Genomic DNA, 114,670 nt, shown 5'->3' on the forward strand with positions numbered 1-114,670 from the left:
CTGCTGGGCTGATGGCCACGCGGTACTCGTGGTTTTTGATCTCGCGGGGGATTCCGACCTTCATGACACGGCTCCGAACTGAGTCTGTTGTTTCTTCGAATGGCAGGTGCCAAGCATGAAGTTTCGTCGCCAGATAGTGAAGAGAAGTGAAGATAATTCTCTACGCTGTATGTATGGTGCGTGAAAGTTCAAAAATCGGTATTCAGACGGCTGCCTCGCCGAAGCATGTTCGGGCAGCAATGAAGTTGGACGAGATCGACCGGGTTCTGCTCGAAGAGCTGGCGAAGGATGCGAGGATTCCGAACAATGCGCTGGCCGCGATCGCGGGAATTGCGCCGTCGACATGCCTCGGACGTGTGCGCGCCTTGGTGGACAACGGCGTGATCAGGGGATTCCATGCGGACATCGACCCCGCCGCTCTCGGAATGGATCTGCAGGCGATGATCGCAGTTCGACTGCAGGCCAACGCACGGTCGCACCTCAGCCGGCTCGGCGACGATTTCGCCAAGCTGGACTCGGTGCTCAACGTGTACTTCGTTGCCGGTGTCGACGACTACATGCTGCACGTCGCAACGACGGATTCGGCGCAGTTGCGTGACTTCGTTGTCAACAATCTCTCGGCGCATCCGGCGGTTGCTGCGACCGAGACGATTCTGATCTTCGAACATGTCAGGCCGCGAGGCGGTACTGCCTGATTCGTTCTCACCTGATGGCGGGTCGACGCCCGGACCAGGCGTTCTCGAGGAGTTCGCTCAGGCCTGCCGGGGTGATCTCACGCGGGTTCGGATAAGCGGCGGCGTTCGCGAGTTCGACTGCACGGCCGATCTGATCGTGACTCATTCCCACCTCTCGCAGAGAGGTCGGTCCGCCGCACGAGGTGACGAGGTCGAAAACGCCGGTGGCGGCGTCGGATACACCCAAGGCAGTCGCTATTCGAGACATGACTTCCGGGACGCCAGGCGCGTTGAACGCCATTGCCTGGGGAAGGACAACGGTGTGGGTGGGAGCATGCGGCAAACCGAAGCTGCCACCGAGGGTGTGGCACAACTTGTGATGAAGCCCCATACCGACCGTGCCCAAGCAGGTTCCGGCCAACCAGGCTGCTTGCAGTAGTTCGGCCCTACCTTCCAGATTTTTCGGATCATCGACAATGCTCGGCAGCGCACGGGCGATCCCGGAGATCGCCTCGATCGCCATCAAGTCCGTGATCGGGTTGGACTCGGTGGAGTACAACGCTTCAACCGCATGCGCCATCGCGTTGACGGCGCTGGTGACGGTGGTATCCAGCGGCAGATCGAGAGTGAGGTCGACGTCGTAGATGACGGTTTCCGGTCGGATGTGGGGAGAGGAGCGAGTTGTCTTGCGTCCGTTCTCTGTTTCACCCAACACCGGAGTGACTTCTGATCCCGCGTACGTTGTCGGAACGACGATCTGATCGAACCCCGCTCGTAGTGCCAATGCCTTGGACAACCCGGTTGCCGAACCACCGCCGATCGCGACGACCGTGTCGACGTGATGGTTCTCGGCAAGTCTCAGCGCGGCTGTCGTGACTTCGATCGGAGTATGCATCAAAGCGCCGTCGAAGCGGGCCACCGCCATGTCGCCGAGAGATTCGGTCACGGCGGCGGCAACCGCGTCGAGTCGACGACTTGCCAGCACCATCACTCGGCTACGGCCGAGCCGCCGCACTTCTTCGGCGATCGTATCGATCATCCCTTGGCCGAAGACAATTCGAGCCGGTGAAGCGTCGTACGAGAAGGGCTTCATGTCATCCCTGCGAAACGGTGGCGTGCATTTCCCAGACGATGACCTCTGCCCCGGTATCGGAGCTGATCTGCTGACCTCCGCCGCCGGACACGCGTACCGCGTCACCTTGTTCGAGCACTCCGACGCCTTCCATGGCGGCCTGACCGTCGGCGACAAAAACGTGCAGGAACGGTGCGTCGGGCAGGGTCACGGGCTGTCCGGGTTGCAGACGCGCAACGTGCATCGCGGCGTACTTGTTCTTGATCCGGATTGCCGAGTGATCGGCGTACGCGTCCATGCCGGAGGCGACGGGAACCAGTCCACCGGCAAGCAATTCGGCGTCGATCTCCAACTGCTCGTAGCCGGGGGTGATTCCGGCTTCGTCGGGGATGACCCACATCTGGATGAAGTGAACCGGGTCGCTGTGCTTGTCGGAATGCGCACCCGCCACGTCACCGAGTCGCCACGAATCGTTCTTCTCCGAATGCAGGATGCCCGTTCCGGCGCTCATCCGCTGGGCTAGACCGGGGTAGATGACACCCGAATGACCCATCGAATCCTGATGTACGAGAGAACCTCTCAGTACCCAGGTGACGATCTCCATGTCCTGGTGGGGATGGGTGTCGAATCCCATTCCCGGCGTGACGATGTCGTCGTTGTTCACCAGAAGAAGACCGTGGTGAGTGTTCTTCGGGTCGTAGTGATTGCTGAACGAGAACGAGTGCTTCGAGTCCAGCCAGCCGGCATTGGACTTGAAACGATCCCCGGATCGACGGATATCGAGGTTCGGCTGCGACAGAGTGGAGGTCATGGTGTGCCTTCCGAATGGTATGGGGGAGAGCAAGTTTTCAGAGGACGTGATTGCCGTACATCTCGCCGAGAGGGTCGGCGATCAGCTCGAGTCGAGCGCCGTCGGGATCGCGGAAGTACAACGAGACCTCGCTGTGCTCGATCAGTTCGACGCCGGCCTCGGTCAGTTGGGTGCGCAGCTTCGCCCACTTGGCAGGTTCGACGCTGATCGCGATGTGGTGGAGGCCGCCGAGTACTTCTTGGTACGGGCCCACGTCGAGACCGGGAAGTCGAAGAAGGCCAGAAGGTTGCCATTGCCGATGTCGAAGAAGAAGTGCGACGACCCGGGATAGTCACGGTTCTCGATCAACTCGGTGAGTGGGAATCCGAGGAGATCCTGGTAGAACTTCACGGTTCGTTCGACGTCACTGCTGATCAGGGCCGTATGGTGCAGGCCGCGTGCGGTCGATGCGGGTCGTTTGTCGGCGGGGAGCAGATGTCGATCCCTGATCTCGGCCCGGCGTTCCTCGAACTGCACTGCGTTGTTGTCGCTCATGGCGCCCGCCTCCCGGTTGAATCTTCACTTCGAACAAGTAGTTGACTGATCAACTACATCGAGAATAGCTCATTTGATTTTGTTGTCAACTACTTCGGATATGCTGGCGTTATGGAATCAGTGCGGTGGTTGACCGACTCGGAGCAATCGGCCTGGCGGGCGTATCTGGACTCGACGCGACTGCTGCAGCGTGTGCTCGATCAGCAGTTGGTGCGAGACTCCGACATTTCCTTCACCGATTTCGAACTGCTGGTCGCTCTCGCCGAAGCGCCCGGCCGGCAACTGCGCATGAGTGAGCTCGCCGACGCTGTGATGGCTACCCGAAGTGGTGTGACCAGGGCCGTAAATCGATTGGTCGGTGCCGGGTGGGTGCGCCGGGTCGAGTGTGTCGACGACAAGAGGGGCGCTAATGCGGAGCTGACCGACTCGGGTGCCGAGAAATTGGCGTCGGCAAGCCCGGCGCACGTGGCCGCTGTACGGGAGAGCATGTTCGACCTGCTGAGCCCGCGAGATGTCGAGCGGCTGGGTGTGGTCTTCGGTGAGATGCGTCGGCACCTTCTCGAGGCCCAAGCAAGTAATTGACAGAGCAACGGCCCATGTCACGTAGTTGGTGAGGGCTGCGAACGGACTGCCATCATTGTCTGGTGACCCGTATTCGTATGTTCGCAACCGACCTCGACGGCACCCTGCTGCGCTCCGACCGAACGATTTCGGCGCGCACCGCGCAGGCCATGGAGAACGCGCGGCTCGCGGGGATCGAAGTTGTGTGGGCGACGGCCCGGGCCAGGCATTCGGTACACACGTTGGCGAGCTCGTGCGGATTTCGCGGTAAAGCTGTGTGTGCCAACGGAGCTGTCATTCTCGACCTGGCGGACGGGACTCCGGAGATCGTCGACACCGTTTCGATCGAAACATCTTTGGCTGCAACAGCTATGGAGCAGGTTCGTGCTCTGATTCCTGGCGTCGTGTTCGCGAACGTCGGACCCACGCAGTTCTTTGCCGAGCCGGAGTATGCCGCTCTGTGCGAGTTCGCGGACCATCACCGGCACCTGCACGAGATGGTGCTCGCCGATACGCTGCCGCTGGACGTGGAGCCGATGGTCAAGATCGTGGCCCGGCATGCCGAGGTTCCCAGCGCCGACCTGTACCGAACTGCGGTCGCTGCGGGCATCGAGGGTGTGGAGTTGACCCACTCCGGCGCCCCGTACATGGAAATGGCTGCAGCGGGCGTCTCGAAGGCCAGCGCTCTCGCGCAGTTGTGCGCGATCGACGGCATCGACGCGTCAGAAGTGGCCGCAGCCGGTGACGCCTTCAACGACGTTGCGATGCTGACCTGGGCCGGAACAGCTCTGGCGCCGGCCAACGCCAGAACCGAGGTCATCGAGCTCGCCGACCGAATTTTGCCCACGAACGACGAGGACGGCGTGGCGAGCTACCTCGAAGAGTTGGTTGCGGGGCGCTAGTTCAGCTGCTGACGGCCTTGGGTCCGGTGCCGATACCGACTCCGCAGTCCGTCATGAATTCGGAGAAGACACGGTCGAAGCGATCCGGGTAGTCAAGGTGCGGGAAATGTCCGGCGCGCTTGAAGATCTCCACCCGCCCCAGCGGTAGTTCGGCGCGAGCGTTCTCGGTGTGGGCGTTGGGGATGATGGTGTCTTCCTCACCCCATACCAGTAGTGCCTGCAGATTCTTGAAGTTGGCGAAATGCGGAGTGGCATTGACGGTTTGACCGTTGTAATTGATGACCGATCGTGCCGTCGCCAGAAATGCCTGACGCGTCGACGCGTCCGATACCGAAGCAAAGCTCTTACGGGCCTCACTCGCGCTGGCACCGAGCTTGAACAGGCCGATCTTGTTGAAAAGTCCGAGCGCTTTGTCTGTCACGTCGGTCAGCGTCCGGGACGCGAGGACGGGAAGTACCAGTTCGCTGCCGGGCAGAGTTGCTGCGCGCAGGAGTGGGCTCACCTCGGGGCCGAGTCCGCCGCTGGCTACCAGGCACAGCCGCTCCACACGCTCGGGGAAGAGATACAGCGTCTGCATCGCGATCCCACCACCGAGGGAGTGGCCGACGAGGGTGGCCGACGGAATGTCGAGGGCCTCGAGGAGGTCACGCACAGTGGCGGCGTGAGCGCTGAGTGAGTAGTCGCCGGCAGGCTTGTCCGACGCACCGTGTCCGAAGAGGTCAGGAGCGATGACACGGTAGTGGCGCGAGAGTGTCTCGATCTGCGGCTCCCAATTGGAGTGCGCGCCCAGTAGGCCGTGAATGAGCACCACAACGGGGCCACTGCCTTGGTCGACGTATTTGAGCTGGTCGCCGTGCAATACAACCGTCTGCAATTGGTCGGTTGCCATGATTGAACCTTTCGGAGCCGCCAGTGTCTGTGGCTGCTCGCGTGTTGTCGGACCGCACCCGCCCCGACGCGGATCCACGGGTATTTGTGACCGGGAGTAACCCCAGTTCCCTCAGTATGCCCACCGAGGGGCCCGATGTCGTCGCCATCGGGCGTGTTGTGACGAACCGTGAGCCGTCGGCTGAGGGGAGACGTACAACTCACCGCCGCGTGTCGGCGCCGCTGATCAGGCGAAATCGACCAGTTTGCCGAAAGTGAGGTTGATGTCCCACGGTGTGACGCCCCACGTCTCGATCGCTGATACCGCGAAGATTCCGGCAGCCTCGATGGTGTCCTGTGAGGCTGGTGCCGAAACGGAAACGCCGGTTTGTCCGCTCGGAACCTCCGGCCAGACGCCGGTTCCGGCGGGCGCGGGGGTGGCCTCCATGACCGCGTTGGCCAGTCCCGATTCGTCGACGATCGTGAAGAGGCAGTTCGGCTCGTGCGGAGAATCCCACCCGCCGAGTTCCGCGAGCCAGAATTCGCCACGTCCAGCAGCGGAGATCGCGATCGACGCGAGTACCGATTCGAGATCTTCCCAAGCGTCGGACGTCGGGGCCGACGCCTCGGTGAGCTTGAACGGTGCGGCAAGTGCAGTGCTGTCAGGGGAAGCGAAGCGCGGCTGCACAGTGAGGGCCTGGGTCTGGGTATCCAGAAACGCAATTTCTCGGAACTTGTTGTCCGGCAGGGTCGTACGGGCTACGAGACCGCGTCCCAACAGTGCGCCGAGCGCCGCGGGATCGTCGACGCTCCACAAGCGGGTCTCGTCCTCGGACCAGGTGCGGATCTTTCCGCCGACGACGGGACTGATCAGCACGGGCTCGAGGTTCGTAGTGCCTGTTGACTCGCTCACCGCTGGCTCCCCACCGCACGTCGTACCGCCGGACCGGTTCCGGACGACGAGATAAGTATGCCGCCTCGCTGCTGTGCGCCTTTATTAACCGCCGGGGGTTAATAAAGGCGCACAGCAAGTGGTCACATATGCGTGCCGCCGTCGATGCGGATTTCCGTTCCGGTGACAAACGAGCCGTCTTCGGAAGCGAGCATCGCGATCACGCCGGCGACGGCGGACGGGGGCGCGAAACCCTCACCGATTGCCGGGGCCAGCTTGCCGAGCAGCGTGAAGTCGATGTCGGCCGGGAAGCCGGGATCGGAGGTCATGCCCGAAGCGATGCTGCCGGGTGCGACGGCCACGGCGCGAAGGCCCTGCTTGCTGTACTCGAGTGCAAGTGCGTGCGTGAAGGATTGGATTCCACCCTTCGACGCCGCATATGCCGTCATGTACGGGTGGGCGAAGGTCGCCGATGTGGAACTGAAGTTGACCACGACGCCTGCTCCGCTTTCGAGCAGTGCCGGCAGGGACTCCCTCGTCATGAGGAATGTTCCGGTGAGGTTGACCCCGATGACGGTGTTCCAGAAATCGAGTGTCATCTCGTGGGTGTGCGCGGAGCGCAGAATGCCCGCCGCATTGACCAGCACGTCGAGCCCGCCCAGAGCCTTGATCGCAGCGCCGACCTGTTCGCGAACAGACTCTTCGCTGGAGATGTCGACCTTCACCGTGGTCAGGCGATCGGAGTGTCCTGCGTCCTTCGCGGTGTTCAGCGTCTGTTCGAGGCCGGTCTCGGAAATGTCGGCGGCGACGACGGTGCCACCTTCTGCCAGGATGCGGGCAACGGTGGCCTGGCCGATTCCGGATCCTGCGCCGCTGATGAGGACGCGCTTGTCGTCGAATCGATTCACGAGAAAACTCCGGTCTGTGGGATGGACAGCTGTCTGGTGACCGATTCTGCGCTACCGGAGGGTGCGAGACAGCGGAATGTTCCGCTCAGTGGGTGACTGCTACTTGCAACTGGCTTACGCAGGCGCAGCTGGTCGAATACATTCAGACCGGTCGCAATAGGTCGGCCCATTGAACGCGAGAATCGGGGAAAAAAGTGTCGCTTCCGCAGTTGACTTTGGACGAGGCTCTTCTGCTCGAATTGCTTTCTTCAAACGGAGATACCCTTGGTAACGGCAAGCTCAGGCAGAAGGCAAGTTTCGGCAAAGAGCGGTATCGAACTGCTGCAAATTCTTTGGTGGCCAAGAACCTGGTCCGTAAAGCAGGCGGCCGGGGTGGAAGCGTGGTTCGGGAATCTTCTACGAGAGACCAGGACGACGACGAGTCAGTTACGACGCTGACGGTGCCGTTCAGGGTCCGGGAATTAAACCTCTACGCACCGATGGTCGATGTGCTGCGGGAGCTTCCACTCCGCAAATCCGGCGTGGCGCCACTGACGGTCGACGACGTCGCTAATCAAGGTAAGCGAAGCACCGGTGGTACGTGGTCACGCTCAGATCTTGTGACAATCTCGGTACGTAGATTCGACTACGTACCTGGAATCTTTCTGGAGGCCACAACCGTTGAGGTGAAGCCTTTCGATCAAGTCAATGTCACAGCGGTGTACGAAGCGCTTGCGCATCGTCGGGCCTCGACGCACGCTGTTGTCGCGTTCCATATCCCTACGTATCTCACGGATGCACTCAAGAGACCGCTTCGAGAAGTTCGCACAGTTGCCAGTTCTCACGGAATTGGGGTCGTCACCTTCGCGGATCCTGGGGATAAAGCGACTTGGCGAGTGCGTGAAGAAGCTGAACGGTTCGAACCGGATCCGGTGAGACTTAACAAGCTGATAGAAAAGCAGCTTTCGGCCAGCTCACGGGAACGGATAGCAATCGAACTGAGGCGGAACATGCAGTTTCAGGAAATCTCACCATCAGGACTGTCAATACCCGAGAACGGGTTAGTCGCTCCTGCAGAGAGCTGAAGTCTGGTTCAGACCGAACGAGACGGTGCTTGTTCGCTCGCAATCCCGAGCGAACAAGCACCGACGTCTCCTAGAGGCCCGCTGCCTGCGCGAGGCTCGGCAGGTAGGTGCTCGGCTGACCGAAAAGCTGAGCGCTGCCGTGTGCGCGCTTGAAGTACAGCTGAGCGTCGTGCTCCCAGGTGATTGCGATTCCGCCGTGCAACTGAACCGCTTCGGAGGTGATCTGCTGCAAGGCTTCCGAGCAGTAGACCTTCGCCACTGCCGCGTCGTCCGCCGACTGCGTCGCCACGGCGGCGTACGTCATCGACCGCGCCGTCTCGACCAACGTGTACATGTCGGCCATCCGATGCTTGAGGGCCTGGAAAGAACCGATCGCGCGACCGAACTGCTTGCGCGACTTGGTGTATTCCACAGTCTGTTCGACGATCGCTGCGGCCGCTCCCACCTGTTCAGCAGACAAGGCGATCAGAACGACGGTTCGGATCCGATCGACCAGATCTTCGGACCACTCCAGTGGCCGACCACGAACACCGGAGAACGTGACCTCCGCCAGCGTTCGCGTCGGATCCATGGTGGGGACGCGTCGGCGGGAGACGCCTTCGGCCGCTGGATCCACTTCGTAGAACCCGTCGGCCGTGAGAACGAGCAGGGTGTCTGCGACGTGTCCGTCGAGGACGTACGACGCCGTGCCGGTCAACGCGTCTTCGGTTGCCTCGACGCCGAAGGTGCTCCAACCCGCGGCACCTGCCCAGCACAGGGCCAGCGTGCTCTCGCCGGACGCGACACCGGGCAGCAGTCGTGAGCATGCGTCGTCGTCACCGGAAAGCAGCAGTGCCTGTGCGGCAAGAATCGCCGAACCCAGCATCGGTGACGGGGTCAGCGTGCGGCCCAATTCCTCCTGGACCACGTGTACTTCGCCCAAACCTGCTCCGACGCCGTCGAACTCCTCCGGAATCGCCAACGCGGCGACGCCGATCTGCTCGCACAGCTTGCTCCACAAAGCGGCGTCGTAGCCGATCTCTGTGGTGATGGCGGCGCGGACGGCAGCGGAGTCGGAATGCTTGCTCAGGAGATCGCGTACCGATGCGCGCAATGCTGCCTGGTCTTCGGTGTCGATGCTCATGATGCAACCAGCGCTTCGACGACGCGTGCGCGATGCTCGGACGGTGTGCCCCACGCGGTGAGCAGCGCCCGTACCTTGGTGAGCCACAAGGAGAGATCGTGTTCCATCGTGTAGCCGATGGCGCCGTGAACCTGGAGTCCGACGCGAGCGGCCTTGTACGCAGCATCCCCGCACGCGACCTTGGCCGCAGAGATGTCACGCGAGGCGTCGGCCGACTGATCGCGAACCGACAGTGCGGCGCCGTGCAGCAGGGGGCGAGCCATCTCGAGGGAGACGGCAACCTCGGCCAGGTGGTGCTTCATGGCCTGGAACTGTCCGATGACCTTGCCGAACTGCTTGCGCTGCTTCGCGTATTCGGTGGTGACCTCGAGCAGTGTCTGTCCCAGGCCCTGCAACTGCGCGGCAGTGGCAAGAGCGCCCATGTCGAAGGCGGCCGAGAAGTCGGCGGAGCCCAGTGATTCGCCGGCGGAAACCTCGTAGAGCTTGCGGGAGAGATCCACTGATGCCTTGGCTTCGCCAGGGACGCCGAGTGATACGGCACCGTCCTGCGCTAGCAGAACCAGATCCACCGCATCGGCGTCGAGCGCGAACGGTGTGCGCGGGGGAGCTGCGACGGTTGCCAGCGAACCCTCGGCGAGAGCAGAGAGACGTTCCGGTGCAACGGAAGCCAGGAGCGTCGGCGCCACGGCGATCGTTTCGACGACCGGTCCGGGTACTGCGTGCCGACCGAGCTGTTCGAGCGCAACGACCAGGTCGACGGCGTCGGCGCCGAGTCCGTCGTGCTCTTCGGAGATGACGAGACCGTTGACGCCGGTCTCGGCGAGGCGCTGCCAGAGCTTCTTGCCCGGCTCGGTGTCACCGTCGTTCCACGAACGGATGACGGCGGGCATGTCGGACTTGGTCAGCAGCGCATCGATGCTTGCAGCGAAGTCCTGGTGGGAGGAGTCGAGCGCGAATCTCATCGGTCCGCCTTCGGTAGGCCGAGCAGACGCTCAGCGATGACGTTTTTCTGAATCTCGTTGGTGCCTGCGTAGATCGGGCCGGACAGGGAGAACAGGTATCCGTCCATCCAGTTGTCGGCCAACTCGGCTTCAGGGCCCTGAAGTTCGAGAGCAGTCTCGTGGGTGGCGATATCCCACTCGGACCAGAAGACCTTGTTGATCGAGGACTCGGCGCCGAGCTGTCCACCGTCGGCCAGACGGGTGACGGTGCCGAATGTGTTGAGTTGGTAAGCGCGAGCGCCGATCCAGGCGTCGGCGACCTGGTTGCGCAAAGCGCTGTCGTCGGTGCGTCCGCTGGACTTGTACAGCTCGAGCAGGCGGTCGACGGTGGCGAGAAAGCGGCCGGGGCTGCGCAGCGAGAGACCACGCTCGTTGCTCGCGGTGCTCATCGCGACCCGCCAACCTTCGTTGACGTTTCCGATCACACCCGACTCACCTGGGTTGGCCGGGTCGTCCGGAACGAAGACGTCTTCGAGGAAGATCTCGGCGAAGCCGGGCTCACCGTCGAGCTGATCGATCGGGCGAACGGTGACACCCTTCGACCGGAGGTCGAACATGAAATACGTGATGCCCTTGTGGCGCTGCGCATCCGGATCGGAGCGGAACAAGCCGAAGCCCCAGTCGGCGTAACTCGCGCGTGAGCTCCACGTCTTCTGCCCGTTGAGCAGCCAGCCGCCGTCGACCTTCTTCGCACTCGAACGCAGGCTAGCGAGGTCGGAACCGGATTCGGGCTCGGACCAGGCCTGGGCCCAGATGTCGTCGGCACGAGCCATGCGTGGCATGATGCGAGCCAACTGCTCGGCATTTGCATGCTCGAACAGTGTGGGAGCCAACAAGAAGATGCCGTTCTGGCTGACGCGGCCGGGCGCCCCCGAGCGGTAGTACTCCTCCTCGAAGATGACCCATTCGAGCAGGGATGCATCGCGTCCGCCGAGTTCCTTGGGCCAGGAGACGACGGCGTAGCCGGCGTCGGCGAGAGTGTGCTCCCACTGACGGTGCTCTTCGAAGCCTTCGGCGGTATCCATCGACTTCAGGGGAGTTGCGGGCACATTCGCTTCCAGGAACGAGCGAACCTCGTCACGGAATGCGGTTGTGGCGTCGTCGAATACGAGATCCACTAGTTTGTTCCTTCCTGCGGTGCGCGAGCACTGGCAGCCATAGCTTTGGCGTCGAGTCCACCAAGCGAGTCTTTGCCGACTTCGGCGTTGTGAGCGTGAGCGAAGTGATGCAGACCGAAGACGGAGTCGATGCCGTTGCGCATCCCCATCTGATCCTCGCACTGATTGACGGCCTTCTTGGTCAAAGCCAGTCCGAAGCGCGGCATCTCGGCGATACGTCCGGCGAGCTCGAACGTCTCCTTCTCGAGATGCTTGCGGGCGACGACGCGGTTCACCATGCCGATTTCGTATGCACGTTGCGCGGTGAACCTATCGCCGGTGAAGAGCATTTCCTTGGCGAATCGTGAACCGACCATCCACGGGTGCGCGAAGTATTCGACGCCGGGGATGCCCATGCGGACAACGGGATCGGAGAAGAAGGCGTCGTCGGCCGCGACGATCATGTCGCAGACCCAGGCGAGCATGAGCCCGCCGGCAATGCAGGCGCCTTGCACCATCGCGATGGTGGGCTTGGGGATCTCCCGCCAACGGCGGCACATGCCCAGGTAGACCTCCATCTCGCGGGCGAAACGCTGGTCACCGCCTGGCTTGTCGACGTGATCCCACCACATGGTGGCCTTGTTCTCGTACTCGACGTGATGGTCGCGTCCCGGAGTTCCCAGGTCGTGACCGGCACTGAAGTGAGGTCCGTTGCCTGCCAGGACGATCACCTTCACCTCGTCGTCTTCGACGGCGCGCTGGAATGCCGCGTCGAGGGCGTACGTGACCACCGAGTTCTGGGCGTTGCGGTAGTCGGGTCGATTCAAGGTCACGACGGCGACCGAGTCACGAACCTCGTAGGTCACGACGTCGGCTTCGAAGGGAACGGTCATGATTGTTCCTCGCGCAGAACCGTTTTGAGGACCTTGCCCGAAGGGTTACGGGGCAGGTGATCGACGAAGCGCACCTCGCGGGGCACCTTGAAGCCTGCGATCTTCTCCTTGAGGAAGGCGATTACCGACTCTTCGGTGAGGCCGGCACCGTCGAGTTGGGCGATGTAGACGCGGCCCACCTCTCCCATCCGGTGATCGGGGATGCCGATGGCAGCAGACTCGTGGACGCCGGGCAGGCGAGCCAACATGCCCTCGATCTCGGCGGGGTAGACGTTGAATCCGCCGCTGACGTACATGTCTTTCAGACGGTCGGTGATGTCGAGATATCCGCGCTCGTCGAGGGTTCCGACGTCTCCGGTGTGCAGCCAGCCGTCGGCGTCGATTGCCTTGGCGGTGGATTCGGGGTCGTCGAGGTATCCGAGCATGACGTTCGGTCCACGAAGCAGGATCTCACCCTGGTCGCCGATCTTGACCTCGAAATCGGCTGTCGCGCGGCCGGAACTGGTGGAGACGGTGACCGGGTCGTCGTCGGTGCGGCACATGGTCGCAACCACTGCCTCGGTCAAACCGTATGCCGTGAGGACGGCGTCGAAAAGCTCTGCTTGCATGCGCTCGACGAGAGCAACCGGCACGGGTGCTGCGCCCGTGATCGCGATGCGGAGCGAGGACAGGTCGTATTCGCTGCGGCGGGGATGATCGAGGATGGTCTGGTAGATCGTCGGGGCGCCGGGCAGGATGCTGATCTTCTCGCTGCTGACCAATGCGAGGGTGTCGTCGATGTTGAAGACGGACACCGGCACGATCGTCGCACCGTTCAACAGGCAGACCAGGATTCCGGCCTTGTACCCGAAGGTGTGGAAGAACGGGCTGATGATGAGGAAGTTGTCGTCGGCGGTGACCTCGGCGCATTCACCCCACGACTTGGCGACAGCGATGGACTGACGATGCGCGGTGATCGCGCCCTTGCTGCGCCCCGTGGTGCCGGAGGTGAAGAGGATGTCGCTGACGTCGTCTGGCTGCACCTTCGCAGCACGCGCGTCGGCTTCGGTGCGGGCGGCGTCGGTGGCGAGCGCGAGGAAGTCCTCGAACTCGATGACGCCGTCACGGTCGTCGTCCCCGTCGATCGGTACCTGGATGACGGTGGGGATCCTCAGGTCCGGATTGGCGTCGAGCAACTGCTGGTACCGATCGGCCTTGAGGAACGTGCCGACGACCACCAGGGCAGCTGCGTCGACGCGCTCGATGATGTCGAGTGCTTCGGTGCCGGTGTAGCGCGTGTTGATCGGGATGATGGCTGCGCCGGCGTACTGAGCGCCGAGCAGGGCGATCACCCAGTGGTACGTGTTGGGCGCCCAGATGACGACGCGGTCGCCTGCCTTTACCCCACGGTTGATCAGTGCGCCGGCGAAATCGCGGACGCGCTGATGCAGCTGTGCGAAGGTCAGTCGGGTGTCGCCATCGGCGATAGCCGCGCGCTCACCGAACTCCTCGGCGGCCCGGATGAGGGCTGATGGGATGGTTCTCGGTTGTTCGGTCACTGGACTCCTACCTGACACGCTACCTAGCAAGTGCTTGGTAGGTTATCTTACATATGTGGACCAGAGCGAGAGCCCGGACGGGCAGATGACGGACGACGAGTTTGCGGCCACGGTCGCGCAGTGGTTGGCCGAGAACTTGACGGGCAAATTCGCCCAGCTCAAGGGTAAGGGCGGCCCCGGCAGTGAGCACGAGTTCTTCGAGCAACGACTCGAGTGGGACAAGCACCTCGCAGCGTCGGGGTGGACGTGCCTCGGGTGGCCGAAGGAGTTCGGCGGGCGGGGAGCAAGCATCTCCCAGCAGGTCATCTTCCATCAGGAGTACGCGAAGGCCGGTGCGCCCGCTCGCGTCAGCCACATCGGTGAAGAGCTGCTCGGCCCGACGCTGATCGCGTACGGCACCGACGAGCAGAAGCGCCGATTCCTTCCTGGCATCAACACGGTCAGTGAACTGTGGTCGCAGGGCTACTCCGAGCCCGGCGCCGGTTCCGACCTCGCGAACGTCTCCACGACCGCACGCCTCGAAGACGGCAAGTGGATCATCAACGGCCAGAAGGTGTGGACCTCACTGGCTCACGTCGCGCAGTGGTGCTTCGTGGTCTGCCGCACCGAGGTGGGCTCCAAGCGTCACCAGGGGTTGAGCTTCCTGCTTGTCCCGTTGGATCAGCCCGGTGTGACAGTTCGGCCCATTCAGCAGCTCACCGGCACATCGGAGTTCAACGAGGTCTTCTTCGACGACGCCGTCACCGATGCCGATCTGGTGGTCGGGGAACCCGGCGAGGGCTGGAAGATCGCGATGGGGCTGCTCACCTTCGAGCGCGGTGTATCCACGCTCGGACAGCAGATCGGATTTGCCCGCGAGCTCCAAGGCGTCGTCGACTTGGCGAAAGCCAATGGCAGTGACCAGGATCCGCACATTCGCGAAAAGATCGCCCGCGCGTGGGTCGGACTGCGCGTGATGCGCGCCCACGCGATGCGCACTCTCGACGCGGTCGACGCCGGAACCGGTGGCGGAGAAGCGTCCGTCGCAAAACTGTTGTGGGCCAACTGGCATCGTGATCTGGGACAGCTGGCGATGGACGTGCAGGGTGCGTCGTCGTTGGTTGCACCGTGGGCGGATTCCGAAGGCAATGCCTCGGACATCACCGATCCCGAGCACCTCGAGCTCGACGAATGGCAACGCCTCTTCCTCTTCACCCGCGCCGACACGATTTACGGCGGCTCCAACGAAATTCAGCGCAACATCATTTCCGAGCGCGTGCTCGGTCTTCCCCGAGAGGCCCGTTAATGTCTGACACCAAAGCCGCGTCCCCGCTTTCCGTTGCGCCGGAGGAAACCCCGGGCCACGGACTGCTCGCGGGCAAGAAGGCGATCATCACCGCCGCAGCCGGAACCGGCATCGGTTTCTCCACTGCGCGCAGGGTGCTTCTCGAGGGCGGCGACGTTCTCGTCTCCGACTTCCACGAGCGTCGACTCGGCGAGACGGTGGAGAAGCTGAAGGCCGAATTCCCCGGTCAGCAGGTCGAATCGATCATCTGCGATGTATCGAGCACCGAGCAGGTCGACGCGTTGTTCGTCGGCGCCGCCGAGAAGTTGGGACGTATCGACATCGTCGTCAACAACGCGGGCCTTGGCGGTGAAACTCCCGTCGTCGACATGACGGACGATCAGTGGGATCGCGTTCTCGACATCACACTCAACAGCACCTTCCGTTCGACGCGCGCCGCCCTGCGGTACTTCAAGAGCGTTCCCCACGGCGGTGTTCTGGTGAACAACGCGTCCGTTCTCGGTTGGCGCGCGCAGCATTCCCAGGCGCACTACGCCGCAGCCAAGGCCGGCGTCATGGCGCTGACTCGGTGCAGCGCCATCGAAGCAGCGGAGTACGGAGTCCGTATCAACGCGGTCTCGCCTTCCATTGCGCGTCACGCGTTCCTGGCGAAGGTCACCAGTGAGGAACTGCTCGACCAGTTGGCTTCCGGTGAGGCCTACGGCCGCGCCGCGGAGGTCTGGGAGATCGCAACGGTCATCGCGATGCTCGCCAGCGATTACTCCACCTACATGACCGGCGAGATCGTCTCCGTTTCTTCGCAGAGGGCCTAGCGTCCCCGTGCGCGGTTAAGGAGTCCCTGGACTCGCTGACCGCGCACAGGGGAAGGCCCTGGATAGGATTGAATACATGACGCCACCTCGAAATTCCGACGAATCAAACGGCAAGTCCGGGCGCCGCGACGAGCTGCTCGAGATCGCGGCGGGGCTCTTCGCCGATCGCGGAGTGCGCGCGACGACCGTCCGCGACATCGCCGACGCCGCCGGGATCCTGTCCGGCAGCCTGTATCACCATTTCGATTCCAAGGAGTCGATGGTCGACGAGATCCTGCACCAGTTCCTCGACGAACTCTTCGGAAAATACCGCGAGATCGTCGCGGCGGGGTTGGACAGTCGCGCGACGCTCGAAGCACTGGTCGTGACGTCGTACGAGGCCATCGACGCCTCACATTCGGCTGTGGCGATCTACCAGGACGAGGTCAAGCACCTCGTCGGGAACGAGCGCTTCGCTTACCTGGCCGAGCGCAACACCGAATTCCGGGACCTGTGGGTCGGCGTCCTCGAAGCCGGCGTCGCGGACGGGACCTTCCGCTCCGACATCGACGTCGAATTGGTCTTCCGCTTCATGCGCGACACCGTGTGGGTCGCGGTTCGCTGGTACCGCCCGGGTGGATCCCTCTCGGCGCACGCCGTCGCGGCTCAATATCTCGCGATCGTGCTCGACGGGCTCTCCGATCCGGCCACAACTTCAGACGCTATTGCTGAATCAACTTCAAGAACTATTGCTGCACAACGAAACTAGGAGCTAACGCTATGTCCGAGGTTTACATCGTCGACGCCATTCGCACACCGATCGGCAAGAGGGGCGGCGCGCTGTCCGGCGTGCACCCCATCGATCTCGGTGCGCACGTCGTCAAGGCACTGGTCGAGCGCACCGGTATCGACCCCAGTGACGTCGACGACGTGATCTTCGGTTGCGTCGACGCCATCGGCGGCCAGGCCGGCAACATCGCCCGTATGTCCTGGCTCGCAGCGGGATTCCCGGAGCACGTTCCCGGGGTGACCGTTGACCGTCAGTGCGGTTCGAGCCAGCAGGCAGTGCACTTCGGCGCTCAGGCCATCCTGTCGGGCACTGCGGATCTGATCGTTGCCGGCGGCGTTCAGAACATGAGCCAGATTCCGATCTCGGCAGCGATGATCGTCGGTCAGCAGTACGGATTCGACACGCCGACTTCGGGTTCGGTCGGTTGGACCGAGCGCTACGGTGACCAAGAGGTCTCGCAGTTCAAGGGCGCCGAAATGATCGCCGAGAAGTGGGACATCAGCCGCGAAGAGCTCGAGAAGTGGGCCCTGCAGAGCCATGAGCGCGCCAAGGCTGCAATCGCCGCGGGTCGCTTCGACAACGAGATCGTCGCCATGGGCGACGCGACCGTCGACGAAGGACCCCGCGAGACCAGCCTCGAGAAGATGGCGACGCTCAAGGTTCTCGTCGAAGACGGACGCATGACCGCGGCAGTGGCCAGCCAGATCTCCGACGGTGCGAGTGCGCTGCTGCTGGCGTCGGCGGAAGCGGTGGAGAAGTACAACCTCAAGCCCCGCGCCCGGATTCATCACCTCAGCGCACGCGGCGACGACCCGATCTTCATGCTCAGTGCGCCGATCCCGGCCACGAAGCATGCTCTCGCGAAGGCCGGCCTGAGCATCGACGACATCGACATCGTCGAGATCAACGAAGCTTTCGCCCCGGTCGTCCTGGCCTGGATCAAGGAGATCGGTGCAGATCCGGCCAAGGTCAACGTCAACGGCGGCGCGATCGCACTCGGTCACCCGCTCGGCGCGACCGGCACCAAGCTGATGGCAACCCTGCTCAACGAACTCGAGCGCACCGGTGGCCGCTACGGCTTGCTGACCATCTGTGAAGGTGGCGGCACCGCGAACGCGACGATTATCGAGCGTCTCTGACGCCTTGCTGTGCGCCTTTATTAACCGCCGGCGGTTAATAAAGGCGCACAGCAGTTAGTTGTTCGGCGCATCCGCGACCTTGATGTCGAAGTTCGCACTTTCACCGTCAACGCTGGTCACGGTAGCTGTGACGTCGTATTCGGTGCCCTGCTCGGTCAGGACGCACGTGATCGATGCGCCGACTTCGGCGTCGAGGTTCTCCGGACACGTCACGTCGTCGGGTGGCTCGCCGATCTTCTCGGCTAGTTGAGTGGAGATCTGACTTGCGACTTCGGACTTGTCCACTTGCGGCGTCCCGACGCTTGCCGAGCAAGCTCCCGTGGCCAATGCCGCCGAGAGTAAGACGATTCCCACTGCAGGCCTCTTTGTCATGTGAACTCCCAGGGTGCGCCGGTGCTCGCTGCTGCCACCTCAGGGATTACCGCATTCGGGACTGTTTCAACCGAGTTGCGCGACGCAGTTTTGCGAGGTCAGCGTCGGCGGACCGTCAAGTTGAAGCCTTCGGGCATCAGGGTGAGCCGTTCGGCTACCTTCAACTCGTAGTCCGGATCGGCCTCGATCGTGTATTTCTGCAAGATGGTGCCCAACACGAGGACCGCTTCGTGAATAGCGAATTGTCTTCCGATGCAGGCGCGTTCACCGGTTCCGAACGGCTTGTACACGTGCGCCGGCCTGGCTTTGATGTTGGCGGGCAGGAAGCGATCCGGATCGAACGCCTCGGGATCGTTGCCCCACACCGGATCACGATGAAGTGAGGGGATGAGCACGAGCATCCAATCGCCCTTCTTCATCGGATACTTGCCGACGAGCGTCGTGTCTTCGAGCGCCGCGCGCCCGTAGGCGGGAGCGGTCGGCCACAGACGCAATGATTCGTCGAGGACGCGTCGTACGTATCGAAGTTTCGTGATCTTCTCGAAGGCGGGCTCCTCGCCCTCCCATACCTTGTCGACCTCGGCTTGCGCCTTGGCCAGCACGTCAGGGTTTCGTGACAGGTAGTACAGCGCGAACGACAATGCGCCGGAGGTCGTTTCGTGTCCGGCGACGAGGAAGGTCACGACCTGATGGCGGATGTTCAGTTCGTCGATACGGTTGGGATCGTTCTCGCGTGCCGCCCGCAGCATCAGTTCGAGAAGATCTTCGGGCCCCGGTTCGGTACTTGTCCGCCGGGCACGGATCACTTCGTCCACAACCTCGGCCATGTACGCCTTGCGGACCTCGTCACGTTGATCGGCGCGACGTGCGAGCACTCTCCCGAGGGCGGTCGACTTCAGGAACGTCGTGCGCTGCGAATGGGAGAGTGCGCCGACCATTGCCTTGACGAACGGATGCTGTTCTTCACGTTCGAAGGAGTCGAACGAGTAGCTGAATCCAGTGCGTCCGATGGTCTCCAGCGTCAGCTTGGTCATGTCTGCGGAGACGTCGATGGGGGAGTCACTTTCACGACTGTCCCAATGGTCGACCAACTCGCCGGCCACGTCGAGCATGGTGCGGTGGTACGAGCGCATCGCAGTCTGGCTGAACGCCGGTGCCAGGAGATTGTGCGCCTTGCCCCAGTTGGGTTCGTGGTTGTACGCCGTGAACAGGCCGTCGCCGCCGATTCCGCGGAGTGCTTTGACTCCAGGTGCAAGGTGCTTCGCGAACCGGGACTCGTCGGACAGTTCTGCCACCATGTCCGCGCCCGAGGCGAAGACGAAGCGATTTCCCAGGACATTTCTCTCGAAGATCGGGCCGAGTTCGCGGCCGATGCTCACGGAGTTCTGCAGCGGTGTCCGGATATTGATCCCGAGAACGTCCCCGAGGACCGGCAGGCGCCACGCCGGATGCGGTATCCGAGCATCGGTCGTCGCCTCTGGAGTGGTGTCGACGCTCATTGTGTGTCCCCCGGGGTGAGATCGCTTACTGAATTGATGTCTAGTACGCAAAGTACGCCTTACTGAATCGGTGTCAAGTAGTAATCTGACTTGCCTATGGTCGCACCACGAAAACGCCTGGACCGAGAGCAGCGGCGCACGCAGTTGCTCGACATCGGCGCGCAACTTTTTGCCGATCGCTCGTACGAGGATGTGTGGATCGAAGAGGTCGCCGAGATTGCGGGCGTCTCGCGCGGGTTGATGTACCACTATTTTCCGACCAAGCGAGACTTCTTCGCCGCAATCGTCGAGCGCGAATCGCAGCACCTGCTCGAGGTGACCGCACCCGATGCGACGCTACCGGTGCGCGAACAGGTGGCAGCCGGGTTGGACGCCTACTTCGCGTACGTGAAGTCGCACAGCAGGGGAGTGCGCGCCATCAACGTCGGGACGCTCTCGGCCGAGGCCGGTATCCGGGCGATTGTCGAGCGCGAACTCGAACAGCAGCAGATTCGAATCCTCGATGCACTGGGATTCGAGGGCGAAAGAAGACAGCTCGCTGCCGTTGCAGTTCGGGGATGGATCGCGTTCGTCCGAGCTGTCTGCCTCGACTGGCTCGATCAACCTTCCATACCGCAGGAAGAGTTGAGAGTGATCTGTCTGCGGACCCTCTCCGGAGCGTTGGGCATCGACCTCGAAACGTGAAATGCCGACCGCGCGGGAGCGGCCGGCATTTCCACGGACAAGTCTGATCAGTCGAGCGTCGAATAGAGATCGTCCCAGCCCTTGGCGACGTACATGTTGGTGTAGATGGACCCGTAGTACGTACTTCCTTGCAGAACGGTGACGTTCCCGGCCTGCACAGCCGGAAGTCTTTGCCACAACTTGGTGTCCGAGAGTTGTTCGAAGGTGGTGTCATTGCTGTCTGTGACAGAAACCATGAACGCGTCGCAGCCTTGCAGACGATCCATCTCTTCGATGCTCAGTCGTCCCTGATTGTCGAAACCGGTTGTGTTCAATGTTCTTCCGCCGATATCGGCGAGCGTCATGTCGGTGGGTTGACGATTCTTCTTTCCCGTTTCCTCCGACACGGGCAGGCTGTCGATGTAGATCGTGGCCTTGTCCGGACTGTAGGACAAGCTTGCGACGGTTTTGCCCGCGATCGCGGAAGCGTGTCGAGTGCGAATGTCGGTGATCAGAGCGTCATAGTCGGTGATCAGGCGATCCATGGTGGGTGTTCGGCCCAGCCAATCGGAGAGCTGGGTCAGGTTCTCCCGCCACGTCTGCTTCGATTCGGTCGTCAGGACAGGAGCGATGGCTTGGAGCTTTGCAGCGGGCCAGTACTCGTTGTCGGCGTTGACGCAGATGATGAGATCGGGTGCGAGTCCGAGGATCTGCTCCAGATTGGGCTTGTCGCTGAGGTATTCGGCCGAGCCGTCGGCGGGAACCCACTTGGTGACGGGCGAGATGTTGTATCCGAACACCGGTAGTTCCAGGGCAATGGCGAGCTCGAGGTCGGTTCGGGCGTCGACGGCCAAGACCCGCTTGGGGTTGGTAGGTATGTCGTAGGTCCCCAACGGCGTGGTGACGGTGCGCATTTGAGCGTCATCATCGGCCCCTGAACCGTCGCTGGAACTGCAGGACGACAGAATAGTTGCGACTGCTGCCATCCCGGCTCCGATGCCGAATTGGCGACGGGTAAGTGCGTCGACTAGCTCTTGCCAGACGCGTTCGTCCGGCACGGTAGGTGTGTTGGTCAGCATTTTTTCGATACCCTTCGGTCTGAGTCCGTATCGATCGTAGGGTTGGCGATACCAGATCACCTATATCGAAAACCGCCTGATATTAGTCGATTTCGGCCATGGTCCGTGACTTTCGGGTGATGGCGGCGCCGAAGGCTGCAGCGAGCGGGAACATCAGAACGCCGTACACCGCGGCCGGCACTGCCAATTGCACGTTGTCGAGGAGACTGACGGCGATGGTGATCGCCAACGTGCTGTTGTGGATGCCGATTTCCATGGAACTGGCGATGGCCTGACGATCCTCGATGCCGAATATCCGGGGAACGACGTAACCGATCGAGAGGCTCAGTAGGCAGAACAAGGCAGCGACGACGCCGATGTCGACGAGATAGTCCGCGATGTTCTCGCGCTCGGAAACAACCGTTCCGACGATCACCAGTGCCAGAACCACCGCGGATCCGATGCGGACGGGCTTGTCCATGCGCTCGGCAAAGGCGCTCGAGCGCAATCGAACCCACATTCCGAGGGCGACAGGAATCAGTACGACGGCAAAGACCTGAAGTACCTTCGTGAACTGCAGTCCGAGGGTGCCGTCCGCGTCCTCGGGTTCGAAGTAGCCCAACGCGAAGTTGGTGATGAGCGGAAGGGTGACCACCGCTATCACCGAATTGACCGCAGTGAGTGTCACATTGAGAGCGACATCGCCGCGGAACAGATGGCTGAACAGGTTTGCCGTGGTGCCGCCCGGTGATGCGGCGAGGAGCATCATGCCGACAGCGAGCAGTGGGTCGAGGTCGAACAACGTGACCAGACCGAAGGCCGCGGCCGGGAGCAACAACAACTGACAGATCAGGGCAATCGAGACGGCTTTCGGCGCTTTTGCCACGCGGGCAAAATCTCCGACCGTCAAGGAAAGCCCGAGGCCGAACATGATGATGGCGAGTGCGGCGGGTAGGCCGACGGAGGTGAGTGCAGAGTCCATGAGTTAGTGGCTACTTCCAGTCACTGGGGGAATTTCACTGAAACTACCGTGATGCCCGGATCTGCGTGGCAGTTTGGATACATTGATGTATCGAACCGTGACGGCGTCGGTGAGCAGGGTTATCGTCGAATTATGTGCCGAAACATCACTGAACTTCGTGGACTCGAGCCCGCTGCTACGCCGGAGGAGATCGAGGCGGCCTCTCGCCAATACGTACGTAAGGTGAGCGGAATAGCCAAGGTGTCCGACGCGAACCGAGACGCCTTCGAACAGGCGGTGCGTGAGGTGACCGAAACGACGACGCGCCTGCTCAGTGCGTTGCCGCCTCGCAGACAGCCACCTCAGACCGTCCCTCCGTTGCGTCGCCCGGAAGTACAGGCTCGGATCGCTGCTCGTTCGTCCTGACCCGAGTGGATCTCACAGATATCGACGTATGGGACGTCGAAGCCTTGGATCAACTGTCTGCTGGGTTGGAAGGCGTTCTGGTCGCTCACCGCGTTCGCGACATCCGTCGACGGCTGGATACGCTGCGCAAAGAGGCCGTCGCCGACGACTTGCATATTCGTCAGGATGGAACCGTCTCTGCCGTTGCGCCCATCGCCGACGGTCACCCGCTCCACGTGCACGCCCAGTTGCTCGAGGTCGCAGTTCGAGAACTGATCGGTGAGGCACTGCTGGTCAGCGCGGATCTTCATCATGCGTTGTCTCTGCGGTCTCAGGTCGGCACCGACCTCCGTGACAAAGCTGTGCGTGTGGGGGAGGAGTGGCGAGCGTTCAGCCCTGATCGGCAGCGTCAGATGTTGCGTCATGCACCAGGCCTGATCGCCAACCTCGACGGCATTCCTGCTGCGATTCGCAGCCCGGCCAATCTCGATCGAATTCAATCGGAACGAGCACGGCTGCAAGATGATTCAGTCCGAATCTCGCAAGAACTTCACCGCGAGTTCTTCGGCGGCAGACTGAGTAACACCGGGGCGGGCCAGTGGTACGCCGAACGCAAACTCGAGGATCTGGACGCGCTCGACGAGTTGTTTCGCGCCGAACCTGATCGACGGTTACTGCTCATGGACATGCGCTCGGGCGAACGCGGCTTCGCTGCAATTGCGATCGGTGATCCGGACACAGCGGATCACATCTCCGTGACGATTCCCGGACTGAACACCAACGTCAAGGACTCGATGCGCGGAATGGTCGGAGAGGCAACGCGATTACGAGCCGAGGCGATGCGGCAACTCGAACTGGCCGGCCGAAAGGAAAGCGTGGCCACCATCGCCTGGATCGGATATGACGCGCCACAGGTGATCGGGCCGGGAAAGTTCGACATCGGTCGGGCCAGCTTCGACGTCAGTCGATCGTCCAAAGCAGGCATAGCCGCCGACGCATTGGGTAGCTTTTTTCACGGTCTTCGTGCCGCGTCGGTCAACGACGGAGTCCATATCACCGCGTTGGGCCACTCCTACGGATCCCTCGCGACTTCTCTTGCGCTGCAACGCGGGGCAAGCGCAGCGGTCGACGACGTGGTGTTCTACGGTTCACCCGGGGTGCGAGCCAAGGTGGAGTCGGACCTCGGTATCGCCGACCGCCACGTCTACGTCATGAAAGCGGAAGGCGACAGTATCGCGGGGTTCGGCCGTTTCGGTGGCGATCCGACGCGCACCGAGTTCCATCGGTTGTCCACGGCCGAGGGGATCACCCCGGATGGAGTGAAACACGAGCGGGCGTTCGGGCATGCGGAGTACGCGAGGACAGGGGACAACGGAGAACTGCGGATGTCGGGATACAACCTCGCGGTTGTGGTTGCCGGACTGCCGGAGTTGGCCGTTATGGCCTGACCTGCTGACTTACAGTGGCACTCATGCGTCTGAGGCATTCGGCCAGGGGGTTGGTCGTTGACGACCAGTCCCGTCTTCTGCTTTACCGACTCATCGCGCCCGGGGGTGGGCTGACGGTCTGGTGTCCTCCGGGCGGAGGCTTGGAAGGAGACGAAACCCCGTCCGAGGCGCTCGCGCGCGAATTGGACGAGGAGATCGGCTTGCGCGACTACGGCGCAGCCACCCATGTGTGGCATGAGGAGATCCGTGACCCGGCGATATTGCCGGGTTGGGGCGGTGCGATCAACGACTACTTCCTCGTGCCGGTGGCGACCGTATTCGAGCCCTGTGGGTCGTTGGGGCGCGAAGCGCTGGCCGCCGAGCTGGTCGAGCACTCCGAGTGGTGGAGCGTTGACCGCCTCTTGTCACACAGTGGTCGAGAAGTGTTCGGGCCACGCGATTTACCCGACCGGTTTGCACGCCTGGTCAAGGATGGGCCATCGAGTGCGCCGGATCGATTTGTTCGGTCGCCGTGAGGGATGCGAGGTAGCGATTGAAAACGAACATTTCGGCATCGAAACACGGCTACGCTGGGGTTATGGAGCACTACGTGCGTAAGGACCCCATCCCGTACGCTTCTACGGCTGCGCCGGTCAGTTCTCACAACCGGTTGGCAAGGACGGCCCAAAAATTGTGGATGGCTCTTCGAGGGATGATGGGGGATCGGAAGGCGAGTCGGTATACCTCGCTCGCTGCGCGGCATCCCGACGGATCACGCACCGCTGTAACATCTTTCAACAGTAGTGGTGGTGGGAAATAGGTATCGGTATACAACACTGCCCGGTGTTCGTCGAATTCTCGACGAACACCGGGCAGTGACGCACTACTCGAACTGGGGTCAGCGGAGGTACTGTCCGCACACCGGCCACGCGCCGGCGCCCTGACCGGCAAGGACGTTTTCAGCAACGCGGACCTGTTCTGCCTGGCTGGCGTTGGCGGCGCTGCCCGCTCCGCCGTAGGCCTCCCACGTGCTCTGGCTGAACTGGAGTCCGCCGTAGTAGCCGTTTCCGGTGTTCGCGGCCCAGTTGCCCGAAGATTCGCATTCTGCGACACCCGACCAGTCGTGGGTGGCTGCGGATGCGGTGCCTGCGCTCAATCCGAGGGCTCCGGCTGCGAGGGCTCCGGCTGCGGCGACAGAGGCAAGTGCACGGGTAACGGTGGTCTTGGTCATTTTTGGTAAATCCTCTCGAGTCCCGCCGACGGAGGACGGTGACCGTCTCAGCTCCGCTCCCACCACTAGGAATGTTGTCGAGTCCGAACCGCGGGGTGGGACGGGCGGTGGCGATTCGGTAATGCCCGGTTGATCGGGCTGTCACCAACCATAAGAGATGATTACGGATTGGTCACGGGTCGGCGTGTCGACACATGTTTGTGCAACAGAAATGCATCAAAGAGTGTTTTCCCAGGTCGCATGGCGATATGCCACCTCTCCCGGCGTTACATAAACGAGATGAAATGTGATGCAAGTCACCTGAAACGTGCCTCGGCGGCGTCGATATGCGGCGAATGTGACACTCGATCAGCCCGGTTTGTCGGCTTTTCGACCCGGTTTTCAGTCGTGCTGGAACCCATGTCCAGCCGTGATCTGTTGTCGACCGACCGGCCCGATTTACCTGTAGGGCAGCAGAATTGACAACGAATAACGCGCCGCTGGCTCAGACGAGATTCTTGCTCGCCTTGATCCGGCGGCGAATGTCGCGCATCTGAATGGTGTTGCCGGCCTGACGAACGGAGCGTGGGATGAACCTGTTGACGAACGACACGAAAATGAAGAGGTGTTCGAACCGGCGGCGGTCGTCTTCGGTCCACTCGAGATCGAGTTGGTCGCGGTAGATCGGTGGAAGGAATCCGACCGTCAGGAACCGCAACAAGTTTCGGAACACCAGGCGTATCGGCCACGCGATCATCTGTAGGTTGACCAAGTCGATCAGGTACTGCTTGGTGCGTTCGTCGATGACGACGCGTTCGCAACCGAGGTTCCAGTAGCGCTCGAAGTCGGCACGTGTGGCCGGCCACATCTCTTCGGTGACCTGCAGCGTCGTTCCCAAAGTTGACGCGGACTTGTAGAACGACTCCGCCTGTTCTTCGGACATCTTGCCGTGCAGCAACTGATGACTGTCCTCGAAACCGATGAACAGGCATGCAGCAACCCATAATTGGAGTTCGCGATTGAAGGCGTTGTACTTGACCGGGCTGTTTGAATCCGACTTCACATGTCGGTGCACCGAGTTCACGGCCTCGCGGTAAGCCTTTCGCTCTTCCTCGTCACCCAGGATCGCGACCGTCAGGTACTGCGTCGTGGTTCGTGCACGCTTCCACGGATGCGCTGTCAGAGCACCCGATTCGACCTTGCTCTCCATGACGCCGTACGCCACCTCGGGCCAACCGAGTTGCAGGATGACGTTGGCAGCGGCTCCGGCGAACGACCAGAAATCGAGTGCGTCGGTGATGTGTGCGGGCTTACGTGCCCACCGTCTACGCTCGGCCGTGATGGTGATGCGTGTCTGATCGGTGCGAAGCGACGACTCGGACTTTTCCGAATCCAGGTAGTGAGTGGGCATGGATCTTCCTCCGCGTGTGGTGAGTTACTTGGTCTCGACGTTGCTCACGAGCCACCGGTCGCCCGAGCGGACCAGGGACACGACCATGCGGTACTTCTGTGTGTTTCCCTCTGGCGCTGCGACATTCTTGGCTTGTTGGTCGACGAACACGAGCAACTTGGCCGACGAATTGTCCAGCGATTCGATACCGACGTCTGTCGCCGTCGCGCTCGCCTGGCCTTGGCCCCCGGCAACGACTTCGCGAAGTGAATCGACCATTGTTCGGTAGGTGCCGGCAAACTCGTCGGTCGACATCGAGGCAATGCTGTCTTTGTTGGCATCGAGGTTCTGATAGTCGAAGGAGGACATGATGGTCGAGTAATCCCGCGCGGTGTCCAAAGCCTCCTGCCGCAGCGTGTCTTCCTGATTCGCCGAGTACATCTGGAATCCGAGCACCACCAACGCGGCGACCAGCGCTACCGCTATTAGTGAGATCAGTGCGTTGCGTGGCTCCTTCAGGCGGCGAAGTAGCGACGGAGAAGTCGGATGTTCGGCCACCTCGGCTTCTGCCTCGTCGAGTAGTGCGTTGTCACCGTGTGCCATTTCCCAGTCCTTCCAACATCAATCTCCAGTAGTTCAGGGCGTCGACTCCGGTCGGGACGAGAATCGGATCTGCGACGACGGGCGGTCCGATCGGAGTGCCCGGGACGGTCGAGTTCTGCAAACCGAGGTCGTTCGGACGCGGAGCATTCTGTGCTCCGCGTTGGACGAGGTCGTCGGCGGGGGGACAGTACATCGCGAGACTCGGACTGGTGGGAGACAGATCGCCGACCTCACGCCGAGGGGTGTCGTAGTTGCAGACCGGCCCCTGGGTCGCAACCAAGGCAAAGTCGGCTCGATCGCCTTTGACGATGGATGCCAGTTTGGCGAGACCTTCAGGAATCGTGACAAGTCCGGTTTCCAGGGCGTCTGTGCGGTCGGAGATGATCGGTGCGACAGTGACGAGGTTGGCCAGGACCGCTCCGAAAGTGTTGTGGTACTTGTCGAACAACTGTTGAGCGCTGTTCAGGGCGGCGGGCGAATGATCGGTGAGGTAGATCAGCACCGGCGCGTTGGATTCGAGTTGTTCGGTGAAGTTCTTGGCAGCTGACATTCCCCGGACGAACGAATCCGATTGTGTCGCCATGGAGTCCACCAACGTGGAGGTTCGCGACAGCAGCGCAGCGAGTTCGGCCGACTGGTCGTTCAACTGCGCCGACATGGTCCCACCGTTGTCGATCATCGTCGCCAAGCTCGGGCCGAGCCCGTTGAACGAATTCCCCAGCTCGGTCCCGATGTCGCTGATCGCTTGTGGATCAATCCCTTCCAGGACACCGGACGCCTGAAGCATCAACTGGCTCATCTGGACCGGTTGCTGATCCGCGGGCATGGCGATCTCGTCGCCGTCCCTAAGATACGGGCCGTGGTCTGTGTTGGGGTAGATGTCGACATTCTGAATTCCGGCTGCGGTCCCCATCGTCACCTTGGCGACGCTGTCGGTAGGTATCTCGGTGTTGTCGTTGAGTGAGAGTTCCACCCGAGCCGTGCGGGTGCCTGCGTCGAGTTCGACTTCACTCACTTTCCCCACCTGTACGCCGCGATACGTGACGACCGTGCCCTTGGTCAGTCCGAAGGCGTCGGACATGTTGGCGTGCAGCCGGATTTGACCCCCGAAACCCTGAGGGCCGACCACGTAGACGATCCCGAAAGGGATGACCACAGCAGCGATCAGAGCGAACAGGACAAGTTGAACAAGCGCAAGGCGACTCAACGCGGACCTCCCTGAAGTAGATCGGTGAGAGTTCCCGCTGGTGCGATCGATTGACCGGCCATACCGCCGCTCCAGAGCTTGTCGATCGTTCCCGGAATATCCAGGGCGCCGTCGAAAACGAGGTAGTCACCCTGCACTGCACCGGTGAAGTTTTCGAGCAACCCGTTCATGTTCGTCAGCGTCTGGCCGATCTCCGAGTTGAACGAATCCAGAGTCCCGACAACGGTCGACGCATCGTGCAGCATCGCGTCGAGGCCGTTGGGAGACGAGTCGAGAATGGTGTTTGCGTTGGTGGCGAGCTGAACGGTCGAGTTCAACAGGCTCGCAATCTGATCCTTCTGTCCCACGAGAATCGACACCACCTGTGGAACGGAATCGAGGTAGTTGTCGACAACTACGCGTTGGCCGGCCAGTTGGGAGGAGACCCGGGCAGCGAGGTCGACGGCCTCGTCGAACTCGCTGCGGTGACTGCTTGCCTCTGCCATGAGCGAGGTGAGGGTCTCGGTCAGAGAACGAACTTCACCGAAGCGCCCGGAAAACGCGGTGTTCAGCTCGCGCACCACGGTATCGAGTTGGTCGATGCCGCTTCCGGTCAGAACCGTGCCGAGGGTGGCAAGCGCACTTTCGACCTGCGGACCGATCTCGGTGCGAGACTCCGGAATTGTGTCTCCGTCGCTGAGCGTGGAGCCGGACGGAACTTCCGGCACCAAGAGTCTGATGAACGGATTGCCAAGTGCGGACGGGAGTTCGACGGAAGCTTCGACGTTGTCGGGCAATGGCGTCGCGGCGTCCAGACTCAGAGTCACATCGGCTCCGACGACATCGGCTGACAGCGCGGATACTCGACCGATGACTTTCTGGCCGCTGCGGACGTCTGCTCCCAACACCAGGCCGTCGGCGCCGGCCAGCTGCAGCGCCACGTTGTACGCGTCACCGTCGGCCGAACGACCCAGGGGTAGGTCTTGAATGCCTGCGCTACAGCCGCCGAAGGCGAGCACGGCCGCAGAACCCACACCGATGATCACGATACCGGCGATTATTCGAACCGATTGCCGCGTCAATTGCCACCTCCGGGGACGGCTCCGCCGGAAATCGCGGAGGCGATGCCGAGCGGATCAGAAGTGCTGAGGGGGAAGGAAATCGGATTCGTGAACCCGGCTCCGGTGCAGATCGGCAACTTGTAGGTGTCGCACAGCGGTTTCGCCACCGCGAACTGAGTCAATGCAGTCGAGACGTTGAGCCGAATGCGCCCGCGCTGATCAGGACCGATTGTCTGGGAGAGGTTCTGCATCATCAACGGCACCAGGTCCATGAACTCGGCGAGGCCGGGTTCTTTGGCAGCCAGAGTGTCACCGAGAACTCGCACGTTGTCGGCTATGGCACCGACATCATCGCCGTGAGTTGTCATGAAACTGTTCAACTGGTCGAAGACCACCTGCAGATCGTGCAGAGGCTGTGAGATGTCCATGTTCTGGCTCGCCCATTGATCACCCAGGACGCCGAGGTCGCCGACAAGTTCGTCGAGGCTGACCTGCCGTGCGTCCAGAGCATTCATCAAAGTGTTGAGATTGTCGACAAGGGCACCGATGTCTTCCGACCGAGCGCCGACAACTCCGGTTGCTGTGCTGAGGTTGCGAATTGCGGTGTTGAATTGATCGCCCTGGCCCTGCCACCCGGCGGCGCCGCGGCTCACGAGATCGCCGAGATTGCCCCCATCCCCGGCAAATGCGTCGGCCAAAGTGCTGACGCTTCCCATCAAGCCGTCGAAATCTATGGGGGAGTGGGCACGTTCGATCGGAATCTGGTCGCCGTCTTTCAGTGTCTCTCCGCCGGTGTACGCCGGGCCGAGTTCGATGTGTCGATCGCTGATCACCGATGGATTGAGGACATAGGCCGAGGCGTCGGCGGGCAGGTCCACGGAGTCGGGCATCGACATCGCTACTCGAACAGAAGTTCCGCGAGGTTCCACCGACGTGACCGTCCCGACGCCGACTCCGAGGACGGTGACCTTGCTTCCCTCGTAGATTCCGCCGACGTAGCTGAAATCGGCGTAGACGGTCTTGGACTGATCTGTTCGTCCGAATATGTACCAACCGGGCAGGGCGATCGCCAAGGTCACTACCAGCATGGCCGTGACGGCTTTTCGTGTATTCACTTGCAGCCCTCCATGATGCCGAGCGCGCAGAGCAGATTGTCCGGGATCACGGCCGCCGGCGCGTTGACGTCGGTCCAATTGCCGGTGCCGGTTGAATCGGTGACCGAACGCAGCGCGGAAGGAAGACGAGTCAACAGCAGGTCGATCTGATCTGCGTTGTTCTTCAGCGTGGTGGTGACCGCGACGAGGTTGTCGGTCATGGCTCCGAACTCGTCCTGACGATCGACGAAAGTGGTGGAGAGCTTCGAGATGATGATTGTCAGGTTGTCGACCAGCTGAGTCAGTGCGTCCTTGCGCATCGCAAGAGTTCGAACGATCGTCTGAGCATTGGCCGCAGTACCGACGATCGAATCGGTTTGTGCCGCAGCCATGTCCGACAGCTCACGAGACATGATGAGAATCTGGTCGATCTGTTCACTGTTCTGCGCGAAAGCCGCCGAGGCGCCGCTGATTCCGGCCAGAGCCCGGCCCACCTGATCGGAATCAGTGGGAATCACCTGCGAAAGGGTGTTCATCATGGACTCCATCGCCTGTAGGTCGACGCCTGTTGCCGCAGTGGTGGCATCACTGCTGACGTCGTCGAGGCTGTACGGCACGGTTGTGCGGGAGAGCGGGATGACCCGCGCCTCGGAGTCGTCGACCACTCCGGCCGGCACGATCTCCAGGTAGCGCTTGCCGAGGACCGTCTTGAGCCTGACCGTCGCCGTGCTCTGGTTTCCCAAAGGCTGGTCCTTGTCCAAGCGGAAGTTGACGACGACGTGGTCGCCGGCAAGGTCGATCGAATCCACTCGGCCCGCGGGAACCCCGGCCACGTAAACCGGATCGGTGTCGGAAAGCCCGCTGGCATTGGCTAACTCGGCTGTGTATGCCGACGTGCGCACGTTGTACCAGAGCTTCGGAATGCCCAAGGCGGCGCCGAGTCCCACCACCAGAACGAAGATTCCGAGACTGCCCAGGGCGAGAGCGGTGCCGCTACCGCTGCGACGGCGATCCCCTTTGAACAGGAAGAGCATGATGCCGACGAACACGTCGATCAGCTTGACCAGGAACATCATGAGCACACCGGCGAGTGTGTCGGACCGAAGATGTTGGCTTCCATGTCGCCTGCCTTCAGAGTGAAATTGCACAGATACAGGCTGATGAAACTTCCGTAACTTCCGATCCGGTTGGCGGCGTCGGCGAACTGGGGAAGGTTGACGAGAAGTCTGTTGAACTCGTCGGTGCTCGCAATCCAACTCCCGGTGACACTTTCGAGTTGTTGCACGGTCTGACCGAATGCACCGTTCGACCCGGCCATGATCTGAGCCAAGGACGAGACAGTGCGGGTTCCCTGATCCAAGAGCGAGACCAGTTGATCGTTCTGCCCGACGACGGAAATACTCAGATCGTTCAAACCGTCCAACAAACCGACCAATTCGGGTTGACGCTCGTCGACGGAGGTGAGAAGAGTGTTCATGTTCGTGAGTAGTTGCGCGAAGACGTCCTGACGGTCGACCAGGCCGGAACTCATGGTCGCGATCTGGTCGAGCAGGGTGGTCATTGCCTGGCCCTGGCCGTTGAAGGTTTCGACAAAACTTCGCGTGAGCGTGTTGACCTGCTCGGGCTGCAGCGCGGCGAACAACGGTTTGAACCCGTTCATCAGGGCCGTCAAGTTGATCGGCGGTGTTGTCTGCGCCAGCGGTATCGTGTCACCTGGTTCGAGCTGTCGTGCGGATACCGTTGTTGCGCTGTCGTCCTGCGTCAGTGCCAGATATCGAGCACCGAGCATGTCGCCGTAGCGCACGGCGGCACGGACATCCGACTCGAGGGAATATCGCGACTCGATTTCGACGTCGACGATCGCCTTGCTCGTCCCGCCTCCGTTGTCGGCGAACGCAACCGAGTCCACGCGGCCGATACGCACACCCGACATGGTGACCGGGTTGCCCGGGTTGAGTCCTTCGACGTCGGTGAACTCGAACGAGTACGAATCGGTGCTTCCGCGAACCGGGACCGACAACGTGTTCGCCACGAACGACGCGCAGGCGACGCCGGTGAGACAGAAGAGTGACAACCGAATTACCTGGCCAGGACGGACCTTCACGGGACGGTCACCTCGTTACCTCTGACCATCGGCCCCAACATCAGTGTTGTTGCCGGGTTGGGGGTATCCGAGGGTTCCGGCGATCCGCCCAGTAGTTGATCTTCGAGGTACCGCAGGGGGGCCGCTTCGGCTACGCCGCCCACGACCGGGGCACTGACGGGTTGTTCAGGCGTCAGGTTGGAGCCCGAACACTGTGCTCCGCGCGAGTCACCGTACTGCGGGCAATCATCACCCGTGTATGGGAGCGGTTCGGCGAACGTGGCAACTGCTGTGATGTCGAACTTTCCGGTGGCGAAGACTCGAGCGCCCGCGGCGCCGAACGTACTGGCATTGGCGAGGGTGGAACGCAGTCCTCCGGGATTGGCCGCGGTGGTTGCGAGTATCTTTCCGGCGGAATCGATCACAGTGATGATGTTTCGGTTGTTCGCCCCGACAAAATCGTCGACGGTAGCGGCGAAGACTGCGGCCGCGCCGATCGAGGACTCGAGATTCGCTCTGTTGGCGACCATGTCGTTCGAGACAGTTGTGGCGGCTGCCAAGGTATCGAGAATGTCGGGGGTCGCACGGTCCAACGCGTCGACGACCGACTTGAATTCGGTTGTCGATTCGAGGAATTGGTGTGCGGCGGGTGTCAGTGCGCCGGAAGCCGCGCTGAGATTGTCTATCGTGGCTCCGATCTCGGCTCCGTTTCCGTCCAGGGCTTGACCGAGTGCGGTCAGAGCCGTTTGAAGTTTCTCGGGTTGCATCGCGGTGAGGACTCCGACCAATTTGGTGTACACGTCGTAGAGGGCGACGGCCTCGGGTCCGTCGTCCATGTGGATCTCGTCTCCGTCCGACAGAGTCGTCTGGTCCTGCTCATTCGGACTGTCCACGAGCTGCATGTAGATGTCGCCGAAGAACGTGCGCGGAACGACGCGAGCCACCACGTCAGCGGGAATCTTCGACGCGTCATCGGTCTGAATCTGCAACTGCACAACGGATTCGGCGGTTCCTGATTCGATTTCGCCGATTCGGCCGACGTTGACGCCGTGGTACCGAACCGGAGCTTCACCGCTGATGAGACCGGCTGTGGCTGGAACAGCGACGAAGATGTCGGTGCTCTGCTCGAGATTTCCCGAACCGCGTAGAACCATTGTCACGGCGGCGGCGACGGCTACGACTATGGCGATCGCGCCGCGAAGGGCGTACACGATCTTCGTGCGTGTAGTGAGTCTGTCCACGGCTCAGACCCCCATTCCCGGGATCTGGGGCACGAGACCCCACAGCGCGAAAGTCATCAGTACGTCGAGGATTCCGATCGCGAGGATCGCAGTCCGGAGCGCGCGCCCGGCCGCTTGCCCGACGCCGGCCGGACCACCCGATGCGTAGTAGCCGTAAGCGCAATGAACCAGCGCGACAACAGCGGCGAACACCACGGCCTTGAGACCCGAGTACAGGAGATCCTGCGGAGAGATCGCCAGATGGAAGAAGTAGTCGTAAGTACCTGCCGATGCGCCGTTGAAGAACACGACGACCAGTCGGGTCGAGAGGTAACTGGCCAGGAGTCCGATCATGTAGATCGGGATGACACAGATCATGGCAGCGATCACCCGGGTACCCGCGAGGAAGGGGATCGATCGGATCGCCATCGAGTCCAGCGCGTCGATTTCGTCGGAGATACGCATGGCCCCGATCTGGGCGGTGAAACCCGTTCCGACCTTGGCGGCCAACGCGATCGCGACGACAACAGGGGCCAGTTCACGGGTGTTGGCAACCGCGGACAGCATGCCGGAGAGCGAGGTCATCCCGACAAGCTCGAGGCCCCGGTGGGTCTCGACGCCCAACATCATCGCCGCGGCCAGCGACATCGCGAAGACGATCCCGATGGTGCCGCCGCCGGACAACAAGGAGTTCGTGCCGAAGCTGACCTCGCTGATCTGACCGAGTACATGCTTGCGGTACTTGGTGAGCGCAAAGGGGATCGATGCGATAGTGCGGACGTAGAAAGTGACGTGCTGACCGAGGGAGACGAGGCCGTCGCCCGCGGTTCGCAGGGGTCTGCTCGCTTGACGTGCTCGAACACGGAGATCGACGAGCGACATCAGAATTCACCGACTGCCGGGACGATTACGGTGTAGAGCGCGGACAACACTGTGTTCACGATGAAGACGAGCGCGAACGCGATGACCACGGCTTCGTTGACTGCGTCGGCAACGCCGCGTGGGCCACCTTTTGCATGTAGACCTTTGAAGGTGGAGACCAAAGTCGAAGCGATGCCGAAGACCGCAGCCTTCACCAAAGCCATGACGAAGTCGGAAGATCGCCCGTACTGACTGAACGTTGCCATGAACGTTCCGGCCGGAAGATGCTGGACGTAGATGTGGTACAGGTAGCACGCGATCACACCGCCGAAGGTGACCATCGAACACAGTGCAAGGGAGACGATCACTGCCGCAACCAATCTCGGTGCGACGAGGCGCTCGATCACGTCGATGCCCATCACTTCCATCGCGTCGATCTCTTCCCGGATCTTTCGTGAACCCAAATCCGTGCAGATCGCCGATCCTGCGACACCGGCCATCATCAACGCGCACACCAGCGCCGCGGCCTGACCGACGATGATGAAAGCTACGACAGCTCCGGAATATCCACCGGCTCCGATCCGGCCGGCCAGTTCACCGACCGAGACGGCGATGAATACACCGATCGGAATCATGAGAAGCAGCGACGGGCCGGTGCTGACGCGACCGATGAACAGGGTCTGAGTAACCGTCTCGTGCAACGAGAGTCGTCTGCGCAGGATTGCCGTGAACAGACCGAAGAGTGCCTGAACCGAGAATCCGATCAGATAGCCCCCCTGTAACGCTACGTCTCGCACCGGGCCCTTCGCGGCTGGCAGCTCGTACGTCATCTAATTGAATTCCTTTGCAGATCAACAGTGTTCGGCACGGAGTTCGAACTGTTCGAGCGCTGGCGGTCGAGCGAACTGCCTGTGAAGCATCTCACACATATATGTGTCCAAGCAAGCATTATGTGAACCGAAATTCTCGTCGAACTGTCAGCCCTGTTGACCGAGTTTCCTTCATTGACGTGGAGATATCGGAACTGTTCATATCGACATCCTGTGTATGTTTACGAATATTCCGAATCTGTCAGTCGGATTGCTTCGTGGATGCGGGCTGGATGCTTCGAGCGGTGACCCTACCCACTGCTGGTGGCCACAGGCAACGTTTTGTTAACGAAGATTCTCGGTGGAAGCAACGGGGGAGGTGGCGAAGGGCGAGTGGTGTGTTCTGATCAAAGTCAGCGTTACCTGCATGTATGAAACTCTAGACGCGCGATGTGCTGAAATCGGTGTACGAGTTTTCAGAATCATGCTTATGCTGATTCTCGTCTGATGAGCAGGCGGATCGAAGTGCTTTGTGCGTGAGGGCTGGAGAGTGGGGTACACGGTGAGCCTGAACGATCAGTTCGTCGACGCGCAGACGTCGAATGGGATTGTTCGGCAGCCGAGGTCCGACTCCGTCAAGAGGCGACCGAAGGACCGCAAGGCGCAGATCGCGGCAGCAGCGGCAATCGCGTTCAGTGAGCGCGGATATCCTGCTGTCAGTGTCGACGACATCGCGTCGGCGGTCGGTATTTCGGGTTCGGCGCTCTATCGGCACTTTCCGAACAAGTACGCGATGTTCCGCCACGCGGCACTGGAGTTGACCGGAGCGCTCGCCAGTGCCCTCGATGCCGTTTCGGTTGCGCCTGCGGCAACCGATGCGCAGCGGTTGCGCGAAGATCTGATTGCAGTGATACGAACGACGATCCGCAATCGGCGTACGGCCGGAATCTATCGTTGGGAGAGCCGGTTTCTCGACACCGATGATCGGAAATCCGTTCGAGCGCAAGCCAGTACGGTCAATCGCCGAGTAGCCCGGTATCTTTCGCGCTCCGAACCCGCGATGACGGCGAGGGACGAGACCCTTGTCGTGGCAGCGATGTTCAGCGTCATCGGCAGTATCACCGCCCATAACCTGTTGCTGCCCCAGCGAGCGATGGAGAAGGTTCTGCTCGACGCGTGTCTGGCGATAGATCAAGGTGAGGGTGCAATCACCGCTAGCCGCTTGGAGCAGTCCTCGTTACCTCGAACCGTGACCACGAACAAACGTGAACGTCTCTTGCAGGAAGCCGTGCGCCTCTTCGACTCTCGCGGGTATCACGACGTCAGCATCGAAGAGATCGCCGCGGCCGCCGGCTTGAACGCATCCGGTATGTACCGCTACTTTCCCAGCAAGGCAGAGCTTCTCGGCGCCGTGTTTTATCGAGCTGCAGATCGCTTGGACTTGGCGACGGCAGCGGTCTTCGACTCCGCGACTTCGCACGAACAAGTGCTCCGGTCACTGTCGGCGATGTACGTGGAGTTGTCGTTTGCACAGCACGAATTGATGTCGGTCTACTTCTCCGAGATGAACAACCTTCTGCCGAGTCATCGAAGCGATCTGAAGAATCGCCAGAAGCTTTACGTGGTCGAATGGGCGCGAGTGCTCGGCGAGATTCGTCCTGAGCTGTCGGCAGTAGAGGCGAAGTTCGTAGTTCATGCTGCGCTCAACCTGGTCCCGGATGTCGGCCGCATGATGAAGTTCGACGCTGCCGCAGAGAACGCGGCCAGGTTGCAGGTGTTCATGTCGGCAGTATTGTTCGGCCGTCGGGCTTCGGCCGCCTGAAGCGTGTCGGTGAGTGTGCGTAGTCTGGCCCACTATGAGCGAAGTCGTGTCACTGGCAGCTGCCCGTCGCATAGCCCTTGCCGCTCAGGGATTCGGCAAATCGCATCCCACGACGGTGACGCGTCGCAATCTGGTCGGCGTGATGGACCGGCTGCAGGTGCTGCAGATCGACTCGGTCAATGTCTTCGAACGCAGTCACTACCTACCCGTTTATGCGCGATTGGGCGCATACGACAAATCCAGACTCGATCAGCTTGCCTTCACCCCCGGTTCGGGATACCTCGAATACTGGGGTCACGAAGCAACGTTCTTGCCGGTGGACATGTGGCCGTTGTTCCGCTGGCGGATGGACCAGTTTCGCGCCAAAGCGTTGAGTGACAAGGACGGGTGGGCTTCCGATCGGCGCGTCTTCCTCGATTGGTTGCGGCAGGAGTTGCGCGACAACGGTCCGATGGCGGCGAGCGAGATCGAACACGAGGCGAACACGCGGCGCGGTCCGTGGTGGGGGTGGTCCGACGTGAAGGTCGGGCTCGAGACGCTGTTCCGTTGGGGCGAGGTGGTCTCGGCGGGGCGCGCCGGTTTCGAGCGTCGTTACGGCCTGGCCGAGCAGATGCTTGCACCCGAGATACTCGACGCACACGTCGAGCGGTCGGAGGCGATACGCGAACTGGTGCTGCGGGGTGTGACGGCACACGGTCTCGGCACCCTCGACGACATCGCCGACTACTTTCGTCTGCCCAGCGCAGAAGCACGAACGGCATTGCAGGAACTCGAAGATGCCGGCAGTGTGCGCCGGGTGTCCGTCGACGGCTGGGAGCGTCGAGGCAAGGCAAGGGAGGTGTGGATCGATCCGCGAGCGAAGCGTCCCAGGTCCATCCGTGCGGAAGCGTTGTTGTCACCCTTCGACCCGGTAGTGTGGGCACGCGATCGAGCGTTGCGGCTCTTCGACTTTCACTACCGGATCGAGATCTACACTCCGGCGCACAAGCGAGTTCACGGATACTACGTGCTTCCGGTCTTGATCGACGACAAGATCTGTGCCCGAGTCGATCTGAAGAACGACCGTCAGAACCGTCGACTGCTTGTCCGCGCGGCGTGGGCCGAACCCACCGCGGACGCCGACACTGCGCCGCGGTTGGCGGAACTCCTTCGGAGAACTGCGCATTGGCAGGGCTGCGACACCATCGAGGTGGAGAACAAAGGCACGTTGTCTCAGCAGTTGGCCGCCGCCATGAGGTGAGCCTTCAAGGCCGCGAGGGAGATTGTCATTCGGGAACGGTTATGCGTCCGTCGGTCGCTGCCTGATTGATGGAATTTCTCAATGCGGAACAACTTCCGGATCGAATTCTCGGCGATGCAGCGTCGTCACGGTACTCCAAACATGCGGTGCGCGAATCTGATCGCCACTGGGTCGACGTGTGATGCCAGCTGTTCTTCTCCACGAGGACGTATGTTCCGCACCGCTCGCAGTCCAGCGGTTCCATGGTCACTGCCCTACTCCTGCGGCGGCCCTGCGTGCGATGTTGTCAGCGACTTCCTGCTTCCACACTTCGATGGGTTTGCTTGTGTCCATCTCGAATTCGAAACGGTCGACCATGTCCGGGGTGATGTCGGCGACGTCCACGTAGAACTGTTCGTACCAACGGCGTAGTTGGTAGACCGGGCCGTCCTCGGTGCAGAGCAGTGGATTGTCGATACGGGTCTTGTTCTTCCATATCTCGATGTCCTGTTCGAATCCGACGCCGATGTACCCGATCATTGCGTCGACAAGTTGATCGGCGAACTCGGCGGGCATCTCTGCGGACTTCTGGACGGTAATGCCGTACATGAGTACGAATTTGTTCGGGCTCACCGGGTAGTGGCAGTTGATCAGCACCGAATCGGTCGTGAAGTTCTCGTAGACGTAGCGCAAGTCGTCGATCATGAACGACGGTCCGTGGTAGGCCGCTGTCGAAAGATTCGACACCAACTTCGGTACGTCGGGGTCGGTCCAGGTCACGATGTCGTCGCGGTTGATGCCGCTCTGCTCCTGGATGGCGACGTGTCCTTCGAAGACGTTCTTGAAATAGGTGGGGAACGAGAAGTGCACGTAGAAGAAGTGCGCCATGTCAACGACGTTGTCGACGATTTCTCGGCAGTTCGTATCGATGACTATCGACTTCCAGACCCAATCGGTCCACTCGTGCTCCGCAGACTTGATGATCGGTATGGCGACTTCGGCAGGAGGCGGATTGCCTTCGGGGTCGTGCCAGACGAAGAGCAGCCCGTCTTGTTCGAGCGCAGTCCAAGCGCGGGTCTTGGCAAGCGGGGGGACACGTCGAGCATAGGGAATCGCGGTGCACTTACCGTTGCCTCCCCACCTCCAGTCGTGGAAGGGGCACGCGATCGAATCGCCCTTGACCGTGCCCTGACTCAGGTCGCCGCCCATGTGACGGCAGTACGCGTCGAGGATCTTCAGTTCGCCATGCGAGTCGGAGAAGACGACCAGTTTGGTACCGAAAGCTTCGACGGAATGCGGGTTCCCGTCGCTGTAGTCCTTGGCGAGGCCGAGGCAGTGCCATCCGCGGGCAAATCGAGTGGGAGGTTCTCCCTGGTCGATGATGCGAACCTCTTCCGATTCATTGACATCCGCAATTGTCATGTTCTTCCTTTCGTGAGTGCACCCGGTGGGCTGGACCGAGCGACGTTGTACGACAGTCGAAGGGGGGTAAATCTCTGGGCAAGTCACATACGCTGCGACGAGACGTTGCCGCCGTCGACAACCAATTCCGTTGCGGTGATGTAACTTGCTTCGTCGGACAGCAGGAAGCGGACAGCGTGTGCGATTTCCTCCGGGCGACCGAGCCTGCCGAGGAGGATGCGTCGTTCGAATGCCCCGTCACCCAATGCGTCTACGGTCGGCTGAAGCAGAGGGGTCAGAATCTGTCCGGGAGAGACGCAGTTGATCCGAATGCCGTCCGGGCCCAGTCGGTCCGCCAGCGATCGGACCATCGACAACATCCCACCCTTTGCAGCGGAGTAGACAGGGTTGATTGCATTGCCCAAAGTTGCGTTGATCGAAGCGATTCCGACTATTGCCGAACCGGGATTGGCCGTGAAATCAGGCATCAACTGTTGAACCAACAGGATGAGCGGACGTAGATGGGTGTTGATACCCGTCTCCCACACGTCGAGCGTCACTCCTTCGAGGGATCCGATATCGACGACCCCGGCGGAGTGAACAAGTCCGCCGATGGAGGGAAGTGAGGAACGGGTTGTGGCCAATGCGGCCGCGTAGTCGTCCGCTCTCGTGAGATCGATTCCCACTCCGATGGCGTCGATGCCGAATTCGGAGGAGATCACGGCTGCCTGATCGACCGCTTTTGCCTCGTCGATATCCCAGAGAGCGACTGGTCGTCGGATCGCCGCGAGCGCGCGGGCGGAGGCCAATCCGATTCCGGATGCGCCGCCGGTGATGATCACGCCTGTCGACGGGGATGAAGCATTCATGTGTCCTCCTGATTTTGAAGCGTTCTGCTCGGCGCCGCATGATCTGATGGGCTCCGGTCATCACTGTGACGAGGGATGGATTCGGGCTCAACGAACATGACCGATCATCGGTATAGGTGCTGGTGAGAGCCCATGCAGATGCATCTCCCGCTGCGTGGGAAACGTACTGGCGTCGTGTGTCCACGGAAGCTCAGATGGGCGGAACGAATGTTGGCTGCCGAAGCGGCGGGCCACCGGAACGGAGACATCGATGTTGGTCGGACCGATCACCGAAGAGTCCATCCCCATGTCAACTCTCGACAGACTGTCGGTGGTGGTGGACTGCTTTCGTGACGCGCCTCGGCTGACATTGGGGGAGGTCGCGCGCCGAACCGGGATTCCGCGATCGTCCGTGCACCGGATGCTACTGAAACTCGTGAGGATGAACTGGCTACGCCGCGAAGGACTCGAGTACGAGATAGGCGACAAGCTAGGAGATCTGGGCGCGCTCTCGCTGTATCGAAACAAAGTGGATCGAGTGGTTACGCCCCTACTTCAGCAATTGCATTTCGTGACTGGACACGCCGTGCACCTCGGGGTGTTGGAAGGAAACCATGTGCGCTACATCCAGAAGATCGGGAGCCTGATGGTCCCCGACCTTCAGACTCGCGTCGGCTCACGTATCCCAGCGCAAGCGTCGACCATCGGGAAGTCACTGTTGAGCGCCGGCAACAGATCGGTGGCATCGTCGCACAACGCCAATGACGTTCGCCAACACGCAGTTGCGTTCGGAATCTGCAATTCCGGGATGGGCTGTATCGGCGCGCGAATCGGGGTGCTCGACCACATGCCAGTAGGTCTCTCGATTTGTGGGCCCTTGATTCGCGGCACGATAGACAAGAGGAACGCCGCTCCCGTACAGATGGCGGCAGCAGCGATCTCGCAGTATTTCGGAATGATCGACGGGTTCGAGCAGGAGAAGACGGGATAGTCCGACAAACGCAAAGAGTGCGCCTCCCCCCACTACGCGTAAAGCGCAGTGGGGGAGACGCACTCGGATAGAGCTGTGTCAGCGAAGAGCCGCAAGCGCGTCGATACGCCCCGCGGCACCTTCCATGATGCTTTCGATCAGTTCCTTGCAGCTGGGCAGATCGTTGATCATGCCGACAACCTGACCCGAAGCAAGAACACCGGCTTCCGTGTTGCCCTCGACCAGTCCGGCCTTGAGCAACATCGGTGTGTTGGCTGCCATGATGATCTGCATCAGCGTGCGGTCACCCGACCGCTTCATCGCGAGACCGTCCTTGGCGAGGGTCGACCACTTCATGCCCGTCATGGCCTTGAACTTCGTGGCATTCTTGGCCGCGGCGATCAAACCGGTTGCATAGCTGGAACCTTCGAGGCTGTTGACCAGGTCGGTGTTGAGCACACGATGAGGCATGCCGTCGACCTTGCGGGAGACAGTCGTATCCGTCAGTCCGCGCTTGAGATACTCCTGTTTGACGGAATCGGGCACCGAAGAGTCGCTGGTGAGAAGGAATCGCGTTCCCATCGCGACACCGGCAGCGCCGTACGCCAGTGCGGCAGCCAGCCCGCGGCCGTCGAAGAATCCGCCACCGGCGATGACCGGAATATCGACCGCGTCGAGAACCGAGGGGAGAAGCAATGTCGTGGCCACACCGCCGGTATGGCCACCACCTTCGCCGCCCTGGACGATGACGGCGTCCGCGCCCCAGGATGCAACCTTGACCGCGTGCTTCGCGGCACCGATCGAGGGCACGACGACGATGCCGTGGTCCTTGAGCTTGGCGATCAGTTCCTTCTTGGGAGCCAACGCAAACGACGCGACCTTGACGCCTTCACGGATAAGCAGATCCGCGCGTTGCGGGGCGTCAGTGGCGTCGGCACGCATGTTGACGCCGAACGGCTTGTCCGTGAGCTGCTTCGTCTTCTTGATCGCGTGCTCGAGCTCGTCGTACGTCATCGTGGCCGAAGCCAGGATGCCGAGACCACCGGCGTTAGCCGTTGCCGACGTGAGGGCGGGACCGGAAACCCAGCCCATACCCGTCTGCACGATCGGGTACTCGACACCGACCAGTTCGGTCAGCGCGGTCTTCAGGGTGGGGGTCATGCCGAGACCTCACGGTCCCGGAGGTTGCGCGGATCGAGGGTTTCGCGGATGAGGTGAAGTTCTTCGGCGGTGGGGTCACGGGTGATACCGGCCTCGGCGAGTCCGGCAACCTCGAACGAGGTGTTCTCGGCTACCTCTTCGGCGGTGACGCCGGGGTGAAGGCTCAACGCGCGGAAGGTGTTTCCTGGTCCGCCGAAGTCGAAGACACCGAGGTTGGTGACGACGCGGGGGATGTTCAGGTACTTGTAAGCCGGGTTCTCGGGATCGATCTGGTCGTAGCCGACACCGCACACCACGTCGACCTTGTCGACGAACACTCGCTTGGAGTGCTTGGGGACGAAGTAGCTCGTCGCGTGGTTGATGGTGTTACCCGGGGCGCCGCGCACACCGAACATCTGACGCGTCGGCTGCTGAAGCGGGCCGAAGGCGGAGAGGTTCTGGTTGCCGTGGCGATCGAGCTGATTGGCGCCCATGACAACGTGGCGACGGCCGGAAGCGACGACGTCGAACACCTTGCGGAACGGCATCCATCCTTCGACGGGGCCCTTCGTTCCGACGGCCGGAGTGTCCTCGAGAATGAGGGCTTCACCATCGGTGATCAGCAGGTCGGGTTCGGTGGTGAGTCGAGCCAGGCGAGCGCCGATGGTGGACGACGTCGACATCGGGCTGGCCATGATTTCGCCTGCACCGGAGAAGATTTCAGCGCAAGCGAGAACAACGTACTCTGCGCGGGTGACGGTGGATTCGCTCATTTTGCCTGCTCCCCTGCCTTTGATGAATCGGCAAACTTCTTTACTGCGGCTTGGTAGTCCTCTTCGCTGCCGGAGAGGAAGGTGTCGACGAACGCCTGCCACGACTCGGGGGTCTTGGCGGACTCGGCGTAGTGACGCTGGAACTTCTCGTCGCGGCCGTAGCTTTCGCCGGCCAACGTGAAGTGCGCACCATTGGGTGCCTCGACGACGGCGTCGACCATCATGCGGTTGAGCAGAAGGTTCTGCAGTGGAACGGATTTGACCAGTTCCTCGGTCTCGACAATGCGTTCGACGGAGACGTAACGCTTTTCGGCGGCCATGCAGTACAGGTCGTCGAAGTACGGGTCGACACCGTTGTACGCGGCATTGCCGTGCTTGTCACCGAGATTGAGGTGAACGAAGGACGCATCGAGGTTGAGTGCAGGCATCGCGATCAAGGTCTCGGAGCGGCCGTCGGCCTCGGGGTACGGGGAGGTGACGGTCTTGAGTTCGTCGCCCCAGAAGTTGCGGACGTCCGAACCCAGGCCGGCGCGGATCGGGAGGAAGGGAAGGCGAGCGGCAGCTGCTTCGAGGCCGCACTTGACCATGCCCTCGTCCATCTCGCGGACTTCGATCTCACCGGCGGTGCGTGCCTTGGCAAACCACGGGTCGTAGAACGGCGCGGAGTCGAGGGACACGAAACCGTAGTACGCCTTCTTGACCTTGCCGGCCGAGCACAGCAGTCCGAGATCCGGTCCGCCGTAAGTGACCACGGTCAGGTCCTTGATGTCCGAACGCAGAATCGCACGAACGAAGGCCATCGGCTTGCGGCGAGATCCCCAGCCGCCCAAGCCGATAGTCATTCCGCTGCGGAGTTCGCCGACTACCTCGTCGAGCGACTTCGTCTTGTCACGCTTGCTAGCCATGTTTGTCTCAGCCTTCCTTCTGGGTTGCGTTCTCGCGCGGCTTGCCGGTGGCGACGAACTCGTCGCGGTGTTCGTCGGACACGCCGAGGAGGTTGAGTTCGAAGGTGTAGCCCTGCTCGAGGCGGTAGCTGCCCTTGACGTCCACCGGGTCGATGCCGTTGATGGCTTCCTTGGCGCACCGGATGATGCGGGTGTCCTTGGCGGCGATCTTCGCGGCGATCTCGCGAGCGCACTCGTCGAGCTTCTCGCGTGGGACCACGTCGTAGACGCTGCCGAACTGCTTGAGTGTGTGCGCGTCGACGCTCTGTGCGGTGTAGTAGAGCGTGCGCATCATGTGCTGTGGCACCAGCCTCGAGAGGTGTGTGGCAGCGCCGAGTGCGCCGCGGTCGACCTCGGGGAGGGAGAAGATCGCGTCGTCGGAAGCGACGATCACGTCCGCGTTGCCGACGAGTCCGATGCCGCCGCCGACACAGAATCCGTTGACGGCCACGACGACGGGTACAGCACAGTCGTAGACGGCCGCGAAGGCCGCGGCGCAACCGCGGTTGGCGGCGACCAGCGCGTCGAATCCCTCGGTGGCCTGCATCTCCTTGATGTCGACGCCGGCGTTGAATCCGCGTCCCTCGGCTCGCAGGATCACTACGTGAGTGTTGAGATCCTTGCCCGCGTCGAGGATGGCGTCGGCAAGCTCGAACCATCCCTTGGACGGGATTGCATTGACCGGCGCGTAGTCGATGGTGACCGTGGTGATGCCGGTTCCGTCGGAGGAGGTGCTGATGCCCATATCGGGATTCCTTACGTCTGTGTACCAAACCAAGCGATTGCTTGGTAAGTTAGCACACAAGCGGAGCCGACAAGCCCGAGCAGAGTGCATTAGGAGACAAATATGAGTGGATTGGTCGACGGACGCGTAGTCATCATCACCGGGGCTGGCCGCGGTATCGGACGTGCGCATGCATTGGCATTTGCTGCCGAGGGCGCCAAGGTTGTCGTCAACGACATCGGTGCGGGTGCCGACGGTTCCGCGACCGGTGAGAGTCCGGCCGAGCAGGTTGTCGCGGAGATCATCGCCGCCGGTGGCCAAGCAGTGGTCAACGGAGACGACGTCGCCGACTGGGCGGGCGCCGAGAATCTGATCAAGACCGCGATCGACACCTTCGGTGGCCTGGACGTACTCGTGAACAACGCAGGCTTCCTGCGGGACCGCATGCTGGTCGGTATGAGCGAGGGCGAGTGGGACGCGGTGATCCGCGTGCACCTCAAGGGGCACTTCGCGCCGCTCCGTCACGCTGCTGCCTACTGGCGCGCCGAGGCCAAGGCAGGCAAGACCGTCGACGCACGCATCATCAACACCAGTTCGGGTGCAGGACTGCAGGGTTCGATCGGCCAGGGCAACTACGCCGCGGCCAAGGCCGGCATCGCCGAGATGACCATCCAGGCCGCCGCCGAGCTCAAGAATTACGGAGTCAGTGTCAACGCGATCGCGCCTGCTGCGCGCACACGCATGACTGTCGGCGCGGGCGGGGCGATGGCAGAAGCGATGGCAGCTCCGGAAGAGGGCTTCGACGCCATGGCTCCCGAGAACATCTCGCCGCTGGTCGTCTGGCTCGGTAGCGCCGAGTCCAAGGACGTCACGGGCCGGGTGTTCGAGGTAGAGGGCGGAAAGATCACCGTCGCGGAGGGCTGGCGTCACGGCCCGAGCGAGGACAAGGGAGATCGCTGGGACCCGAAGGAGATCGGGCCCGTCGTGGCAACGCTGTTGGAGAAGGCGGAGATTCCGACGCCGGTGTACGGGGCGTAGGGCCTCCGGCCCCGTGAGTGGTTAAGGAGTGCAGGGACTCCTCAACCACTCACAGGCGGCGTGCCGCCTACGCGGGCGCCCGAACCACCAACACGGTGCCGGGGAACTCAGCTGCGAGTTCGCGCCGCGAATGCTTCACGCAGGCGGTGCCGTAGCCTTTCTTGCGAGATTCCGGCGCGATCCAGATCGCCACGTTCACCTCTTGGCCGTCGAGTTCGCCGAATACCAGGCCGACGCTCTTCGGGCCGTCGCCGGAAACGTCCTCGGCGACGAACCAGGCAGCGCTCTCGTCGTCGATCCGACCGAGACCGCCGACGCGCTCGGCTTCGATCCGATCCTCGCTCCACGGCTTGCCGTCTTCGCCGAGCTGCTCGGCCGAGCGAATCGTGAACAGTGCCTTGTCTTCTGCGCTGTCGCTGAACGGACGCAGGGTGAAGTTCTGCCCGCTGCTCGCGGGACGATCGAGCGTCGTCCATTCGAGAGTGGCGTCGAGATTCTCCAGCTCGCCCTGGATGCGATCGCGCGCTGCCTTGGTCAGTGCGCTGAACTTGAGGCTCAGAACTGCTTCGGCATTTGCTTCCGACGTGCCGAGGAGTTCCGCGACGGTGGTCAGTGCCTCCTGGTGGTCCTTGCTGTCGACCACTGCGTCCAGCACCTCGTGGCGACGCTCCAGCGCACGCACGAGGGCTGAGGTGATCTCGCGTCGGTCCAGGATTTGATCTTGAATATGCGTCGTCATATATGCGACTCCTTGCTGTGTTCGAGGCTCTGTCGAAACGCCGTGCGGACCGTACGAGTCAATAGTGCTCCAACTCGCCGGTTATGGCACGCGTTCAGCCTCCGGTGCGGCGAACGAGTCGTTCGTAGCGCTGGCGGGCGGCTTGAGTGCTTCCGAGTCCCAGTCCGAAAGCGATGTCCTGCCAGGTCATGCCCCGTTCGCGGGCAATCCCGAGGAACAGTGCTTCCAGCTGTTCCATTTCGGCTCGGGCCTTGGGGATCAGAGTCAACGCAGCCATGACGTCGGCATCGTCGACCTCGGGTTCGTTCGGCTCAGGTATGTCGGTTCCGCCCGCAAGACGAGCCACGACGCGCACCGCGCCGTAGGGCTCGAGCATCTCCGGATGAGATTGCCGCGCGCGCTGGCTTGGGGTCGCGCCGTGGCGCTCGCTGATTCGAAAGAGTCCGGCGTATTCGCGATGTGCGCGTTCGCGGCCGGAATCGATCGGTCTGAACTGGTCATCGGTCATGAACCCAGGGTGGCACGAACCCGGGTCAATGTAAACATTTTGTTGTAAACAGTTCGTTTAACTCTTCAGTGGCTCGCACACGATGACGGGAATGACCCGGTCGGTCCAGGCCTGATAGTTGTCGAAATCCGGATACATCGCCCTCAACATCGGCCACAGCCGAGCGCGCTCGTCCTCGGCCGCGACGCGGGCTTTCATCGAGCGGATCCGAGACTTGATCTGCACCGTCACCACCGGGTCTGCCTTGATGTTGAGGTACCACATCGGGTTCTTCGGAAGACCGCCTTGCGACGCCACCAGAATCACGTTCTCGCAGTCCTCGAGGAACAGCAACGGACTGATCCGCTCCTCGCCGGATTTGCGACCGGTGGTGGTCAGCAGGCAGATCGGCAGCCCGCGAGGGAACGCGCTGCCGACCCGCCACTTGCTACCCAGCCGCCCGTCGGTGGCGCGATACATGGCGACGTTTGCCTTCGACATCCACTTGATGATCTTGACCGTCGCCGGAGCGTCGAGTCCCTTGGGTTTGGCTGGGGGAGTAGTCATCTCAGATACGCTCGATGATGGTTCCGGTGGCCAGTGCGCCGCCGGCACACATCGTGATCAGAGCCGTCGAGCCGTTGCGACGCTCGAGTTCGTGCAGTGCGGTGGTGATCAGGCGAGATCCCGTGCTGCCGACCGGATGGCCGAGAGCGAGCGCGCCGCCGTTGACATTGACGTTGTCGAAGTCAGGTTCGTGAACCTGAGCCCAGGACAGTGCGACGGATGCGAATGCTTCGTTGATCTCGAACAGATCGAGGTCGCCGATCTTCATTCCGCTCTTCTCCAGGACACGGCTGGTTGCCTGCACCGGTCCGTCGAGGTGGAATTCCGGTTCCGAGCCGACCAGCGCCTGGGCGATGATGCGGGCGCGCGGCTTCAATCCGAGCGCGCGAGCCTTGTCCTCGTCCATGAGCAGGACTGCGGCCGCGCCGTCGGAGATCTGGGAAGACGTTCCGGCCGTGTGAATCCCGCCTTCGAGGACGGGCTTCAGTCGGGCAAGGGACTCCGCCGTCGTATCGCGCAGGCCCTGATCGCGATTGACGACCTTGGTCTCGCCCGTGAGGTTTCCTTCCTTGTCGACCTGGGGTGCCGAGAGTTCGAGAACCTCGCGGTCGAAACGTCCTTCCTCCCAAGCCTGCTTGGCCAGCGCCTGCGAGCGGACGCCGAGGGCTTCGACGTCGTCGCGGGTCAGTCCGCGTCGACGCGCGATGCGTTCTGCAGCTTCGAACTGGTTGGGCATGTCGATGTCCCACGTCGCGGGTCGGCGCGGTCCGGCCTGATCGCCGACGTTGGCGCCGAGGGGAACCTGGCTCATGGCTTCGATGCCGCAGGCGATACCGGCGTCGATGGCGCCGGTGGCGATCAGACCGGCGATCAGATGGTTCGCCTGCTGGGCCGAACCGCACTGGCAGTCCACGGTGGTTGCGCCGGTCTGCCACGGAAGTCCGGCGTGCAGCCAGGCCGTGCGCGTGATGTTGTTGGACTGAGCGCCGGCCTGGGTGACGCAGCCGCCGATCACCTGCTCGATCAGCAACGGGTCGATTCCCGACCGGTCGAGAACTCCCTTTTGTGCAGCTCCGAGGATCTCGGCGGCGTGCAGACCGGCGAGCCAACCTCCGCGCTTGCCGATCGGTGTACGGACAGCCTCGACGATTACTGGTGTGCCCACAGCGGGCTCCTTTCCTTGTAATGAAAAAGTAGAACAGGTTCTCTGCGGGAAGCAAGACCTGCCGACGTTTCCTTTCCTAGTAAGCAGGCTTGTGTTTCAATGAGAGTAGAACGTGTTACACATCACGGATCCCCATCACCCCTGTGATGAAAAGGCTTAGGGCAGGAGACATCAGTGGCACAGCCCGCATTCCCCGAGGGAATCGACTTCACGGACCCCGACATCTACGCGGAACGCATGCCGTTCGAGGAGTTCGCCGAACTCCGGAAGACGGCCCCCGTGTGGTGGAATCCGCAGCCTCCGGAAATCGGTGGATTCCAGGACGAGGGCTTCTGGGTGGTCACCCGTCATGAAGAGGTCAAGGAGGTCTCGCAGCGAAGCGACATCTTCTCGACCCACGAGAACACTGCGATTCCTCGCTTCGCCGACGACATCCCGCGCGAGAACGTCGAGATGCAGCGATTCATTCTCATCAACAAGGACGCTCCGGAGCACACCAAGCTGCGCAAGCTGGTATCTCGTGGATTCACCCCGCGCGCCATCAACAGCCTGCGCGAGGAACTGACCGAGCGTGCCGAAAAGATCGTCACGACCGCGGCTGCCGGCGGTGCCGGTGACTTCGTGGTTCAGGTCGCGTCCGAACTTCCGCTGCAGGCAATCGCCGAGCTTCTCGGTGTGCCGCAGGAAGATCGAATGAAGCTCTTCGACTGGTCCAACCAGATGACGTCGTACGACGATCCCGAGTTCGACATCGACCCGCAGGCAGCGTCGATGGAGATTCTGGGATACGCGTACCAGATGGCGGATCAGCGCAAGAAGTGTCCCGCCGATGACATCGTCACCAAGCTCATCGAAGCTGACATCGACGGAAATGAGCTCTCCCCAGAGGAATTCGGCTTCTTCGTGATCCTGCTTGCGGTCGCGGGTAACGAGACCACTCGCAATGCCATCACACACGGCATGGTTGCCTTCCTCGACAATCCCGACCAGTGGGAGCTGTACAAGAAGGAACGCCCCAAGACGGCGGCCGACGAGATCGTTCGTTGGGCGACCCCGGTGACTTCCTTCCAGCGCACCGCGCTCGAAGACACCGAACTCGGCGGACAGAAGATCAAGAAGGGCGATCGCGTCGTGATGATGTACGCGTCGGCCAACTTCGACGAGGACGTCTTCGAGAACCCGACGAAGTTCGACATCATGCGTGACCCCAATCCGCACCTCGGATTCGGCGGCACCGGTGCGCACTACTGCATCGGCGCCAACTTGGCCCGTCTGGAAATCGATCTGATCTTCAATGCGATCGCCGATCACCTACCCGACATCACCAGGCTCGGGGATCCCCGACGCCTTCGCTCGGGCTGGCTCAACGGCATCAAAGAGTTTCAGGTTGATTACAAGACATCGGGCTGCCCGGTCAAACACTGATCCGGACATATACTGACCTGGTAACCGGCGAGTAGGTTCTGTGTAGGTTTTCGGGAGTTGCCTCTGCACTCTCGAACACGCAGAACTACAGTAGACGTTCCGGGAAGCCACTTGTTGGCAACCTGGAACTGCGGCGGCGTCTGCGGGATCCCTCATCTCCCGTAGGCGCCGCCGTTTGTAGTTCAATCTCCAATTCAGCCGCCGTACGGTTTGGTGATGGCTTCCAGGAAATGTCCCGACGGGTCGAGGAAGTAGACCCCACGCCCACCGTCGTTGGTGTTGAAGCCGGTACTCGACTGGCGCGGATCGGCCCAGTGATCCAGTTTCAACGCCTGTATCCGCTGGTAGATGCCGTCGAAGTCATCCTCGGAGACGAGGAAGGCATAGTGCTGAGACGCAACCTCGGCGCCTTCTTCCACCTGTGCGAAGTCCAACGTCACGCCGTGCTCGAGATCAACGCCGAGAAAGTAGCCGGCTTCGACTGGGCCTGGAAGACCGAACATGTGAGTGAAGAACCACGCAGACTCTTGTCGGTCTTTTGCGGCGATGATGGTGTGATTGAACGAAATGGTCATGAGTGACCCCTTGCGGTACGACGCCTCCATGCCTGACGCAGTCCGTCATCGACACGCGACGTTGGGAACCAGGAAACCATTTCGAGGTTCTCGGTGCAAGTACGACAGGCTGATTCGAATACGACGAGCGCGGCCCCGGTCGATGACCGGGGCCGCGCTCGTACTGTGGGTTCTCAGGCTTTGCGTGCCGTCTTCATCGCACGGTCCACTTCCCAGAATGCTCGAAGCGACGCGATCTTGCCGTCGTCGTTCACGCGATAGACGAACACGCCCTCGGCGTCGATGATCGAGCCGCCGATGGTGGTCCGGATCTTGCCGATGTTGACGTTCTCGTTGCCGCACACCAGTGAATCGTCGATCAGAAATTCGAGCTTGTCCGCGTTCGCGATCGTCATGTCGTAGAACTTGGAGATCGCTTCGCGCCCGTGATGGCCTTTGCCTTCGGGATCGAAGCCCGAAGGCCCGACCGGATCCTCCACCCAACCGTCCTCGGCGAAGAGGTCCAGCCAGGCTTCCTTGTTCTTGCCACTCGCTGCGGCGCGCGAAGCGTTACCCGCGACGCGGGCGGGGTGTTCGTCGGTCATCGCGGCTCCTCAGTTGATGTACTGCTCGGCGAATTTGCGCATCGAATCCTGCTTTGCCTCCAGTGGGGCATCGAATCCGATTCCGTCGAAAACCCAAGGCACGGTGATGATGTCCGTGACGCCGGCATCTTCGAGCTCTGCGTAACCGTCCTTGCCGAAACGGTCGATGCACACCGTCTGGATTTCGAACGGCTCGTTCTCGCGGCCGTACTCGGCGCGCAGTTCGCGTAGTCGTGCGATCACACCCACCAGGTCGTCGAATTTGATCATCGCCGAGGTCCAACCGTCGCCGACTCGCGCAGCACGCTTGAGTGCGACCTCGGTGTGGCCGCCGACGTAGAACGGAACCGGCTTGGTGGGGGCCGGGCTCATCTGCAGGCGATCGAAATCGAAGAACTCACCGTGATACTCGACCATGCCGCCGCCGAGGATCAGTTTGAGGACGTCGATCATCTCGTCCACACGTGCGCCCCGACGCTTGTACGGAGCGCCGCACCACTCGAACTCTTCCGGAGCCCAACCGATTCCGACGCCGAAGCCGAAACGGTTGTTCGTCAATGCGGCCACGGAACCGACCTGCCGCGCGAGCAGGACGGGATTGCGGCTACCCAGCTTGAGCACCTGGGTGTAGAACTCGATCTTCTCGGTCACCGCGCCCATTGCAGCCGCGGCGATGAGCGGATCGACCCAGGGGGTCTCGGCATTCCACATCCGAGACCCGTCCGGGGTGTACGGGTAATCCGCCGCCTGCGTTTCCATGAAGAACAGTGAATCGGGGAGAGCGATCGACGAAAAGCCGCATTCCTCGGCAGTTTTGGCGATACCGGCTAACTGGTCCAAGGGGTTCATGGCAACCCCGACGGTGTACTTCATCTTCGGCCTCTTCCTGATCGGCGTGTGTGCTGCTGCTTACGTGGTGGGACGTTCGGAGCCGACGACCCACATCGAGAAGTACTGCGAGCCACCGCCGTAGGCATGGCCGAGAGCCTTGCGAGCATCGGCTACCTGGTGATCGCCGGCGCGGTGCATGACCTGCATCGCCGACTCGGCAAAACGGATCATGCCCGAGGCGCCGATCGGGTTGGAGGAGAGAACACCGCCCGAGGCATTGACCGGGAGCTTGCCGCCGATCGCGGTTTCACCCGCCTCGGTGAGCTTCCAGCCCTGGCCTTCCTCCGCGAAGCCGAGGTTCTCGAGCCACATCGGCTCGAACCACGAGAACGGGACATAGATTTCGGCGCAGTCGATCTCGTTCAGCGGATCGGTGATTCCCGCTGACTTCCACAGTGCTGCTGCAGCGTCACGGCCGGCTTGCGGATTGACCTGATCGCGTCCGGCATAGAAGGTCGGCTCGGTGCGCATCGCCGTCGCGTGGATCCACGCGACCGAACGACCCTCGGCCTCGACCTGTGCGGCCGCTTCCTCGTTGCCGATCACCAGAGCGCACGCGCCGTCCGAGGACGGGCAGGTCTCGTCGTAGCGGATCGGATCCCAGAGCATCTGAGATGCCTGTACCGATTCGAGAGTGATATCCGGCTGCCGCAAGTGCGCATACGGATTGAGGCTGCCGTTGAGCCGATCCTTCACCGCGACGAGGTAGCCGATGTGCTCCGGTGCGCCCGATCGACGAATGTACGAACGGACGTGCGGGGCGAAGTATCCACCGGCACCGGCGCCGACGGGCATGTTGAACGGAACCGGTACGGACAGCGCCCACATGGCGTTCGACTCGGACTGCTTCTCCCAGGAAACCGTCAGAACCCGCTTGTGGACACCGGATTTGACCAGGCTGGAGGCGACGATAGCTGTCGAACCGCCCACCGATCCGGCAGTGTGAACACGCAGCAACGGCTTTCCGTTTGCGCCCAGAGCATCCGACATGGCGAGTTCGGGCATCATCGAACCCTCGAACAGGTCGGGGGCCTTTCCGATGACGACGGCGTCGATGTCGTCCCAGCCGACGTTGGCGTCGAGCATCGCGGCGTCGATGGCTTCACGAACCAAGCCCGCCATCGAGACATCGTGACGCTTTGCGACGTAGTGAGTTTGGCCGGTGCCGAGCACGGCCGCGAGTTGAGGCGTTCCGGCCATCAGTTCCGTCCCTCCAAGACTGCTACCAGGTTCTGCTGCAGCACAGGGCCGCTTGTTGCATGGGCCAGAGCGCGATTCGCCTGGCCGTCGAAGATTGCCTTGGCGGCGTGGCCGATTCGTTCCAGACCACCGGCGAACAGTGGGTTGCCGCTGAGCGGACCGCCGGACGGATTGATCGTGGTGGCGTCGGTCAGGCCGATCGCTTCCTTCAAGATCAATTCCTGGTGAGTGAACGGTGCGTGCAGTTCGGCGACGTCGATGTTGCCGACCTCGCCGCCCGTTGCCGCCTTGGCTGCCGACGTAGTGGACGGTGAGGTGGTCAGGTCACGTGCACCCAGGTTGGGGGAGTCGATGCGATGCTCGAGTCCGGTGATCCACGCCGGCCGCTCGCAGAGATCGCGGGCGCGGTTACCCGAGGCCAGGACGATTGCTGCCGCGCCGTCGGTGATGGGCGCACAATCGTGTGCGCGCAACGGATCTGCGAGGAAGGGGCTGGCGAGAAGGGCCTCGATGTCGACCTCGCCTGCGAGCTGAGCCTTCGGATTGCTCAGCGCGTGACGACGGCTACGAGCGGCAACCTCCGCCATGTCCTCGTGCGTCCACTTACCCGCGTCGAGTCCGAGTCGGGCTTGAAGTCCGGCGATCGAGACGGAGTCCGGCCACAGCGGAGTGACGAGGTACGGATCGAGCTGCATGGACAGGATCTTGCGCAGGTGCCCGGCGGAGGACTTGCCGAATCCGTACACCAGCGCGGTCTCGACCTCACCGGTCAAGATCTTGATCCACGCTTCGTAGAAGGCCCACGCAGCGTCCATCTCGACGTGAGATTCGTTGATCGGCGGGACCGCTCCGATGGAGTCGATGGCCGAGATGAAGGAGAACGCTCGTCCGGCCAGGTAGTCGGAAGATCCGGAGCACCAGAAGCCGATGTCTGACTTGGTGATTCCCAGATCGCTGTAGAGCTGCTGGAAGCACGGGACGAGCATCTCGACGCCGTTGGTGGTGCCGTTGGTTTCGCGGACGTGGGGTGCCTGAGCAAAGCCCACGACTGCGATGTCTGCAGAAGTCATTTCAGGAGCCTCACAGGTGGTGTTGGAAGGTGGAGTACTCGGCGTCGGGTTCACCTGTCGGCCGGAAGTATTCGATGTTCTCGAGGGTGTAACCCCACTCTTCGCGAGGCTTCCACTTGGCTTCGACGCGCATGCCCATCCGTACGTCCGCGGCATCACATTCGAGAATCAAGTGCAGGAACGGAATGTCAGCCCCGTCGAGAAGCACGTAGGCGGCCACGTAGGGCGGTTTGATTCGCTGCCCGAGGAACGGGACGTTGACGATGCAGAAGGTGGTGACAATTCCCTTGTCCGGCAGTTCGATCTGCTCGCTCGTCGGCTTCCCGTTGGTGGGATTCGCGCCGCGCGGTGGGATGTAGATCTTGTCTTCGGGTCCGCTGCGACCACCGATGAGCTTGCCTTCTGCGAGACCGCGGAGGTAGAAACTCTCCTCGGCCGAAGCGGAATGCATGAAGTGCAGGTCGACAGGCGTCGTGATCATGGTGACAGGATCGGCGGTGGAATCGACTGTCGCGATTCCATTTTCGCTCTCACCTGGTTCGAAGCACTCGATGTCCTTGATCTGCCCGATCCGCTCCGACGCCCAGCGAGCACGGACCCGCAGGCCGGTGCTGATGTCGTCGGGGGAGTCGACGTCGACTGCGTGGAGCATGGACGTGTCCGCGCCGTCGAGCTTGATCAGGGCCCACGCGAAAGGCTTCGTCAGTGGTTGACCCTCGATGGGTTCGGGCATCCACGTCCAACTCACGACCGTTCCGCCGTCGGAGACTCCGACGAAGTCGGTCAGTGGTTCGGCCGTGTCCGGATCGAATTCCGGTGGCGGCACGAAGACACGACCGTTCGACCCGCGTGCGCCGATCACCTTGCGATCACGCAGGGCAGTCACGAACGCGCCGATGGTCGGTCCCGTCGATCTGGTGTAGTCGAAATGGAGATTCAATGGTGCGCTCAGGGGCTTGTCGGCCACCCCGCTCTTTCCGATGGTCACAAGATCGAGTAGAACAGGTTCTAGAGATTGTGGCAAGAGTCACTTCTGATCACCGGCAATGTGGAGGCCTGCGATGAAGCTTGGGTTGCAACTCGGATACTGGGGCGCACAGCCGCCGGCAAACGCCCCGGAACTGATCGAGGCCGCGGAAGGCGCCGGATTCGACGCGGTCTTCGCGGCGGAGTCGTGGGGCTCGGACGCTTTCACCCCGCTCGCCTGGTGGGGATCGCGCACCGAGACGGTTCGGCTCGGTACTTCCGTCGTACAGATTTCGGCGCGAACACCGACCAGCTGTGCCATGCACGCGCTCACTCTCGATCACCTCAACGGTGGGCGAACGATCCTCGGGCTCGGCGTATCCGGACCGCAGGTCGTCGAAGGTTGGTACGGCCAGCCGTTCGAGAAGCCGCTCGCGCGCACCCGCGAATACGTCTCGATCGTGCGCCAGGTCCTCGCCCGTGAAGTGCCCGTCACCAGTCCCGGCCCCCACTACCCTCTGCCGTATGCGGGACCGGGCAGTTCGGGACTTGGCAAGCCGCTCAAGCCCATTACGCACCCGCTGCGTGCGGACATCCCGATCTGGCTCGGCGCCGAAGGGCCGAAGAACGTCGCGCTCGCCGGTGAAATCGCCGACGGCTGGCTGGCGATCTACTACACCCCGCGCCTGGCCCCGATGTACAACAAGTGGCTCGACGAAGGGTTCGCGCGCGCCGGGGCCCGTCGTAGTCGCGAAGACTTCGAGGTGGCCGCCACGTGCCAGGTCATCGTGACCGACGATCGCGCCGCTGCCATCGCCGCTCTCAAGCCGATGACCGCCCTCTACGTGGGCGGAATGGGCGCCCCGGAGTTGAACTTTCACGCGCAGGTCTACAAGCGGATGGGCTACGAGAAGGAGGTCGACGAGATCGGTCGCCTCTTCATGTCGGGCCGCAAGGACGAAGCTGCTGCCGTCGTCCCCGACGAGATGGTCACCGAGACCATGATCATCGGCAACGTCGACGAGGTGCGCGCAGACGTGAAGCGTTGGGAGGAAGCCGGAGTCACGATGCTGCTGGTGACCTGCCGCGACGCCGACCATGTGCGAGAGCTCGCGGCCGCGGTGGGTGGTTGAGCGGGGCACCCCCTTTTTTTTCGAGCGGTACCCCCCTTTTTTCTTCGAGCGAACGGCACGTTCAGCGCATCTGAGGCGCTGAACGTACCTTTCGCTCGCCCAAAGTTATCCACAGGCGCACCGAAACCCCAGTTCGCCGCCGGGGCCCGCGCTGATGCTCGAGTCATGCTGCAACCATGCGGCGAGGAACGTGGGGCGATGATCTGGACGCGATTTACCGCGTCAGTCGAAGCGGAGTGATCCGAACGGCGGAGTTGGCGCGATTGGGCGTGTCCAACTCCGCAGTGCACACCCGGTGTCGGGTAGGTGGACCGTGGCAGCGCATATTGCCGGGGGTCATTCTGCTCAGAAACGGTCAACCGACGCCACGTCAACGCTCGATCGCTGCGCTCATGTTGAGCGGTGACGATTCCCTGCTGACGGGGCGATCAGCCATGTCGGAGTACGGATATCGAACGCACTCGGGGGATGTGCAGGTGCTCATCCCCATCGACCGTCGAGTTCAATCGGTTGGGTTCGTCACGGTGGAGCGCACTGTTCGACTGCCCGAGCCGGAGATTCGGAACGGTCTGCGCTGTGCTCCGCTGCCGCGAGCGTTACTCGACGCTGCGAGGCGGTACAAGGCGCTCGATCCCACACGGGCACTCATCGCTGAGGCTGTTCAGCGCGGCGATGTCTCGGTGCGCGAACTTGCGAAGGAACTCGAAGCGGGTAGCAGTCGGGGTTCCGCGCTACCTCGGGTCGTGTTGCGCGAAGTGAACGCGAACGTCCACTCGGTTCCGGAGGTTCACGCGCGAAAATTGTGGCAGCGGAGCGGGCTGCCGGAAATGTTGTTCAACCATGAGATCCGGGATGCCAACGGGGACTTCATCGCAGTTCCGGACGGATGGATCGATTCGGTTGCCTTCGCGTGGGACATCGACTCCTTGGAATGGCATGCCGCACCGACGGACTACAAGCGCACGGTGGAGCGTCGGACGCGTATGCAGAATGCGGGAATCATCGTGTTGCCGACGGTGCCCAGTGCACTGCGAACGGACCCTGATCGCGTGATCGAGGACCTGCGTGCGCACTACAGATTGGCGCAGTCACGTCCCCGGCCGCAGGTGTTCGCGAGGTCGAGATGGGTGAAATTGGACGAAACCGGCTGAGCGAAAGTGCCTTTCGGCGCACTGAAGGCGCCGAAAGGTACGTTCGCTCGAAAAGGGGGTGGGTGGGACCGAGAGCGGACAGGAAAGGGGGCTCAGGCGGGGGTCGGTCAGACGGGGGTGGCTCAGACAGGGGTGGGTCAGACACCCTTGAACTGGGGCGCCCGCTTCTCACCGAAAGCCCGCGGGCCCTCCTTGGCGTCGGCGCTCATGAACACCTTCATGCCCAGCTGTGCGTCGATCTGGAAGGCCTCTTCCTCGTGCATGCCCTCGGTGTCGCGGATGGTCTTGAGAATCGCCTGCACGGCGAGGGGGCCGTTGGCACTGATCAGGTCCGCGAGCTCCAGCGCCTTGTCGAGGGCTTGGCCGTCCGCGACCACGTGGCCGATGAGCCCGATCTCCTTGGCCTCCGGAGCCTTGATGTGACGACCGGTGAGCAGGATGTCCGCCGCGATCGTGTACGGAATCTGTCGCACCAGACGCACTGCGGAACCGCCGAGCGGGAAGAGCCCCCACTTGGCTTCGGAGACGCCGAACTTGGCGCTCTCACCCGCGACGCGGATGTCGGTGCCCTGCAGGATTTCGGTTCCGCCGGCGATGGCTGCACCCTCGACGGCGGCGATCAGCGGCTTGGTCAACCGACGGCCCTTGAGGAGGCCTTCGATCTTGGACATGTCGACGCCACCGCCCGCGAAGGAATCTCCCGGCGGCTTGGCGGACATGTTCTTGAGGTCGGCGCCGGCGCAGAAGTCGCCGCCCGCACCGGTGAGGATGGCGACACGGATCTCGGGGTCGTTGTCGACCTGATCCCAGGCGTCGACCATGATCGCCATCATCTCGCCGGTGATGGCGTTCTTACGCTCGGGGCGATTCATGGTCACGATGAGAACGTGGCCACGCTTCTCCACGAGGCAATGCGGCGCGGTTTCCGAAATGTCTGATTTTTCGGTCGTCGAAGTGGACACTGATGGCTCCTGGCGGGTCTGTGAGCTGGCTCTCAAATTGGGTCTTGCCAGAAACGGTAACACGTTCTACTTTGAACTCGTGGCCCTTAACATCGCAGACTTCGTAGAGCACGCAATCGACCTCGTTCCGGACCGCGTTGCGCTGGTCTCGGACAACCGCGAGATGACTTATGCACAGTTGGAGGACCGAGCAAACCGCCTCGGTCACTACCTGCGTGAACATGGCGTTCAGCCGGGTGACAAGGTCGGCATCTACTGCCGGAACGTCATCGAGGCGATCGAGGCCATGGTCGCGGTTTTCAAGATCCGGGCCGTGATGGTCAACATCAATTACCGGTACGTCGAGAACGAGTTGCAGTACATCTTCGACAACTCCGACATGGTTGCGCTCATTCACGAGCGCCGCTACTCGGACAAGGTCGCGAACGTCCTGCCGAACACTCCCAAGGTCAAGTCCGTCATCGTGGTCGAGGACGGCACCGATCTGGACTTCAGTGCTTTCGGCATCGGCTACGAGGACGCACTCGCGCAGAGTTCGGGTGAGCGTGATTTCGAAGAGCGCAGCAACGACGACATCTTCATGCTCTACACCGGCGGCACCACCGGAAGTCCCAAGGGCGTCATGTGGCGTCACGAGGACTGGTGGCGTGTTCTCGGCGGAGGCATCAACTTCGTCACCGGAGTTCCGGTCGAGGACGAGTACGAGATGGCGAAGGTCGGCGCAGCCAACCCGAGCATGATCCGCTACCCGATCCCTCCGATGATTCACGGCGGTTCGCAGTCGGCGGTATTCCACAGCCTCTTCGGCGGTGGAACCTGTTTGATGCACCCGGAATTCGACGCCCACGAGGTGTGGCAGAACATCGACAAGCACAAGGTCAACCTGATCTTCATCACGGGTGACGCGATGGGCCGTCCGATGCTCGACGCACTCATCGCCGGAAACCCGGAGACCGGTGAGCCGTACGATCTTTCGACGCTCTACGTGATGGCCAGCAGTGCTGCACTCTTCTCGCCGAGTATCCAGGAGCAGTTCCTCGAACTGTTGCCCAACCGCCTGCTGACGGACTCCATCGGAGCATCCGAGACCGGCTTCGGTGGACTCGCCGTGCTGAGCAAGGGCCAGAAGCACACTGGCGGTCCGACGGTCAAGATCGACGCCTCCACAACGGTTCTCGACGACGACGGCAACGAGGTCGAACCCGGATCGGGCAAGCGCGGCATGCTCGCTCGCAAGGGCAACATCCCGCTCGGCTACTACAAGGACGAGGTCAAGACGGCCGAAACCTTCCGCACCATCAACGGCGTTCGCTACTCGATCCCCGGCGACTATGCGCAGGTCGAATCCGACGGCACGGTCACGATGCTCGGCCGCGGTTCGGTGTCGATCAACAGCGGCGGCGAGAAGGTGTACCCGGAAGAGGTCGAGGGCGCTTTGAAGGCGCACCCGGACATCTTCGACGTCCTGGTGATCGGTATCCCCGACGAGCGCTTCGGTCAGCGCGTTGCCGCAGTGGTCCAGGTACGCGAAGGCACGTCGCCGACGCTGCACGACATCGCCACCGCAGCACGCAAAGAGATTGCCGGATACAAGGTTCCGCGCAGCGTGTGGTTCGTGGATCAGATCAAGCGCAACCCGGCAGGCAAGCCCGACTACCGCTGGGCGAAGGCCGAAACGGAATCGCGCGAGGCCGATGATCACAACGGAAACGGCGCTCCTGTGGCGTCCGCAAACGAAAGCGTGGAAGCCTGATGCGTTCGGATCTCGCCGACAAGTTCGGCATCGAATACCCGATTTTCGGATTCACTCCTTCCGAGCACGTCGCGGCCGCGATCAGCCGCGCGGGAGGTCTGGGCGTGCTCGGTTGCGTCCGGTTCAACGACCCGGAAGAGCTCGAAGCCGCACTGACGTGGATGGACGAGAACACCGACGGTAAGCCGTACGGCGTCGACATCGTCATGCCGGCCAAGGTGCCGACCGAGGGCGGCGCCGTCGATCTCGACAAGCTGATTCCGGAGGAGCACCGCGCCTTCGTCAACCGCACGCTCGACGAGCTCGGTGTGCCGCCGCTTTCCGACGACGTCGAGCATGCGACCGGCGTATTGGGATGGCTTCACTCGGTGGCGCGGTCTCACGTCGATGTTGCTCTGGGACACCGGATTGCGTTGATTGCGAATGCATTGGGATCACCGCCGAAGGACGTCATCGATCAGGCACACGAGAAGGGCGTACCGGTAGCAGCGCTGGCCGGCGCCGTCGAGCATGCACGTCGTCACGTCGAGAACGGTGTCGACATCGTGATCGCGCAGGGCTACGAGGCCGGCGGTCACACCGGCGAAATCGCATCGATGGTTCTCGTTCCGGAAATCGTTGATGCACTGGGTGATTCAGCTGCCGTACTGGCTGCCGGCGGTATAGGCAGCGGCCGTCAGGTGGCTGCCGCACTTGCACTCGGTGCGTCCGGAGTGTGGATGGGCTCGTACTGGCTCACCACGTCCGAATACAAACTCGGCAGTGCATCGGGCGAGGGCCCGTCCGCTATTCAGCGTGCACTGTTGGGCGCGACGTCGGCCGACACCGTTCGTTCGCGCATCTACTCGGGTAAGCCCGCTCGGTTGCTCAAGACCAAGTGGACGGAAGCCTGGTCGAACCCGGGAGCACCGGCGCCCTTGCCGATGCCGCTGCAGAACCTTCTGGTCAGCGACGCTCATCAGAGAATCGCTGCATCGGAGAACCCGGAAGTTGTGGCAATGCCCGTCGGTCAGATCGTGGGACGGATGAACGAGATCCGCCCGGTCGCCGAGGTCATGGCAGAGCTGGTGTCCGGGTTCGAGGACGCGCGAACCCGACTGGATTCGATGAAGTAGTAGATGACACGTGCGTGTGGCCTCGGCCGAGTTTCGGCCGAGGGCACACGTCGTTCAGCCGGCGAGGTCGTCCGGTCCGACGGTGTCCGACAACCATTCTCCGCGGCTGAGGGCGCCGTCGTCGCGGCGGCGTGCGATCACGAAAATGACCAGGGCGGCAGCGAGGACAACTGCGAGAACGCGCGAAGGCGTCAGGTTCGGGTTCTTCATACCTGTAATTTTGCCGGAAGAACGGGCGCGATGGTGAGCCAGCGGAGCAAAATCACGTGTTTCGAAATTACTGCGCTTCGGACGCATGGAGACTGGCGATCCGCTCGCGCAGGCCACCGAAGTGCACATCGAGAGTGTGCGCCGCCTCGACTGCATCACCCGTACGGATCGCGTCGAGAATCGCACGGTGCTTCGACGCGATGTCGATCAGTGGCGTATCCGAATGCCCGATGGCCTGCTGTATCTCGCTGTACACCTGCCAGAAGACGTCCATCAACTGACCGAGGACCTGGTTGTCCAGCGGGGAGTACAGGCGGGAGTGGAAGGTCGCGTCGATGTCGGAGAAGTTCTTCCCGGCTGCGGCACGGACCTCCATGCCGGTGACGAGTTCGTCGAGGTCGGCGTGGTCGGCCGACGTCATCTCGGCCATCGCCGCACCGATCAGTCCGGTCTCGAGTGCCTGACGAATGTCGACCAGTTCCATCGCCTCGTGCCCGGTGCCCTGCAAGGACAACCGGCCACGGAAGGTCAGGCCGTCGGCGAGAGCGTCGAAGTTGCTAGGGGCGACGAACATTCCGAAGCCGTGACGGATCTCGACGACACCCAAGGCCTGCAGAACCTTGAGCGCCTCCCGGAGCGTGTTTCGGCCGATACCCAATTCCTCGGACAGTTCGGCCTCGGTGGGCATCGGGTCGCCGGGGGAGAGCCTGCGTTCGAGGATCAAGTTCATGATGTCCGTCTGAAGTGCGCGCATGCGGTTTTGCGCGCTGAAACGAGCGCCCTGTGTGCCACTCCGGACAGACATCGATTCCCCTTTTCTGATACGAACGTCCTTCATCCTATGTCCGGTCATCCGCTCCATTGGTCAACCCACGTCAACGGTGCGTTGCAGGAGGCTGGGCGCCGCACCCATCAGTTTGGCCGTGTACGCATCGGACGGGCTGTCGAATACTTCCTCGGCCGTTCCCTGCTCGACGATCCGTCCGGCGTTCATGACGACGATGGTGTCGGAGACGTACCGCACCGTCTGTATGTCGTGCGAGATGAACACCATGCCGAGCCCCAACCGAGCCTTGATGTCGCTGAGCAGATTCAGGATCTGCGCTCGCACCGAGACGTCGAGCGCCGACGTCGGCTCGTCGGCCACGATGACGTCAGGTTCGAGCGCGAGTGCACGCGCGATCGCGACACGTTGCCGCTGACCGCCGGAGATCTGGCTCGGGATGACTTCGAGTGCAGATTGGGGGAGCCCGACCAAACCGACCAGCTCGCGAACTCGGGCGGTTCGGCTCGCGCGGTTGCCGATGCCGTGGACGTCGAGTGGATCGGTGAGGATGTCGGCCACCGTCATTCGGGGATTGAGCGCGGTAGCCGGATCCTGGAAGACGATCGAGATCGCTCGGCCGAACTCCTTGCGCACGCCGGCCGACCGGGTCAGAGCGCTTCGGCCGCGAAAGACCACGTCGCCCGACGTCGGCTTCTGCAGTCCGACCATGACTTTGGCCAGAGTGGACTTGCCACAACCCGACTCGCCCACGATGCCGATCGTCGTCCCTCGTCGTACGTCGATACTGACATCGTTGACCGCGTGAACCGTGCCCGGTTTGAACAGTGATCCCGAACGGGTCTTGTGGACGACGTGAATGTTCTTCAGTTCCAGGATGGGTGCTTCAGCTGTAGTCATCGCACGCTCTCCAATTCCGATTCTGTACGTACGGGAGTCGCGGACTGGTCGGCGAACCAATGCTCGGTCCCGTCGACCCGGACCATCTCCGGCTTTCGGAGGGGGTCGGAGTCCGGGCGAGTGGAACGCTCGGCGAAACGGTCACCCGGCGCGAAGTTTCCGGGCGAGGGAACAGTTCCCTGAATCTGATGCAGCCGCGGCGCTTCGTCCTCGATCGAGAGAACGGCCCCGAGAAGGCCCTGGGTGTATTCGTGGCGGGGATCGACGAGCAGATCACTCGTGGGCGCCGACTCGACGACCTGACCGGCGTACATCACCGTGATCTTGTGAGCGAGTGAAGCAACGAGTGCAAGATCGTGGCTCACGAAAACCATGGCAAACCCCAGCTTTTCCCGAAGATCGTTGAGCAAGTCCACGACCTGGGCCTGGACGGTGACGTCGAGAGCGGTGGTGGGCTCGTCCGCGACGATCAACCGCGGACTGCGGGTGAGCGACATGGCGATCAGAACGCGCTGACGCTGACCACCGGAAAGCTCGTGTGGGTAGCTGGAGAGAGTGCGCACCGGATCGAGTCCGACGAGTTCGAGCAGTTCCTCGGCTGTGCGGGTACCGCCGCGCTTCGTTAGCTGCTTGAACTGCGCGCGGATCAGCATCGCCGGATTCAGTGAACTCAGCGCATCCTGGTAGATCATGGCCATGTCGTGCCCGCGCAGCTTGTTTCGCTCCCGGTTGTTCAGCTCGAGGACGTTGACTCCGTCGAACAGGATCTCGCCGGTCACCACTGCCGTCTTGGGTAGCAGACCCATGATCGCCAGCGAGGTGAGCGACTTTCCGCAACCGGACTCGCCGACGAGTGCCATCGTCTCGTTCGGGCGGACGGTGAAGCTCACGTTGTCGACAATCGCCGTGTCTCCGTAGCGTTCCGGGAACCGGATCGTGAGATTGCGGACCTCGAGGAGTGGCGCGGCATCGCCCTCGTACACAAGACGATCGGAGCGGGACCGCTCGGTTTCCGCCAGGATCTTCAGGTGCGTTTCGAGAGGAGTCGGCTCGGCGGCCGGCTCGAGAACATCTTTCACGACGCTCGGATCGGCGAAGTCGTCTATCAACTCCGGAGTGTCGGTGACCGATGCGGCTTCGTCCTCCAGAATGAGCTCGTTGGAGGTCTCCTCCGCTGCAGCGGTCTGCGCTGCTTGGAGCGCGGAGGGCGTCTTCTTGGTCTTCTTCAGACTCGGATCGGCCATCGCGTCCGTCAGGCCCTCGGCGAGCACGTTGAGGGAGAGCACCGTCAGCAGAATGAGCAGGCCGGGAAACACCGTTGCCCACCAACCACCGAGGAGGACCATGTTCTTGCCGTCCGCGATCACCGATCCCCACGACGGGTCCGGGGGACGCACACCGGCGCCGATGAACGACAGGCTGGCTTCCAGCACGATGGCGTCGGCGACCATGACAGTGCAGAAGACGAGAACGGGCGCAGCACAGTTGGCTACGACGTGCTTGACGACGATGTGTGAAGTTCTTGCGCCGATGACCTTTTCGGCCGCGACGTAGTCCTCGCCGTACTGAGCGAGAACGTTTGCGCGAACGACGCGAGCCACCATCGGTGTGTAGAGGAACGCGATAGTGACGATCAGAACCGGGATCGAACCACCGAAGGCCGCGACGAGTACGGCAGCGAGCGCAATGCCCGGGAACGCCATGACCACGTCGAGCACACGCATGATGGTCTCGTCGACGCCTTTTCGGCTCGTTGCGGCCACCGATCCGATGAGAGCGCCGGCGCACAGTGCGAGGAAGGTGGAACCGAGACCGATGGTCAGCGACCAGCGTCCGCCGTAGAGCAAGCGGCTGAACAGATCTCGACCGAGACTGTCCTGACCGAACCAGTGCTCGGCGCTGGGGCCCGCGGTACCCACCGCCTGTTCGAGCGGGGTGTACTGCGTGATCAGCGGCGCGAAGAGGCAGGCGAGCACGATGATCGCGAGAACCGCCATCGACAGCCAGGCCGAGAGGGGGAAGCGAGAAAAGGTGATGTCGGGTCGCGAAAGCTTCTCGGTGAGTTTTCTTCTCATCATGCTGCGCTCCGAAGTCGTGGATTGACGAGCAGGTAGAGGATGTCGACGGCGAGGTTGACGACGACGAAGCCGACCGCGATGACGATGACAACACCCTGAACGACTGCGGGGTCACCGTTGGTGACGCCGTTGATCATGAGCTGACCCATGCCGGGCAGGCCGAAGATCTGCTCGATGACCACAGCGCCACCGAGGAGATAACCGACTCGTAGACCCAGGACGGTGAGCGGGTTGATCAGTGCGTTACGCAACACATTCCGTCCGATCACCACGTGATAGGGCAGGCCGCTGCCGATCGCGGTCCGGACGTAGTCTTTGTCCAACTCCTCGACCATCGACGTGCGGATGATGCGCGTGAGTTGTGCTGCGACGGGCAGTGACAGGGACAGTGCCGGGAGCGCCATGTACCAGAGCCAGTCGCTGACGGAGTCGCTCGGATTGACGTAGCCACCGGTGGGGAACCATCCGAGTTGAACAGCCAGATACTGAATCATCAGCAGTGCCAACCAGAATGACGGTGCCGCCACACCACCGAGGGAGATCACTCGGATGACCTGATCCGGCCAACGATCGCGGAACAGTGCGCTGGTGACGCCGAAGATCAGCGAGAGCACGATGGCGATCACCAGACCGAGAACCGTGAGCTGAATGGTCAGTGGCAGAGCGGTGGAGATCGAATCCAACACCGGGGTACCGGAAATCAGACTGTCACCCATGTTGCCGCTGACCAGATCGGTCACGAAGTGAACGTATTGCAGCGGAAGCGGATCGAGCAGTCCGTTCTCTTCCTTGAACTGCTGCAACTGTTCCGCAGTCGGGTTGCCACCGTTGAACGCCGCGGTTGCGGGATCGGTGGGCGCGAACTGCATCACGATGAAGACGAACGCGATGATGCCGAGGATCAGGGGGATCAGTATCAGTAATCGCCTGATCAGCATGGGGAGGACTCTTGCCATCGGGGGATCTCTCAGTTGTGGGAAACGGCCGAGCGGGCGGGTATCAGGCCGGCTTCGCCTGAAGCAGGTTGACGCCGGGGTACGGCAGCGGAGTGACGTCGGCGATCTTCTTCGGATCCCACGCAGTCAGGAGTTCCTGATGGAGAACCGGGTAGTAGACAGCATTTTCGGCGATCTGGTTCAGGTACGACTGCACGAGGGTGCTGCGCTTTGCCGGGTCGGTCTCGCGGGTGGCTTCGTCCATGGTGGCGTAGATCTTCTGCGCTTCGGGGGTGTCGTCCCACTTGGCGTAGGTCTTCGTCCACAAGCCGCCCTTGCTGTACGTGTAGCGGACGAGAAGGTCGACGTCGCTGCCGAATGCCTGCGGGTTGGACGTACCGGCGGCGATCTGGAACTTCTGGCCGCTGTTGAGCTTGCTCACCATGGCGCTGGTGTCCTGCGGTTCGAGCGTCGTGTTGAATCCGACTGCGTCCCAAGACTCTTTGATGGTCGGCAAGCAGTCGGCCAGCCAGCTGACGTTGGTGGAGAGCAGTGTCAGGTCGAGGCCACTGACGCCGGCGGCAGCGAGGAGTGAGCGGGCCTTGTCCGGATCGTACGAGTAGACGGTGGACGCTCGCGCGTAGTCGGGGTTGCGCTCGTACAGGTAGCTCGTGGCCGGTGCTGCCTTGCCGCCGAGGGCGATCTCGATCATCTTCGGGGTGTTGATCGCGTAGAACATCGCCTGGCGAACACGAACGTCGTCGAACGGTGCCTGAGTGGTGTCGAAGAGCAGGTACATGAGGTTCATGCCCGGGTTGCCCTCGACGGTGCGCCCACCGGAGGTCAGAGTGGGGACGTTGGCGACGGGGATGTTGTCGGCGAGTTGTGCACCGGCATTGTTGCCCGAGACGCGCGCGATGCGTGAGGAGGTGTCGACGATGGAGAGCCAGTTCATGGTCGCGAAGTTGGCCGGACGCGGCCCGTTGTACGCCTCGAAGGCCTCGAAAGCTGTGTTGCTCTTGGGGGTGTGGCTCTTGAGCTTGTACGGACCGGAACCGACGACCAGCGCTCCGGACTTGGCCTCGTCCCAGTGGCCGTCGAAGACGTGCTTGGGCATGATCTTGGCGATCGAGAGACGCTGTGCGGCAGCGCTGAACGGGTAGTTGAAGTTCAGGGTCACCGTTTGGTCGTCGACCTTGGTGACGGACTGCAGCCAGGAGGAGAAGAAGGAGCGGATCAGTACGTTCTGCTGTGGATCGAGGATGCGATCGAAGGTGAAGACGACGTCGTCCGAGGTGACCGGAGTGCCGTCGTGCCAGGTTGCTCCCTCGCGGATTTTCATGGTCCAGTTCGAGGCAGTGGCGTCGGTCGGGACGGCCTGTGCGAGCGCCGCATACGTCTCACCGGTGCCTGGATCGTTTTCGAGCAGTCCCTCGTAGACGTGGTTGACCGCTGCCATGAGGAAACCGGATGCAGTCTGCATCGGGTCGAAGCTCTGGTCGTTGCCGTATCCGATGGCGGTGGTCAGATCGCCGGTGCTCGCAGAACCGCCGACAACCGAGGTCGACGACGGCCCGCCGCCACAGGCCGCGAGAGTCGCGGTGATACCTGCTGCAGCTCCCAGTAGCCCGGTGTACCGGAACAGGTCTCGGCGGGTGAACGCGGAGCTCAGCGGTCGTTCGTTCTTCAAGGCGGCCTCCAAGGCGGGGAGCGGGACATCAAGGGAGTGGATAGGGGATGTCCTATGTTCGACGTCCGATGTTGCGTAACTTACATTGTGGATCAGAAAGCGTCTAGAGAATCTTCGGAACTGGCGGCGCCGAACTTCGACGTTTCGCCGGTTTCGAGCCAAAAATAGTGCGCTCACCTGCATAGATGAAGACTGTGTTACCGGCGTCGAATTGACGAGCGATGACGCTGGCCGTATAACATAGGACATCCCTCATCCAATCTTTGGAGACTTCATGACCCGATACAAAGTCGGTGTGGTCGGTTGCGGATTCTTCGGTAGTTCCCTCGCTCGCGAGCTGGCTGCCCATCCACGTTTCGAACTGACGATGCTGTGCGACCGTGACTTCGAGCGGGCCAAGGACGTCGCCGCAGAGTTCTCGGCGACCCCGACAGACGATCACGACGCGGTGGCCGCTCACCCGGAGTTGGCCCTCGTTGTCGTCGCGACGCCCAATCACGCGCACGCCGAACCTGCCATCGCGGCGCTCGAACACGGCAAGGCAGTTTTTGTCGAGAAGCCACTCGCCGTCGAACTGGTCGATGCGCAGAACATGATCGCGAGCGCTGACGCGAGCGGTTCGCCGTTGATGGTCGGGCACATCATGCGGATGATGCCGGGTGTACGACGTCTGGCGGACCTGCTGGCGTCGGGGGAGCTCGGCGAGGTCGCTGCGATCGAAACGTCTCGCTCACGCTGGATCGACACCGACGGCGCAGATCCACAGTGGTGGAAGCTCGACAAGAGCCGAACGGGTGGAGAACTGACTCACGAGATTCACGAACTGGACCTGATGTGCTGGCTCGGCGGCGAGGTGACTGCCGTGTCGAGCATCGCCACCGCGGACGACGGCTTCCGCAACACAGTGGTGTCGTTCGCCGGCGGCGCGATCGGCAGACACACCATCTCGACGCGTTCACACACTTCGTCGTGGCAGCTGACCGTCGATGCCACCGAAGGTTCGGTCCACGCGGACTTCCACACCGGCCGGGTCAGCCGAGTGCGCGGGGGACAGGTCGTAGAGTCGTGGCCGATCTTCGACGTCGACGCCGAGAACCAATCGTTGATCGACGCTGCGAGCAGGACGCAGAAGTACAACTCGGGCAACGGAGGATCCTCGCTGTGGATGCAGGCTGCGATTCGTCACGAAATCGACGAGATGGCAGCAGTTCTCGACGGCAAGGCTGATCCCGACTCGCCGTTGACGTACGCACGTGAACGCGCACTCGTCGTCGCCGAACAGGTGCGACTCGGTGGCGGCGAACCGGCAGTGCTCTCGGGAAGTGCCAAGTGACGGTGCGTGTAGCCGTCATCGGTAGCGGCGGAATCGCGCGGGACCACGTCAGCGCCTTGGCGCGCATCCCGTCGGTCGAAGTCGCCTACGTATTCGGCAGTGACTTGGACCGGGCCGCATCGGTTGCGGCGTTGGCGCCGGGCGCGAAGGCCAGTACCGATCTGGCGAAGATTCTCGCCGACCCGAGCGTGCAGGCGGTCAACGTCGTCGGGGCCACTCCCGACCACGCACCCGTGACGATAGCCGCGGGCCGCGCGGGAAAGCATGTGCACGTGGAGAAGCCGGCCGCGCTGACAGTCGCGGACTTCGACGCCATGGTCGAGGCCACCGAAGGTGGCGGCACCTCACTGATGGTCGGACAGACCGTACGATTCCAGCCGTCGATCACCTCGATCGGAAACTCGGTTGCACAAGGTGTCATCGGCGACCCCCGGTTGATCCATCTCAGTTGGTACACCGGCCATGTCTGGCCAGGGGGCTGGCGAGGCTGGCAACACGACAAGGAACGTTCGGGTGGTCACCCCGTTCACAACGGAACCCACGCACTCGATCTGGTGACGTGGCTGATCGGTCGTCGTCCGACCCGTGTGTTCGCTCGTAGTTTCCCCACCTTCGCGGCGGGGATGCCCGTGCACGACAGCTTCCATCTGACCGTTCGCTTCGAGGACGGATCGCTGGCTCTGATCGAATTGGCCTACGCGCTAACACAATCGGGAAAGATGGTGCGTCGGATCGTGGTGTCGGGGACTTCCGGCACGCTCGCGCACGACACCGGCGACGACCCGGGACTGATGACGGACACGACCAACGCGCCGCCGTCGTCGATCGAGGACGCGATGTCGCATCAGATGCGTCACTGGATCGCCACTCTCGACGGTTCCGCGAGCCCGATAGTCGAGAACTGGCAGGTGCGTGCAGCTCTCGCGACTGCCATCGCTGCCCAGCAATCGCTCGACACCGGCCGCGCTGTCTCGATCGGAGAAAACCAATGACCGGCACCGGTTCGATCCGCGTCGGATTTGTCAGCGGCGTCAGGCATGCCGGCTCCTATGCGGACCTGTTGCGATCCGATCCTCGAGTGAGCCTGGTCGGGGCCTCCGACGAATCCTCGGTCCCCGATTGGATTCGTGAGGACGGGATCGCGATGGCAAAGGCCGCAGACATCGAGTGGATCGACGAACTCGGCGAGTTGCTCGACCCCGAACGGATTGACCTGGCGATCATCTGCAGTGAGCCGACCAGGCATGCGCGGCTTGCGATTGCCGCATTGAACGCCGGACTCGACGTCCTGGTGGACAAGCCGGTGGGCGTCGACGAGGCGGAGGCCGCGGCGGTTCAGCAAGCCGCACGGTCGAACGGGCGAATCTGCACGGTGGTGAACCGCACTCATTCACCTGCGCTCCGGCGACTGCGCCGATGGATCGACGCCGGAAATCTCGGACTGCCGCGCCACGTCGACATCGAGTTCCTCGCAAGCGGAACACATTTCGCGACGTCTGTCGAGCGTCCCGAACTGGTGGTGGATCCCGCGCTTTCCGGCGGGGGAGAAGTAGTGAACTTCGCCGGTTACGCCGCCGACTACCTCCGATACCTCACCGGCCTGGACGTCACCGAGGTGTACGCCGAGACGAGCACACTCTACGGCGGGGCCCACCAGCAGTTCGGAGTCGAAGACACGGCGTTGATCTCGCTCGCCCTGGAAAACGGCGTCACCGCGACGGTGACCGTCGGAAGAATCCCCGCAGCACCGGGTTTCGGCGCGAATACCGCGACGGTTCGCGTCCTCGGATCCCACGGATACGCGAGTTCCGACGACGACAAACCCGCGGTGACCCACTTCGCGGCCTCGGGAGACGTGACCGCACTACCCATCGGCGGCTTCGGTTCGGACAACGCGGTGTCGAGCTTTCTCTCTCACGTGCTCGATCGACTTCCCACACGGACCGAACCCGACTACACCGTGGCAGACGCCCGCGCGTCGATGCGCGTGATCGATGCTGCCTATCTGTCCGCCTCGAGCGGTCAGCCGGTCTCCGTTTCTCCCTGACAGCCGCACCCACAACTCAATCCGACAACCAACATATGGAGACCCCATGAGCACGGAAACCACCACCTTCAGCGGAATCGTCCCGCCGATCGTCACACCACTGACGCTCGAGGGCGAGGTCGACACCACGTCGCTCGAACGCCTGCTCTCACTGCAGATCGAAGCCGGAGTCGACGGCTTGTTCGTCCTCGGTTCCTCGGGTGAGGTCGGTTACCTCACCGACGCTCAGCGCGCCCAGGTGGTGCAGACGGCCATCGGTCACGTCGGCGGCCAGGTACCGGTCCTCGTCGGAGTGAACGACATGACCACCAACCGGGTCATCGCCGTCGCCGAGCAGGCGCGCGAGGCTGGTGCGGATGCCATCGTCGCGACGGCGCCGTTCTACGCGATCACCGATGCAGCCGAGACGGCAACGCATTTCCGCTCCATCCACGCCGCAGTGGATCTTCCGTTGTTCGCCTACGACGTCCCGGTTCGTGTCCACAGCAAGCTCAGCCCGGCAATGCTGGTCGAGCTCGGTCGCGAGGGAGTCATCGCCGGCGTGAAGGATTCGAGCGGCGACGACGTCAGTTTCCGTATGTTGCTCCGTCAGTCGGCCGGGCTCGAAAACTTCGCCGTCTTCACCGGGCACGAGGTAGTCGTCGACGGATGCCTGCTGATGGGTGCTTCGGGCGCAGTGCCCGGCCTGGCCAACGTGGACCCGCACGGCTACGTACGACTGTGGCGCGCTGCGCAGGCAGGAGACTGGGCCGCAGCGAAGGCCGAGCAGGATCGACTCACCGATCTGTTCTCCATCGTCGAGGCGCCGACACCGGGTCGCGTCAGTGCCGGTGCCGCGGGTCTGGGCGCGTTCAAGACGGCTCTGGCCCTGCGCGGCGTCATCACCGGCAACACGATGTGCGCGCCGATGCTCTCGCTCGACGAGTCCGAGACCGCAACGATCAAGGTCGTTCTGGAACAGGCCGGGCTCCTCTGACATGACATCTGGGCAGAAGCGATGGATCGGTATCGACATCGGCGGCACCAAAGTGGCTGCCGCGGTGGTGACGTCCGACGGAGACGTGATCGACACCGTTCGTGCGGCAACACCGACGGCGGGTAGGGAAGCCGTTCTCGGGACCGCTACGGCGTTGATCGACCGTCTGAGGGCGAATCACACGGTAGCCGGAATCGGAGTCGGTGCACCGGGAATCATCGATCGGGTGCGTGGCCGCGTCGTCTTCGCCTCCGACATTCTGTCCGGATGGAGTGGCGCCGAGGTTCGCGGAGAACTCGAGGCACACTCAGGCCTACCGGTGACGGTGGACAACGACGTGCGCGCGATGGCCCACGGCGAGAACATGATCGGCGCCGGACGCGGTCGAACCTCTGCACTGTTCGTCTCGATCGGTACCGGAATCGGTGGCGCGTTGACCGTGGGCGGTCAGCTGTACCACGGTGCCCACGGAACAGCCGGCGAACTCGCGCATCTGTTGGTTCCGGTTTCCGGGGCGATAGGTTGCGGTTGCGGCAGAACCGATCACCTCGAGGCAGTCGCGTCTGGCCCGGCGATGGCAGCCGAGTACGCAGCGCGGGCGGGTGTGCCCACTCAACCGTTACAGGCAGTGGTGGCGCTCATGCACTCGGGCGATCCGATCGCCCGTGCCGTGGTCTCCGACGCAGGTACTCTGCTGGGCCGCGTCCTGGCCGGCGTCGCCACCGCATTCGATCCCGAGGTGATCGTCATCGGCGGCGGTGCAGCCCAGATCGGAGCCGACCTCCTGTCGCCGCTGACCTCCGCTTTCCGGGTGGAAGCGATGGGCCCCATTGCCGAAACTGCCATTCTTCCTGCTCGTTTGGGCACCGATGCGCCGCTCGTCGGCGCTGCGCTCCTGGCCGCCGCAACACGAATCGAGGTAACACCGTGACTGTCGAAGAATTGCTCACGATCATCAGCGGGAAGCTGATCGTGTCCTGTCAGGCCGGACACGGCCATGCCCTGCGCGACACCGGGACCATCGAGAGGATGGCCCGCGCCGCGGTCGACGGCGGAGCAGTGGCGATCCGCTGCGGCGGTGTGGGCGGAACCCCGGATGTCGAAGCAGTCGTGTCGGCAGTGAAGGTACCGGTGATCGGTTTGACGAAGATCGGCTCGGAGGGCGTGTTCATCACGCCGACAAGGGAATCAGCCCTCGAAGTCGTGGATTCGGGTGCGCAGATCGTGGCTGCCGACGCCACGCTGCGGCCTCGTCCGGACGGGCTGACCTTTGCCGACACCGTCGACGCGGTCCATGATCGCGGCGGCCTCGTCATGGCCGACTGTGGAACACTCGAGGACGGCGTCGCTGCCGCCGCGGCGGGCGCCGACGTCATCTCCAGCACACTGGCGGGATACACCGAGAACAGCCGACGGCTGGCCGGCCCGGACCTGGAACTGATCTCGGAACTGCGGCAGGCACTTCCAGATGCAGTCCTCATTGCCGAGGGGCGATACCACAGCCCGGAGGATGCGGCACGCGCCATCGCCCTGGGTGCAGACTCGGTGGTTGTCGGAACCGCAATCACGGATCCGGCGTTCATCACGTCGAAATTCGCAGCCGCAGTATCGGGCGCCGAAAGGTCGAGGGTGTGACCCCGACGTCGAAGGCTTTGAAGTCCAGGACTGCTGAACGGATTCGACTGGAGACTTTGCTCGTAGACTCCTCGACGCCGATACGGTGGGTCTTCACCGGCGACAGCATCACTCAGGGATTGACGCACACCGACGGTCATCGAAGTTACGTCGAACACTGCGCCGAGCGCGTCCGTGGTGAACTTTCCTTGTTCAACCACGTCCTTGTCAACACCGGGGTGAGCGGCAATCGATCCTCCGATGTGCGTGCGGGTTTCGCACACCGCATCGAAGTGTTCGAACCCTCGGTGGTGTTGATCATGCTCGGTACGAATGACGCACTGGATGACGAAGAAGGACTGGAGCGGTTTCGAGACGACCTCTCGGACATGATTTTCCGGACGCGAGCGATCGGTGCGGTGCCGATCCTGCAGACGCCGCCACCGATCGACGTCGAGAATGCGCCCACCAGAGCGGGATTGGTTCAGTACGTCGAGGTCGTGCGGCAGGTTGCCGCCTCGACGCGCGTTGTGTTCGTCGACCACTACGCGCAGTGGACGGCCCATTCTCCCGATGGTCCACCGCCGGCTCTCCTGGCTGACGCATTCCATCCGAACGAACAAGGGCACTACGTGCTCGCGGACGCCGTGCTCCGCGAGTTGTCGATCGCGGATACCGAAGTTCCCGTTGTACCGCAGGTGATGTCGTGATACTTCGTGGACAAATTCTGCGTGGACAATTGGTGACCGGTGGTCGATTGCTCTCGGACGGGATTGTCGAGATCTCCGGTGATCGTGTGGTGTGGGCAGGACCCGCGTCGCAGCGAACCGACCCGTTACCCGAACGGCCAGCTGCGGGTACAACGATCATCCCGGGGTTGGTAGACGTTCACTGCCACGGCGCCGGCGGATTCGGTTTCCCCGAGGCAGACGAGTTCGGATCCACCGTGGCTGCCGATCACCACCGGACGAACGGCACGACCTCGGTGATCGGCTCGCTCGTCTCCGCGCCGCCGCAGATCCTGCGCAGTCGCATCGAGCTCCTGGCAGGACTGGTGGACGAGGGTACGCTGGCCGGAATTCACCTGGAAGGTCCATTCCTGTCGGTACTCCGTTGTGGCGCCCAGGATCCCGACAGCATTCTCGACGGCGACCCGGCTCTGCTCGAGTCGCTGCTCGAAGCCGGCCGCGGGCACATCCGCTCGATGACGATCGCTCCGGAGACAGCACACTTCGGCGAACTTGCCTCATTGCTGGAGCGTCACGGTGCCGTCGTGAGTATCGGACACACCGATGCGTCCAACCCGATTGCGACACGTTCGATCGCACACTCGGCGCATGCACCGCTCAGTGCCACTCACCTGTTCAACGGTATGGCTCCGATGCATCACCGTGCTCCCGGCGCAGTGGCGGCATGTCTTGCCGCGGCTGCGAAAGGACAGATGGTGGTCGAGTTGGTCGGGGACGGAGTACATCTCGCCGACGAGACGGTGGCGACGGTGTTCGATCTTGTCGGTCCGCATCAGATCGCGTTGGTCTCCGACGCGATGGCTGCCGCCGGAATGCCCGACGGCCGTTACCCACTCGGGCCTCTCGACGTAGACGTGATCGATGGCGTGGCGCGATTGGCCGGCCAGGGGGAAACGGCCATTGCCGGCGGGACGAGTCGGTTGATGGACATAGTCCGCCGGGCTGTTAATCACGCCGGCGTCGATCTGCTTTCGGCTGTCATCGCAGCGACGGCAACGCCTGCTTCGCTGATGGGGCTGGCCGGAATGGTCGGCGATCTCGTGCCGGGTTGCCGCGCCGATCTGATCGTCACCGGTCCAGAACTCGAAACCCGCGCCGTCATGACCGCTGGGAACTGGCTCATGAACTACACCGAAAGCTGAGGAATCAACCGATGGAAATTGTCATTGTCGACAGTGCGGAGGCGGCCGGCACCGTTGTTGCCGACATCTTCGAACACGCGGTGCATTCAGGTGCACGGACTTTGGGCCTGGCGACAGGATCTTCACCGCTCTCGGTGTACCGCGAACTCGCGCGCCGTCACCGCGAGGAAGGGTTGAGTTTTGCCGGCGTGCAGGCGTTCCTGTTGGACGAATACGTCGGCCTGCCGGAAGGCCACCCTGAGTCGTATGCCCAGGTTATCCGAACGGAGCTGGTGAATCACCTGGACCTGGACGCGGCAAGGGTATTCAGCCCCGACGGAACCGCGCCGGATCCATTTGCCGCCGCGGCGGCCTACGACCGGGCGATTGCGTCGAATGGTCCGGTGGACGTTCAACTTCTGGGCATCGGCGGCAACGGTCATATCGGTTTCAACGAACCGACGTCCTCACTGAATTCGAGGACCAGGGTCAAGACGCTGACGGAACAGACTCGAACCGACAACGCCCGATTCTTCGAGAGTCCGGACGACGTACCACGGCACGTGATCACCCAGGGCCTCGGAACTATCTGCGAAGCAAAGCATCTGGTGATGATCGCGACCGGCGAGCACAAGGCCGCTGCGATTGCCGCTGCCGTCGAGGGGCCGCTGGCCGCGGTGTGCCCGGCATCGGTCCTCCAACTGCATCCACACGCGACGGTGGTGATCGACGATGCAGCGGCATCACAGCTTCGGCTCACCGAGTTCTACAAAACGGTGTCGGCGCACAAACCGCTTGCTCAGCACTACTGAGATATCGGGCTAGACGGGCTCTCGCGTCTTCTCGAGGCCGAGTGCCATTTCGGGAGTGAGTAATTGGAAGTCGGATTCTCCACGCCGTCGGATCCACACCGGATCGGAGGTGTTCCAGCGTTCGGCGCTCTGCGTTCGAGTGACCACCTTGAACGTCGCCGTTCTCGGGAACTCACTGCACACTCGGATCAAGGTCGGCTTCTGCTTCGGCCCGAGTTCCGGCCGGGAATCGATGTATTCGGCTACGGCTGCCGGGTCGAAGTTGTCGACATCGCCGACCGGAATCACCGACGCCATGACGCGGTCGCCGACGTCGCTGTCGGGGACTGCGTACACGGACACCTGCGCGAAGCCCGGGTAACCGACCAGGGAGCGTTCGATGGGTGCGGCACCGATGTTCTCGCCGTCCACTCGCAGCCAACCGGAACTGCGTCCCGCGAAGTAGACGTAACCGTCGACGTCGGTGTACGCCAGATCGCCACTCCAGTACTGGCCGTTGCGCATTCGCTCGGCGTCGGCTTCCGGGTTCTTGTAGTACCCGGCGAACGTGCCTGGGCCGGTGACATTGACCAGTTCACCAGTTGCCTGGTCGGCGTTGGTGATCCGGCCGTCGGCATCGAAGACTGCAGGCGGGCATGGCGCTCCGGTCTCGGGATCGAGGATCTTGACGCCGTCCGGGAGCAGTCCGAGGGCGCCGGGCCGGGGAACCGGTGCCGCGGAGATCGAAATGCCGCCCTCGGTGGAACCGAAGCCGTCGATGACGCGAGCGTCGAAGCGCCGGACGAAGGTGGCGACGGCGGGCGCCGAACCCTCGTTGCCGTACATGATCTTCAAGGTGTTGTCCCGCTCGTTCGGCACCTCGGGGGTGGAAGCGATGAAGGACAACGGCTTTCCGACGTAGTTGGAGTACGTGATTCCGTACTTGTGAACGTCGGGTAGAAAACCCGAAGCGGAGAACTTGCGTCGCATGGCAATTCCCGCACGAGCGTGCAGCGCGACCGTCCACGCCGCCATCATCGCGTTGGAATGGAACATGGGCATCGCCATGTAGACGACGTCGTCGGCGCCGAGCCCGAAACGATCGGCAAGCATGACCCCGGGAGAGGCCAACTTGTGGTGCGTGCACCGAACCGCTTTGGGATCACCGCTGGTTCCGGAAGTGAAGATGAGCATCAACAGATCGTCGGGCTGCGCCGTCGACGCGTAGGCCGGCGTATCGGCGAAGGGCGCCAACAATTCCGCCCAGGCCGGAGAATCCACGTTGATCACCCGGACGTCGCCGAGATCGATGTCGTCGAGTAGATGTGCCTGGTTGTTCTCGGTGAAGATGACCTGGCAGTCGGAGAGCGCAATGTCTCGCGCCAATGCCGGGCCGCGCCTGGTCGTGTTCAGCCCGGCGGCGACCGAACCCGAGAACGATGCCGCTCCGAGCAGCAACGAGAACTCGGGGACGTTCTCCATCAGAAGTCCGAAATGCCTGGGGCGCGTTCGATCGAGCAGCGTGTCCAGCAGCGCTGCTCGATCGAACGAGCCTTGAATGTGCTCGCGCCAGGTGATGACCTGGTCCTCGAAACGGATACCGCGGTCGTCGATCTCGCTGACTCCAAGGAGTAGATCGGAAACAGTGGGGCTCTGACTCATAGCTGCATCATCATCGATTCGTCTCGGACCAGGTCATGGATTTCCACTCGGTGGGACGCACTCAGGCAGGAACTGCGGCAAGTTCCTTGCCCAGTGCGCGAAGCTGATCTGTTGCGTTGCCGAGCAGGAACTCGTGATGCTTGGCCGCGAGGAAGTAGCGGTGAACCGGATGGTCCTCGTCCAGACCGACACCGCCGTGAACGTGAACAGCTGTGTGCCCGACGCGGTGTCCCGCATCTGCAGCCCAGAACTTGGCCGTCTGTACGGCCCCGTCGGACGGAAGTCCTTCGCTCAGACGCCACGCTGCGGCCCAGAGAGTCAGGCGCACGCCCTTGACATCGATGTATCCGTCGGCGAGGCGCTGGGCCACTGCCTGGAAACTACCGATCGGACGGCCGAACTGCACACGCTCGGTGGCGTATTCGGCGGTCAGCTTCAGCGCTTGATCGAGCACCCCGTACTGGTAGGCGCTGGAACCGAGCTGAATTCGTTCGACGATCCATGCCGCGATGTCGGATCCTTGGGCAACCGAGCCGAGAACACGATCGGCCGGGATCTGCACCGAATCGAACTCGACCAGGGCCGCACTCGAGAAATCCGTGGTCGATTGCCTGGTAATGCTCACGCCCGCGTCCGACGGTTCGACGAGGAAGACCGCGACACCGTCCTCGGTGATGGCGGGGACGAGGAACAGATCTGCGAGCGGAGCACTGTCGACGGTGATCTTTGCTCCGTCGATGCGCCAACCGTCGGCGGTCTTCTCGGCACGCGTGATCGGGTGCGCCGGGTCGTCGTTGTATTCCTCGGCGAGGGCCGCGGTGAGTATCTTCTCACCGGCAGCGGCAGCGCTCGCCCATTCGTCTCGCTGTTGGTCCGAGCCGAATTCGGCTATCGCTGCGGCGGACCCGACGATGGACGTCAGGAACGGAACAGCTGCGACGCCGCGGCCGAGTTCGGCCAGGATGCTGCACTGCTCGAGGACACCGAATCCGTCGCCGCCCACCGATTCCGGAAGAGCCGCGCCGAGAACGCCGGCCGAGGCCAGAGCATTCCACAAGAGGGCGTCGAAACGGTCTTCGGCGGCGTCGAGTTCACGAAGGCGGTCGTTGGTGACCAGTTCGGCGACGACGGATCGTGTCAGTCCGGACAGGTCCTGCTGGGCCTCGGTAAGGGTGAATTCCATGATCGTTGGTCCTTATCGCTTCGATGCGGGAAGCCGCAGAGCTGTCATTCCGATGATGTCGCGTTGCACTTCGTTGGTACCGCCGCCGAACGTCAGGATCAGCGAAGAACGATGCATGCGTTCGATGCGTCCACGCAGAAGAGCGCCGGGGGAGTTCTGCCTGATCGTGGCGGAGGATCCGAGGATCTCCATCAGCAAGCGGTAAGCCTCGGTGGCGAATTCGGTACCGAACACCTTGTTGGCCGACGCCGCTTCGGGGCCGGGAGCGTGATCGGTTGCGGAGGCGATTTCCCAGTTCATCAACTTCAGGTACTCGGCCTTGGCATGCACGCGAGCCAGATTGATCTGCACCCATTCCTGGTCGATCATGCGTCGGCCGTCGGGCAGCTTGGTGTTCTGTGCCCACTCGCGGACCTCACGCTGCGCGGTCAGAATCGGTCCGGCCGAGGTGAGGGCAACACGCTCGTGGTTGAGCTGATTGGTGATCAGTGCCCAGCCGCCGTGTTCCTGGCCGACTATCGACGACGCCGGGACCCGTACGTCCTGGTAGTAAGTGGCGCTGGTGTCGGGGCCGGCCATGGTGTGAACCGGGGTGTAGGAGAAGCCTTCTGCGGTGGTCGGGACGATCAGCATGCTGATTCCCTTGTGCTTCTTGGCTTCCGGATCGGTGCGGCACGCCAACCACACGTAGTCGGCGTACTGGATCAGGCTCGTCCACATCTTCTGCCCGTTGATGACGTAATCGTCACCGTCACGGACGGCCGACGTGCGCAGAGACGCCAGGTCGGTGCCGGCCTCGGGCTCGGAGTAACCGATCGCGAAGTGGAGCTCACCGCGGGAGATCTTGGGCAGGAAGAAGGCCTTCTGCTCGTCCGTCCCGAAATGCATGATTGTCGGCGCTACGGAATTGATCGTCAGGAACGGCACGGGCGCACCGGCAATGGCAGCTTCGTCGGTGAAGATCAGCTGGTCCATCGCGGAGCGTTCCTGTCCGCCGTACTCTTTCGGCCAACCCAGCGTGAGCCAGCCGTCCTGGCCCATCTGCGCGACGACTTCGCGGTACACATTGCCTTCGCCGTACTCACCCGTCGTGGCAGCGAGTGCTTCACGCCGCTCGGGAGTCATCAGTTGTGCGAAGTAGGCACGCAACTCCTCCTGGAGCTGTTGCTGCTCAGGGGTGTAGGTGATGTGCATGGTTACCTCTCCATAGAGCTACGAATCAAAGCGTCAACCATTCGATTGACACAGGTTCTATCGATGCGTACATCGGCGACAAGGGACGCTCTCGCCGTCTCCGGCGGATCGTTCGACGTCCGTTCTCGGTACTTTTTCGAATCATTGCACACGACTGAAACAGGTTCTAGTGTTATCGCCAGGAACGGTGTGCGGCACAGCCCTGCGGCACTCGTTTCGTATCCGTGTTCGCGCCAGTAGTAGTGAGTAGAGAAGAGGAATCGCCATGGAGGTCAGGGTTGATCTGGACCGTTGCGAGGCAAACGGCGTGTGCGTAGGGATCGCACCCGATATTTTCGACCTCGACGACAACGAGGAGCTCGTGATCAGTTCCGTGCGTCCGCCGGAGGATCGCTGGGAAGATGTCCGTTCCGCGATCGCTCAGTGCCCGCGTGCGGCGCTGACCGAACATCCGTGACGATGGTTGCCCAAAACAAGAACACGTTCTAAAGTTGCGAACTCGTGGGTCACGGCAATCGAGCCGGGTAACTCGACACACGACCGCAGAGAACCGGGAGAGCGCTTCGATGAATGCTGTGAACAGCCCAGAAACCAGTCTCGAAGGCAAGGTCGCCATCGTGACCGGTGCCGGATCGGGGCTTGGAAAGTTCGAGGCCATCGGTCTGGCGAAGGCCGGTGCGTCGTTGGTCGTCAACGATCTGGCCCCGAACGAGGCCGTCGAAGCAACGCTCGAGGAGATCCGCGGTCTCGGCGCCAAAGTCGAATTCGTGGCAGGCAACGTCGGTGAGCGTTCTACCGCCGACGCACTGATGGAAGCAGCGCAGGGGCAGTTCGGCAGTGTCGACATCGTCGTCAACAATGCCGGCGTCGTACGCGACCGGATGCTGTTCAACATGTCCGACGAAGACTGGGATCTGGTACTCGAAGTTCATCTTCGCGGCCATTTCCTCCTGTGCCGCAACGCCGCTGCCTACTGGCGGGCGAAATCCAAGGAAGCCGGGGCGCCGGTGTACGGGCGCATCGTCAACACTTCTTCGGAGGCGGGCCTTCTCGGACCGGAAGGGCAGCCCAACTACGGCGCTGCAAAAGCCGGAATCACGGCGCTGACGTTGTCGGCCGCACGTGGGCTCTCGCGCTACGGCGTTCGGGCCAACGCGATCTGCCCGCGGGCACGGACGTCGATGACCGAAGGTGTGTTCGGTGACGCGCCGGCCGACGGCATCGATCCGCTCTCGCCCGAGCATGTGGCATCGCTCGTCTCGTACCTGGCGTCACCGGCGGCCGACGCCGTCAACGGTCAGGTATTCGTGGTGTACGGACCGATGGTTGCGCTGATGGCGGCGCCCGTCGTCGAGCAGCGGTTCGACGCCGAGGGAGATTCTTGGTCGCCGGAAACGCTGTCCGCGGTGATGGGTGACTACTTCGCTGACCGTGACCCGGCAAAGATGTTCTCGGCATCGGCGGCCCTGCGCGCGTTGGGCTGATCGACGGCGCTGATTCTCGGGTGCGCGACACGTAGAACCGTTGTTCACACTCAGACGGTCTACGTGTCCACTTCCTGGTAGAAATAGCGTGTTCACGAGTCGGTGGGCGCGGCAGTTTGCCTGCGTTCTGTAACGAGACCAACGGTCTCGAAAAAACTGGACTGTGTTCCAATTTTGCATTCCTGCGAACGATGCGATATTCGATCGGCGTGCCCAGTCAAGGCTCTCGCATGGCTGAATTTCGAACCTGGCGCCGAAAGGCGCCGATCATTCAAAAGTATTAATTTCCAGGATATTTCGGCGAAAATCGCATCGAAAAGGGATGCTTCCCATGTCTCCGATCTTCCGGTTTCGGATCGGCGCCGTGAGGCTACTCCTTAGAGTTGGACACTTGTTTTTGACAGGTGAACACGTTCTAGTTAATATGACCTGAGTCACAAGCTGTCGGGGGCTGGACTATGAGAACAGACAGTACTGCGGCAACCAAGGACGAGGAGGGCGAATGGTAGACCTCGTCGAGGTGCCATTACGAGCGGTCGGTGGCTTCTTTCAGATGTCCGCCCAAACCTTGAGGGCAGTCTTCTCCCGCCCTTTCCAGCGGCAAGAGTTCATCGATCAGGCCTGGTTCGTGGCCCGAGTCTCGATGGTGCCGACGGTGCTGGTCGCAATCCCGTTCACTGTGCTGGTCAGCTTCACCATCAACATTCTCTTGCGCGAGATCGGTGCAGCCGACCTCAGTGGTGCCGGAGCTGCCCTCGGCACCGTCACGCAGGTCGGCCCCATCGTCACCGTGCTGATCGTCGCCGGCGCCGGCGCAACCGCCATCTGCGCGGACCTCTCGGCCAGAACCATTCGCGAAGAGATCGACGCCATGAAGGTGCTCGGTATCAATCCGATCCACCGGTTGGTCGTTCCCCGGGTGCTCGCGTCGACGGGAGTGGCGCTGCTCCTCAACGGACTGGTCTGCACCATCGGCATCCTCGGCGGTTTCGTCTTCTCCGTGTTCATCCAGGACGTGAACCCCGGCGCCTTCGTCAACGGCATCACACTGCTCACCGGATTCGGTGAGCTCATGCTCTCCATGGTCAAAGCAGGGCTGTTCGGCATGATCGCCGGCCTGGTTGCGGCCTACCTCGGACTCAACGTCAAAGGCGGCGCCAAGAGCGTCGGTGACGCGGTCAACCAGACCGTCGTGTTCGCGTTCATGGCGCTCTTCGTCGTCAACGTGCTCATCACGACCATCGGTATCAAGTTGACGGCCGGATGAGGCCCACGGCAGTCGGAGAGATCGAAGTGGACAGAACGACAAACGACAGACGGGAGGAGATCTGATGGCGTTGGCCGCAGCGGGACGCTTCCCGCGCACACGTCGACAGATCGGCTCGATCTCTCGCAGTATCGACAGCATCGGTGATCAAGCGCTGTTCTTCGCGAAGGCTCTCGGTCACGCTCCCAAGGCGCTGATGCGCTATCCACGTGAAACTCTGCGACTGATCGCCGAGATCAGCATGGGCACCGGTGCGCTCGCCGTCATCGGTGGCACCGTCGTGATCGTCGGATTCCTGACACTGTTCACCGGTGGCACCATCGCCGTTCAGGGCTACAGCTCGCTGGGCAACATCGGCGTCGAAGCACTGACGGGCTTCTTCGCCGCCTTCATCAACGTTCGCATCGCAGCGCCGGTCATCGCCGGAATCGGCCTCGCCGCGACCATCGGCGCCGGCTCCACCGCGCAGCTCGGTGCGATGCGCGTCTCCGAAGAGATCGACGCGCTGGAGACGATGGCGATCCCGTCGATTCCGTATCTGGTCAGCACCCGCGTCATGGCCGGCATGATCGCGATCATCCCGCTGTACTCACTGGCGGTCATCGCGTCGTTCGTCGCCAGCCGCTTTGCGACGGTGTTCCTCTACAACCAGTCCGGCGGCGTGTACGACCACTACTTCACGACCTTCCTGATACCCACGGACATACTGTGGTCGTTCGCCCAGGCGATAGTCATGGCGCTGGCCGTCATGCTCATCCACACCTACTACGGCTTCAACGCAACCGGTGGCCCGGTCGGCGTCGGTGTCGCGGTGGGTAACGCAGTGCGCGCCTCGTTGATCGCGGTCGTCACGGTCACCCTGCTCATCTCACTCGCCATCTACGGCGGGTCCGGCAACTTCAACCTGTCGGGATAGGCGGGCAAGCGATGACCGTACCCAGATGGCACAAGAAGTTGGCCGCAGCCGGCCTGGTCCTCGGACTCGTGGCGATCGTCGCCGTTGCTCTCACCATGTTCTCGGGTGGGTTCACCAAGAGCACGCCCATCACCGTGACGTCCACGCGTGCCGGCCTCGTCATGGAACCCAATGCCAAGGTGAAGTTGCGCGGAGTGCAGGTCGGCCGCGTCGAGTCGATCTCACTCGTCGGGGACCAGGCAAACCTGAAGTTGGCGATGGATCCGGGCCAGATGTCGAAGATTCCGTCGAACGCCCGGGTGGAGATCAAGACCACCACGGTGTTCGGTGCGAAGTACGTCAACATCGTGATTCCCGACGATCCGTCGACCCAGCCGATCCAGGAGGGTGCTGTCATCGCTTCGGACAGCGTCACCGTCGAGTTCAACAGTGTCTTCGAACATCTTTCGGACGTACTCGCGAAGATCGAACCGGAAAAGCTCAACGCCACACTCGGCGCGATCTCCACTGCACTCAACGGGCGCGGCGAGTCGCTGGGTGAGGTTCTCGAGCTCGGTGACACCTATCTGAAGAAGATGAATCCGGTTCTGCCGCAGCTCCAGGAAGACTTGGTCGGCGCCGCCGATGTCACCAATCTGTACGCCGACGTGGCACCGGATCTGATGCGCATCCTCGACAACGCCACCGCGACAAGCGGATCGATCGTGGCCGAGCAGGCAAACCTCGACTTGCTGTTGCTCAACGTCACCGGCCTCGCGGACACCGGCAACGCGTTGTTGACCGACAACGAGCAGAACCTGACCACCGCCCTCGACACTCTGACCGCGACGACGACCCTGCTTGACAAGTACTCGTCGGGTCTGACGTGCTTCATCGTCGGGTTGAACGACGGCCGGATCAAGTTCGAGCCACTGGCAGGCACCGGTGACAAAGCGGCACTGATGCTGAGTGCGAGCTTCATGTACGGCGCCGAGGCGTACCAGAATCCGCAATCTCTCCCCAAGGTCGCGGCCTCCGGAGGACCCAATTGTTATGGTCTGCCCGAATTCGATCCGAAGGTCGACGGGCATGCACCGTTCGCAGTCACCAACACCGGCAACGTGCCCTTCGTTCCCAACACCGAACTGCGCGTTACCGTGCCGACCATTTTCCAGTATCTCTTCGGTGACTCCTACGAGCAGGAAGACGGGAAGTGATGAGACCGACCACGGTCAAGCTGCTGATTTTCACCGTCGTCATGGCGGTCATCTTCGCCGGACTGGCGATCGTCTTCAGTCAGGTGCGCTTCAGCAGCAGCAACGGATTTCACGCCACCTTCTCGGACGTCTCGGGACTCAAGTCCGGCGACAAGGTCCGCATCGCCGGTGTTCCGGTCGGGTCGGTCACCGGAGTGTCCATCGGTGACTCCAACCAGGCCGAGGTCGAGTTCGACGTCGACACCAAGTACTCGCTGATGAAGAGCACCAAAGCGACTGTGCGCTACGAGAACCTGGTGGGCGATCGCTACATGGAACTGCTCGAGGGCGCCGGTTCCACCGAGACGCTTCCGTCGGGAGGATCCATTCCGGTCGATCAGACGTCGCCCGCTCTCGATCTGGATCTGCTGCTCGGCGGATTCAAGCCGCTGCTTCGTTCGCTCGACCCGCAGCAGGTCAACGACCTCTCCGGGGCCCTGCTGCAGGTACTCCAGGGCCAGGGCGGAACGCTGGTTTCGTTGCTGGGAAACACCAGTTCGTTCACCAGCACGTTGGCGGACCGAGACCAGCTGATCGGGGACGTCATCACCAATCTCAACGACGTACTCGGCACCATCAACGACAAGGGCGATCAGTTCTCCACCACGATCGATCAGCTCCAGCAGTTGGTCAGTGGATTGGCGAAGGACAGTGGCCCGATCGGTAATTCGATCACCGAGATCGCCGGTGCCACGGGAGATCTCGCGTCGTTGCTGCAGGCGACACGTCCGGACATCCAGACGCTGATCGGGGAGACCAACCGAACGATGACGCAGCTGGACCTGGGCAAGGACGACATCAACACCGCTCTCGATCGTCTGCCGTCCGACTACCGGAAGCTGATCCGAGTGGGCACGTACGGAGCATTCTTCCAGTTCTATCTGTGCGCCAACACTTTCAAGTTCTCCGGACCCGACGGGACGACGATCATCTTGCCCACGGCAGTTCAGGACACGGGAAGGTGCGCAAAAGTCTCATGACCCCAACCCGTGAACGTAATCCGGTACAGATCGGTGTCATAGGTCTCGTCCTGGCGGTGGCAACCGTCGGTGCCGCGCTTCAATACGATCAACTCCAGTTCATCAACGGTGGCATTCGCTACTCGGCGTACTTCCAAGATGCCGGCGGCCTGGTCACCGGCGACGACGTGACCATGGCCGGCGTGAAGGTCGGCAAGGTCAGCGACGTCGAACTCGACGACCAGAAGGTGTTGGTCACCTTCACCGTTCAGGACGGCGTCGCCCTGGGCGAGCAGACAGCGGCTGATATCAAGACCAACACGGTTCTCGGGCGAAAGTCGTTGGCGGTACGGCCGGAAGGATCCGGACTGTTGCGGACGGACACGCCGATTCCGGTCGAACGCACCAACTCCCCGTACTCGCTCAACGACGCTCTGGGTGACCTCGGGACAACGGTGTCCGAACTCGACACGGAACAGATCAACGATTCGCTCAACGCGATCTCGGACACCCTGGCCGATACTCCGCCAGAACTTCGCACCGCATTGGACGGAATGACGCGGCTTTCGCAGAGCATCAACTCACGCGACGAGAGCCTGCTCCAATTGCTCTCGCGGGCCGAAGATGTCACCAAGATCCTTTCCGACAGAAGCGGTCAGATCGATTCGTTGCTGGTCGACGGCAACAAGTTGTTTGCCGAGCTGAGCTTGCGGCGTGACGCGATCAGCGAACTGATCGTCAACACCGGCGCAGTCTCACGTCAACTGTCAGCGCTGGTGCAGGAGAACGAGGCCCAGATGGGGCCGACCCTCGAGAAGCTGAATTCGGTCGCCGAGGTTCTCCAGCAGAACAAGGACAACATCGCGGGAGCGCTCGACGGACTCGGACCGTACATCACCGCGCTCGGTGAGACCGTGGCCAGCGGCCCGTTCTTCGACGCCTTCATCATCAACATTCTGCCGAGCAACTGGTGGAAGACCCTGGTGGACACCAGCGTCGCGCCCGAGCAGGTTCCGGGCGACCTGGAAGACTTCTTTCCCGGTATTCCACCGACGATCAGGGGGCCGGGAGAATGACCGAGACCATGACTTCACAGGATCCACAGGGCTCCACCAACCCACGCAAGAAGTGGGTGCTGATCGGAGCGGGTGTGCTGGTCGCGCTGCTCGTCGCCGGTGCGGCCTACCTCTTCATCCCAGGCCTGGGCAAGACCAAGATCTCCGCGCACTTCGTCTCGACCACCGGTCTCTACGAGGGCGATGTCGTGCGAGTGCTCGGTGTCAACGTCGGCAAGGTGACCAAGATCGAACCGCGTGATCGGGACACCTACGTCGAGATGAAGATCGATTCGAGCGTCGACGTTCCGGCAGATGCCAAGGCGCTCATCGTTGCTCAAAGCCTCGTGTCCGCACGCTTCGTGCAATTGACCCCCGTGTACTCCGGCGGGGAACAGATGCCCAACGGCGGCGAAATCCCGATCGAGCGCACCGCCGTTCCGGTGGAGTGGGACGAGATCAAGACCGAACTGACCAAACTGTCGGACGCACTCGGACCGGAGGGTCTGGACGATCAGGGTTCCCTCGGTCGATTCATCGACACCGTGGGAACGAACCTCGACGGTAACGGTGAGTCGATTCGGTCGACGCTGCGCGAACTCTCGGCCACGATGCACACGCTGTCCGAAGGCCGGACCGATTTGTTCTCCACCATTCGGAACCTGCAGGCATTTGTCACTGCGTTGTCCTCGAGTAACGAGCAGATCGTGCAGTTCAGCGGTCACCTCGCTTCGGTGACAAGCGTTCTCGCAAGCAGCTCCGACGAGTTGGGTACCGCCCTCAGTGATCTCGACCTGGCCGTCGGCGACGTCCAGCGGTTCGTCAAGGACAACAGCGAGGGACTGAGCGAATCGGTTGCGCGTCTCGCCGATGCCACTCAGGTACTGACTGACAAGCGCCCGGAGATCGAGCAGGTTCTGCACTCCGGACCGACGTCGCTTGCCAACTTCTATCAGATCTACAAGCCGGCTCAGGGCAGTATGACCGGCGCAATTGCACTGAGTAACTTCAAGAATCCGATCCAGTGGATCTGTGGTTCCATCGAAGGTATCGAGAGTGGTAACTCCCAGAACAGTGCCGACCTGTGTAAGCAGTACCTCGGGCCGGTGCTCAGCACGATGATCGGCAACTACCCCGGATTCCTGTTCAACCCGGTCGCGGGCGTGCAGGCTTTCCCGGATCAGATCGTCTACACCGAACCGGGATTGGAAGCGGCAAGTCAGAATCAGCCGGAAACCGTCGCAGGACCGATGTCGGGTGCTCCCATGACGAGTGTGCCCAAGGATCTCGCCGAACTCTTCAACATGGGCGGAGGGAACTGATGCGGGTAGCTCGCAAGACCACGGTTGCCGTGTTGGCCACGGCAGTGGCACTCGGCGCCAGCGGTTGTGAATGGAACGGTCTCAACTCGGTGCCGATGCCAGGCACTCAAGGCCGGGGCGAAGGCGCATACGAGGTTCAGATCGAGATGCCGAACGTGACTACGCTGTCGCAGAATTCGCCCGTCCGGGTGGATGACGTGGCAGTGGGAAGCGTTTCGAACATCGAGGTTCAAGGCTGGCACGCTCTGGTGACGGTGTCGCTGAATCCCGAGGTTCAGTTGCCGGCCAACGCGACGGCAAAAATCGGTCAGACCAGCTTGCTCGGCTCTCAGCACATCGAGTTGGCGCCGCCGGTAGGGGAGGAGCCCGAGGGCCGACTCGAAGCCGGTGACCTGATTCCGATCGAGCGGGCGGGCGCTTACCCGACGACGGAACAGACGCTGTCGTCGCTGTCGGTGGTACTGAACGGCGGCGGTCTCGCTCAGGTTCAGGACATCACGAAGGAACTCAACGCCGCTCTCGGTGGGCGTGAAGATTCGGTTCGCGACCTCCTGCCTCAGCTCGATCAGCTGGTCGGCAGTCTGGACAAGCAACGGGGCGACATCGTTTCGGCGATGGAGGGACTCGATCGACTGTCCTCGACGGTCCAGGCCCAGCACGACACCCTGAACAAAGCACTCGAAGGTATTCCACCGGCACTCGAGGTTCTTGTCGCTCAGCGTCAGGACATCACCAACGCCTTGACCTCCCTCGGTGGTCTCAGCGAGGTGGCCAGTCGCGTCATCCAGGAGAGCGGCGACGATTTCGCGACCAATGTTCGGGCTCTTTCGCCGACTCTGAAGGCCTTGGCGGATTCGGGTAACGCTCTCACTCAGGTTCTCGGAGTCCTCTTGACGTTCCCGTTCCCGCAGAACGGAATCGACAACGTCATCCGCGGTGACTACGCCAACCTGGCGATGACCATCGACATCTCGCTGCCCCGACTCGACGCGAACTTCCTCACCGGAACTCCGTTGGCCGGAACACTCTCCGGACCAGAAGGCGTGTTGGGTAAGCAGGCGGGGCTCGCCGGACAGACAGGCAACCCGTTGAGCGATCCGCTCAAGCCTGCCGCACCGCCGGCACAAGCTCCCGCCGGACAGGCTCCCGCTGCGCAGGCCCCGGCAGCGGATCCGAATACCATTCAGATTCCGGGACTTCCGCCGATCAACATTCCAGGACTTCCTCAGGGGGCACCGGCACCATGATGCTCACAAAGTTCGTCCGTATCCAGCTCACCATCTTCGCCGTCTTGACGGTTGTCGGTTTGATCGTGATGGCCACTCAGTACGTGCGTGTTCCGGCGATGGTCGGTATCGGCCGTTACGACGTCACTGTCGAATTGCCCGCCACCGGTGGGCTGTACAAGAACTCGAACGTCACCTACCGCGGTCAGACCATCGGTGTCGTGAACGCGGTGGAGTTGTCGGAAACGGGCGTGAATGCGCGACTGTCTCTCGAGAGCGGCGTCAAGGTGCCCTCGGACGTCAACGCTGCGGTCAAGAGTGTGTCGGCGATCGGCGAGCAGTTCGTCGATCTGATTCCGCACACCGACAGCTCCGGAGCGATCGTGGTCGACGGGCATCTGGAAAACGGATCGGTGATTCCCGAAGACCGAACCAGCATTCCCCAGGATGTCGGCGCGATGCTCGATCAGGCAGATCTGTTGCTGCAGAGCATTTCCGACACCAAGCTCAAGACCGTCATCGACGAATCCTTCAAGGCGTTCAACGGTGCCGGCCCGGATCTGCAGAAGCTGATCGACTCGGCTCGGCTGTTCGTCGAAGAGGCGAACAACAACTCCGACGCGACCAAGACCCTGATCGAGCAGGCCGGTCCACTCCTGGACACCCAGGTGGTCAGCAGCGACGCCATCCGTTCCTGGACAAGCAATCTGGTGACGTTCACCGACCAGCTCCGCGCCAGCGACCCTGATCTGCGTGCCGTCATCCAGAAGGGTCCGGCCGCAGCGGCGGAGGCGAATGCTCTTCTGCAAGACATGCAGCCGACATTGCCGATTCTTCTGGCGAACCTCGTGTCCGTCGGACAGGTCGGCGTGATCTACAACAACGCGATCGAGCAGATTCTGGTCATCTACCCGCCGCTGGCCGCGGCGCTGGTCACGGTGGCAGGCTCCGGCCCGGCTGCGGATGGTGCACTGGTGGACTTCCACATGGAGGTCAACGACCCGCCGCCGTGCACTACAGGATTCCTGCCCGCAGAGCAGTGGCGCAGTCCGAAGGACGAATCACCGATCGAGACGCCGTCGGATCTCTTCTGCCAGGTTGCCCAGGATTCGCCGATCGCCGTGCGCGGCGCGAGAAACCTTCCCTGCGAGGAGTATCCGGGACGTCGTGCGCCGACGGTCGAACAGTGCCGTTCCGGCTACGTACCGATGGGCACGAACCCGCAATCCGGGCCTCCGGAACCGATTACCGCGACCCCGAGCTCGTACACGTCGACGCCTTCGGTCTCGGCTCGTCGGTACGATCCGATTACAGGCACGTACATCGGGCCGGACGGAAGGACGTACTCGCAACCGAACCTCGGTGGCGGCGACGTCAGTCTCGAACAGTTCATGAAGGGTCAGCAGGGTTGATGACAGACGAAGATCCACAGGCCGGGCAGCGGGTGCGCCGTCGCGCGTCCCGCAGCGCCGGACCCACGGGTGCGGATGCAGACGCTGCCGCGGTAGTAGTGCCCACCGAAAAGAAGTCGGCCGAACAGAAGCCAGCCGAGCAGAAGGCGGCTGAGCAGAAGGTGGCTGAGCAGAAGGCGGCGGCGCCAGTTGCTTTGGGCAAGCCCGATACTCCACCTGAGAAGGTCGTCAGCGGTGATCAGGTCACGACCGAGGCTGAGCCGACCGGTACCGCCGAAACCCCCGCAGAAACTGCTGTGGACACCCCTGTTCGTTCGAAGCCCAAGGCCGGGTTGGTAGTCGGGATCGCCATTGCTTCGGTGATCGCTGTTGCTCTTGCGGCCCTGACGGTGTTTCTTCTCGTCGACCGGAACAAGGCGTCCAATGCCGACGAGGACCGAGCCCGCTACGTGGCCGGTGCCCGGACCACCGCACTGAATCTGACGACACTGCACGCGGATACAGCGGCTGCCGACCTCGACAAGTTCCTCGCCGGCACCACCGACGAGTTCAAGTCGCAGTTCGACGGACGCAAGGATTCGTTTGTCAACGTCCTCGGGCAGGCCGGAGTTCAGACCGACGGCGAGGTGCTCGAAGCCGGGTTCGAGAAATCCGACGGCGATTGCGGGACTTCATTGGTCGCGGTGCGTGCGATGCAGAAGAACGGCGACGAAGCGCCCGCTGAACGCAACTACCGACTCCGAATCACCATGTGCGACGTCGACGGGCAATTGCGTGCCTCGAATGTGGAGTTTGTGCCATGACCCCAGAAGTGAACCCCGAGACGTCCAAGCAAGTTTCGCCGAAGCCGAAGCGCGCCTCACCGCTCGCCATCATCCTGTGCGTCATCAGTGCAGTGGCCATCGCGTTGGCGGCAGTGTCGGCGTATCTCTACTTCGGTCCGGACGGAACGCGTGACACCGCAGCGATCGATCAGACCAGAGACGAAGTGGCACAGGCCTCTTCCGATCAGGCGGTAGCGATGTTCCAGTACGACTACAACAACGTCGACCAGCAGTTGCATGCAGCCACAGACGGTTTGACGGGCGATTTTCAAGGCACGTTCACCAACCTGATCGAGTCGGTGATCATTCCGGGAGCCAAGGAAAAGTCGCTGACCGTTCAGGTCGTCGTCCAGGGCGCCGCGGTTCTCGACGCCGAGGCAGACAGCGCGACGACGATGCTGTTCCTCAATCAGATCACGACGTCTTCGGAATCGCCCGAAGCCGTTGCCAGTGGCAGTCGCGTGAAGATGAGTCTGGAGAAGCAGGACGGGCGTTGGCTCGTGAACAACGTCCAACCCTTCTGATCAAACACACGAAGGCTGGAGTCGGGTACGAAAGAGGCTGGGGCCGCGGAGATTCACTCTCCGCGGCCTCAGCCTTTGTGCACTGTCCTCAGTGGTCTTGGGCTTCGGCCGGGGCGATCAGCGCCGGGCCTGCGGCACCGCCGTGTGCGAGCGCGTCGAGGAACGAGCGCGCCCAGCGGTCGACGTCGTGCGTCAGGACCTGACGACGTAGCGCACGCATGTGGCGCCGGCCGTCCTCGCGCGGTTGATTGAGGGCCTTCTCCATCGAATCCTTGACGTCGTCGAGGTCGTGAGGATTGCACAGGAATGCCTGGCGGAGTTCTGCTGCGGCACCGGTGAATTCGCTGAGCAGCAATGCACCACCCAGATCACTGCGGCAGGCGACGTATTCCTTCGCGACGAGGTTCATGCCGTCACGCAGCGGCGTGACGAGCATGAGATCGGCGGCGACGAAGAACGCGACCAGTTCGTCGCGTGGGATCGGCCGATGGATGTAATGGACGACGGGGCGGCCGACTTCGCTGAACTCGCCGTTGATCCGGGAGACCTTCTGCTCGATGTCTCCGCGCATCTGTACGTAGCTTTCGACGCGTTCGCGGCTCGGGGTCGCCAGCTGCACCATGACGGTGTCGGCGGGATCGATGCGCTTCTCCATGAGAAGTTCGTGGAGCGCAGCGAGCCTGACGTCGATGCCTTTGGTGTAGTCGAGGCGGTCGACGCCCAGCATGATGTGCTTGGGGTTTCCGAGTTCTTTGCGAATCTGCTTGGCGCGGTCTCGAATTGCCTTGGTGCGCGAGAGCTCGTCGAGCTTGCCGGAGTCGATGGAGATAGGGAAGGCGCCGACGCGGACGCTACGGAAACCTACTTGCACCACACCGAGTTTGGAGCGGACGCCGACGGTTCCACGTGAAGTCTGTTGCCCGGCAAGGCGTCTGGCCAGGTACAGGAAGTTCTGTGCGCCACCCGGAAGGTGGAAGCCGATGAGGTCGGCGCCGAGGAGGCCTTCGACGATCTCGGTGCGCCACGGCATCTGCATGAACAGCTCGACCGGGGGAAACGGAATGTGCAGGAAGAAGCCGATGGTCAGGTCGGGGCGCAGCATCCGCAGCATCTTCGGTACCAACTGCAGCTGGTAGTCCTGGATCCAGACTGTCGCGCCCTGTGCCGCTGCCTTGGAGGTGGCTTCGGCGAATCGCCGGTTCACCTCGACGTAGGCGTTCCACCATTCGCGGTGGTACTCGGGTTTGACGATGACGTCGTGATAGAGCGGCCAGAGGGTGGCGTTGGAGAATCCCTCGTAGTACTCGTTGATCTCCTCGGCGCTCAGCGGCACGGGGTAGAGCTCGAGCCCGTCTTCGACGATGGGGTCGAGCTCGGCGTCCGCCACCCCCGCCCAGCCCACCCACGCGCCTTGATTGCTGCGCAGGATCGGCTCGAGAGCGGTGACCAGTCCGCCGGGGCTTCGCTTCCAGCGGGTGGTGCCGTCGGGAAGCCGTTCCAAGTCGACGGGCAGGCGGTTCGCTACGACAACGAACTCAGCCTGCCCGGACACGGCTTCACCGGTCGAAGAAGCAGGTGCGCTGTCAGAAAGGGTTGAACTGGTCGAATCCGGACTGACAGGCACGTGGTTCCTTCTCGGTCGGTGAGGGAAAGATTCAGTCGAGCTTGGCGGCGGGGGAGATACCGAGCATCGAGAGCAGCATCCTGCACTCGTCGGCATCTTCCGCGTAGGCAGCGACGACGCGCTGTGCCTGACGAGCAGTTTCGTCCGCTACGGGCTCGAGGTCCTCGTCCGCGATCTCGGTTTCGACGGTCGTGTTCTCAGCCATCATGTTCCTCTCGTGCTTGCCTGCACGGCGCAAGCAATGGTTCTTACTCGCGACTCTATGAGAACTGGGCGTGTCGACGCTAGTTGCTCATGTATTAGGGTCGACTTACTTATCTCTGTACTCAACTTTATCGCTTCCATCGATGCTTGGAGTTCCATGAGTTCGACCCCCTCGAGTGTGACCGTCGACTCGGACGAGCCGGATAGTGGCAATCACAGCGGTGCTGCGATTTTGCGACGTGTCCTCGTCCGTAACCGTGGCCCGCTCGCCATCGGCACGGTTCTGGTCTGTCTGCACCAACTGACCGAGACGGCGGTGCCGATCTCCATCGGTGTGATCATCGACCGTGCGGTGGAGACTTCGGACACCACGGCCCTGATCGTCTCCATCGTCGGTCTCGCGGCTCTCTTTCTCGTTCTGACGGCCGCCTGGCGCTTCGGCGCACGCTTCATCGTCACCGCGATGCAGCAGGAGGCTCATCGCCTCCGGCTCGAGGTGGCGCACCGCGTCCTCGATCCGCGTGGGGTGCGCACCGATCTGCGTTCGGGTGAATTGCTGACAGTCTCGACATCCGATGCCGAGCAGACTTCGTGGATCGCGGACATCGTCCCGCGCGCCGCTGCGGCCCTGACAGCTGCGGTGGCGTCGGCGGTGGCGTTGGTGTGGATCGACCTCTGGCTGGGGCTGGCCGTTCTGATCGGAACGCCGGTCATTCTCGGTCTGCTGCAATTGGCGGCGCCTCTCATCACGTCGAGGGCCACCGGCCAGCAGGCGTCGATCGCTCGGGCGTCGGCGATGGCTACGGATCTGGTCAGCGGATTGCGTCCGCTGCGCGGTATCGGCGGCGAGAAGACCGCGTCGGCGCGCTACCGCACGGTCAGCCGTCAAGCGCTCGCATCGACGATCGGCACGGCCAAGGCGACCGGTATCTACACCGGCGTTGCCGCGACCATCAGTGCGTTGCTCGCGGTCGGTGTTGCGGGCTTCGCGGGATACTTCGCGTTGCAGGGCCGGATCACGGTCGGTGAACTGATCACCGTGGTGGGGCTTGCGCAGTTCATCATCGAACCGCTCGGCTTGCTTGCGTCCATTCCCGGATACTTCGCGGTGGCGCGAGCGTCGTCGGATCGACTGGCACTGGTCTTGGACGCGGAGCCACTGCGTGGCGCGGGTTCGCAGACCGAACTCGAAGGCACCGACCTGACTCTCGACAGAGTCGAGTACAAATCGCTCAAGGGCATCGACCTGCATCTGCCTGCCGGAGAACTGCTGGGCGTCGTGGCTTACCAGCCGCAGGACGCCGACGCTCTTGTCGCGGTCCTGTCCGGTCAGCTGGCGCAGGACGCGTATCGCGGAGTGGTGAGGGTTGGCGGAATCAGCCTGTCCGACATGGACTTGCGATTGGCACGTCGGACGGTGTTGGTGGAGCCGCACATCACCGATCTGTTCTCCGGGTCGCTTGCGTCGAACGTCACCGCGGGCGCCGGTGATGCCGCTGCTCTCGACATCCAGAGTGCTCTGGTGGCGTCGGCAGCGGCGGATGTCGTCGACGCACATCCGGACGGTCTCGACCTCGAAGTGACCGATCGGGGCGCCAGTTTGTCGGGAGGCCAGCGGCAACGCGTCGCCCTCGCGCGCGCCTTGGTGGCACAGGCACCCGTGATGGTCCTGCACGATCCGACGACGGCGGTGGACGCGGTTACCGAGGCATCGATCGCCGAAGGAATCGCACAACTGCGGCACGAGGGTGCCGGTGGCATCCACACGACGGTATTGATCACCAGCAGCCCCGCCTTGCTGGCCGTGACGGATCGGGTGATCGTGTTGAACGACGGAGTGATCGCCTCGACGGGCACACATTCCGAACTCTCTCGCGGCGACGCGAACTACCGAGGAGCGGTGCTGCGGTGACGGCCACGGACACGACAACCGAAATGCCGGCCGGGGAGAACGCAGAGAAGGTGACAGAGCGCGAGTTGTTGCCGATCGCGAGTGGTCGCCAGACCTGGAAGTGGTTGCGGGCGGCGCTGACCGAACACCGGATGCAGAGCCTGCTGGTCCTGATCGTCGCGGCTTCGGCGTCGGCGATGGCCTTGGTGCCGATTTACGTCTTCGGCGTCCTGGTCGACCGGGTCCGGGACAACGCGCCCACGTCGACGATCGTCGGGGTGGTCGTGATCATCGCCGCTGCCGCAATCGTGGGCGGTGTGTTCACCGGTGTGGCTGCCTATCTGATCAAGCGGCTCGGTGAGACGATCCTGGCGGATCTGCGAGAGCGGACCGTGGACCGGGCACTGCGCCTGCCGATCCAGACCGTCGAGAAGGTCGGCAAGGGCGATCTGCTCTCACGAGTTGGTGACGACGTGTCGGTGATCGCCAAGGCCGTGTCCGACGTGGTTCCCGGCATGATCGCGGCGGTTCTGCTCGTGGCTCTGAGCATGGTGACCATGCTCGGACTCGACTGGCGACTCGGTCTGGCCGGAATGGTCGCGCTGCCGATGTACGCGCTGGCGCTTAAGTGGTACCTGCCACGCTCGGCTCCTGTTTACGCAGCCGAGCGGGTAGCGATGGGCGCTCGTTCACAAGCGCTGATCAGCAGTCTCCAGGGTGCGAAGACGGTCCGCGCGTACAGCCTCGAGAAGGAACACCTCGGGCAGATCGATGCGGCGTCGGCAAAAGCGCGCGATCTGGCAGTCGGAGTGTTCGGCCTGTTCACGAGGTTCGCCGGTCGAGGTAACCGCGCCGAATTCGTGGGCCTGTCCATGATTCTCGTCGTCGGATTCCTGCTGGTCCGTGAGGACGTCGTGACAGTCGGCCAGACGACGACTGCTGCCCTGCTGTTCCACCGCCTGTTCAACCCGATCGGCTCACTGCTCTACACCTTCGACGAAGTGCAGTCGGCCGGCGCCAGCCTCGCGCGACTGGTCGGCGTCGTCGAGATCGAGGAAACGGAGCCTTCGACGGATGCAGGTTCCGTTCCGGCCGACGGTTCGCTGCGTCTGGATGACATTCGGCACAGCTACGACGGTGGTCATGAGGTTCTCCACGGAGTGAGCCTCACACTGCGAGCGGGGGAACGCGTGGCGCTCGTCGGTTCGACCGGAGCCGGAAAGACGACGCTCGCGGCGATCGCTGCCGGTTCGATCACTCCGACGTCGGGCCGGGTGTCGATCGGCGGTGTCCCGCTTGCCGACCTCGACGACCTACGACGCCACATCGCGATCGTGAGTCAGGAGGTCCATGTCTTTGCCGGACCTCTGATCGAGGATCTGAGATTGGCGGCTCCCGAATCCTCGGACGAGGACGTTGCCGCGGCACTGCGGACGGTCGGCGCGTACGAGTGGGTGGAGGCTCTCGACGAGGGAATGCTGACCGTCGTCGGCGAAGGCGGGCACGAGATGACAGCGGCGCAGGCGCAGCAGTTGGCTTTGGCGAGACTGGTGTTGGCCGATCCCGCCGTCGCCGTACTGGACGAGGCAACAGCGGAGGCGGGCAGCGCCGGAGCGCGGGAACTGGAAGCGACTGCCGACGCCGCTACGGAGGGCCGCACCACTCTGGTTGTCGCACACCGGCTTACGCAGGCTGCGGGCGCCGACCGAGTGATCGTGCTCGAACACGGACAGATCGTAGAAGAAGGCCCGCACCGCGAACTGGTGTCCGCGGGCGGGCGTTACGCACAACTGTGGGCGGCCTGGGAAGGTCGCGACTGAGGGGTTTGTACTGGATTTTGTACTGAGGGGGTCTGATCCGGCGATCAGGTGAGGTACCCGCCGCCGTGGGGGAAGAACTCGGCGGCGGTGTACTCGCTGCCGTCGTCGAGTCGGACGCGCTCGATCCGCAGTCCCTTGTTCTTGCCCGACCACGCGTCGGGGCCCGCGACGATCACCATGCCGTCGTCTTCCTGGATGAACACTCGGCCGGGGGTTCCGCCGTAGTGCCCGCGTGAGACGGACGCCTTCAGGATGCGGATGCGCTGGCCCTTGAACTCGGCGAAAGCGTTGGGGTACGGATCGGACTGTGCCCGGACGAAACGCTCGATGACCTCGGCGGGCCAGGACCAGTCGACGTGGCTGTCCTGCGGTGCGCGCTTGTGGAAGAACGTGGCCTGCGATCGGTCCTGCGGCGTCCAGTCGGTACGGCCGGACGCGATCAGATCCAGGGCGTCGAGTGTGATGGGGCCGATCATGTCGATCGTGCGGTGGAACAGATCGGTGACGGTGTCGGTCGGGCCGACCGTCGTCGATCGCTGCAGCACGATGTCGCCCGCATCGAGTTCCTCGTCCATCAGGTGCGCCGTGAGCCCGACTTCTTCTTCGCCGTTGATCAGAGCCCAGATGAGCGGGGAGAAGCCCGTGTACTTGGGCAGCAGCGAATCGTGGATGTTGAGGGTGCCGTACTTCGGTGCGTCGAAGACCTCCGCAGGCAACCAGGTACGCCAGTTGTTGGCGACGATGATGTCGGGAGCTGCTTCGGCCAGCGCGGCTTTGAATGCGTCGTCAGGCTTGTTCGCCACGTGAACGGGTACACCGTTCTCGGCCGCCAGATCTGCAACCGAGTCCGCCCACATCTGTTCGTAGACGTGTTCGCTCTTCGGGTGTGTGATTGCCAGCACGACCTCGTGATCGGAGTCGATCAAGGCCTGCAGGGTACGGTGGCCCCAGGTTTGGTATCCGAGCGTAGCGACTCTCAACGGGGGTCCTCCTGGACGAGCATGGGCTGGGGTTGCGGTCACACGACCGCCCATCAGCTTAGGCTATCCAACCAAAATTGTTGATCACACGTACGAGGAGGAAGGCTGACATGACGGTCGCCACAATCAACGGAATCCCCATCAATTACCAGGTCAAGGGTGATGGAGATCTGGTGGTGCTCATCATGGGGACCGGCAGCCCCGGCCGCGTCTGGGATCTGCACCAGACCCCGGCGCTGGTGGCCGCCGGCTACCGAGTCTGCACCTTCGACAACCGCGGAATCGCACCGTCCGGCGAGAGCCTCGGCGGCATCACGATGCCCGACATGGTCGCAGACACCGCCGGACTGATCGAGCACCTCGGTGGCGGTCCGGCCCATGTCATCGGCACCTCGATGGGCGCCCGGGTGGCGCAGGAACTGACGCTCGACAGGCCCGATCTGGTTCGCAAAGCAGTGTTCCTCGCCGGCCACGCCCGGATGGATCATTTCCAGCAGGTCCTGACCGAGGGCGAGCGCCAGTTGTTCGACAGTGGCGTCGCTCTGCCGGCCAAGTACCGTGCCGCAGTGACCGCGGTGATGAACCTTTCGCCGGCCACGCTGGCAGACGATCACTCGGCGCGCGACTGGATGGATATCTTCGAGTTCACCGGCGGCGCAACGTCACCGGGTGTTCGCGCACAGCTCGGTATGGACCGCGCCTTCGATCGACGGGGTGCGTACAAGTCGATCATGCGCCCGTGCCTGTCCGTCGCTTTCGCCGACGACCGCATGATCCCGCCCTACCTCTCCCGCGAGGTGGCGGACTGCATCGCGACGGCGTCGTACGAAGAGATTCCCGACGCCGGGCACTACGGCTACCTCGAGCGTCCGGAGGCCGTGAACAAGGTGCTGATCGACTTCCTGGCGAAGTAGTTTTCCGCACGCGAGAAAGGGCCTGACCTGCTAACTGCAGGTCAGGCCCTTCTCATGTTTCAGGCCAGTGCCAGGAACAGCTTCTCGAGTTCGGCCTCGGTCATCGGTTCCTGACCTTCCGCGCTGTCACCGCTCAGGCATTCACGCAGCCCGGAAGCGACGATCTTGAACCCTGCTCGGTCCAGCGCCTTGGACACGGCGGCGAGTTGCGTGACGACGTCCTTGCAGTCGCGGCCGTTCTCGATCATCGAGATGACCCCGGCAAGTTGGCCGTGGGCACGACGCAGTCTGTTCAATACGAGCGCAATGCTCTCTTCGTCGCCGGTCATGGTGGCCCCTTCTCGAGTGTTCGTGCTGCGGTCAAGGGTACCCCTGGGGGCATGTCACTGCTTGATTCAGTGTTTGATCCGACTGCGGTGTCAGATCAGCGAGTCGACGGCCGCGCGCAACTTGACGGCTGCGTCGGCTGCCACGGACTCGAGGCCGGGTTCGCCGGAAACCTGAACCATGAGAGCAGGGTTCATCGCTTCGACGAAGAACGAATTCTCGGTAGTCGTATCTTCGCGGACGACGACGTTGCACGGCAGCAGGAGGCCGATCTGACGATCCACCGAAACTGCCCGATGGGCCAACGGCGGGTTACAGGCACCCAGGATCAGGTACTTTTCCATGTCCTCGTCCAGCTTCGCCTTGAGTGTTGCCTGCATGTCGATCTCGGTCAGGATGCCGAAGCCCTGCTCGGCGAGAGCGCCACGCGTGCGGGTGACGACGTCGTCGAAGGTTCCGGTGACCTTGGTTGCGATCGCTATCGGTTCTGTGGGTGTTGTCATTGCGCACTCCTTGTCGTGGGCTGTCACTGTCGCCGGCTTTGATTTCTCTTGTCCCCATCATACCCCTGGGGGTATCAGTAGGACAGTGATGTCGGGTACACGATCAGCCATGCGAGAAGCTGATGTTCGGCAGGACGCGACGCAGCCATGCCGGCGCCCACCAGGCTGCCCGGCCGGTGAGGCGTAGGAGAACGGGCAGCAGCACCAAGCGGACGAGCACTGCGTCCAGGAGGACAGCTACGCCGAGAATGATGCCCATTTCCTTGGGTGGCAAGGGATCTGCGAGCGCAAAAGTGAAGAAGACCGCAACCATCACCGCTGCTGCCGCCGCAATGACCCGACCTGAATGCGCGAGGCCGTCCATGTGTGCGATCGCGGGGTCGCCTGTGCGTTCGTAGTGCTCCTTGGCACTCGAAAGCAGGAACACGGTGTAGTCCATCGCGATCGCAAAGATCATGGCGAAGAAGAAGACCGGACCCCACCCGTTGAGGAAACCCTGGGGGGTGAAGCCGAGTAGGCCTGCTCCGTGACCGTCCTGGAAGATCAGCTTCGCGATTCCGAATGCGGCCCCAGTGGACAGCAGGCTGACCAGCGTGCCGATCAAGGCGATCAAAGGCGCCTGGAGGGCGATCAGCAGCAACAGGAATCCGAGCGTCAGAATCACGACCACGACGATGGGAAGGTAGTCGTCGAGTGCCTGCTGAAGGTCGAGATTTTCGGCCGGAGCGCCGCCGACGAGCGCCGATTCCGGCAGTTGCGACCGAAGGTCGGCAAGGATGGTTTCCATCGCAGGATCTGACGGGTCGACGGTGGGAACTGCTTGCAGCATAACAAGATCGGACCCGTCGGCAGCTTGTTGCGCTGGGGTGACCATGGCCACGCCGTCAACGCTCATGGCAATACGTGAGGTGTCGGCTGCATCGTCGGCGGACGTGACGATCTGCAACATCCCCGGGGCGCCGTCCCCGAATTGCTGCTGCACCAGTTCATAGCCCTGGCGAACCGGGGCGTCCTCGGGAACCACGGCGATGGAGGGCATTGCCACCTTCAGTCCGAAGACCGGAACAACGAGTGCGATCAGGATGAGTAAGGCGCCGAAGCCGAATGGCCACGGGTGCTTGTGCAGCAATGATGCCCAACCTGCGAACATTGGGGAGCGGTGCTGCTGGCGCTTTGCATACGGTAGAGAACCGCCGTTGACCTTCGCGCCGATCCTGCCGAGCACGGCAGGCAACAGGGTGAGTGTTGCGGCGAGAACGAAGATCACAGCGAGCATGATTCCGACAGCCATCGTGCGTACGGCCGGGGCTGGAACGATGAGAACCGCAGACAAACTGACCAGAACTGTGAGGCCGGAAAGGACCACAGCCTTGCCGGCGGTGTCCATGGTTTGAGCCACGGCGGCCCTTGGATCCGGATCGGCTCGCAATGCATCCCGGAACCTGGCGACGAGGAAGAGTGCGTAGTCGATGCCCAGCGCGAGAGCGAACATCATCGCGAAGTTCATGGCCCACACGGAAATCGGCGTGATCTCGTTGAGGATTACAAGCCCGCCCGCCGAAGCGACCAGGCCCGCAAGCGTCAGCAGTAGTGGTAGACCCGCGGCAACCAGGGAGCCGAAGGCCAACACCATGATCGCGAGAGTGACGGGCCACGACATCATTTCGGCTTTGATCATGGCTTCGTGATTGGCCTTGTTGAAATCGCTCCACAACGCCGACGCACCCGTCGGGTACACCTCGATCGTGTCGGTGGACAAGCCCGTGAGCTTCTTGCCGAGTTCGTCTACCGCGCTGACCATCTCGTCGGTACTCGCGTTGGCGCCCGCGACCATGATGCCGGTATGTCCGTCCGGGCTGATGGTCATACCGGGCTGCGGGGCGATCACTTCGCCGAAGCGAGGGTCCGCGGAAAAGATTTCCGTTGCCGCGGCCAGGGTTTGCTGCATCGACGGATCCGTGATGGGTAGAGAATCCGAGTGAACGACCACTTGTACTGCGGCGGAGGAATTTCCACCGAAATGCTGCTCGGCCAACTCGCGAACTTGCACGGATTCGGATCCGTTTGTCTGCCAACCCGCGCCGGCCAGGGAGGTGAAGACGCTGGGTGCTGCGGCGCCGAGTGCGATCAACGCGATCAACCAGACGCCGACGACGAGGCGGGTGTGAGTCGCCATCGATCGACCGAGACGCGCAAGTATGCCGTCGGCTCGGGTGGGTGGGTCCGCGGTGACTGTTCTGGTCGCTGACATCTTCACTCCTGATACGGGTGGGGGTATTCCTGTCCGTCACCTGTATACCCCCAGGGGTATCGATCTGTCACATTCGAGGGTTCTCTATGCTGCTGGGGGCACCGTCCGATCTGAAACGGTGAAACGGATATGGGAGAGCAATCATGGACGCACGCGACTGGGACGAGCGATACCGAGCGGTGACGGAGCCATGGGGAGTCGACCCGGCGGGAACCGTCGCAACAAGAATTTCCGATCTGAGACCGGGCACCGCGATCGATCTGGCCTGCGGCGACGGCCGTCACGCGCGGTGGATGGCTGGGCAAGGTTGGTCGGTGACTGCGGTCGACTACTCGTCGGTGGCGATCGATCTGGCACGGGCGAGTGACGGGGACAAGGCTGTCGACTGGCAGGTCGGCGACGCGACCGAGTGGCAGCCGGAAGGGCTGGTCGACCTGGTGTTGGTCAGCTTTCTTCACCTCGAGGTCGACCATCTGGCCGCAACCTTGAAGCGCGTCGGGGAGTGGCTGACGCCCGGCGGACGGGTCCTCTATTTGGGGCATTCCATCGAGAACTTCCATCGTGGTGTGGGCGGTCCACCCGAACCGACCATTCTGCCCGGTATTTCCGATCTCGCTCGCGCTGCGGAGGGATCGAGGGTCTATGCCCTCGAACATGTCGTTCGGCCGCAAGACGGTAAGACAGCAATTGACGTTTTGCTCGAATTCGGTCCGTGGGAACAGGTCTGACCAGGGCGGTAGCGCACCTTCACGTTCCTGGGTAGCCTACCCTAAACTTGCGAGGGTGTTCGTCGTTCGATGAGCATGAACGACGATGATCGGATTCTTGATGTCTGACCACTCTCAGGTAGCTCACCCGGCGGTATCGGGCGGTGCCGATCTGGACGCAGCGCTCCCGGCGACGGCCGCTCAGCGTGAGGTGTGGGTTGCTCAGAACGTCGATCCGAGCAGTCCGGTCTACAACATCGGACTTGTCGTCGAGGTCGACGGCACGATCGACGTCGAGCGCGCGGCAGCGGCGATCGAGGCCAGCGTCGGACGCGTCGAAGCGCTGTTCGTGCACTTCGAGGTCGATGCCGACAACCAGCTGATCCAGGTGCCGATTCCGGATGCGCGCTGGGACGTGGAAATTCTCGACCTTCGGGCCGAGGCGGATCCCGATTCGACTGCGCAGTCGTGGATGGACACCGACATGGCTCGGGTCTTCGGTCCGGACGATCTGCTGTTCCGCCAGGTGCTTCTGCTGACCGCTGACGACCGAGTCATCTGGTATCAGCGCTATCACCACAGCGTGATCGACGGGTACGGCATCTCGCTCATCGTCGCCGACGTCGCCGAGCGATACGACGATCCGAATCTCGGGACTGCCGCGCCGCGGTGGTCACTCGACGCCGTGGTTGCAGCCGATCTGGATTACCGGAACTCTCCGCGATTCCAGACCGACCGTCAGTACTGGGTCGAACGCGTTGAATCGGGACCGGAAGCGACGCGGATTCTGCATGGGCAGGTGGATGATTCGCTGCCGCCGATCTCAGCGATACTCACGCTCGACGCTGATCGCCCGGCACAGCTCTACCGCTATGCGGCCGACGCCGGGATTCGACGAACTCGCCTGCCCATGGCCGCGCTGATCGCGTACATCGCACGAACCACCGGAAAGCACGACGTTGTCGTCTCGGTACCGATGGCCGCTCGGGTGGGGCGCGACATGCGTCGCACTCCTTCGATGGCGTCGACGATTTTGCCGCTGAGTATTCGGGTAGAACGCTCGGAAACCATCGGCCAGTTGGCAACTCGTCTCGACACCGCCCTGGTCTCGATTCTCAAGCACGGGCGGTACCGAGGTGAGGATCTCGCTCGCGACATTCGGGCGATCGATCCCGACCGTCAGGTCTTCGGCCCCGGCATCAACTCGATGATGTTCGAACACACACTCACCTTCGGCGGATGCCCGGTGCGCGTGCGTAATTCGGTAACCGGTCGAGTCAGTGACCTGGATCTGAGTGTGCGCGGTGGTCAGGACGGGGAACCGATCGAGATCGACGTCCGCGCCCCGGCCGGATTCGACAGGGAGTTGGCCGATCACACCGCCAGAATCGAACAGTTCCTCGATCGATTCGTAGCCGAGCCGCAGCTTCCGATCTCGGCACTCGACCCCATGTCGCTCGCGGAGAGAGAACTCGTGCTCCACGGGTGGAACGACACCGCAGAGCCGCAGCCCGTGACGACGGTGCCGGATTTGTTGCGCAGCAGCTTCTCTGCCGATCGGGGCGCCGTCGCCGTGGTCGACGGCGATATCCGGCTGACCTACGGCGAACTCGAAAGTCGGGTATCACAGCTCGCCGCGCACTTGATCTCTCGCGGTGTCGCGACCGAAACCGTTGTGGCGATCGGCCTTCCGAGATCCGCCGAGATGGTGGTGGGGTTGTTGGCCGTCATGTGCGTCGGCGGTGCCTTCGTTCCGCTGGATCCGTCATGGCCCGCAGAGCGCCGCGAATCGGTACTCACCGATGCCGGTGCCACACTGGTGCTCACCTCGGACGGTGTAGACGACTCCGTTCCGGTCGATCTCTCCGCGTGGGCGTACGAGGACGGGCCCTCGGACCTGTCCGAGACAATGACCTCCGACATTCGTATTCACGGTGCCCAACTCGCATACGTCATCTTCACGTCCGGTTCGACCGGACGTCCGAAGGGCGCCATGATCCGCCACGAGGCAATCTGCGCAAGGTTGCTGTGGCAACGGGAGCGGATTCTCGGGTTCGGGTCCGGCGATGCCTCCTTGTTCAAAGCCCCACTCTCGTTCGATATCTCGATCAACGAGATCCTGCTCCCGCTCGTCTCCGGCGGTCGATTGGTGATCGCGAAGCCCGAGGGGGAACGCGACCCGCAATACCTGCTCGACCTGATCGCCGGAGAATCGGTCACCTTCGTCTACCTGGTCTCGTCCATGCTCGACATACTGCTGGACCTGGCGAACGAGACCGATCAGCTCGATTCGTTGAAGCACGTGTGGTGCGGCGGTGAGGTTCTCACGCCTGAACTCTTCGACCGGTTCCGTGCCCAACTGTCCACGACGCTGTATCACGGCTACGGCCCGGCCGAAGCGACCATCGGTGTCTCCCATGTGATCTACCGAGAGGACGCGGAACGAATCGCGACCTCCATCGGGCGGCCGAACCCCAACACTCGCCTGTACGTGTTGGACGGCGACCTGCAGCCGGTTCCGATCGGCACCGGCGGCGAACTCTACGCCGCGGGCTTCCTGCTGGGACGCGGATACGTCGGCGCGTCGGCGCTGACCGCATCTCGCTTTGTCGCGGATCCCTTCGTCTCAGGTGATCTGGCCGGATCCCGGATGTACCGCACCGGTGACTTGGCCCGATGGGCCCCGGACGGCACCCTCGACTTCCTCGGACGCACGGACAATCAGGTGAAGATCCGTGGCATGCGCCTGGAACTCGAGGATGTCGAAGCCGCCGTGATTTCGCACCCCGCAGTGCGTCACGTGGCAGTTCTGGTGCGCCAAGCACCAACAGGTGCAAAGTATCTCGCCGCCTACGTGAGCGCAGCGTCGGGGACGAACCTCGCGATCGACTCACGTGAGCTTCGCGAGTGGGCTGCGAGCAAGCTGCCCGACTACATGGTCCCGACCACCGTCACCGTCCTCGACAAGTTTCCGCTCACGGCAAACGGCAAACTCGACCGTCGCGCGCTACCCGAGCCCGATCTCGCCGAACTGAGTGCACATGTCGCTGCGAGAAACGAAGTCGAACAACAGTTCTGCACGTTGATCGCGTCGGCAGTCGGCCTCGATTCGGTCGGCGTTACCGACGACTTCTTTGCACTGGGCGGCGACAGCATCGTCGCGATCGCACTCGTGACCGCGGCTCGTGCTGCCGGTTTGTCGATCAGTCCTCGCGAGGTGTTCCAACTGCGCACCGCCGAGGCTATGGCGCGTGCCCAGTCCTCCCGAGTGGCTGAGATCGTCGACCACGCGGACCAACCGATCGGCCACGTAGCCACGACGCCGATTGCCGCCAGGGTTCTCGGAGTGTCGGACGCAGTACGAACCTTCCACCAGCGTGCGCTGATTCAGACCCCGTCAGCCTTGACGTCCGAGCATGTCCAGGCGGCGCTCGACGCCCTGGTGGCGCGCCACGATGCACTTCGTGCGACGTTGACGCCCGAAGGAAGACTGCTCGTCCCGGAGACTAACGAAGTGGCTGTGGTCTTCGAGACCCGTGCACTACCGGCACCGCTCGAAGAATGCGGACCGTTGATCGTCGCCGAGACCGAGCGAGCTGTCGGCCGTCTGAATCCGGCCGACGGCACGATGGTCAGCGCTGTTCTGTTCCGCCCTGTGACCGGTCCCGGACGGCTGTTGCTTGTCATCCACCACGCGGTGGTCGACGGCGTCTCGTGGCGCATCATCCTCGAGGACCTCGCGCGCGCCGGCATCGCAGCGATGAATGGCGACGAACCCGCACTCGCTCCGGTCGGCACGTCGGTGCGAAGGTACGCCGAACTCGTCTCGGATGCGGTCGGAGCCGGGCGACTGGACTCGGAAATCGAGTTCTGGGACTCGGTGACGTCCGCACAACGGGCATCTCTCGGCCGTCGGGCACTCGACCCGGCAGTTGACCTCGCGCGCACCGTTGCAGCGCGGTCGATCACCCTACCTCCAGAACTTGCAGATCAGCTGTTGGGCAGTGTCCCACGGGCGTTCGGAGCCGATGTGAGCGAAGTGCTGGTCACCGCACTTGCCGTGGCGCTGACCCGTTGGAGCGGTGCCGGATCGGTGACGATCGACCTGGAGGGGCACGGACGCGACGAGGACATCGTTCGCGGTGACGGCGCTGCGCACGTCGACCTGACTCGTACCGTCGGATGGTTCACCACAGTGTTCCCGGTGGCGCTCGAGATCGGTACAGCCGCTCCGGATCTCGACGCGAGCGGCGAGTTGGCGGGGGTTCTCAAGAGCGTCAAGGAGCAACTTCGACGCGTCCCCAACGCCGGCTTCGGGTACGGAGCATTGCGATACCTGGGCAGCTCGGATCAGTTGGGTAGCGTCGCAGCGCCGGAGGTGGTGCTCAACTACCTGGGACGTACTGCCGCAGCGGAGGGGGACTGGTTCCCGGTGTCGATGGACGGTGCTGCCGATCCGTCCATGCCGCTGGGACACGCGTTGTCTGTCGACGTCGTAGCCGAGGACGCCGCCGGTGGACCACGACTGCGAGCCACCCTGACCTGGGCGTCGAACATCTTCCTGCGTAGCGACATCGACAGGTTTGCGCGGCTGTGGCTGGACTCGCTCGAGGCCGTGTCCGGGCTCGCAGCCTTCGGCGGAGCCACACCCTCGGACTACCCTCTGGTGGCGCTCGCTCAGGCAGATGTGGACGGGTTGCCGAAGGCTGAAGAGATTCTCCCACTCACTCCGCTGCAGGAAGGGATCTACTTCCATTCGGCGTTTGCCGATCCGGGGGCGGATCAGTATGTCGTGCAACAGGTTGTGGAACTGACCGGAGCCGTGGACAGTGCGGCGTTGCGCCGCGCGCTGCAATCCGTCGTCGATCGGCATGAGGCGCTGCGCACCGGATTCTCGGTCCTGGGTGACGGCCGGGTCGTGCAGGTGGTGCACCCGAGCGCTGTCGTGGAGATGGCGGTAGTCGAGGTGGCCGGCGCCGATGTCGATGAACTGCTTTCCGCCGACCGCGCGCGCGGGTTCGACCTGGCGCAACCGCCGCTCGTCCGTTACACGCTTGTCCGTGCCTCTTCGGAGAAGTACCTTCTGCTGCAGTCGATTCACCATGCGGTCGCAGACGGATGGTCGGTTCCGGTGATGCTGCGAGAGTTGATGGCGTCGTACAGCGTTGGCGACTCCGGCGTGGTGCTCCCGAGTCCGGCGCCGTACCGCAGCTATCTCGAATGGTTGGCCCGCCACGATCACGAGGCCTCGGCAGCGGTGTGGAGGGAAGCGCTGAACTCTCCCGGGCCCGCGGTCGAACTTCCCGCGCCGAGCGCGGGCAGCAGCGGCGTCTGTGCCACCCGAGTCGAGCTGTCCGACAGTGATACTCGCGCACTGGCGATCAACGGACGCTCCCATGGCCTGACGCTGAGTACGCTCGTGCACGGCGCCTGGGGGCTGGTGCTCGGCCGAATGACCGGCCGAACAGACGTGCTGTTCGGATCGACCGTATCGGGACGCGGTGGAGACCTGCCCGGCATCGAGTCCATGGTGGGCTTGTTCATCAACACCGTGCCGGCTCGGTTGCGGTTCGATCCGGCAGAGACAGCCGCGCAAGCGCTTTCCCGTTGGCAGAGGGAACAATCGGAACTACTCGACCATCAGTACCTGGGGTTACCCGAACTGCGACGGACCGGCGGACTGGAGCAGGACTTCGAATCACTCGTCGTGTTCGAGAACTATCCACTCGGTGACACGGCAATCGCTGATCGGACGAACTCGGTGCGACTGACGGGAATTCGATTCGACGAGCGACCGGCCTACCCGCTGACCCTGATCGTCGTCCCCGGCGATCGATTGGCGTTGGAGCTCAAGTACGACGCTGCTCAGGTGGACGGCGATGCCGCTGCGTCGCTGGCCGAAACTCTCGCAGTCGTACTCACCGAGCTCTCGCGCGATCTCGATCAGGTCATCGGCCGGATCGCGCTGGCACCCGCACAGCCGGGGAGCGTCGGCACGGCCTTGGATCGGCCGCGCGCAACGCTGACCGAGCTGCTGAAGGATCAAGCCGGGCGTTCGCCCGAAGCCACCGCAGTGATCTTCCGTGAAGAGTCGTTGACCTACGCCGAACTTCACTCTCGCGCTGATCGTTTTGCGCATCTGCTGCGCGAACGTGGCGTCGGACGCGAATCGTTGGTAGCGGTTGCCTTGCCTCGCTCTCTTGATCTGGTGGTCGCGATACTCGGCATCGGAAAGGCCGGGGGAGCATACGTTCCCCTCGACACCGGCTACCCGGCGGAGCGGCTGACGTACATGCTGGGTGACGCCGATCCTGTGTGCGTCGTGGTGTCGGAAGACTCTTCACTCGATTCGGGTTCGGTTCCGCGGGTGACGGTATCGGAGTCGGCGCAGTTCCCCGCCGATCCGCTGAGTGTCCCAGGATCGCCCGCGGATGCCGCGTACATGATCTACACTTCGGGTTCGACCGGTCGCCCCAAAGGCGTTGTGGTCAATCACGAGGGTGTGGTCAACCGATTGCTCTGGGCACAGAAGATACGTCCGATGGACGTCTCCGACCGGATGCTGCAGAAGACCCCGTCGAGCTTCGACGTCTCCGTTCCCGAATTCTTCTGGCCGTTCCTGGTGGGGGCAACTCTCGTGATGGCCGAGCCGGACGGGCACAAGGACCCTGGCTATCTGGCCGACGTCATCGTCGAACATTCCGTGACCCGAGTGCATTTTGTTCCGTCGATGCTCGACGTGTTTCTCGCGGAGCCGAAAGCAGCACTGTGCTCTTCGCTCGAGATCGTCAACTGCAGCGGTGAGGCACTGCCCGTTCACGTTGCACGCAAGGTCTCCGAGATCCTGCCGAATACTCTGGTGGACAACCTCTACGGCCCCACCGAGGCCGCCGTCGACGTCAGTTGGCAGCCGTCGGTGCAGGAAACTCCGGCAGACGCCGTCAGCGTCCCGATCGGCGCACCTGCCGCCAACACCGGCCTGTTGGTTCTCGATCCCTACCTGCAGAACGTCCCGGCCGGTGCCACCGGTGAGCTCTATCTGGCAGGGCCACAACTGGCGCGTGGTTACCACGGACGTGGGGGATTGACCTCCGAACGATTCGTGGCGAATCCGTACAGCGACGGCGGCTCGCGGATGTACCGGACCGGTGACATCGTGCGGTGGAATGCCGACGGCGTTCTCGAGTACCTCGGCCGTGCCGACGAGCAGGTGAAGGTTCGTGGATTCCGAATCGAACTCGGCGAAATCGAAGCGCAATTGGCGCTGTGCCCCGGAGTCACGGCAAGTGCCGTGATCGTCCGAACCGACGGTCCGAGCAACCGCGCACAGGTGGTCGCCTACCTGGTCGGAGATGCTGATGATGTTGCGGTTCGAGCTCAGTTGTTGTCAGTGCTACCGGAGTTCATGGTGCCAAGTGCCTTCGTGCGGCTCGAGTCGCTGCCGCTGAGCCCGAGTGGCAAGCTCGACCGAAAAGCACTACCTGCACCGGATTTTGCGGCACAGGTGGGCGACTTGACGGGAGTGGTTTCCTCGGGCGTTGCAGACCTCCTCGCCGGGCATTTCGCGACGGTTCTCGGACTGCCCCGTGTCGGGGTGCGCGACGATTTCTTCACTCTCGGCGGCGACAGTATCCTGGCGATCCGACTGGTCAACCTGGCTCGTCGTGATTCGGTAGTGCTGACCCCGCGTCAGATCTTCGAATTGCGCACTCCCGCTGCGATCGCTGCAGCGGTGGGTGATGTCGCCACCTCGGATGCCACCGTCACGGCCGACATCGGCGTGGGTGAGCTGGTTCCGCTGCCGGTGGTTCACCGCTTGTCCGAATGGACGGGTGGTACCGACCGCTTCAACCAGGCAGTTCTGATCCACTCTCCGGCAACATCTCTCGGTTCGATCACCGGCGCATTGCAGGCCGTGCTCGATCACCACGACGGACTTCGCCAAACCTTGATCCGACATGACCGCGGGATGTGGTCGGCGCGGATCGAGGAACCCGGTAGTGTCCGGGCAGCGAACCTGGTCGAACGCGTTGATGCTCGGGGACTGGATGACTCCGAGTTGCGAAGACTCGTCACTGAGCACTCTGAAACTGCGACCAGTCGATTGGATCCGTCTGCAGGGCGGATGGTCTCGGTGGTCTGGTTCGATTGCGGCGCTAAGAGTCTGGGCAGACTCGCGATAGTCGCGCACCACCTGGTCGTGGACGGGGTTTCCTGGGGAACCGTGCTCGAGGATCTCGCGATGGCCTGGGTGGCAGTCGAAGCCGGAGAGCCCGCCGCACTGGATGCCGTCGGAACTTCGCTCCGTACCTTCTCCCGTACGGTGGCCGAACACGCATACAGTGCTCATCGATTCGCCGAACTCGATCACTGGCTGACCGTGACCGCTCCGGGCGCGCAGTTGATCCCCGACGCCGCGGGCGATGCCGTCGTATCCGGAGGCTCGAGGCGCACGGTCACGGTGGACGGAGCAATCTCCGAGGCAGCACTTGGATCGGTTGCGGCAATGGTGGGTGCCGAGGGAACGGATGTTCTGTTGGCAGCGCTGACGATGTCCGTCGATCGCTGGCGCCGCTCCACCGGCCGCAGTGAGCACGAATTGCTGGTCGATCTGGAAAGACACGGCCGGGAGGAGTTGGTGGCGGGCATCGATCTGTCGCGAACAGTCGGCTGGTTCACCACGATTGCCCCGATGCGACTGCACGGCGGAATCGACCCGGTGGACACGCTACGCGAGGTGAAGGAGAGCCTGCGGGCGGCTCCGGACGGCGGTATCGGCTACGGGATGCTGCGATACGTGAATGCCCGCACGGCATCGACATTGGCGGGGCGCGCCGAATCTCAGATCCTGTTCAACTATCTCGGACGTACGACGACAGCTGGATCGACAGCATGGTCCTTGGCAGCGGAATCCGAAGCCTTGTCCACCGATCCCGACGCAGACATGGGAGGCCCGTACCGACTGATCGTGAATGTCGTCAGCGTGGATTCGGGGCTCCGCGCCGAGTTTGCCTGGGCAAGTGAAGATTTGTCCGAGGAGGACGCGCAGTCACTCTCCGACGGCTGGGTTTCGGCCCTCGGCGATCTGGCGGCTGCGGCCGCGCGTCACGCCGGGCCTCCCATTCTGACCCCGTCCGATGTGACGTTGCTCGACCTGAGTCAGACCGAGATCGACGCGATAGCCGATGCGAGTCCGGCAGGTGTCAGCAGCATCCTCCCACTCTCACCGTTGCAGGAAGGCCTGTACTTCCAAGCCGGCTACGCGGGCAGCAGCGACAGCAGCAGTGGTGGGGACATCTACACGGCACAGTTCTCGATGGACTTCGGGCACACCCTCGATGTCGACAGGTTGGCTGCGGCCGCCCGGACACTTCAACGACGAAATCCCACGTTGCGAGCGGGTTTCGTGAGCGAAGGGCTGAACGAGCCGGTGCAGTTCTTCAGCGCTGGAC

Annotated in this window: 104 protein-coding genes and 2 pseudogenes (2 of these 106 cut by a window edge); 47 read left to right on the forward strand and 59 right to left on the reverse strand. The window is 62.5% G+C overall.

Annotated features, from left to right (window positions below; all coding sequences use genetic code 11):
- Nucleotides 1-64, reverse strand: partial view of an alanine dehydrogenase gene (ald, locus tag ACVZUB_RS04205; protein WP_063315017.1) — the beginning only. 1,037 nt of this gene lie to the left of the window's left edge; only the first 64 of its 1,101 coding nucleotides appear in the window; the start codon lies at nt 62-64; its stop codon lies off the left edge, out of view.
- A 109-nt stretch (nt 65-173) separates the two neighbouring features.
- Between ald and ACVZUB_RS04210 the strand changes: the two genes are divergently transcribed.
- Nucleotides 174-695 carry an Lrp/AsnC family transcriptional regulator gene (locus tag ACVZUB_RS04210; RefSeq protein ID WP_058227650.1) on the forward strand — a complete coding sequence of 174 codons (522 nt, stop codon included), beginning with the start codon at nt 174-176 and terminating at the stop codon, nt 693-695.
- Nucleotides 696-702: 7 nt separating this feature from the next.
- Here ACVZUB_RS04210 and ACVZUB_RS04215 read toward each other — a convergent pair whose 3' ends face one another.
- The 3 genes and pseudogenes from ACVZUB_RS04215 to ACVZUB_RS04225 all read right to left on the reverse strand — a co-directional run bounded on the left by ACVZUB_RS04215 (nt 703) and on the right by ACVZUB_RS04225 (nt 3,091).
- Nucleotides 703-1,767, reverse strand: a complete 1,065-nt coding sequence (locus ACVZUB_RS04215; RefSeq protein WP_063315016.1) for a maleylacetate reductase — start codon at nt 1,765-1,767, stop codon at nt 703-705.
- A gap of 1 nt (nt 1,768) precedes the next feature.
- Nucleotides 1,769-2,557: a pirin family protein gene (locus ACVZUB_RS04220; protein ID WP_054188065.1), complete on the reverse strand. Its 789-nt coding sequence runs from the start codon at nt 2,555-2,557 to the stop codon at nt 1,769-1,771.
- A 37-nt stretch (nt 2,558-2,594) separates the two neighbouring features.
- Nucleotides 2,595-3,091: pseudogene (locus ACVZUB_RS04225) on the reverse strand (VOC family protein).
- A 111-nt stretch (nt 3,092-3,202) separates the two neighbouring features.
- Between ACVZUB_RS04225 and ACVZUB_RS04230 the strand changes: the two are divergent.
- Together ACVZUB_RS04230 and ACVZUB_RS04235 are read left to right on the forward strand one after the other, a co-directional pair.
- Nucleotides 3,203-3,673 (forward strand): MarR family winged helix-turn-helix transcriptional regulator, encoded by a 471-nt coding sequence (locus ACVZUB_RS04230; RefSeq protein ID WP_063315015.1) that lies wholly within the window; start codon nt 3,203-3,205, stop codon nt 3,671-3,673.
- Nucleotides 3,674-3,735: 62 nt separating this feature from the next.
- Nucleotides 3,736-4,554, forward strand: a complete 819-nt coding sequence (locus ACVZUB_RS04235; protein ID WP_031332850.1) for an HAD family hydrolase — start codon at nt 3,736-3,738, stop codon at nt 4,552-4,554.
- Nucleotide 4,555: 1 nt separating this feature from the next.
- Here ACVZUB_RS04235 and ACVZUB_RS04240 read toward each other — a convergent pair whose 3' ends face one another.
- The 3 genes from ACVZUB_RS04240 to ACVZUB_RS04250 form a co-directional block, all read right to left on the reverse strand.
- Nucleotides 4,556-5,443: an alpha/beta fold hydrolase gene (locus tag ACVZUB_RS04240; RefSeq protein WP_007734173.1), complete on the reverse strand. Its 888-nt coding sequence runs from the start codon at nt 5,441-5,443 to the stop codon at nt 4,556-4,558.
- Nucleotides 5,444-5,668: 225 nt separating this feature from the next.
- Entirely contained in the window at nt 5,669-6,334 is a 666-nt protein-coding gene (locus tag ACVZUB_RS04245) for a hypothetical protein (RefSeq protein ID WP_482628165.1), read from the reverse strand.
- Nucleotides 6,335-6,456: 122 nt separating this feature from the next.
- Nucleotides 6,457-7,221, reverse strand: coding sequence for an SDR family NAD(P)-dependent oxidoreductase (locus ACVZUB_RS04250; protein ID WP_042449451.1), 765 nt, complete (start codon nt 7,219-7,221; stop codon nt 6,457-6,459).
- 194 nt (nt 7,222-7,415) lie between these two features.
- On the opposite strand from ACVZUB_RS04250, the gene ACVZUB_RS04255 reads away from it, so the two are divergent.
- On the forward strand, nt 7,416-8,285 hold the full coding sequence (locus ACVZUB_RS04255; RefSeq protein ID WP_003945836.1) for a hypothetical protein: 870 nt from the start codon (nt 7,416-7,418) through the stop codon (nt 8,283-8,285).
- Nucleotides 8,286-8,355: 70 nt separating this feature from the next.
- On the opposite strand, the gene ACVZUB_RS04260 is transcribed toward ACVZUB_RS04255, so the two are convergent.
- The 5 genes from ACVZUB_RS04260 to ACVZUB_RS04280 are packed head-to-tail and all read right to left on the reverse strand — an operon-like array spanning nt 8,356 to nt 13,937.
- Nucleotides 8,356-9,408 carry an acyl-CoA dehydrogenase family protein gene (locus ACVZUB_RS04260; protein WP_021332412.1) on the reverse strand — a complete coding sequence of 351 codons (1,053 nt, stop codon included), beginning with the start codon at nt 9,406-9,408 and terminating at the stop codon, nt 8,356-8,358.
- Entirely contained in the window at nt 9,405-10,370 is a 966-nt protein-coding gene (locus ACVZUB_RS04265) for an acyl-CoA dehydrogenase family protein (protein ID WP_007734178.1), read from the reverse strand. The genes ACVZUB_RS04260 and ACVZUB_RS04265 overlap by 4 nt, the downstream gene beginning before the upstream one ends.
- A complete protein-coding gene (locus ACVZUB_RS04270; protein WP_007734181.1) occupies nt 10,367-11,527 on the reverse strand; it encodes an acyl-CoA dehydrogenase family protein in 1,161 nt (386 codons plus the stop codon). The genes ACVZUB_RS04265 and ACVZUB_RS04270 overlap by 4 nt, the downstream gene beginning before the upstream one ends.
- Nucleotides 11,527-12,399, reverse strand: coding sequence for an enoyl-CoA hydratase (locus tag ACVZUB_RS04275; protein WP_007734183.1), 873 nt, complete (start codon nt 12,397-12,399; stop codon nt 11,527-11,529). Before ACVZUB_RS04275 ends, ACVZUB_RS04270 begins: the two co-directional genes overlap by 1 nt.
- The gene (locus ACVZUB_RS04280) at nt 12,396-13,937 is read right to left on the reverse strand and encodes a FadD3 family acyl-CoA ligase (RefSeq protein WP_007734186.1); all 1,542 of its coding nucleotides are present in this window, start codon (nt 13,935-13,937) and stop codon (nt 12,396-12,398) included. Before ACVZUB_RS04280 ends, ACVZUB_RS04275 begins: the two co-directional genes overlap by 4 nt.
- 55 nt (nt 13,938-13,992) lie before the next feature.
- Between ACVZUB_RS04280 and ACVZUB_RS04285 the strand changes: the two genes are divergently transcribed.
- The 4 genes from ACVZUB_RS04285 to ACVZUB_RS04300 all read left to right on the forward strand — a co-directional run bounded on the left by ACVZUB_RS04285 (nt 13,993) and on the right by ACVZUB_RS04300 (nt 17,942).
- On the forward strand, nt 13,993-15,222 hold the full coding sequence (locus ACVZUB_RS04285; RefSeq protein WP_007734188.1) for an acyl-CoA dehydrogenase family protein: 1,230 nt from the start codon (nt 13,993-13,995) through the stop codon (nt 15,220-15,222).
- Nucleotides 15,222-16,034: an SDR family oxidoreductase gene (locus tag ACVZUB_RS04290; protein ID WP_003945582.1), complete on the forward strand. Its 813-nt coding sequence runs from the start codon at nt 15,222-15,224 to the stop codon at nt 16,032-16,034. The genes ACVZUB_RS04285 and ACVZUB_RS04290 overlap by 1 nt, the downstream gene beginning before the upstream one ends.
- 76 nt (nt 16,035-16,110) lie before the next feature.
- Nucleotides 16,111-16,782 carry a TetR/AcrR family transcriptional regulator gene (locus tag ACVZUB_RS04295; RefSeq protein ID WP_003945807.1) on the forward strand — a complete coding sequence of 224 codons (672 nt, stop codon included), beginning with the start codon at nt 16,111-16,113 and terminating at the stop codon, nt 16,780-16,782.
- Nucleotides 16,783-16,793: 11 nt separating this feature from the next.
- Nucleotides 16,794-17,942 carry an acetyl-CoA C-acetyltransferase gene (locus tag ACVZUB_RS04300; RefSeq protein WP_007734192.1) on the forward strand — a complete coding sequence of 383 codons (1,149 nt, stop codon included), beginning with the start codon at nt 16,794-16,796 and terminating at the stop codon, nt 17,940-17,942.
- 54 nt (nt 17,943-17,996) lie between these two features.
- On the opposite strand, the gene ACVZUB_RS04305 is transcribed toward ACVZUB_RS04300, so the two are convergent.
- Nucleotides 17,997-18,314 carry a DUF4333 domain-containing protein gene (locus ACVZUB_RS04305; RefSeq protein WP_232329980.1) on the reverse strand — a complete coding sequence of 106 codons (318 nt, stop codon included), beginning with the start codon at nt 18,312-18,314 and terminating at the stop codon, nt 17,997-17,999.
- 98 nt (nt 18,315-18,412) lie between these two features.
- The gene (locus tag ACVZUB_RS04310) at nt 18,413-19,813 is read right to left on the reverse strand and encodes a cytochrome P450 (RefSeq protein ID WP_482628166.1); all 1,401 of its coding nucleotides are present in this window, start codon (nt 19,811-19,813) and stop codon (nt 18,413-18,415) included.
- A gap of 96 nt (nt 19,814-19,909) precedes the next feature.
- Between ACVZUB_RS04310 and ACVZUB_RS04315 the strand changes: the two genes are divergently transcribed.
- Nucleotides 19,910-20,497: a TetR/AcrR family transcriptional regulator gene (locus ACVZUB_RS04315; protein ID WP_003945528.1), complete on the forward strand. Its 588-nt coding sequence runs from the start codon at nt 19,910-19,912 to the stop codon at nt 20,495-20,497.
- 47 nt (nt 20,498-20,544) lie between these two features.
- On the opposite strand, the gene ACVZUB_RS04320 is transcribed toward ACVZUB_RS04315, so the two are convergent.
- On the reverse strand, nt 20,545-21,555 hold the full coding sequence (locus tag ACVZUB_RS04320) for an ABC transporter substrate-binding protein (RefSeq protein WP_064688698.1): 1,011 nt from the start codon (nt 21,553-21,555) through the stop codon (nt 20,545-20,547).
- 82 nt (nt 21,556-21,637) lie between these two features.
- Nucleotides 21,638-22,516, reverse strand: coding sequence for a bile acid:sodium symporter family protein (locus ACVZUB_RS04325; RefSeq protein ID WP_003945620.1), 879 nt, complete (start codon nt 22,514-22,516; stop codon nt 21,638-21,640).
- A 132-nt stretch (nt 22,517-22,648) separates the two neighbouring features.
- Here ACVZUB_RS04325 and ACVZUB_RS04330 point away from each other — a divergent pair, with 132 nt between their 5' ends.
- The 3 genes from ACVZUB_RS04330 to ACVZUB_RS04340 are packed head-to-tail and all read left to right on the forward strand — an operon-like array spanning nt 22,649 to nt 24,863.
- On the forward strand, nt 22,649-22,921 hold the full coding sequence (locus ACVZUB_RS04330) for a DUF2277 domain-containing protein (RefSeq protein ID WP_003945457.1): 273 nt from the start codon (nt 22,649-22,651) through the stop codon (nt 22,919-22,921).
- Nucleotides 22,922-22,926: 5 nt separating this feature from the next.
- Nucleotides 22,927-24,348: an alpha/beta hydrolase gene (locus ACVZUB_RS04335; protein ID WP_042449462.1), complete on the forward strand. Its 1,422-nt coding sequence runs from the start codon at nt 22,927-22,929 to the stop codon at nt 24,346-24,348.
- Nucleotides 24,349-24,371: 23 nt separating this feature from the next.
- Nucleotides 24,372-24,863 carry an NUDIX domain-containing protein gene (locus ACVZUB_RS04340; RefSeq protein WP_082845696.1) on the forward strand — a complete coding sequence of 164 codons (492 nt, stop codon included), beginning with the start codon at nt 24,372-24,374 and terminating at the stop codon, nt 24,861-24,863.
- 368 nt (nt 24,864-25,231) lie between these two features.
- On the opposite strand, the pseudogene ACVZUB_RS04345 reads toward ACVZUB_RS04340, so the two are convergent.
- The 11 genes and pseudogenes from ACVZUB_RS04345 to ACVZUB_RS04395 all read right to left on the reverse strand — a co-directional run.
- Nucleotides 25,232-25,558: pseudogene (locus ACVZUB_RS04345) on the reverse strand (transglycosylase family protein); the annotation flags it as partial.
- Nucleotides 25,559-26,042: 484 nt separating this feature from the next.
- Entirely contained in the window at nt 26,043-26,948 is a 906-nt protein-coding gene (locus ACVZUB_RS04350; RefSeq protein ID WP_003945519.1) for an oxygenase MpaB family protein, read from the reverse strand.
- 24 nt (nt 26,949-26,972) lie between these two features.
- Complete coding sequence (locus tag ACVZUB_RS04355) at nt 26,973-27,530, reverse strand: hypothetical protein (RefSeq protein ID WP_063315012.1); 558 nt, start codon at nt 27,528-27,530, stop codon at nt 26,973-26,975.
- Entirely contained in the window at nt 27,517-28,737 is a 1,221-nt protein-coding gene (locus ACVZUB_RS04360) for an MlaD family protein (RefSeq protein WP_063315011.1), read from the reverse strand. The genes ACVZUB_RS04355 and ACVZUB_RS04360 overlap by 14 nt, the downstream gene beginning before the upstream one ends.
- On the reverse strand, nt 28,734-29,798 hold the full coding sequence (locus ACVZUB_RS04365; protein WP_482628167.1) for an MCE family protein: 1,065 nt from the start codon (nt 29,796-29,798) through the stop codon (nt 28,734-28,736). The genes ACVZUB_RS04360 and ACVZUB_RS04365 overlap by 4 nt, the downstream gene beginning before the upstream one ends.
- Nucleotides 29,795-30,892: an MCE family protein gene (locus tag ACVZUB_RS04370; protein WP_341514048.1), complete on the reverse strand. Its 1,098-nt coding sequence runs from the start codon at nt 30,890-30,892 to the stop codon at nt 29,795-29,797. The genes ACVZUB_RS04365 and ACVZUB_RS04370 overlap by 4 nt, the downstream gene beginning before the upstream one ends.
- A complete protein-coding gene (locus tag ACVZUB_RS04375; RefSeq protein ID WP_007734231.1) occupies nt 30,889-31,944 on the reverse strand; it encodes an MCE family protein in 1,056 nt (351 codons plus the stop codon). The genes ACVZUB_RS04370 and ACVZUB_RS04375 overlap by 4 nt, the downstream gene beginning before the upstream one ends.
- Entirely contained in the window at nt 31,944-32,975 is a 1,032-nt protein-coding gene (locus ACVZUB_RS04380; protein WP_482628168.1) for an MCE family protein, read from the reverse strand. Before ACVZUB_RS04380 ends, ACVZUB_RS04375 begins: the two co-directional genes overlap by 1 nt.
- Nucleotides 32,972-34,195 carry an MCE family protein gene (locus ACVZUB_RS04385; RefSeq protein WP_482628169.1) on the reverse strand — a complete coding sequence of 408 codons (1,224 nt, stop codon included), beginning with the start codon at nt 34,193-34,195 and terminating at the stop codon, nt 32,972-32,974. The genes ACVZUB_RS04380 and ACVZUB_RS04385 overlap by 4 nt, the downstream gene beginning before the upstream one ends.
- Before the next feature lie 3 nt (nt 34,196-34,198).
- Nucleotides 34,199-35,056 (reverse strand): MlaE family ABC transporter permease, encoded by an 858-nt coding sequence (locus tag ACVZUB_RS04390; RefSeq protein WP_003945491.1) that lies wholly within the window; start codon nt 35,054-35,056, stop codon nt 34,199-34,201.
- Nucleotides 35,056-35,865 (reverse strand): MlaE family ABC transporter permease, encoded by an 810-nt coding sequence (locus ACVZUB_RS04395; protein WP_482628170.1) that lies wholly within the window; start codon nt 35,863-35,865, stop codon nt 35,056-35,058. Before ACVZUB_RS04395 ends, ACVZUB_RS04390 begins: the two co-directional genes overlap by 1 nt.
- A 541-nt stretch (nt 35,866-36,406) precedes the next feature.
- On the opposite strand from ACVZUB_RS04395, the gene ACVZUB_RS04400 reads away from it, so the two are divergent.
- Entirely contained in the window at nt 36,407-37,666 is a 1,260-nt protein-coding gene (locus tag ACVZUB_RS04400) for a TetR/AcrR family transcriptional regulator (protein ID WP_482628171.1), read from the forward strand.
- 34 nt (nt 37,667-37,700) lie between these two features.
- Complete coding sequence (locus tag ACVZUB_RS04405) at nt 37,701-38,906, forward strand: winged helix-turn-helix domain-containing protein (RefSeq protein ID WP_064688584.1); 1,206 nt, start codon at nt 37,701-37,703, stop codon at nt 38,904-38,906.
- Nucleotides 38,907-39,152: 246 nt separating this feature from the next.
- On the opposite strand, the gene ACVZUB_RS04410 is transcribed toward ACVZUB_RS04405, so the two are convergent.
- Nucleotides 39,153-40,307: a 3-ketosteroid-9-alpha-monooxygenase, oxygenase component gene (locus ACVZUB_RS04410; RefSeq protein WP_063315007.1), complete on the reverse strand. Its 1,155-nt coding sequence runs from the start codon at nt 40,305-40,307 to the stop codon at nt 39,153-39,155.
- An 83-nt stretch (nt 40,308-40,390) separates the two neighbouring features.
- On the reverse strand, nt 40,391-41,155 hold the full coding sequence (locus tag ACVZUB_RS04415) for an SDR family NAD(P)-dependent oxidoreductase (RefSeq protein WP_058039200.1): 765 nt from the start codon (nt 41,153-41,155) through the stop codon (nt 40,391-40,393).
- Between the two features lie 250 nt (nt 41,156-41,405).
- On the opposite strand from ACVZUB_RS04415, the gene ACVZUB_RS04420 reads away from it, so the two are divergent.
- On the forward strand, nt 41,406-42,125 hold the full coding sequence (locus tag ACVZUB_RS04420) for an IclR family transcriptional regulator (RefSeq protein WP_042449480.1): 720 nt from the start codon (nt 41,406-41,408) through the stop codon (nt 42,123-42,125).
- 78 nt (nt 42,126-42,203) lie between these two features.
- On the opposite strand, the gene ACVZUB_RS04425 is transcribed toward ACVZUB_RS04420, so the two are convergent.
- Genes ACVZUB_RS04425 through echA20 form a run of 4 tightly spaced genes read right to left on the reverse strand, consistent with a single transcriptional unit; the run spans nt 42,204 to nt 45,706 of the window.
- Nucleotides 42,204-43,265, reverse strand: a complete 1,062-nt coding sequence (locus tag ACVZUB_RS04425; protein ID WP_007734249.1) for an NAD(P)H-dependent flavin oxidoreductase — start codon at nt 43,263-43,265, stop codon at nt 42,204-42,206.
- Nucleotides 43,262-44,017, reverse strand: a complete 756-nt coding sequence (locus ACVZUB_RS04430) for a CoA-transferase subunit beta (protein ID WP_003945796.1) — start codon at nt 44,015-44,017, stop codon at nt 43,262-43,264. Before ACVZUB_RS04430 ends, ACVZUB_RS04425 begins: the two co-directional genes overlap by 4 nt.
- The gene (ipdA, locus tag ACVZUB_RS04435; RefSeq protein ID WP_003945662.1) at nt 44,014-44,922 is read right to left on the reverse strand and encodes a cholesterol ring-cleaving hydrolase subunit IpdA; all 909 of its coding nucleotides are present in this window, start codon (nt 44,920-44,922) and stop codon (nt 44,014-44,016) included. Before ipdA ends, ACVZUB_RS04430 begins: the two co-directional genes overlap by 4 nt.
- 7 nt (nt 44,923-44,929) lie before the next feature.
- The gene (echA20, locus tag ACVZUB_RS04440) at nt 44,930-45,706 is read right to left on the reverse strand and encodes a (7aS)-7a-methyl-1,5-dioxo-2,3,5,6,7,7a-hexahydro-1H-indene-carboxyl-CoA hydrolase (protein WP_003945611.1); all 777 of its coding nucleotides are present in this window, start codon (nt 45,704-45,706) and stop codon (nt 44,930-44,932) included.
- 102 nt (nt 45,707-45,808) lie between these two features.
- On the opposite strand from echA20, the gene ACVZUB_RS04445 reads away from it, so the two are divergent.
- Nucleotides 45,809-46,723, forward strand: a complete 915-nt coding sequence (locus ACVZUB_RS04445; RefSeq protein ID WP_003945561.1) for an SDR family oxidoreductase — start codon at nt 45,809-45,811, stop codon at nt 46,721-46,723.
- A gap of 67 nt (nt 46,724-46,790) precedes the next feature.
- Here ACVZUB_RS04445 and ACVZUB_RS04450 read toward each other — a convergent pair whose 3' ends face one another.
- From ACVZUB_RS04450 to ACVZUB_RS04465, 4 genes are all read right to left on the reverse strand, one after another.
- Nucleotides 46,791-47,462: a GNAT family N-acetyltransferase gene (locus tag ACVZUB_RS04450; RefSeq protein WP_003945460.1), complete on the reverse strand. Its 672-nt coding sequence runs from the start codon at nt 47,460-47,462 to the stop codon at nt 46,791-46,793.
- Nucleotides 47,463-47,556: 94 nt separating this feature from the next.
- The gene (locus tag ACVZUB_RS04455) at nt 47,557-47,970 is read right to left on the reverse strand and encodes a hypothetical protein (RefSeq protein WP_042449485.1); all 414 of its coding nucleotides are present in this window, start codon (nt 47,968-47,970) and stop codon (nt 47,557-47,559) included.
- A 57-nt stretch (nt 47,971-48,027) separates the two neighbouring features.
- On the reverse strand, nt 48,028-48,516 hold the full coding sequence (locus tag ACVZUB_RS04460; RefSeq protein ID WP_054800633.1) for a nitroreductase family deazaflavin-dependent oxidoreductase: 489 nt from the start codon (nt 48,514-48,516) through the stop codon (nt 48,028-48,030).
- A gap of 1 nt (nt 48,517) precedes the next feature.
- Complete coding sequence (locus ACVZUB_RS04465) at nt 48,518-49,681, reverse strand: steroid 3-ketoacyl-CoA thiolase (RefSeq protein ID WP_003945509.1); 1,164 nt, start codon at nt 49,679-49,681, stop codon at nt 48,518-48,520.
- Nucleotides 49,682-49,855: 174 nt separating this feature from the next.
- Here ACVZUB_RS04465 and ACVZUB_RS04470 point away from each other — a divergent pair, with 174 nt between their 5' ends.
- Nucleotides 49,856-51,106, forward strand: coding sequence for a cytochrome P450 (locus ACVZUB_RS04470; RefSeq protein ID WP_007734267.1), 1,251 nt, complete (start codon nt 49,856-49,858; stop codon nt 51,104-51,106).
- Nucleotides 51,107-51,300: 194 nt separating this feature from the next.
- Here ACVZUB_RS04470 and ACVZUB_RS04475 read toward each other — a convergent pair whose 3' ends face one another.
- The 6 genes from ACVZUB_RS04475 to ACVZUB_RS04500 form a co-directional block, all read right to left on the reverse strand.
- The gene (locus ACVZUB_RS04475) at nt 51,301-51,681 is read right to left on the reverse strand and encodes a VOC family protein (RefSeq protein ID WP_054802344.1); all 381 of its coding nucleotides are present in this window, start codon (nt 51,679-51,681) and stop codon (nt 51,301-51,303) included.
- Nucleotides 51,682-51,854: 173 nt separating this feature from the next.
- A complete protein-coding gene (locus tag ACVZUB_RS04480; RefSeq protein ID WP_007734269.1) occupies nt 51,855-52,265 on the reverse strand; it encodes a nuclear transport factor 2 family protein in 411 nt (136 codons plus the stop codon).
- A 9-nt stretch (nt 52,266-52,274) separates the two neighbouring features.
- Entirely contained in the window at nt 52,275-53,138 is an 864-nt protein-coding gene (locus ACVZUB_RS04485; RefSeq protein ID WP_019746978.1) for a TIGR03619 family F420-dependent LLM class oxidoreductase, read from the reverse strand.
- Nucleotides 53,139-53,174: 36 nt separating this feature from the next.
- A complete protein-coding gene (locus tag ACVZUB_RS04490; RefSeq protein ID WP_007734272.1) occupies nt 53,175-54,356 on the reverse strand; it encodes a thiolase domain-containing protein in 1,182 nt (393 codons plus the stop codon).
- A complete protein-coding gene (locus ACVZUB_RS04495; protein WP_007734273.1) occupies nt 54,356-55,426 on the reverse strand; it encodes a thiolase domain-containing protein in 1,071 nt (356 codons plus the stop codon). Before ACVZUB_RS04495 ends, ACVZUB_RS04490 begins: the two co-directional genes overlap by 1 nt.
- 10 nt (nt 55,427-55,436) lie before the next feature.
- Nucleotides 55,437-56,414 (reverse strand): Zn-ribbon domain-containing OB-fold protein, encoded by a 978-nt coding sequence (locus ACVZUB_RS04500; RefSeq protein ID WP_021342921.1) that lies wholly within the window; start codon nt 56,412-56,414, stop codon nt 55,437-55,439.
- 73 nt (nt 56,415-56,487) lie between these two features.
- Between ACVZUB_RS04500 and ACVZUB_RS04505 the strand changes: the two genes are divergently transcribed.
- Nucleotides 56,488-57,525, forward strand: coding sequence for an LLM class F420-dependent oxidoreductase (locus tag ACVZUB_RS04505; RefSeq protein ID WP_064075638.1), 1,038 nt, complete (start codon nt 56,488-56,490; stop codon nt 57,523-57,525).
- A 176-nt stretch (nt 57,526-57,701) separates the two neighbouring features.
- The gene (locus ACVZUB_RS04510) at nt 57,702-58,676 is read left to right on the forward strand and encodes a hypothetical protein (RefSeq protein WP_042920440.1); all 975 of its coding nucleotides are present in this window, start codon (nt 57,702-57,704) and stop codon (nt 58,674-58,676) included.
- A 137-nt stretch (nt 58,677-58,813) separates the two neighbouring features.
- Here the strand turns inward: ACVZUB_RS04510 and ACVZUB_RS04515 are convergent, their stop codons facing one another.
- Nucleotides 58,814-59,638, reverse strand: a complete 825-nt coding sequence (locus tag ACVZUB_RS04515; protein ID WP_064073840.1) for a crotonase/enoyl-CoA hydratase family protein — start codon at nt 59,636-59,638, stop codon at nt 58,814-58,816.
- A 79-nt stretch (nt 59,639-59,717) separates the two neighbouring features.
- Here ACVZUB_RS04515 and ACVZUB_RS04520 point away from each other — a divergent pair, with 79 nt between their 5' ends.
- Entirely contained in the window at nt 59,718-61,391 is a 1,674-nt protein-coding gene (locus ACVZUB_RS04520) for an acyl-CoA synthetase (RefSeq protein ID WP_064073843.1), read from the forward strand.
- Entirely contained in the window at nt 61,391-62,506 is a 1,116-nt protein-coding gene (locus ACVZUB_RS04525; protein WP_003945863.1) for an NAD(P)H-dependent flavin oxidoreductase, read from the forward strand. The genes ACVZUB_RS04520 and ACVZUB_RS04525 overlap by 1 nt, the downstream gene beginning before the upstream one ends.
- Nucleotides 62,507-62,560: 54 nt before the next feature.
- Here ACVZUB_RS04525 and ACVZUB_RS04530 read toward each other — a convergent pair whose 3' ends face one another.
- From ACVZUB_RS04530 to ACVZUB_RS04555, 6 genes are all read right to left on the reverse strand, one after another.
- Nucleotides 62,561-62,716 (reverse strand): hypothetical protein, encoded by a 156-nt coding sequence (locus ACVZUB_RS04530; protein WP_003945810.1) that lies wholly within the window; start codon nt 62,714-62,716, stop codon nt 62,561-62,563.
- A gap of 67 nt (nt 62,717-62,783) precedes the next feature.
- Entirely contained in the window at nt 62,784-63,521 is a 738-nt protein-coding gene (locus ACVZUB_RS04535) for a FadR/GntR family transcriptional regulator (protein ID WP_050655749.1), read from the reverse strand.
- 60 nt (nt 63,522-63,581) lie between these two features.
- Complete coding sequence (locus ACVZUB_RS04540; protein WP_217018381.1) at nt 63,582-64,400, reverse strand: ABC transporter ATP-binding protein; 819 nt, start codon at nt 64,398-64,400, stop codon at nt 63,582-63,584.
- Entirely contained in the window at nt 64,397-66,475 is a 2,079-nt protein-coding gene (locus ACVZUB_RS04545; protein ID WP_482628522.1) for a dipeptide/oligopeptide/nickel ABC transporter permease/ATP-binding protein, read from the reverse strand. Before ACVZUB_RS04545 ends, ACVZUB_RS04540 begins: the two co-directional genes overlap by 4 nt.
- Entirely contained in the window at nt 66,475-67,434 is a 960-nt protein-coding gene (locus ACVZUB_RS04550) for an ABC transporter permease (RefSeq protein ID WP_003945671.1), read from the reverse strand. The genes ACVZUB_RS04545 and ACVZUB_RS04550 overlap by 1 nt, the downstream gene beginning before the upstream one ends.
- A 43-nt stretch (nt 67,435-67,477) precedes the next feature.
- The gene (locus ACVZUB_RS04555) at nt 67,478-69,103 is read right to left on the reverse strand and encodes an ABC transporter substrate-binding protein (protein WP_217018383.1); all 1,626 of its coding nucleotides are present in this window, start codon (nt 69,101-69,103) and stop codon (nt 67,478-67,480) included.
- A 274-nt stretch (nt 69,104-69,377) separates the two neighbouring features.
- Between ACVZUB_RS04555 and ACVZUB_RS04560 the strand changes: the two genes are divergently transcribed.
- The 9 genes from ACVZUB_RS04560 to nagB are packed head-to-tail and all read left to right on the forward strand — an operon-like array spanning nt 69,378 to nt 77,755.
- Nucleotides 69,378-70,436 carry a Gfo/Idh/MocA family protein gene (locus ACVZUB_RS04560; protein ID WP_217018384.1) on the forward strand — a complete coding sequence of 353 codons (1,059 nt, stop codon included), beginning with the start codon at nt 69,378-69,380 and terminating at the stop codon, nt 70,434-70,436.
- Complete coding sequence (locus ACVZUB_RS04565; protein ID WP_217018385.1) at nt 70,433-71,428, forward strand: Gfo/Idh/MocA family protein; 996 nt, start codon at nt 70,433-70,435, stop codon at nt 71,426-71,428. The genes ACVZUB_RS04560 and ACVZUB_RS04565 overlap by 4 nt, the downstream gene beginning before the upstream one ends.
- A complete protein-coding gene (locus tag ACVZUB_RS04570) occupies nt 71,425-72,483 on the forward strand; it encodes a Gfo/Idh/MocA family protein (RefSeq protein WP_007734307.1) in 1,059 nt (352 codons plus the stop codon). Before ACVZUB_RS04565 ends, ACVZUB_RS04570 begins: the two co-directional genes overlap by 4 nt.
- Before the next feature lie 46 nt (nt 72,484-72,529).
- Nucleotides 72,530-73,459 carry a dihydrodipicolinate synthase family protein gene (locus tag ACVZUB_RS04575; RefSeq protein WP_007734313.1) on the forward strand — a complete coding sequence of 310 codons (930 nt, stop codon included), beginning with the start codon at nt 72,530-72,532 and terminating at the stop codon, nt 73,457-73,459.
- Between the two features lies 1 nt (nt 73,460).
- Nucleotides 73,461-74,390, forward strand: a complete 930-nt coding sequence (locus tag ACVZUB_RS04580) for an ROK family protein (protein ID WP_058039191.1) — start codon at nt 73,461-73,463, stop codon at nt 74,388-74,390.
- Complete coding sequence (locus ACVZUB_RS04585) at nt 74,387-75,094, forward strand: N-acetylmannosamine-6-phosphate 2-epimerase (RefSeq protein WP_042449507.1); 708 nt, start codon at nt 74,387-74,389, stop codon at nt 75,092-75,094. Before ACVZUB_RS04580 ends, ACVZUB_RS04585 begins: the two co-directional genes overlap by 4 nt.
- Nucleotides 75,091-75,783 carry an SGNH/GDSL hydrolase family protein gene (locus tag ACVZUB_RS04590; RefSeq protein WP_217018386.1) on the forward strand — a complete coding sequence of 231 codons (693 nt, stop codon included), beginning with the start codon at nt 75,091-75,093 and terminating at the stop codon, nt 75,781-75,783. The genes ACVZUB_RS04585 and ACVZUB_RS04590 overlap by 4 nt, the downstream gene beginning before the upstream one ends.
- Nucleotides 75,780-76,964: an N-acetylglucosamine-6-phosphate deacetylase gene (locus ACVZUB_RS04595; protein WP_217018388.1), complete on the forward strand. Its 1,185-nt coding sequence runs from the start codon at nt 75,780-75,782 to the stop codon at nt 76,962-76,964. The genes ACVZUB_RS04590 and ACVZUB_RS04595 overlap by 4 nt, the downstream gene beginning before the upstream one ends.
- An 11-nt stretch (nt 76,965-76,975) precedes the next feature.
- Nucleotides 76,976-77,755 carry a glucosamine-6-phosphate deaminase gene (gene nagB, locus ACVZUB_RS04600; RefSeq protein WP_054827937.1) on the forward strand — a complete coding sequence of 260 codons (780 nt, stop codon included), beginning with the start codon at nt 76,976-76,978 and terminating at the stop codon, nt 77,753-77,755.
- A gap of 9 nt (nt 77,756-77,764) precedes the next feature.
- Here the strand turns inward: nagB and ACVZUB_RS04605 are convergent, their stop codons facing one another.
- The 3 genes from ACVZUB_RS04605 to ACVZUB_RS04615 form a co-directional block, all read right to left on the reverse strand.
- Nucleotides 77,765-79,396 (reverse strand): long-chain-fatty-acid--CoA ligase, encoded by a 1,632-nt coding sequence (locus ACVZUB_RS04605; RefSeq protein ID WP_064111891.1) that lies wholly within the window; start codon nt 79,394-79,396, stop codon nt 77,765-77,767.
- A 61-nt stretch (nt 79,397-79,457) separates the two neighbouring features.
- Nucleotides 79,458-80,579 (reverse strand): acyl-CoA dehydrogenase family protein, encoded by a 1,122-nt coding sequence (locus tag ACVZUB_RS04610; RefSeq protein WP_064111888.1) that lies wholly within the window; start codon nt 80,577-80,579, stop codon nt 79,458-79,460.
- Nucleotides 80,580-80,591: 12 nt separating this feature from the next.
- Nucleotides 80,592-81,773 carry an acyl-CoA dehydrogenase family protein gene (locus tag ACVZUB_RS04615; protein WP_003945878.1) on the reverse strand — a complete coding sequence of 394 codons (1,182 nt, stop codon included), beginning with the start codon at nt 81,771-81,773 and terminating at the stop codon, nt 80,592-80,594.
- Between the two features lie 265 nt (nt 81,774-82,038).
- On the opposite strand from ACVZUB_RS04615, the gene ACVZUB_RS04620 reads away from it, so the two are divergent.
- The 12 genes from ACVZUB_RS04620 (at nt 82,039) to ACVZUB_RS04675 (ending at nt 93,997) form a co-directional block, all read left to right on the forward strand.
- A complete protein-coding gene (locus ACVZUB_RS04620; RefSeq protein ID WP_007734330.1) occupies nt 82,039-82,230 on the forward strand; it encodes a ferredoxin in 192 nt (63 codons plus the stop codon).
- Nucleotides 82,231-82,339: 109 nt separating this feature from the next.
- Complete coding sequence (locus ACVZUB_RS04625) at nt 82,340-83,257, forward strand: 3-oxoacyl-ACP reductase (RefSeq protein WP_007734334.1); 918 nt, start codon at nt 82,340-82,342, stop codon at nt 83,255-83,257.
- Nucleotides 83,258-83,759: 502 nt separating this feature from the next.
- Nucleotides 83,760-84,524 carry an MlaE family ABC transporter permease gene (locus ACVZUB_RS04630; RefSeq protein WP_003945687.1) on the forward strand — a complete coding sequence of 255 codons (765 nt, stop codon included), beginning with the start codon at nt 83,760-83,762 and terminating at the stop codon, nt 84,522-84,524.
- Between the two features lie 64 nt (nt 84,525-84,588).
- Nucleotides 84,589-85,440: an MlaE family ABC transporter permease gene (locus ACVZUB_RS04635; protein WP_003945759.1), complete on the forward strand. Its 852-nt coding sequence runs from the start codon at nt 84,589-84,591 to the stop codon at nt 85,438-85,440.
- Nucleotides 85,441-85,451: 11 nt separating this feature from the next.
- Nucleotides 85,452-86,636, forward strand: coding sequence for an MCE family protein (locus tag ACVZUB_RS04640; RefSeq protein ID WP_003945815.1), 1,185 nt, complete (start codon nt 85,452-85,454; stop codon nt 86,634-86,636).
- Entirely contained in the window at nt 86,636-87,655 is a 1,020-nt protein-coding gene (locus tag ACVZUB_RS04645; RefSeq protein ID WP_007734337.1) for an MCE family protein, read from the forward strand. The genes ACVZUB_RS04640 and ACVZUB_RS04645 overlap by 1 nt, the downstream gene beginning before the upstream one ends.
- Entirely contained in the window at nt 87,652-88,710 is a 1,059-nt protein-coding gene (locus tag ACVZUB_RS04650) for an MCE family protein (protein ID WP_003945728.1), read from the forward strand. Before ACVZUB_RS04645 ends, ACVZUB_RS04650 begins: the two co-directional genes overlap by 4 nt.
- Nucleotides 88,707-90,011, forward strand: a complete 1,305-nt coding sequence (locus ACVZUB_RS04655; protein WP_007734341.1) for an MCE family protein — start codon at nt 88,707-88,709, stop codon at nt 90,009-90,011. Before ACVZUB_RS04650 ends, ACVZUB_RS04655 begins: the two co-directional genes overlap by 4 nt.
- On the forward strand, nt 90,011-91,258 hold the full coding sequence (locus tag ACVZUB_RS04660; RefSeq protein WP_020968506.1) for an MCE family protein: 1,248 nt from the start codon (nt 90,011-90,013) through the stop codon (nt 91,256-91,258). Before ACVZUB_RS04655 ends, ACVZUB_RS04660 begins: the two co-directional genes overlap by 1 nt.
- Nucleotides 91,255-92,649, forward strand: a complete 1,395-nt coding sequence (locus tag ACVZUB_RS04665; protein ID WP_063314999.1) for an MCE family protein — start codon at nt 91,255-91,257, stop codon at nt 92,647-92,649. The genes ACVZUB_RS04660 and ACVZUB_RS04665 overlap by 4 nt, the downstream gene beginning before the upstream one ends.
- Complete coding sequence (locus ACVZUB_RS04670) at nt 92,649-93,452, forward strand: hypothetical protein (RefSeq protein ID WP_207624131.1); 804 nt, start codon at nt 92,649-92,651, stop codon at nt 93,450-93,452. The genes ACVZUB_RS04665 and ACVZUB_RS04670 overlap by 1 nt, the downstream gene beginning before the upstream one ends.
- Nucleotides 93,449-93,997 carry a hypothetical protein gene (locus tag ACVZUB_RS04675; protein ID WP_007734345.1) on the forward strand — a complete coding sequence of 183 codons (549 nt, stop codon included), beginning with the start codon at nt 93,449-93,451 and terminating at the stop codon, nt 93,995-93,997. Before ACVZUB_RS04670 ends, ACVZUB_RS04675 begins: the two co-directional genes overlap by 4 nt.
- An 88-nt stretch (nt 93,998-94,085) precedes the next feature.
- On the opposite strand, the gene ACVZUB_RS04680 is transcribed toward ACVZUB_RS04675, so the two are convergent.
- Both ACVZUB_RS04680 and ACVZUB_RS04685 read right to left on the reverse strand, forming a co-directional pair.
- A complete protein-coding gene (locus ACVZUB_RS04680; RefSeq protein ID WP_085989962.1) occupies nt 94,086-95,549 on the reverse strand; it encodes an alpha,alpha-trehalose-phosphate synthase (UDP-forming) in 1,464 nt (487 codons plus the stop codon).
- Between the two features lie 103 nt (nt 95,550-95,652).
- On the reverse strand, nt 95,653-95,826 hold the full coding sequence (locus ACVZUB_RS04685) for a hypothetical protein (protein WP_164490548.1): 174 nt from the start codon (nt 95,824-95,826) through the stop codon (nt 95,653-95,655).
- Between the two features lie 156 nt (nt 95,827-95,982).
- Between ACVZUB_RS04685 and ACVZUB_RS04690 the strand changes: the two genes are divergently transcribed.
- Together ACVZUB_RS04690 and ACVZUB_RS04695 are read left to right on the forward strand one after the other, a co-directional pair.
- A complete protein-coding gene (locus tag ACVZUB_RS04690; protein ID WP_082239007.1) occupies nt 95,983-97,737 on the forward strand; it encodes an ABC transporter ATP-binding protein in 1,755 nt (584 codons plus the stop codon).
- 23 nt (nt 97,738-97,760) lie between these two features.
- Nucleotides 97,761-99,536, forward strand: coding sequence for an ABC transporter ATP-binding protein (locus ACVZUB_RS04695; protein ID WP_042920544.1), 1,776 nt, complete (start codon nt 97,761-97,763; stop codon nt 99,534-99,536).
- A gap of 44 nt (nt 99,537-99,580) precedes the next feature.
- Here ACVZUB_RS04695 and ACVZUB_RS04700 read toward each other — a convergent pair whose 3' ends face one another.
- Complete coding sequence (locus ACVZUB_RS04700; protein ID WP_007734348.1) at nt 99,581-100,516, reverse strand: methionyl-tRNA formyltransferase; 936 nt, start codon at nt 100,514-100,516, stop codon at nt 99,581-99,583.
- Nucleotides 100,517-100,626: 110 nt separating this feature from the next.
- Between ACVZUB_RS04700 and ACVZUB_RS04705 the strand changes: the two genes are divergently transcribed.
- Entirely contained in the window at nt 100,627-101,430 is an 804-nt protein-coding gene (locus ACVZUB_RS04705; protein ID WP_482628172.1) for an alpha/beta fold hydrolase, read from the forward strand.
- Between the two features lie 59 nt (nt 101,431-101,489).
- Here the strand turns inward: ACVZUB_RS04705 and ACVZUB_RS04710 are convergent, their stop codons facing one another.
- The 3 genes from ACVZUB_RS04710 to ACVZUB_RS04720 all read right to left on the reverse strand — a co-directional run bounded on the left by ACVZUB_RS04710 (nt 101,490) and on the right by ACVZUB_RS04720 (nt 104,511).
- A complete protein-coding gene (locus tag ACVZUB_RS04710; protein ID WP_007734349.1) occupies nt 101,490-101,759 on the reverse strand; it encodes a metal-sensitive transcriptional regulator in 270 nt (89 codons plus the stop codon).
- A gap of 90 nt (nt 101,760-101,849) precedes the next feature.
- Entirely contained in the window at nt 101,850-102,260 is a 411-nt protein-coding gene (locus ACVZUB_RS04715) for a DUF302 domain-containing protein (protein ID WP_003945447.1), read from the reverse strand.
- Nucleotides 102,261-102,363: 103 nt separating this feature from the next.
- Nucleotides 102,364-104,511 (reverse strand): MMPL family transporter, encoded by a 2,148-nt coding sequence (locus tag ACVZUB_RS04720; protein ID WP_218695522.1) that lies wholly within the window; start codon nt 104,509-104,511, stop codon nt 102,364-102,366.
- Between the two features lie 143 nt (nt 104,512-104,654).
- On the opposite strand from ACVZUB_RS04720, the gene ACVZUB_RS04725 reads away from it, so the two are divergent.
- Both ACVZUB_RS04725 and ACVZUB_RS04730 read left to right on the forward strand, forming a co-directional pair.
- On the forward strand, nt 104,655-105,239 hold the full coding sequence (locus ACVZUB_RS04725) for a class I SAM-dependent methyltransferase (protein WP_003945672.1): 585 nt from the start codon (nt 104,655-104,657) through the stop codon (nt 105,237-105,239).
- Between the two features lie 85 nt (nt 105,240-105,324).
- Nucleotides 105,325-114,670, forward strand: partial view of an amino acid adenylation domain-containing protein gene (locus tag ACVZUB_RS04730; protein ID WP_482628173.1) — the 5' portion only. It continues 7,364 nt past the right edge of the window; only the first 9,346 of its 16,710 coding nucleotides appear in the window; the start codon lies at nt 105,325-105,327; its stop codon lies off the right edge, out of view.

The organism is Rhodococcus sp. OS5 (assembly GCF_056837585.1).

Excerpts from the sequence above, each read along its gene's own strand:
- ACVZUB_RS04410 (WP_063315007.1), bottom strand. The coding sequence starts at position 40,307 with ATGACAATTGCGGATGTCAATGAATCGGAAGAGGTTCGCATCATCGAC.
- ACVZUB_RS04625 (WP_007734334.1), top strand. The coding sequence starts at position 82,340 with ATGAATGCTGTGAACAGCCCAGAAACCAGTCTCGAAGGCAAGGTCGCC.
- ACVZUB_RS04675 (WP_007734345.1), top strand. The coding sequence starts at position 93,449 with ATGACCCCAGAAGTGAACCCCGAGACGTCCAAGCAAGTTTCGCCGAAG.
- ACVZUB_RS04310 (WP_482628166.1), bottom strand. The coding sequence starts at position 19,813 with ATGAGCGTCGACACCACTCCAGAGGCGACGACCGATGCTCGGATACCG.
- ACVZUB_RS04545 (WP_482628522.1), bottom strand. The coding sequence starts at position 66,475 with ATGAGAAGAAAACTCACCGAGAAGCTTTCGCGACCCGACATCACCTTT.
- ACVZUB_RS04695 (WP_042920544.1), top strand. The coding sequence starts at position 97,761 with ATGCCGGCCGGGGAGAACGCAGAGAAGGTGACAGAGCGCGAGTTGTTG.
- ACVZUB_RS04450 (WP_003945460.1), bottom strand. The coding sequence starts at position 47,462 with ATGACGACGCATATTCAAGATCAAATCCTGGACCGACGCGAGATCACC.
- ACVZUB_RS04480 (WP_007734269.1), bottom strand. The coding sequence starts at position 52,265 with ATGACCGACGAACACCCCGCCCGCGTCGCGGGTAACGCTTCGCGCGCC.
- ACVZUB_RS04715 (WP_003945447.1), bottom strand. The coding sequence starts at position 102,260 with ATGACAACACCCACAGAACCGATAGCGATCGCAACCAAGGTCACCGGA.
- ACVZUB_RS04510 (WP_042920440.1), top strand. The coding sequence starts at position 57,702 with ATGCGGCGAGGAACGTGGGGCGATGATCTGGACGCGATTTACCGCGTC.
- ACVZUB_RS04455 (WP_042449485.1), bottom strand. The coding sequence starts at position 47,970 with ATGACCGATGACCAGTTCAGACCGATCGATTCCGGCCGCGAACGCGCA.
- ACVZUB_RS04350 (WP_003945519.1), bottom strand. The coding sequence starts at position 26,948 with ATGCCCACTCACTACCTGGATTCGGAAAAGTCCGAGTCGTCGCTTCGC.
- ACVZUB_RS04495 (WP_007734273.1), bottom strand. The coding sequence starts at position 55,426 with ATGACTTCTGCAGACATCGCAGTCGTGGGCTTTGCTCAGGCACCCCAC.
- ACVZUB_RS04710 (WP_007734349.1), bottom strand. The coding sequence starts at position 101,759 with ATGACCGGCGACGAAGAGAGCATTGCGCTCGTATTGAACAGACTGCGT.
- ACVZUB_RS04615 (WP_003945878.1), bottom strand. The coding sequence starts at position 81,773 with ATGCACATCACCTACACCCCTGAGCAGCAACAGCTCCAGGAGGAGTTG.
- ACVZUB_RS04530 (WP_003945810.1), bottom strand. The coding sequence starts at position 62,716 with ATGAAGAACCCGAACCTGACGCCTTCGCGCGTTCTCGCAGTTGTCCTC.
- ACVZUB_RS04210 (WP_058227650.1), top strand. The coding sequence starts at position 174 with ATGGTGCGTGAAAGTTCAAAAATCGGTATTCAGACGGCTGCCTCGCCG.
- ACVZUB_RS04630 (WP_003945687.1), top strand. The coding sequence starts at position 83,760 with ATGGTAGACCTCGTCGAGGTGCCATTACGAGCGGTCGGTGGCTTCTTT.
- ACVZUB_RS04550 (WP_003945671.1), bottom strand. The coding sequence starts at position 67,434 with ATGGCAAGAGTCCTCCCCATGCTGATCAGGCGATTACTGATACTGATC.
- ACVZUB_RS04725 (WP_003945672.1), top strand. The coding sequence starts at position 104,655 with ATGGACGCACGCGACTGGGACGAGCGATACCGAGCGGTGACGGAGCCA.
- ACVZUB_RS04640 (WP_003945815.1), top strand. The coding sequence starts at position 85,452 with ATGACCGTACCCAGATGGCACAAGAAGTTGGCCGCAGCCGGCCTGGTC.
- ACVZUB_RS04325 (WP_003945620.1), bottom strand. The coding sequence starts at position 22,516 with ATGGACTCTGCACTCACCTCCGTCGGCCTACCCGCCGCACTCGCCATC.
- ACVZUB_RS04395 (WP_482628170.1), bottom strand. The coding sequence starts at position 35,865 with ATGACGTACGAGCTGCCAGCCGCGAAGGGCCCGGTGCGAGACGTAGCG.
- ACVZUB_RS04570 (WP_007734307.1), top strand. The coding sequence starts at position 71,425 with ATGACCGGCACCGGTTCGATCCGCGTCGGATTTGTCAGCGGCGTCAGG.
- ACVZUB_RS04295 (WP_003945807.1), top strand. The coding sequence starts at position 16,111 with ATGACGCCACCTCGAAATTCCGACGAATCAAACGGCAAGTCCGGGCGC.
- ACVZUB_RS04425 (WP_007734249.1), bottom strand. The coding sequence starts at position 43,265 with ATGACCCCCACCCTGAAGACCGCGCTGACCGAACTGGTCGGTGTCGAG.
- ipdA (WP_003945662.1), bottom strand. The coding sequence starts at position 44,922 with ATGGCTAGCAAGCGTGACAAGACGAAGTCGCTCGACGAGGTAGTCGGC.
- ACVZUB_RS04475 (WP_054802344.1), bottom strand. The coding sequence starts at position 51,681 with ATGACCATTTCGTTCAATCACACCATCATCGCCGCAAAAGACCGACAA.
- ACVZUB_RS04540 (WP_217018381.1), bottom strand. The coding sequence starts at position 64,400 with ATGACTACAGCTGAAGCACCCATCCTGGAACTGAAGAACATTCACGTC.
- ACVZUB_RS04215 (WP_063315016.1), bottom strand. The coding sequence starts at position 1,767 with ATGAAGCCCTTCTCGTACGACGCTTCACCGGCTCGAATTGTCTTCGGC.
- ACVZUB_RS04315 (WP_003945528.1), top strand. The coding sequence starts at position 19,910 with ATGGTCGCACCACGAAAACGCCTGGACCGAGAGCAGCGGCGCACGCAG.
- ACVZUB_RS04375 (WP_007734231.1), bottom strand. The coding sequence starts at position 31,944 with ATGTTCCTGGTCAAGCTGATCGACGTGTTCGTCGGCATCATGCTCTTC.
- ACVZUB_RS04305 (WP_232329980.1), bottom strand. The coding sequence starts at position 18,314 with ATGACAAAGAGGCCTGCAGTGGGAATCGTCTTACTCTCGGCGGCATTG.
- ACVZUB_RS04405 (WP_064688584.1), top strand. The coding sequence starts at position 37,701 with ATGAGCGAAGTCGTGTCACTGGCAGCTGCCCGTCGCATAGCCCTTGCC.
- ACVZUB_RS04275 (WP_007734183.1), bottom strand. The coding sequence starts at position 12,399 with ATGACCGTTCCCTTCGAAGCCGACGTCGTGACCTACGAGGTTCGTGAC.
- ACVZUB_RS04670 (WP_207624131.1), top strand. The coding sequence starts at position 92,649 with ATGACAGACGAAGATCCACAGGCCGGGCAGCGGGTGCGCCGTCGCGCG.
- ACVZUB_RS04445 (WP_003945561.1), top strand. The coding sequence starts at position 45,809 with ATGAGTGGATTGGTCGACGGACGCGTAGTCATCATCACCGGGGCTGGC.
- ACVZUB_RS04705 (WP_482628172.1), top strand. The coding sequence starts at position 100,627 with ATGACGGTCGCCACAATCAACGGAATCCCCATCAATTACCAGGTCAAG.
- ACVZUB_RS04415 (WP_058039200.1), bottom strand. The coding sequence starts at position 41,155 with ATGAATGCTTCATCCCCGTCGACAGGCGTGATCATCACCGGCGGCGCA.
- ACVZUB_RS04660 (WP_020968506.1), top strand. The coding sequence starts at position 90,011 with ATGCGGGTAGCTCGCAAGACCACGGTTGCCGTGTTGGCCACGGCAGTG.
- ACVZUB_RS04635 (WP_003945759.1), top strand. The coding sequence starts at position 84,589 with ATGGCGTTGGCCGCAGCGGGACGCTTCCCGCGCACACGTCGACAGATC.
- ACVZUB_RS04610 (WP_064111888.1), bottom strand. The coding sequence starts at position 80,579 with ATGGAATTCACCCTTACCGAGGCCCAGCAGGACCTGTCCGGACTGACA.
- ACVZUB_RS04490 (WP_007734272.1), bottom strand. The coding sequence starts at position 54,356 with ATGGCCGGAACGCCTCAACTCGCGGCCGTGCTCGGCACCGGCCAAACT.
- ACVZUB_RS04525 (WP_003945863.1), top strand. The coding sequence starts at position 61,391 with ATGCGTTCGGATCTCGCCGACAAGTTCGGCATCGAATACCCGATTTTC.
- ACVZUB_RS04560 (WP_217018384.1), top strand. The coding sequence starts at position 69,378 with ATGACCCGATACAAAGTCGGTGTGGTCGGTTGCGGATTCTTCGGTAGT.
- ACVZUB_RS04290 (WP_003945582.1), top strand. The coding sequence starts at position 15,222 with ATGTCTGACACCAAAGCCGCGTCCCCGCTTTCCGTTGCGCCGGAGGAA.
- ACVZUB_RS04390 (WP_003945491.1), bottom strand. The coding sequence starts at position 35,056 with ATGTCGCTCGTCGATCTCCGTGTTCGAGCACGTCAAGCGAGCAGACCC.
- ACVZUB_RS04240 (WP_007734173.1), bottom strand. The coding sequence starts at position 5,443 with ATGGCAACCGACCAATTGCAGACGGTTGTATTGCACGGCGACCAGCTC.
- echA20 (WP_003945611.1), bottom strand. The coding sequence starts at position 45,706 with ATGGGCATCAGCACCTCCTCCGACGGAACCGGCATCACCACGGTCACC.
- ACVZUB_RS04505 (WP_064075638.1), top strand. The coding sequence starts at position 56,488 with ATGAAGCTTGGGTTGCAACTCGGATACTGGGGCGCACAGCCGCCGGCA.
- ACVZUB_RS04355 (WP_063315012.1), bottom strand. The coding sequence starts at position 27,530 with ATGGCACACGGTGACAACGCACTACTCGACGAGGCAGAAGCCGAGGTG.
- nagB (WP_054827937.1), top strand. The coding sequence starts at position 76,976 with ATGGAAATTGTCATTGTCGACAGTGCGGAGGCGGCCGGCACCGTTGTT.
- ACVZUB_RS04340 (WP_082845696.1), top strand. The coding sequence starts at position 24,372 with ATGCGTCTGAGGCATTCGGCCAGGGGGTTGGTCGTTGACGACCAGTCC.
- ACVZUB_RS04575 (WP_007734313.1), top strand. The coding sequence starts at position 72,530 with ATGAGCACGGAAACCACCACCTTCAGCGGAATCGTCCCGCCGATCGTC.
- ACVZUB_RS04320 (WP_064688698.1), bottom strand. The coding sequence starts at position 21,555 with ATGCTGACCAACACACCTACCGTGCCGGACGAACGCGTCTGGCAAGAG.
- ACVZUB_RS04430 (WP_003945796.1), bottom strand. The coding sequence starts at position 44,017 with ATGAGCGAATCCACCGTCACCCGCGCAGAGTACGTTGTTCTCGCTTGC.
- ACVZUB_RS04265 (WP_007734178.1), bottom strand. The coding sequence starts at position 10,370 with ATGAGATTCGCGCTCGACTCCTCCCACCAGGACTTCGCTGCAAGCATC.
- ACVZUB_RS04300 (WP_007734192.1), top strand. The coding sequence starts at position 16,794 with ATGTCCGAGGTTTACATCGTCGACGCCATTCGCACACCGATCGGCAAG.
- ACVZUB_RS04420 (WP_042449480.1), top strand. The coding sequence starts at position 41,406 with ATGTTGGTCGGACCGATCACCGAAGAGTCCATCCCCATGTCAACTCTC.
- ACVZUB_RS04690 (WP_082239007.1), top strand. The coding sequence starts at position 95,983 with ATGAGTTCGACCCCCTCGAGTGTGACCGTCGACTCGGACGAGCCGGAT.
- ACVZUB_RS04220 (WP_054188065.1), bottom strand. The coding sequence starts at position 2,557 with ATGACCTCCACTCTGTCGCAGCCGAACCTCGATATCCGTCGATCCGGG.
- ACVZUB_RS04485 (WP_019746978.1), bottom strand. The coding sequence starts at position 53,138 with ATGAAGTACACCGTCGGGGTTGCCATGAACCCCTTGGACCAGTTAGCC.
- ACVZUB_RS04645 (WP_007734337.1), top strand. The coding sequence starts at position 86,636 with ATGAGACCGACCACGGTCAAGCTGCTGATTTTCACCGTCGTCATGGCG.
- ACVZUB_RS04720 (WP_218695522.1), bottom strand. The coding sequence starts at position 104,511 with ATGTCAGCGACCAGAACAGTCACCGCGGACCCACCCACCCGAGCCGAC.
- ACVZUB_RS04650 (WP_003945728.1), top strand. The coding sequence starts at position 87,652 with ATGACCCCAACCCGTGAACGTAATCCGGTACAGATCGGTGTCATAGGT.
- ACVZUB_RS04230 (WP_063315015.1), top strand. The coding sequence starts at position 3,203 with ATGGAATCAGTGCGGTGGTTGACCGACTCGGAGCAATCGGCCTGGCGG.
- ACVZUB_RS04460 (WP_054800633.1), bottom strand. The coding sequence starts at position 48,516 with ATGACTACTCCCCCAGCCAAACCCAAGGGACTCGACGCTCCGGCGACG.
- ACVZUB_RS04330 (WP_003945457.1), top strand. The coding sequence starts at position 22,649 with ATGTGCCGAAACATCACTGAACTTCGTGGACTCGAGCCCGCTGCTACG.
- ACVZUB_RS04605 (WP_064111891.1), bottom strand. The coding sequence starts at position 79,396 with ATGAGTCAGAGCCCCACTGTTTCCGATCTACTCCTTGGAGTCAGCGAG.
- ACVZUB_RS04665 (WP_063314999.1), top strand. The coding sequence starts at position 91,255 with ATGATGCTCACAAAGTTCGTCCGTATCCAGCTCACCATCTTCGCCGTC.
- ACVZUB_RS04535 (WP_050655749.1), bottom strand. The coding sequence starts at position 63,521 with ATGTCTGTCCGGAGTGGCACACAGGGCGCTCGTTTCAGCGCGCAAAAC.
- ACVZUB_RS04580 (WP_058039191.1), top strand. The coding sequence starts at position 73,461 with ATGACATCTGGGCAGAAGCGATGGATCGGTATCGACATCGGCGGCACC.
- ACVZUB_RS04620 (WP_007734330.1), top strand. The coding sequence starts at position 82,039 with ATGGAGGTCAGGGTTGATCTGGACCGTTGCGAGGCAAACGGCGTGTGC.
- ACVZUB_RS04260 (WP_021332412.1), bottom strand. The coding sequence starts at position 9,408 with ATGAGCATCGACACCGAAGACCAGGCAGCATTGCGCGCATCGGTACGC.
- ACVZUB_RS04655 (WP_007734341.1), top strand. The coding sequence starts at position 88,707 with ATGACCGAGACCATGACTTCACAGGATCCACAGGGCTCCACCAACCCA.
- ACVZUB_RS04685 (WP_164490548.1), bottom strand. The coding sequence starts at position 95,826 with ATGGCTGAGAACACGACCGTCGAAACCGAGATCGCGGACGAGGACCTC.